The 111,894-nt window shown below is 67.0% G+C and carries 109 protein-coding genes and 1 tRNA gene (2 of these 110 running past the window's edge); 56 read left to right on the top strand and 54 right to left on the bottom strand.

From position 1 onward, the window contains the following. From secA to FOB47_RS23085, 4 genes are all read left to right on the top strand, one after another. On the top strand, positions 1-2,531 hold the 3' portion of the coding sequence (secA, locus tag FOB47_RS23100) for a preprotein translocase subunit SecA (protein ID WP_053822563.1). Its footprint begins 244 nt before the window's first position; only the last 2,531 of its 2,775 coding nucleotides appear in the window; the start codon falls outside the window, past its left edge; its stop codon occupies positions 2,529-2,531. A gap of 52 nt (positions 2,532-2,583) precedes the next feature. After that, complete coding sequence (gene argJ / locus FOB47_RS23095; RefSeq protein ID WP_174782188.1) at positions 2,584-3,813, top strand: bifunctional glutamate N-acetyltransferase/amino-acid acetyltransferase ArgJ; 1,230 nt, start codon at positions 2,584-2,586, stop codon at positions 3,811-3,813. Positions 3,814-3,936: 123 nt separating this feature from the next. Continuing rightward, positions 3,937-4,848 (top strand): ATP-binding protein, encoded by a 912-nt coding sequence (locus FOB47_RS23090; RefSeq protein WP_053823207.1) that lies wholly within the window; start codon positions 3,937-3,939, stop codon positions 4,846-4,848. After that, positions 4,845-5,249: an NUDIX domain-containing protein gene (locus tag FOB47_RS23085; protein ID WP_053822561.1), complete on the top strand. Its 405-nt coding sequence runs from the start codon at positions 4,845-4,847 to the stop codon at positions 5,247-5,249. Before FOB47_RS23090 ends, FOB47_RS23085 begins: the two co-directional genes overlap by 4 nt. Before the next feature lie 27 nt (positions 5,250-5,276). Here the strand turns inward: FOB47_RS23085 and FOB47_RS23080 are convergent, their stop codons facing one another. The 8 genes from FOB47_RS23080 to ispB all read right to left on the bottom strand — a co-directional run bounded on the left by FOB47_RS23080 (position 5,277) and on the right by ispB (position 11,701). Continuing rightward, the gene (locus FOB47_RS23080) at positions 5,277-5,465 is read right to left on the bottom strand and encodes a DNA gyrase inhibitor YacG (RefSeq protein WP_053822560.1); all 189 of its coding nucleotides are present in this window, start codon (positions 5,463-5,465) and stop codon (positions 5,277-5,279) included. 6 nt (positions 5,466-5,471) lie between these two features. Next, positions 5,472-6,230 (bottom strand): cell division protein ZapD, encoded by a 759-nt coding sequence (zapD, locus tag FOB47_RS23075; RefSeq protein WP_006578256.1) that lies wholly within the window; start codon positions 6,228-6,230, stop codon positions 5,472-5,474. A gap of 250 nt (positions 6,231-6,480) precedes the next feature. Then, positions 6,481-7,113, bottom strand: a complete 633-nt coding sequence (gene coaE / locus FOB47_RS23070; protein ID WP_174782187.1) for a dephospho-CoA kinase — start codon at positions 7,111-7,113, stop codon at positions 6,481-6,483. A gap of 12 nt (positions 7,114-7,125) precedes the next feature. Next, positions 7,126-8,067: a prepilin peptidase gene (locus FOB47_RS23065; RefSeq protein ID WP_276512689.1), complete on the bottom strand. Its 942-nt coding sequence runs from the start codon at positions 8,065-8,067 to the stop codon at positions 7,126-7,128. Between the two features lies 1 nt (position 8,068). After that, the gene (locus tag FOB47_RS23060; RefSeq protein WP_174782186.1) at positions 8,069-9,193 is read right to left on the bottom strand and encodes a type II secretion system F family protein; all 1,125 of its coding nucleotides are present in this window, start codon (positions 9,191-9,193) and stop codon (positions 8,069-8,071) included. A gap of 33 nt (positions 9,194-9,226) precedes the next feature. Continuing rightward, entirely contained in the window at positions 9,227-10,525 is a 1,299-nt protein-coding gene (locus FOB47_RS23055) for a GspE/PulE family protein (protein ID WP_174782185.1), read from the bottom strand. A 150-nt stretch (positions 10,526-10,675) separates the two neighbouring features. Then, a tRNA-Pro gene (locus tag FOB47_RS23050) sits at positions 10,676-10,752 on the bottom strand. A 19-nt stretch (positions 10,753-10,771) separates the two neighbouring features. Further along, positions 10,772-11,701, bottom strand: a complete 930-nt coding sequence (gene ispB, locus FOB47_RS23045; RefSeq protein ID WP_053822557.1) for an octaprenyl diphosphate synthase — start codon at positions 11,699-11,701, stop codon at positions 10,772-10,774. Between the two features lie 543 nt (positions 11,702-12,244). Here ispB and rplU point away from each other — a divergent pair. The 4 genes from rplU to proB all read left to right on the top strand — a co-directional run bounded on the left by rplU (position 12,245) and on the right by proB (position 15,302). Then, positions 12,245-12,556 carry a 50S ribosomal protein L21 gene (gene rplU / locus FOB47_RS23040; protein WP_006576525.1) on the top strand — a complete coding sequence of 104 codons (312 nt, stop codon included), beginning with the start codon at positions 12,245-12,247 and terminating at the stop codon, positions 12,554-12,556. Positions 12,557-12,619: 63 nt separating this feature from the next. Then, positions 12,620-12,880 (top strand): 50S ribosomal protein L27, encoded by a 261-nt coding sequence (gene rpmA, locus FOB47_RS23035; protein WP_053822556.1) that lies wholly within the window; start codon positions 12,620-12,622, stop codon positions 12,878-12,880. A 137-nt stretch (positions 12,881-13,017) separates the two neighbouring features. Beyond that, on the top strand, positions 13,018-14,115 hold the full coding sequence (gene obgE / locus FOB47_RS23030) for a GTPase ObgE (RefSeq protein WP_053822555.1): 1,098 nt from the start codon (positions 13,018-13,020) through the stop codon (positions 14,113-14,115). A gap of 62 nt (positions 14,116-14,177) precedes the next feature. Beyond that, the gene (gene proB / locus FOB47_RS23025) at positions 14,178-15,302 is read left to right on the top strand and encodes a glutamate 5-kinase (RefSeq protein WP_053822554.1); all 1,125 of its coding nucleotides are present in this window, start codon (positions 14,178-14,180) and stop codon (positions 15,300-15,302) included. Between the two features lie 68 nt (positions 15,303-15,370). On the opposite strand, the gene FOB47_RS23020 is transcribed toward proB, so the two are convergent. Continuing rightward, positions 15,371-16,009: a CNP1-like family protein gene (locus FOB47_RS23020; protein ID WP_244959368.1), complete on the bottom strand. Its 639-nt coding sequence runs from the start codon at positions 16,007-16,009 to the stop codon at positions 15,371-15,373. After that, on the bottom strand, positions 16,002-16,661 hold the full coding sequence (locus tag FOB47_RS23015; RefSeq protein ID WP_151023206.1) for an RNA pyrophosphohydrolase: 660 nt from the start codon (positions 16,659-16,661) through the stop codon (positions 16,002-16,004). Before FOB47_RS23015 ends, FOB47_RS23020 begins: the two co-directional genes overlap by 8 nt. Before the next feature lie 259 nt (positions 16,662-16,920). Between FOB47_RS23015 and FOB47_RS23010 the strand changes: the two genes are divergently transcribed. From FOB47_RS23010 to FOB47_RS22995, 4 genes are all read left to right on the top strand, one after another. Continuing rightward, positions 16,921-18,648, top strand: coding sequence for a proline--tRNA ligase (locus FOB47_RS23010; protein ID WP_053822553.1), 1,728 nt, complete (start codon positions 16,921-16,923; stop codon positions 18,646-18,648). A gap of 4 nt (positions 18,649-18,652) precedes the next feature. After that, positions 18,653-19,339: a lytic transglycosylase domain-containing protein gene (locus FOB47_RS23005; protein WP_174782184.1), complete on the top strand. Its 687-nt coding sequence runs from the start codon at positions 18,653-18,655 to the stop codon at positions 19,337-19,339. Beyond that, on the top strand, positions 19,336-20,289 hold the full coding sequence (locus FOB47_RS23000) for a 2OG-Fe(II) oxygenase (RefSeq protein WP_151023208.1): 954 nt from the start codon (positions 19,336-19,338) through the stop codon (positions 20,287-20,289). Before FOB47_RS23005 ends, FOB47_RS23000 begins: the two co-directional genes overlap by 4 nt. A gap of 165 nt (positions 20,290-20,454) precedes the next feature. Further along, on the top strand, positions 20,455-21,078 hold the full coding sequence (locus FOB47_RS22995) for a LysE family translocator (protein ID WP_174782183.1): 624 nt from the start codon (positions 20,455-20,457) through the stop codon (positions 21,076-21,078). Between the two features lie 54 nt (positions 21,079-21,132). Here FOB47_RS22995 and FOB47_RS22990 read toward each other — a convergent pair whose 3' ends face one another. Beyond that, positions 21,133-21,678, bottom strand: a complete 546-nt coding sequence (locus FOB47_RS22990) for a hypoxanthine-guanine phosphoribosyltransferase (RefSeq protein WP_174782182.1) — start codon at positions 21,676-21,678, stop codon at positions 21,133-21,135. 53 nt (positions 21,679-21,731) lie between these two features. Next, the gene (ffh, locus tag FOB47_RS22985) at positions 21,732-23,135 is read right to left on the bottom strand and encodes a signal recognition particle protein (RefSeq protein WP_053822549.1); all 1,404 of its coding nucleotides are present in this window, start codon (positions 23,133-23,135) and stop codon (positions 21,732-21,734) included. Positions 23,136-23,412: 277 nt separating this feature from the next. Between ffh and FOB47_RS22980 the strand changes: the two genes are divergently transcribed. The 7 genes from FOB47_RS22980 to FOB47_RS22950 all read left to right on the top strand — a co-directional run bounded on the left by FOB47_RS22980 (position 23,413) and on the right by FOB47_RS22950 (position 32,593). Further along, on the top strand, positions 23,413-24,396 hold the full coding sequence (locus tag FOB47_RS22980) for a cytochrome C assembly family protein (protein WP_053822548.1): 984 nt from the start codon (positions 23,413-23,415) through the stop codon (positions 24,394-24,396). Positions 24,397-24,411: 15 nt separating this feature from the next. Next, positions 24,412-24,705: a PP0621 family protein gene (locus FOB47_RS22975; protein ID WP_174782181.1), complete on the top strand. Its 294-nt coding sequence runs from the start codon at positions 24,412-24,414 to the stop codon at positions 24,703-24,705. Continuing rightward, the gene (gene ampD, locus FOB47_RS22970; RefSeq protein ID WP_174782180.1) at positions 24,702-25,307 is read left to right on the top strand and encodes a 1,6-anhydro-N-acetylmuramyl-L-alanine amidase AmpD; all 606 of its coding nucleotides are present in this window, start codon (positions 24,702-24,704) and stop codon (positions 25,305-25,307) included. Before FOB47_RS22975 ends, ampD begins: the two co-directional genes overlap by 4 nt. A gap of 504 nt (positions 25,308-25,811) precedes the next feature. Then, on the top strand, positions 25,812-28,751 hold the full coding sequence (locus FOB47_RS22965) for a ribonucleoside-diphosphate reductase subunit alpha (RefSeq protein WP_174782179.1): 2,940 nt from the start codon (positions 25,812-25,814) through the stop codon (positions 28,749-28,751). A 260-nt stretch (positions 28,752-29,011) separates the two neighbouring features. After that, positions 29,012-30,217: a ribonucleotide-diphosphate reductase subunit beta gene (locus FOB47_RS22960; protein ID WP_023263575.1), complete on the top strand. Its 1,206-nt coding sequence runs from the start codon at positions 29,012-29,014 to the stop codon at positions 30,215-30,217. Between the two features lie 129 nt (positions 30,218-30,346). Beyond that, positions 30,347-31,627 carry a DUF445 domain-containing protein gene (locus tag FOB47_RS22955; RefSeq protein WP_174782178.1) on the top strand — a complete coding sequence of 427 codons (1,281 nt, stop codon included), beginning with the start codon at positions 30,347-30,349 and terminating at the stop codon, positions 31,625-31,627. 189 nt (positions 31,628-31,816) lie between these two features. Continuing rightward, entirely contained in the window at positions 31,817-32,593 is a 777-nt protein-coding gene (locus FOB47_RS22950; protein WP_174782177.1) for a pentapeptide repeat-containing protein, read from the top strand. A 67-nt stretch (positions 32,594-32,660) separates the two neighbouring features. Here FOB47_RS22950 and FOB47_RS22945 read toward each other — a convergent pair whose 3' ends face one another. Next, a complete protein-coding gene (locus tag FOB47_RS22945; RefSeq protein ID WP_151023214.1) occupies positions 32,661-33,560 on the bottom strand; it encodes a recombination-associated protein RdgC in 900 nt (299 codons plus the stop codon). A gap of 258 nt (positions 33,561-33,818) precedes the next feature. Beyond that, positions 33,819-34,415, bottom strand: coding sequence for a BPSL1445 family SYLF domain-containing lipoprotein (locus FOB47_RS22940; protein ID WP_006579078.1), 597 nt, complete (start codon positions 34,413-34,415; stop codon positions 33,819-33,821). 256 nt (positions 34,416-34,671) lie between these two features. Here FOB47_RS22940 and FOB47_RS22935 point away from each other — a divergent pair, with 256 nt between their 5' ends. Beyond that, entirely contained in the window at positions 34,672-35,109 is a 438-nt protein-coding gene (locus FOB47_RS22935; RefSeq protein WP_053822541.1) for a hypothetical protein, read from the top strand. Positions 35,110-35,141: 32 nt separating this feature from the next. Here FOB47_RS22935 and FOB47_RS22930 read toward each other — a convergent pair whose 3' ends face one another. Continuing rightward, positions 35,142-38,807, bottom strand: coding sequence for an indolepyruvate ferredoxin oxidoreductase family protein (locus tag FOB47_RS22930; RefSeq protein ID WP_174782176.1), 3,666 nt, complete (start codon positions 38,805-38,807; stop codon positions 35,142-35,144). Positions 38,808-38,983: 176 nt separating this feature from the next. Here FOB47_RS22930 and FOB47_RS22925 point away from each other — a divergent pair, with 176 nt between their 5' ends. Then, positions 38,984-39,472 carry an Lrp/AsnC family transcriptional regulator gene (locus FOB47_RS22925; RefSeq protein ID WP_151023216.1) on the top strand — a complete coding sequence of 163 codons (489 nt, stop codon included), beginning with the start codon at positions 38,984-38,986 and terminating at the stop codon, positions 39,470-39,472. A 36-nt stretch (positions 39,473-39,508) separates the two neighbouring features. Here the strand turns inward: FOB47_RS22925 and FOB47_RS22920 are convergent, their stop codons facing one another. The 4 genes from FOB47_RS22920 to FOB47_RS22905 form a co-directional block, all read right to left on the bottom strand. Then, positions 39,509-40,342, bottom strand: a complete 834-nt coding sequence (locus FOB47_RS22920; RefSeq protein WP_174782175.1) for an aldo/keto reductase — start codon at positions 40,340-40,342, stop codon at positions 39,509-39,511. Positions 40,343-40,414: 72 nt separating this feature from the next. Next, the gene (locus tag FOB47_RS22915; RefSeq protein WP_174782174.1) at positions 40,415-41,344 is read right to left on the bottom strand and encodes a LysR substrate-binding domain-containing protein; all 930 of its coding nucleotides are present in this window, start codon (positions 41,342-41,344) and stop codon (positions 40,415-40,417) included. 213 nt (positions 41,345-41,557) lie between these two features. After that, entirely contained in the window at positions 41,558-42,802 is a 1,245-nt protein-coding gene (locus FOB47_RS22910; protein ID WP_174782173.1) for a metal-dependent hydrolase family protein, read from the bottom strand. A 6-nt stretch (positions 42,803-42,808) separates the two neighbouring features. Next, a complete protein-coding gene (locus tag FOB47_RS22905) occupies positions 42,809-44,110 on the bottom strand; it encodes an MFS transporter (protein WP_053822535.1) in 1,302 nt (433 codons plus the stop codon). 287 nt (positions 44,111-44,397) lie between these two features. Between FOB47_RS22905 and FOB47_RS22900 the strand changes: the two genes are divergently transcribed. Both FOB47_RS22900 and FOB47_RS22895 read left to right on the top strand, forming a co-directional pair. After that, entirely contained in the window at positions 44,398-45,222 is an 825-nt protein-coding gene (locus FOB47_RS22900; protein WP_174782172.1) for a hypothetical protein, read from the top strand. A 304-nt stretch (positions 45,223-45,526) separates the two neighbouring features. Beyond that, positions 45,527-46,258, top strand: a complete 732-nt coding sequence (locus FOB47_RS22895; RefSeq protein ID WP_174782171.1) for a histone H1-like DNA-binding protein — start codon at positions 45,527-45,529, stop codon at positions 46,256-46,258. Positions 46,259-46,513: 255 nt separating this feature from the next. On the opposite strand, the gene FOB47_RS22890 is transcribed toward FOB47_RS22895, so the two are convergent. Both FOB47_RS22890 and FOB47_RS22885 read right to left on the bottom strand, forming a co-directional pair. Continuing rightward, on the bottom strand, positions 46,514-46,981 hold the full coding sequence (locus FOB47_RS22890) for an outer membrane lipoprotein (RefSeq protein WP_053822532.1): 468 nt from the start codon (positions 46,979-46,981) through the stop codon (positions 46,514-46,516). Positions 46,982-47,001: 20 nt separating this feature from the next. After that, the gene (locus FOB47_RS22885; protein ID WP_053822531.1) at positions 47,002-47,949 is read right to left on the bottom strand and encodes a carbohydrate kinase family protein; all 948 of its coding nucleotides are present in this window, start codon (positions 47,947-47,949) and stop codon (positions 47,002-47,004) included. Between the two features lie 37 nt (positions 47,950-47,986). Here FOB47_RS22885 and FOB47_RS22880 point away from each other — a divergent pair, with 37 nt between their 5' ends. Then, the gene (locus FOB47_RS22880) at positions 47,987-48,133 is read left to right on the top strand and encodes a hypothetical protein (RefSeq protein WP_174782170.1); all 147 of its coding nucleotides are present in this window, start codon (positions 47,987-47,989) and stop codon (positions 48,131-48,133) included. A gap of 74 nt (positions 48,134-48,207) precedes the next feature. Here the strand turns inward: FOB47_RS22880 and tpx are convergent, their stop codons facing one another. The 8 genes from tpx to FOB47_RS22840 form a co-directional block, all read right to left on the bottom strand. Then, positions 48,208-48,708 carry a thiol peroxidase gene (gene tpx, locus FOB47_RS22875; RefSeq protein ID WP_174782169.1) on the bottom strand — a complete coding sequence of 167 codons (501 nt, stop codon included), beginning with the start codon at positions 48,706-48,708 and terminating at the stop codon, positions 48,208-48,210. 87 nt (positions 48,709-48,795) lie between these two features. After that, positions 48,796-49,638: a DUF3426 domain-containing protein gene (locus FOB47_RS22870; protein ID WP_217488928.1), complete on the bottom strand. Its 843-nt coding sequence runs from the start codon at positions 49,636-49,638 to the stop codon at positions 48,796-48,798. Continuing rightward, positions 49,622-50,533: a 50S ribosomal protein L11 methyltransferase gene (gene prmA / locus FOB47_RS22865; protein WP_053822528.1), complete on the bottom strand. Its 912-nt coding sequence runs from the start codon at positions 50,531-50,533 to the stop codon at positions 49,622-49,624. The genes FOB47_RS22870 and prmA overlap by 17 nt, the downstream gene beginning before the upstream one ends. A 104-nt stretch (positions 50,534-50,637) precedes the next feature. Continuing rightward, positions 50,638-52,005, bottom strand: a complete 1,368-nt coding sequence (gene accC / locus FOB47_RS22860; RefSeq protein ID WP_151023453.1) for an acetyl-CoA carboxylase biotin carboxylase subunit — start codon at positions 52,003-52,005, stop codon at positions 50,638-50,640. Between the two features lie 157 nt (positions 52,006-52,162). Continuing rightward, complete coding sequence (gene accB / locus FOB47_RS22855) at positions 52,163-52,627, bottom strand: acetyl-CoA carboxylase biotin carboxyl carrier protein (protein WP_053822527.1); 465 nt, start codon at positions 52,625-52,627, stop codon at positions 52,163-52,165. 171 nt (positions 52,628-52,798) lie between these two features. After that, on the bottom strand, positions 52,799-53,278 hold the full coding sequence (aroQ, locus tag FOB47_RS22850; protein ID WP_226994913.1) for a type II 3-dehydroquinate dehydratase: 480 nt from the start codon (positions 53,276-53,278) through the stop codon (positions 52,799-52,801). Positions 53,279-53,526: 248 nt separating this feature from the next. Further along, positions 53,527-54,102 (bottom strand): TlpA family protein disulfide reductase, encoded by a 576-nt coding sequence (locus tag FOB47_RS22845; RefSeq protein WP_174782168.1) that lies wholly within the window; start codon positions 54,100-54,102, stop codon positions 53,527-53,529. A 69-nt stretch (positions 54,103-54,171) separates the two neighbouring features. Beyond that, positions 54,172-54,882: a hypothetical protein gene (locus tag FOB47_RS22840; RefSeq protein ID WP_053822524.1), complete on the bottom strand. Its 711-nt coding sequence runs from the start codon at positions 54,880-54,882 to the stop codon at positions 54,172-54,174. 233 nt (positions 54,883-55,115) lie between these two features. On the opposite strand from FOB47_RS22840, the gene mpl reads away from it, so the two are divergent. From mpl to mtgA, 8 genes are all read left to right on the top strand, one after another. After that, positions 55,116-56,507 carry a UDP-N-acetylmuramate:L-alanyl-gamma-D-glutamyl-meso-diaminopimelate ligase gene (gene mpl / locus FOB47_RS22835; protein WP_174782167.1) on the top strand — a complete coding sequence of 464 codons (1,392 nt, stop codon included), beginning with the start codon at positions 55,116-55,118 and terminating at the stop codon, positions 56,505-56,507. A gap of 14 nt (positions 56,508-56,521) precedes the next feature. Beyond that, complete coding sequence (locus FOB47_RS22830) at positions 56,522-57,229, top strand: YqiA/YcfP family alpha/beta fold hydrolase (RefSeq protein WP_244959367.1); 708 nt, start codon at positions 56,522-56,524, stop codon at positions 57,227-57,229. Then, positions 57,222-57,848, top strand: coding sequence for a chorismate--pyruvate lyase family protein (locus tag FOB47_RS22825; RefSeq protein ID WP_174782166.1), 627 nt, complete (start codon positions 57,222-57,224; stop codon positions 57,846-57,848). Before FOB47_RS22830 ends, FOB47_RS22825 begins: the two co-directional genes overlap by 8 nt. Positions 57,849-57,936: 88 nt before the next feature. After that, a complete protein-coding gene (fabG, locus tag FOB47_RS22820) occupies positions 57,937-58,677 on the top strand; it encodes a 3-oxoacyl-ACP reductase FabG (protein WP_053822521.1) in 741 nt (246 codons plus the stop codon). Between the two features lie 233 nt (positions 58,678-58,910). Then, a complete protein-coding gene (locus FOB47_RS22815) occupies positions 58,911-61,043 on the top strand; it encodes a ribonuclease catalytic domain-containing protein (protein ID WP_174782165.1) in 2,133 nt (710 codons plus the stop codon). A gap of 60 nt (positions 61,044-61,103) precedes the next feature. After that, positions 61,104-61,973 (top strand): energy transducer TonB family protein, encoded by an 870-nt coding sequence (locus FOB47_RS22810; RefSeq protein WP_174782544.1) that lies wholly within the window; start codon positions 61,104-61,106, stop codon positions 61,971-61,973. A gap of 70 nt (positions 61,974-62,043) precedes the next feature. Next, a complete protein-coding gene (gene aroE / locus FOB47_RS22805) occupies positions 62,044-62,928 on the top strand; it encodes a shikimate dehydrogenase (RefSeq protein ID WP_082371548.1) in 885 nt (294 codons plus the stop codon). Positions 62,929-63,078: 150 nt separating this feature from the next. Beyond that, positions 63,079-63,780 carry a monofunctional biosynthetic peptidoglycan transglycosylase gene (gene mtgA / locus FOB47_RS22800; protein WP_053823204.1) on the top strand — a complete coding sequence of 234 codons (702 nt, stop codon included), beginning with the start codon at positions 63,079-63,081 and terminating at the stop codon, positions 63,778-63,780. A 54-nt stretch (positions 63,781-63,834) separates the two neighbouring features. On the opposite strand, the gene corA is transcribed toward mtgA, so the two are convergent. Together corA and FOB47_RS22790 are read right to left on the bottom strand one after the other, a co-directional pair. Beyond that, positions 63,835-64,797: a magnesium/cobalt transporter CorA gene (gene corA, locus FOB47_RS22795; protein ID WP_006577335.1), complete on the bottom strand. Its 963-nt coding sequence runs from the start codon at positions 64,795-64,797 to the stop codon at positions 63,835-63,837. A gap of 501 nt (positions 64,798-65,298) precedes the next feature. Beyond that, the gene (locus tag FOB47_RS22790; RefSeq protein WP_174782164.1) at positions 65,299-66,192 is read right to left on the bottom strand and encodes a DMT family transporter; all 894 of its coding nucleotides are present in this window, start codon (positions 66,190-66,192) and stop codon (positions 65,299-65,301) included. 210 nt (positions 66,193-66,402) lie between these two features. Here FOB47_RS22790 and pyrF point away from each other — a divergent pair, with 210 nt between their 5' ends. Continuing rightward, positions 66,403-67,245, top strand: a complete 843-nt coding sequence (gene pyrF, locus FOB47_RS22785) for an orotidine-5'-phosphate decarboxylase (protein WP_053822516.1) — start codon at positions 66,403-66,405, stop codon at positions 67,243-67,245. A gap of 25 nt (positions 67,246-67,270) precedes the next feature. On the opposite strand, the gene FOB47_RS22780 is transcribed toward pyrF, so the two are convergent. The 3 genes from FOB47_RS22780 to thiL form a co-directional block, all read right to left on the bottom strand. Beyond that, the gene (locus tag FOB47_RS22780; RefSeq protein WP_151023457.1) at positions 67,271-67,768 is read right to left on the bottom strand and encodes a CinA family protein; all 498 of its coding nucleotides are present in this window, start codon (positions 67,766-67,768) and stop codon (positions 67,271-67,273) included. Between the two features lie 61 nt (positions 67,769-67,829). After that, positions 67,830-68,396, bottom strand: a complete 567-nt coding sequence (locus FOB47_RS22775) for a phosphatidylglycerophosphatase A family protein (RefSeq protein ID WP_174782163.1) — start codon at positions 68,394-68,396, stop codon at positions 67,830-67,832. Between the two features lie 139 nt (positions 68,397-68,535). Beyond that, positions 68,536-69,549: a thiamine-phosphate kinase gene (thiL, locus tag FOB47_RS22770; RefSeq protein ID WP_174782162.1), complete on the bottom strand. Its 1,014-nt coding sequence runs from the start codon at positions 69,547-69,549 to the stop codon at positions 68,536-68,538. Positions 69,550-69,861: 312 nt separating this feature from the next. On the opposite strand from thiL, the gene FOB47_RS22765 reads away from it, so the two are divergent. The 3 genes from FOB47_RS22765 to FOB47_RS22755 all read left to right on the top strand — a co-directional run bounded on the left by FOB47_RS22765 (position 69,862) and on the right by FOB47_RS22755 (position 73,520). Continuing rightward, positions 69,862-72,210, top strand: coding sequence for an NADP-dependent malic enzyme (locus FOB47_RS22765; protein ID WP_053822514.1), 2,349 nt, complete (start codon positions 69,862-69,864; stop codon positions 72,208-72,210). Between the two features lie 354 nt (positions 72,211-72,564). After that, positions 72,565-72,915, top strand: a complete 351-nt coding sequence (locus FOB47_RS22760) for a guanyl-specific ribonuclease (protein WP_174782542.1) — start codon at positions 72,565-72,567, stop codon at positions 72,913-72,915. Then, complete coding sequence (locus FOB47_RS22755; protein WP_006579293.1) at positions 72,912-73,520, top strand: barstar family protein; 609 nt, start codon at positions 72,912-72,914, stop codon at positions 73,518-73,520. Before FOB47_RS22760 ends, FOB47_RS22755 begins: the two co-directional genes overlap by 4 nt. Before the next feature lie 103 nt (positions 73,521-73,623). Here FOB47_RS22755 and FOB47_RS22750 read toward each other — a convergent pair. The 5 genes from FOB47_RS22750 to FOB47_RS22730 all read right to left on the bottom strand — a co-directional run bounded on the left by FOB47_RS22750 (position 73,624) and on the right by FOB47_RS22730 (position 78,033). Continuing rightward, a protein-coding gene (locus tag FOB47_RS22750) for an IS3 family transposase (RefSeq protein ID WP_420070542.1) occupies positions 73,624-74,867 on the bottom strand; the annotation gives its coding sequence in 2 pieces (ribosomal slippage) (positions 73,624-74,513 and positions 74,513-74,867; 1,245 coding nt in all). A gap of 136 nt (positions 74,868-75,003) precedes the next feature. Further along, positions 75,004-75,576 carry a YidB family protein gene (locus FOB47_RS22745; RefSeq protein WP_174782161.1) on the bottom strand — a complete coding sequence of 191 codons (573 nt, stop codon included), beginning with the start codon at positions 75,574-75,576 and terminating at the stop codon, positions 75,004-75,006. A 91-nt stretch (positions 75,577-75,667) separates the two neighbouring features. Next, the gene (locus FOB47_RS22740) at positions 75,668-76,414 is read right to left on the bottom strand and encodes a 16S rRNA (uracil(1498)-N(3))-methyltransferase (protein WP_053822513.1); all 747 of its coding nucleotides are present in this window, start codon (positions 76,412-76,414) and stop codon (positions 75,668-75,670) included. A gap of 91 nt (positions 76,415-76,505) precedes the next feature. Then, the gene (locus FOB47_RS22735; protein WP_053822512.1) at positions 76,506-76,949 is read right to left on the bottom strand and encodes a VOC family protein; all 444 of its coding nucleotides are present in this window, start codon (positions 76,947-76,949) and stop codon (positions 76,506-76,508) included. Between the two features lie 181 nt (positions 76,950-77,130). Next, entirely contained in the window at positions 77,131-78,033 is a 903-nt protein-coding gene (locus FOB47_RS22730) for a spermine/spermidine synthase domain-containing protein (RefSeq protein ID WP_244959366.1), read from the bottom strand. A 73-nt stretch (positions 78,034-78,106) separates the two neighbouring features. Between FOB47_RS22730 and tkt the strand changes: the two genes are divergently transcribed. From tkt to FOB47_RS22700, 6 genes are all read left to right on the top strand, one after another. Further along, a complete protein-coding gene (gene tkt, locus FOB47_RS22725) occupies positions 78,107-80,137 on the top strand; it encodes a transketolase (RefSeq protein WP_170265969.1) in 2,031 nt (676 codons plus the stop codon). A gap of 87 nt (positions 80,138-80,224) precedes the next feature. Then, complete coding sequence (gene gap / locus FOB47_RS22720; protein WP_006579985.1) at positions 80,225-81,235, top strand: type I glyceraldehyde-3-phosphate dehydrogenase; 1,011 nt, start codon at positions 80,225-80,227, stop codon at positions 81,233-81,235. Between the two features lie 275 nt (positions 81,236-81,510). Next, the gene (locus tag FOB47_RS22715; RefSeq protein ID WP_053823201.1) at positions 81,511-82,497 is read left to right on the top strand and encodes a LysR family transcriptional regulator; all 987 of its coding nucleotides are present in this window, start codon (positions 81,511-81,513) and stop codon (positions 82,495-82,497) included. A 229-nt stretch (positions 82,498-82,726) separates the two neighbouring features. After that, a complete protein-coding gene (locus tag FOB47_RS22710) occupies positions 82,727-83,926 on the top strand; it encodes a tyrosine-type recombinase/integrase (protein ID WP_028240170.1) in 1,200 nt (399 codons plus the stop codon). A 313-nt stretch (positions 83,927-84,239) separates the two neighbouring features. Continuing rightward, positions 84,240-84,623: a type II toxin-antitoxin system RelE/ParE family toxin gene (locus tag FOB47_RS22705; protein ID WP_043549497.1), complete on the top strand. Its 384-nt coding sequence runs from the start codon at positions 84,240-84,242 to the stop codon at positions 84,621-84,623. Next, positions 84,607-84,909 (top strand): helix-turn-helix domain-containing protein, encoded by a 303-nt coding sequence (locus FOB47_RS22700; RefSeq protein ID WP_043549496.1) that lies wholly within the window; start codon positions 84,607-84,609, stop codon positions 84,907-84,909. Before FOB47_RS22705 ends, FOB47_RS22700 begins: the two co-directional genes overlap by 17 nt. Before the next feature lie 32 nt (positions 84,910-84,941). On the opposite strand, the gene FOB47_RS22695 is transcribed toward FOB47_RS22700, so the two are convergent. From FOB47_RS22695 to FOB47_RS22675, 5 genes are all read right to left on the bottom strand, one after another. Further along, a complete protein-coding gene (locus tag FOB47_RS22695) occupies positions 84,942-85,151 on the bottom strand; it encodes a KTSC domain-containing protein (RefSeq protein ID WP_043549493.1) in 210 nt (69 codons plus the stop codon). Between the two features lie 24 nt (positions 85,152-85,175). Further along, on the bottom strand, positions 85,176-86,615 hold the full coding sequence (locus FOB47_RS22690) for an ATP-binding protein (protein WP_231879645.1): 1,440 nt from the start codon (positions 86,613-86,615) through the stop codon (positions 85,176-85,178). A gap of 442 nt (positions 86,616-87,057) precedes the next feature. Next, on the bottom strand, positions 87,058-88,386 hold the full coding sequence (locus FOB47_RS22685; protein ID WP_197565158.1) for an SIR2 family protein: 1,329 nt from the start codon (positions 88,384-88,386) through the stop codon (positions 87,058-87,060). A gap of 5 nt (positions 88,387-88,391) precedes the next feature. After that, a complete protein-coding gene (locus FOB47_RS22680; RefSeq protein WP_043549484.1) occupies positions 88,392-89,684 on the bottom strand; it encodes a DUF2130 domain-containing protein in 1,293 nt (430 codons plus the stop codon). A 28-nt stretch (positions 89,685-89,712) separates the two neighbouring features. Beyond that, a complete protein-coding gene (locus FOB47_RS22675) occupies positions 89,713-89,904 on the bottom strand; it encodes a type II toxin-antitoxin system RelB/DinJ family antitoxin (RefSeq protein ID WP_015476707.1) in 192 nt (63 codons plus the stop codon). 373 nt (positions 89,905-90,277) lie between these two features. Here FOB47_RS22675 and radC point away from each other — a divergent pair, with 373 nt between their 5' ends. Beyond that, on the top strand, positions 90,278-90,787 hold the full coding sequence (gene radC / locus FOB47_RS22670; RefSeq protein WP_043549483.1) for a RadC family protein: 510 nt from the start codon (positions 90,278-90,280) through the stop codon (positions 90,785-90,787). 27 nt (positions 90,788-90,814) lie between these two features. On the opposite strand, the gene FOB47_RS22665 is transcribed toward radC, so the two are convergent. Then, the gene (locus tag FOB47_RS22665) at positions 90,815-91,915 is read right to left on the bottom strand and encodes a hypothetical protein (protein WP_052167759.1); all 1,101 of its coding nucleotides are present in this window, start codon (positions 91,913-91,915) and stop codon (positions 90,815-90,817) included. A gap of 568 nt (positions 91,916-92,483) precedes the next feature. Here FOB47_RS22665 and FOB47_RS22660 point away from each other — a divergent pair. From FOB47_RS22660 to FOB47_RS22645, 4 genes are all read left to right on the top strand, one after another. Next, positions 92,484-93,308 carry a DUF932 domain-containing protein gene (locus tag FOB47_RS22660; protein WP_043549481.1) on the top strand — a complete coding sequence of 275 codons (825 nt, stop codon included), beginning with the start codon at positions 92,484-92,486 and terminating at the stop codon, positions 93,306-93,308. Between the two features lie 78 nt (positions 93,309-93,386). Next, positions 93,387-95,438 carry a ParB/RepB/Spo0J family partition protein gene (locus FOB47_RS22655; RefSeq protein WP_043549480.1) on the top strand — a complete coding sequence of 684 codons (2,052 nt, stop codon included), beginning with the start codon at positions 93,387-93,389 and terminating at the stop codon, positions 95,436-95,438. A gap of 285 nt (positions 95,439-95,723) precedes the next feature. Beyond that, positions 95,724-96,116, top strand: coding sequence for a YkvA family protein (locus FOB47_RS22650; protein ID WP_043549479.1), 393 nt, complete (start codon positions 95,724-95,726; stop codon positions 96,114-96,116). Positions 96,117-96,918: 802 nt separating this feature from the next. Further along, entirely contained in the window at positions 96,919-97,233 is a 315-nt protein-coding gene (locus FOB47_RS22645; protein ID WP_043549477.1) for a DUF736 domain-containing protein, read from the top strand. Between the two features lie 92 nt (positions 97,234-97,325). On the opposite strand, the gene FOB47_RS22640 is transcribed toward FOB47_RS22645, so the two are convergent. Together FOB47_RS22640 and FOB47_RS22635 are read right to left on the bottom strand one after the other, a co-directional pair. Next, on the bottom strand, positions 97,326-98,045 hold the full coding sequence (locus FOB47_RS22640; protein WP_075676544.1) for a hypothetical protein: 720 nt from the start codon (positions 98,043-98,045) through the stop codon (positions 97,326-97,328). A 15-nt stretch (positions 98,046-98,060) separates the two neighbouring features. Then, positions 98,061-98,369 (bottom strand): helix-turn-helix domain-containing protein, encoded by a 309-nt coding sequence (locus FOB47_RS22635; protein WP_043549476.1) that lies wholly within the window; start codon positions 98,367-98,369, stop codon positions 98,061-98,063. 240 nt (positions 98,370-98,609) lie between these two features. Here FOB47_RS22635 and FOB47_RS22630 point away from each other — a divergent pair, with 240 nt between their 5' ends. The 4 genes from FOB47_RS22630 (at position 98,610) to FOB47_RS22615 (ending at position 101,280) form a co-directional block, all read left to right on the top strand. Continuing rightward, positions 98,610-98,960, top strand: a complete 351-nt coding sequence (locus FOB47_RS22630; RefSeq protein ID WP_043549475.1) for a DUF2958 domain-containing protein — start codon at positions 98,610-98,612, stop codon at positions 98,958-98,960. A gap of 309 nt (positions 98,961-99,269) precedes the next feature. Then, entirely contained in the window at positions 99,270-100,031 is a 762-nt protein-coding gene (locus tag FOB47_RS22625) for a DUF2285 domain-containing protein (protein ID WP_043549474.1), read from the top strand. 83 nt (positions 100,032-100,114) lie between these two features. After that, positions 100,115-100,396, top strand: coding sequence for a helix-turn-helix domain-containing protein (locus tag FOB47_RS22620; RefSeq protein ID WP_043549472.1), 282 nt, complete (start codon positions 100,115-100,117; stop codon positions 100,394-100,396). 26 nt (positions 100,397-100,422) lie between these two features. Then, on the top strand, positions 100,423-101,280 hold the full coding sequence (locus tag FOB47_RS22615; RefSeq protein ID WP_043549471.1) for a replication initiator protein A: 858 nt from the start codon (positions 100,423-100,425) through the stop codon (positions 101,278-101,280). 162 nt (positions 101,281-101,442) lie between these two features. Here the strand turns inward: FOB47_RS22615 and FOB47_RS26310 are convergent, their stop codons facing one another. Beyond that, positions 101,443-101,571, bottom strand: a complete 129-nt coding sequence (locus tag FOB47_RS26310; protein WP_254916311.1) for a hypothetical protein — start codon at positions 101,569-101,571, stop codon at positions 101,443-101,445. Between FOB47_RS26310 and parA the strand changes: the two genes are divergently transcribed. The 5 genes from parA (at position 101,570) to FOB47_RS22590 (ending at position 106,046) form a co-directional block, all read left to right on the top strand. Further along, a complete protein-coding gene (gene parA, locus FOB47_RS22610) occupies positions 101,570-102,208 on the top strand; it encodes a ParA family partition ATPase (protein WP_043549470.1) in 639 nt (212 codons plus the stop codon). The genes FOB47_RS26310 and parA overlap by 2 nt on opposite strands. Beyond that, the gene (locus FOB47_RS22605) at positions 102,205-102,489 is read left to right on the top strand and encodes a hypothetical protein (protein WP_009523273.1); all 285 of its coding nucleotides are present in this window, start codon (positions 102,205-102,207) and stop codon (positions 102,487-102,489) included. The genes parA and FOB47_RS22605 overlap by 4 nt, the downstream gene beginning before the upstream one ends. Beyond that, positions 102,486-103,019, top strand: a complete 534-nt coding sequence (locus FOB47_RS22600) for a DUF2840 domain-containing protein (protein WP_043549469.1) — start codon at positions 102,486-102,488, stop codon at positions 103,017-103,019. The genes FOB47_RS22605 and FOB47_RS22600 overlap by 4 nt, the downstream gene beginning before the upstream one ends. Next, on the top strand, positions 103,016-103,603 hold the full coding sequence (locus tag FOB47_RS22595; protein WP_043549468.1) for a S26 family signal peptidase: 588 nt from the start codon (positions 103,016-103,018) through the stop codon (positions 103,601-103,603). Before FOB47_RS22600 ends, FOB47_RS22595 begins: the two co-directional genes overlap by 4 nt. Before the next feature lie 448 nt (positions 103,604-104,051). Further along, complete coding sequence (locus FOB47_RS22590; RefSeq protein ID WP_019396546.1) at positions 104,052-106,046, top strand: relaxase/mobilization nuclease domain-containing protein; 1,995 nt, start codon at positions 104,052-104,054, stop codon at positions 106,044-106,046. A 6-nt stretch (positions 106,047-106,052) separates the two neighbouring features. Here FOB47_RS22590 and FOB47_RS22585 read toward each other — a convergent pair whose 3' ends face one another. The 6 genes from FOB47_RS22585 to FOB47_RS22560 all read right to left on the bottom strand — a co-directional run. After that, positions 106,053-106,319, bottom strand: a complete 267-nt coding sequence (locus FOB47_RS22585; RefSeq protein WP_008786730.1) for a glutaredoxin family protein — start codon at positions 106,317-106,319, stop codon at positions 106,053-106,055. 10 nt (positions 106,320-106,329) lie between these two features. After that, entirely contained in the window at positions 106,330-107,028 is a 699-nt protein-coding gene (copM, locus tag FOB47_RS22580) for a CopM family metallochaperone (RefSeq protein ID WP_008786731.1), read from the bottom strand. Positions 107,029-107,252: 224 nt separating this feature from the next. Next, complete coding sequence (locus tag FOB47_RS22575) at positions 107,253-108,449, bottom strand: MFS transporter (RefSeq protein WP_008786732.1); 1,197 nt, start codon at positions 108,447-108,449, stop codon at positions 107,253-107,255. A gap of 91 nt (positions 108,450-108,540) precedes the next feature. Next, positions 108,541-108,933 (bottom strand): MerR family transcriptional regulator, encoded by a 393-nt coding sequence (locus FOB47_RS22570; RefSeq protein WP_019396549.1) that lies wholly within the window; start codon positions 108,931-108,933, stop codon positions 108,541-108,543. 50 nt (positions 108,934-108,983) lie between these two features. Next, complete coding sequence (locus FOB47_RS22565) at positions 108,984-110,489, bottom strand: efflux transporter outer membrane subunit (protein ID WP_008786734.1); 1,506 nt, start codon at positions 110,487-110,489, stop codon at positions 108,984-108,986. 20 nt (positions 110,490-110,509) lie between these two features. Further along, positions 110,510-111,894, bottom strand: partial view of an efflux RND transporter permease subunit gene (locus FOB47_RS22560; RefSeq protein ID WP_008786735.1) — the end only. Its footprint extends 1,792 nt past the window's final position; only the last 1,385 of its 3,177 coding nucleotides appear in the window; its start codon lies beyond the right edge, outside the window; it ends in the stop codon at positions 110,510-110,512.

Raw genomic sequence — 111,894 nt, 5'->3', positions numbered from 1 at the left:
GCCATTTCGACGTGCAGCTGATCGGCGGCATGGTGCTGAACGACAACAAGATCGCGGAGATGCGTACCGGCGAGGGCAAGACGCTGACCGCGACGCTGGCGGTCTACCTGAACGCGCTGACCGGCAAGGGCGTGCACGTGGTCACGGTCAACGACTACCTGGCGCAGCGCGATGCCGAGTGGATGGGCCGGCTGTACAACTTCCTCGGGTTGTCGGTCGGCGTCAACCTGTCGCAGATGCCGCACGACCAGAAGCAGGCGGCCTACAACAGCGACATCACCTACGGCACCAACAACGAATTCGGCTTCGACTACCTGCGCGACAACATGGTCTACGACCCGGGTCAGCGCGTGCAGCGGCCGTTGCACTATGCGATCGTCGACGAGGTCGACTCGATCCTGATCGACGAGGCGCGCACCCCGCTGATCATCTCGGGGCAGGCGGAGAACCATACCGACCTGTACCAGCGCATGAACGGCATCCCGAAGCTGCTCGAGCGCCAGATCGGCGAGGAGAAGGCGGACGGCACCGGCGTCGAGAAGCCGGGCGACTACTACGTCGACGAGAAGGCGCACCAGGTTTACCTGACGGAGGCGGGCCACGAGAAGGCCGAGCAGATCATGGCGCAGCTGGGCCTGATCGGCGAGGGCGAGTCGCTGTACGCGCCGCAGAACATCACGCTGATGCACCATCTGTACGCCGCGCTGCGCGCGCACAGCCTGTTCCATCGCGACCAGCACTACGTGGTGCAGAACGACGAGGTCGTCATCGTCGACGAATTCACCGGCCGCCTGATGACGGGCCGCCGCTGGTCCGACGGCCTGCACCAGGCGGTCGAGGCCAAGGAAGGCGTCACCATCCAGCAGGAAAACCAGACGCTGGCGACGATCACCTTCCAGAACTACTTCCGGATGTACGAGAAGCTGGCCGGCATGACCGGTACGGCCGACACCGAAGCCTATGAATTCCAGGAGATCTACGGCCTGGAAGTGGTCGTGATCCCGACCAACAAGCCGACCCAGCGCAAGGACTTCCAGGATCAGATCTTCAAGACGTCCAAGGAGCGCTACGACGCCGTGGTCCGCGATATCCGCGAATGCTACGAGCGCGGGCAGCCGGTGCTGGTGGGCACCACGTCGATCGAGACCTCGGAATACCTGTCGGACCTGCTGAACAAGGAAAAGCTGCCGCACCAGGTGCTCAACGCCAAGCAGCACGCGCGCGAGGCGGAGATCGTCGCGCAGGCGGGCCGGCCGCAGATGATCACGATCGCCACCAACATGGCGGGCCGCGGTACCGACATCGTGCTGGGCGGCAACGTCGAGAAGCAGGCCGGCTTCATCGAGGCCGATGCCAGCCTGTCGGCCGAGGACAAGGCCTCGCGCATCGCGCAGCTGAAGTCCGAATGGCAATCGCTGCACGAGCAGGTCAAGGCCGCGGGCGGCCTGCATATCGTCGGCACCGAGCGCCACGAATCGCGCCGGATCGACAACCAGCTGCGCGGCCGCGCCGGCCGCCAGGGCGACCCGGGGTCGTCGCGCTTCTATCTGTCGCTGGACGACCAGCTGCTGCGCATCTTCGCCGGCGACCGCGTGCGCGCGATCATGGACCGCCTGAAGATGCCCGAGGGCGAACCGATCGAAGCCGGCATCGTCACGCGCTCGATCGAATCGGCGCAGCGCAAGGTCGAGGGCCGCAACTTCGATATCCGCAAGCAGCTGCTGCAGTACGACGACGTCGCCAACGACCAGCGCAAGGAAATCTACAAGCTGCGCAACGAGGTGCTCGAAGCGCAGGACGTCGGCGAGATGATCAAGAGCCTGCGCGAGGGCGTGCTGGTCGATCTGTTCCGCGAGTACGTGCCGGCCGAATCAATGGAAGAGCAGTGGGACATCGACGGCCTGGAGAAGCGCCTGCGCGACGATTTCGGCCTGGAGCTGCCGCTGGCGCAGACCATCGAGAACGCGCAGAGCATCGAGGACGAGGAACTGCTGCAGATGATCGTCTCGGCCGCGGCCGAGCGCTACGAGGCCAAGGTCGCGCAGGTCGGCCGCGAGGCCTTTGCCGGCTTCGAGCGCTCCGTGATGCTGCAGAGCATCGACACGCACTGGCGCGAGCACCTGGCCGCGCTGGACCACCTGCGCCAGGGCATCCATCTGCGCGGCTATGCGCAGAAGGATCCGAAGCAGGAGTACAAGCGCGAGTCGTTCGAGCTGTTCGCGCGGCTGCTGGACGTGATCAAGAGCGAGGTCACCCGCGTCGTCTTCAACGTCCAGATCCAGTCGCCGGAAGAACTCGAGCACGCCTCCGAGCAGATCGAGGACGATCTGTCGCATCTGGGCAATGTGCGATACCAGCATGACGAGTTCGGCGGCGCCGGTCCCGACACCGGCGAGCGCGCGATTGCCGCCGCGGCACGCGGCGCGCGCGACGACAGCGAAGTGGCGACCATGCCCCGCGTCGGCCGCAACGATCCGTGCCCGTGCGGCTCGGGCAAGAAGTTCAAGCAGTGCCACGGCAGGCTGAGCTGAGCCGGCCGCAAGACACTGGCACTGGGTATCGCATCGAAGCAAGGAATCGAACATGGCCGTCAACTTGCCGCTGCCGCAGGCAGAGAATCTGAAACCGGTCGCCGGCGTCGAGCTCGGCTGGGCTGAAGCGGGCATCCGCAAGGCCAACCGCAAGGACGTGCTGGTGGTGCGCCTGGCCGAAGGCAGCACCGTGGCAGGCGTCTTCACGCGCAACCGCTTCTGCGCCGCGCCGGTGCAGGTCTGCCGCGAGCATCTGGCGGCAGGCCGCGGCATCCGCGCGCTGGTGATCAATACGGGCAACGCCAATGCCGGCACCGGCGAGCCGGGTCTGGCCAACGCACGCGCGACCTGCGACGCGGTCGCCGCGGCGCTGTGCATCGGCGCCGACCAGGTGCTGCCGTTCTCGACCGGCGTGATTCTCGAGCCGCTGCCGATGGAGCGCCTGCTGGCCGGCGTGCCGAAGGCGATCGAGAGCGCGCGCGAGGACAACTGGCTGGCCGCGGCCGAATCGATCATGACCACCGACACGCAGCCGAAGGCCGCGTCGCGGACGGTGACGATCGGCGGCAAGACCGTCACGCTGACCGGCATCAGCAAGGGCGCCGGCATGATCCGTCCCAATATGGCGACGATGCTGGGCTTCATCGCCACCGATGCGGCCGTGGCGCAGCCGGTGCTGCAGGCGCTGGTGTCGCACGCGGCCGACCACTCGTTCAACAGCATCACGATCGACGGCGATACCTCGACCAACGATTCGTTCGTGCTGATCGCCACCGGCCGCGCCGGCGCGCCCGCGATCGAGCGTGCCGACGGTGCCGAGTTCGAGGCGCTGCGCGATGCAGTGACGTCGCTGGCGCAGGAGCTGGCGCAGATGATCGTGCGCGACGGCGAAGGCGCGACCAAGCTGATGACGATCCAGGTCGAGGGCGGACGCGATGTCGCCGAGTGCCGCCAGATCGCCTACGCGGTCGCCCACTCGCCGCTGGTCAAGACCGCGTTCTACGCGTCCGATCCCAATCTGGGCCGGATCCTGGCCGCGGTCGGCTATGCCGGTGTCGACGATCTCGATGTCGGCGGCGTCAACCTGTGGCTCGACGATGTCTGGGTCGCCAGGGACGGCGGCCGGCACCCCGACTACCGCGAGGAAGACGGCCAGCGCGTGATGAAGCAGGCCGAGATCACGGTGCGCATCGCGCTGGGCCGCGGCAATGCCACGGCCACGGTCTGGACCTGCGACCTGTCGCACGATTACGTATCGATCAACGCGGACTATCGTTCCTGATCGTTGCCCGACGATGCCTTGCCGCCTGGCGAGGCATCGCCGGCGATGGCGGCCCGGCATCGGGCCACCGCCATCCCCTCGCTGTTCCGCTTCTCCCATCCCCCGCCTCTCCGGATTGCCGCCATGTCCGATCTCGCCTCCCGTCTCGACCAATTTCTCGCCCGGCTCGAACAGTGGCTGCCGCCGCAGCTGACCGAGGCGGACTGGCAACAGGCCGTCGCCTTCCGCTGGCGCAAGCGGCAGAGCCTGTTCGGCAATATCGGCTATCTGCAGGCGATCCGCCAGCTGCCGCCGATCCATCTGGACGACCTGAAGAACATCGAGCGCCAGAAGGACGCGATCGTCGCCAACACGCGCCAGTTCGTGCACAGGCTGCCGGCCAACAACGTGCTGCTGACCGGCGCGCGCGGCACCGGCAAGTCGTCGCTGATCAAGGCCTGCCTGAACGCCTTCGTGGACGAGGGGCTGCGCCTGGTCGAAGTCGACAAGGCCGACCTGGGCGACCTCGGCGATATCGTCGAGCAACTGACGCAGCGGCCGGAGCGCTTCGTGATCTTCTGCGACGACCTGTCGTTCGAGGACGGCGAATCGGGCTACAAGTCGCTGAAGTCGGCGCTCGACGGCTCGGTCGCCGCGCAGTCGGACAACGTGCTGGTCTATGCGACGTCGAACCGCCGCCATCTGCTGCCGGAGTACATGAAGGACAACGAGACCTACCAGCACACCGCGGATGGCGAAATCCATCCCGGCGAGGTGGTCGAGGAAAAGATCTCGCTGTCCGAGCGCTTCGGCCTGTGGCTGTCGTTCTATCCGCCGAAGCAGGACGAATACCTGAATATCGTCGCGCACTGGCTGCGCCAGTTCGGCTGCAACGATGACGATATCGCCGCCGCGCGCGGCGATGCGCTGGTCTGGGCGCTGGAGCGCGGCTCGCGCTCCGGGCGCGTCGCGTGGCAGTTCGCGCGCGACTGGGGCGGCAAGCATGGCAAGCCTTACGGGGGACATCCGGGCGCGCACCAGGGCGAGCCGGCATGAGCGGCGGACGCAAGGTCACCGAGGTCGCGGTCGGCGTGCTGGTACGGCCGGACGGCCGCTTCCTGCTGGCGCAGCGGCCGGCCGGCAAGCCCTACGAGGGCTACTGGGAGTTTCCCGGCGGCAAGCTCGAAGCCGGCGAATCGGTCGAAGCGGCGCTGGCGCGCGAGCTGCACGAGGAACTGGGCCTGGACATCACGGCCTCGACGCGCTGGCACGTGCTCGAGCACGATTACCCGCACGCCTATGTGCGGCTGCACTTCTGCAAGGTCACCGGCTGGACCGGCGAGCCGGTCGGGCGCGAAGGCCAGGCGTTCTCGTGGGAGCGGGTGCCCGTTACCGTCGGCCCGCTGCTGCCGGCGACGATTCCGGTGGTCCAGTGGTTGGGTGAGGAGGCGGCCTGAGGGCTGCCGCCGTGCGCGCGCGGGCGCTCAGTCCTCGTTCCGGTCCTGCTCGTCCTCGGTCGGATCGGCCGGCTTGCCGCCGATCACGTATTTCTCCGAGGCCCAGGCACCCAGGTCGATCTGCTTGCAACGTTCGGAACAGAAGGGGCGGAACTTGTTTTCCGGCGCCCAAACGACGTCCTTGCCACAGGTCGGGCATTTGACTACGGATGGCATGGCAAATCAGAAGTTGCAGAGTTTGAGCAGGAAGGGGATGTCGGCGTCGACCGAGCGCGGTCGCATGTCGCCGTCCTGCTGGGTGAAGCGCACCCACAGCATGTACTTGTTGGCGCTCATCTCCGGGATGAAGGCCAGCAGCGAATCGTCGAGCAGCACCTGCATCAGCTGGTAGCTGCGGCCGGACAGCATCTGCTGATAGCTGCCGCCGGTGGCGATCACCTTGCCGCTCTGTCCGGATTCGCGCAGCAGCTTCAGCACCGCATCGGTACCCACGCGCAGCGGAATCAGCGGACGCACCCACTTCAGGATGTCGGCGCGCCGCTCCTCGGCGGGCCGATGCTGCCAGGCGTAGTACGAGGGCAGGTCGAACTCGCAGGTGCCGCCGGGAATGATCGCGCGGCTGCGGATGCTGGTCAGCCACTCGTTGTCGGTCAGCAGCTGGCCCGCCTTGCCGACGGTCTGGTTCAGCTGCGCGATGGCCTGCTCGAGCTCGCCGATCACCGCGTCGAGCGTCTGCTGGTCGATCTGCGGGCTCGAACGCAGCGCGCTCAGCGCCTGGCGCTGGCGGTCCAGTTCCTTGATCAGATCGGTCTTCAGGTCGGCGCGGCCAGCGACGTCGATGATCTCGAACAGCGTGGTCAGCGCGACATGATGCTGCAGCGCATGTTCCTGTCCGAGAAAGTAATCCAGCCGATCGAACAGGTCCTCCAGACGCAGGAGTGTCCTGATGCGTTCGTTGAAAGGATATTCGTACAGAATCAAGGGGAAGTCCGTGCAGCGCGGCGTCGGCCAGCTTGCCGGCCCGGTGCTGGATTCGACAGACGAATCGGCTCAGGCTGGCGCGCGAGGCGATCGGTACAGAATGCATGCGAAGCTCGCATGCGGCCGTATGCATGCACTTGGCAGCATATTCCAACGCATTCTATGCGAGACAGCGCGCAAGGACAATGAAACGCCGCCGATGGTGGCCTCGGCGGCGCCTGACGGAAAGTGCGCTTGCACGCCGGCGTGGCTAGCGCGCGGCGGGTTTGGCGGACAGCGGCTGCATCGCACGATAGCGGCGATCGAGCGTCTCGACCTGCGGCGGCAATGCCTCGACCGGGCCATCGTTGTCGATCACGTCGTCGGCGACGGCCAGCCGTTGCGCGCGTGTGGCCTGCCTCGCCATGATGGCCTCGACCTGCTCGCGCGAGAAGCCGTTGCGCGCCATTACGCGGGCGATCTGCGTCGCTTCGCTGCAATCGACCACCAGCACGCGATCGACGCGCTCGCGCCAGCGGCCCGATTCGACCAGCAGCGGCACGACGTGGATCAGATAGGGATGGGCGCCGTCCGTGCGGATCCGGGCGGCCCGCTGTTCGGTGACCTCGCGGATCAGCGGATGCGTGATCGCCTCGAGCCGGGCCTTGGCGGTTGGATCGGAGAAGACCAGCGCGCGCATCGCGTCGCGGTCCATCGCGCCGTCGGCGCGCAGACACTTGGGGCCGAAGGCCTCGACCAGCGCGGGTATTGCCGCGCCGCCGGGCGCGGTGATCTCGTGCGCGATCAGGTCGGTATCGATCAGCGCGGCGCCGCGCTCGGCAAACAGATCGGCGACGCGGCTCTTGCCGGAGCCGATGCCCCCGGTCAATCCGATTTCCAGCATAAGTCTCCAGGGTCAGTGGGTCTGCATCGCGCCCGCTTCGATGGCAATGTCCGGCGCCAATGACGGCAGCAGCCAGTCGGCACCGGCGAACAGCACCAGCAGTCCGGCGCCGGCAATGAACGGCCCGAACGGGAACGGCGTATCGCGATCGTGGCGGCGCAGTGCGATCTTGGCAAGACCGTACACCAGGCCAACCACCGACGACACCAGCACCAGCGCAGGCAGCGCCTGCCAGCCGAACCAGCCGCCGAGCGCGGCCATCAGCTTGAAGTCGCCATAGCCCATGCCCTCCTTGCCGCGCAGCAGCTTGAACAGCCAATAGGTGGTCCACAACAGCAGATAGCCGGCGGCCGCGCCAATCACCGCATCGCCGATCGGCGCGAACAGGCCGGTCAGGTTCAGCAGCAGGCCGAGCCACAGCAGCGGCTGCGTGATCTGATCCGGCAGCAGTTGCGTGTCGGCATCGATCAGCGCCAGCGACAGCAGCGACCAGATCAGCACCAGCGCGGCCAGCGCCTGCCAGGTGGGCCCGAAATGCCAGGCCGCCAGCGCGCACAGTGCCGCGCTGATCAGCTCGACGGCGGGATAGCGCAGGCCGATCGGCTTGCCGCAGGCCGAGCAGCGGCCGCGCAGCAACAGATAGCCGAGCACCGGGATGTTCTCCCACGGGGCGATCGCATGGCCGCAGTGCGGGCACGACGAGCGCGGCACCACGAGGTCGTAGCGATCGGGGTAGGGCACGGGCTCGTGGCGCAGCGCCGCCAGATAGTTCGCCTCCTCGCGTTCCATCATGCGCGGCAGCCGATGCACCACCACGTTGAGGAAGCTGCCGACCACCAGACCGAGCAGCGCGGCCGCGCTCAGCAGGAACCACGGCGGCAGCGCGGCCAGTGCGGCAATGGTCCAGGTACCAGCGGGCATGGCCGCGTTCCAGTTCGACAGGAAGCCTTGCATCTCAGACCACCTGGGCGAGCTTGAAGATCGGCAGATACATCGCGATCACCAGCGCGCCGATCAGCACGCCCAGCACCACGACGATCAGCGGCTCGACCATGCCGGCGACCGCGGCGACGCCCTCGTCGACCTCGCGCTCGCAGCATTGCGCGACATGGAGCAGCATCGTGTCGAGCGCGCCCGATTCCTCGCCGATGCGCGTCATCTGCAGCGCCATCGGGTCGAACGCGGCACTGGCGCGCATTGCCGTCGCCAGGCTGGCGCCGCAACGCACCGCGCGTTCGATCTGCCGCGTGGCATCGCGGTACACACGATTGCCGGCGGCTCCCGCGACCAGCGCCATGGCCTCGACCAGCGGCGTGCCCGCGGCGGACAGCGTCGCCAGCGTGCGCGTCCAGCGTGCCACCGCCGCCTTGCGCAGCAGCGGACCGGCCAGCGGCAACCGCAGCACCGCGCGATCGCGCGCATGGCGCAGCGCAGCCGAGCGCCGCAGCGCGTGCCGCAGGCCCAGCCACGCCAGCGGCGGCAGCAACAACAGCAGCTGCCAGTTGGCAACCAGGCCATCCGACACCGCGATCACGAATTGCGTGGGTCCGGGCAGTTCGGCGCCGGCGCCGAAGCCGACGAAGACCTGCTTGAAGGCGGGAATGACGAACAGCATCAGGATCGTCGTCACGGCGGCGGCGACCGCCAGCACCACCAGCGGATAGCGCAGCGCGGCGCGTACCTGGCCACGCAGCGCGATCTCCTGTTGCTGATGGACGCACAGCCTGTCGAGCATGCCGCCCAGCGCGCCGCTGTGCTCGCCGGCTTCGACCAGGCTGCAGTACAGCGCGTCGAACGTGCGGGGATGGCGGCGCATGGCCTGCGCCATGCCGCTGCCGCCCTCGATGTCGGCGCGCAATTGCGCCAGCAGGCGGCGCCACGCCGGGTCGCCATGGCCGCGCGCGATGATGTCCAGCGCCGGCAGCAGCGGCACGCTGGCGCCCAGCAGCGTCGACAGTTGGCGGGTGAAGCGCGCGATGTCCTCGGCATGGAATCGGGGTGGCGCGATGACGCGCGCCATGGCCCTGAGGCGGACGGCGGCGCGCGGTGCCGGCGCCGCCATGGTGGACCCGGATGGCATGATCGTTCGGTCGATCTTCGTGATGGATTGTCGTTATGGATTGGTCGTCGCCAGCACCTCGGCCAGCGAGGTCGTGCCCGCCCTGACCTTGAGCAGCCCCGCCTCGCGCAACGATAGCACGCCCTCGCGGCGCGCCTGCTGGGCCAGCGCACGGGCACTGCCCCGCGACAGGATGATGTTCTGCATCGCGTCGGAGACCGGCATCACCTGATGGATGCCGCAACGCCCGCGATAACCGCTGCCGCGGCAGGCGGCGCAGCCGACCGGCTGGCAGGGCTGCCAGTCGCCGTCGAGCAGCGTGTCCGCGAAACCGGCCTCGCGCAGCGCGGACAGCGGCACCGGGACCGGACGTTTGCAGGCGCACAGCATGCGGGCCAGCCGCTGCGCGGTGATCACCAGCACGCTGGCGGCCAGGTGAAAGGGCGCGACGCCAAGCTGCGCGAGCCGTGTCAGCGTGCCCGGCGCATCGTTGGTGTGCAGCGTCGACAGGACCAGATGGCCGGTCTGCGCCGCCTTGACCGCGACATCGGCGGTTTCGGCATCGCGGATCTCGCCGACCATGATCACGTCCGGGTCCTGCCGCAGCAACGCGCGCAGCACGGTGGGGAAGTTCAGGCCGATCTTGTCGTGGATATTGACCTGGTTGATGCCGGCCAGCTGGATCTCGGCCGGGTCCTCGGCCGTCGAGATATTGCGCTCGTGCTGGTTCAGCAGATTCAGGAAGGCGTACAGCGAAACGGTCTTGCCGCTGCCGGTCGGACCGGTGACCAGCACCATGCCGTGCGGACGGCGCAGCCGCTCGAGCAGCACGGCCAGCTGCGTCGGCTCGAGGCCCAGGCTGTCCATATCGAGCCGCACGCTGGACGCGGCCAGCATGCGCAGCACGATCTTTTCGCCGAACAGCGTCGGCAGCGTCGATACGCGCAGATCGACCGCGCGGCCGGCGGCCCCGTCAGGCGTCGCCTCGCCGTCGCGCCGCGGCACCACGAACCGCATGCGGCCATCCTGCGGTACACGCTTCTCGGCGATGTCCAGCCGCGCCAGCACCTTGATCCGCGTCGCGATGCGATCGCGAATGTCCAGCGGCGGACGGGCGACCTCGTGCAGCTGCCCATCGATGCGAAAGCGCACGCGATAGAAGCCTTCGTACGGCTCGAAGTGCAGGTCCGAGGCGCCGCGCCGGCAGGCCTCGGCCAGCAGCCTGTGGACGAAGCGCACGACCGGCGCGTCGTCGGCCGACGGCATGGCGGGGTCGTATTCGATCGGCGCATCGATCGGCGCATCGATCGGCGCATCGGACGGCGCATCGGACGGGGAGGTCACGGCGATCATGGCGGGCGGGGCGCAGTGGAGGAGTGGCCCAGTGTGCGATGCGCGGGCAGGGAGGGGAATGCGCCCAGTCTCAAATGGGAAGCGCCGGCCAAAGCCAAAACGACCAAAACAAAAGGGCCGTGCATCGCTGCACGGCCCTTTCGGAAAAACTGGTCGGGGTGAGAGGATTCGAACCTCCGGCCTCTACGTCCCGAACGTAGCGCTCTACCAGGCTAAGCTACACCCCGTTTTCTGTTCCCCGCCGCGTCAGGACTGACGTTGCAGCGAGAAAGCACATAACTTTATCAGCGTTTCCTTCAGTTGTGAAGAGGGAAATTGCATTGCCGCGCGTTCGGCCGCATCGGCCTCGCGTTTTGCGGCCTCGAAGGTCGCATCCAGGGCCCCGCATTGATGGATGGCCGAGAACACCGCGTCGAAGTGTTCGGTGCCGCCCTGGACGATCGCCTCGCGCGCCAGCGCGCGTTGCTCGGCGCTGCCATGCTCCATCAGATGCAGCAGCGGCAGCGTCGGCTTGCCCTCGCGCAGGTCGTCGCCGGCGTTCTTGCCCATCTGCTCGGCGCTGGCGGTGTAGTCGAGCATGTCGTCGATCAGCTGGAAGGCGGTGCCGATGCGGCGGCCGTATTCGGCGGCCGCCTCTTCCATCGCCGCGTCGGCACCCGCCAGCACCGCGCCAAGCTGGGCCGAGGCCTCGAACAGCTTGGCGGTCTTGTAGCGGATCACCTGCAGATAGCGCTCCACCGTGACGTCGGGGTCGTGCATGTTCAGCAGCTGCAGCACCTCGCCCTCGGCGATCACGTTGGTCGCGTCCGACAGGATCTGCATGATGCGCATGCTGCCGGCGTCGACCATCATCTGGAACGCGCGCGAATAGAGAAAGTCGCCGACCAGCACGCTGGCGGCATTGCCGAACACCGCGTTGGCGGTCTGGCGGCCGCGCCGCAGCTCGGATTCGTCGACCACGTCGTCGTGCAGCAGCGTGGCGGTGTGGATGAATTCCACCACCGCGGCCAGTTCGTGATGGCGATGTCCGTCATAGCCCAGCGCGCGTGCGGACAGCAGCAGGATCACGGGGCGCAGGCGCTTGCCGCCCGCGCCGATGATGTATTCGCCGATCTGTTCGATCAGGGGCACTTCGGAAGACAGGCGCTGCCGGATGACTGCATCGACGGCGCGCATGTCGGCAGCGACCGGAGCGAGCAAGGCAGAAGCGGAAGACTCGGACAAGATGATCACCGTTACGCAGAACGAGCGATTATATGCGATGGCCGTGTCCAGATGGCCCGGATGGCACCTCGTGCGCGCGAGCGCGCGGCGCGTTCGCCGGCGGATACCGGCTTGCGGGCCGGGGCGGGACCGGCGCCTATAATGCCGCCATGAACAAGCCCGCCGCTCCCGATGGCCATGGCCGCCGCCCCTCCCGCCGCCTCGCGTGGTGGGTCGCGTTCGCCGCGTTGGCCGGATTTCTGCTCGCCGAGGCGACCTGAGGGGCCACTGCATTAAGTGCGCTGCCCGTCTCTGCGGGCCTATGTGTTTGTTTTCTTTGCACTTTTCCCGCTGCTCGTATAGAATGCCAAGTTTCCTCCGGCTGAACTGCTGTTGTTGCGTCCGTGCCGGCGGGAGATAACCGGGCCGAAAGCGCGTTGCATGGCCGCTTCGCCTAGCCGCGAAGCCGCGCCAGCGCTGGCTTTTGGGCGTTTATTCACATCGAGAGGTTCGACAATGTACGCGGTCGTAAAAACCGGCGGCAAGCAATACAAGGTTGCTGCTGGCGAAAAACTGAAAGTAGAACAGATACCGGCAGACATTGGCGCAGAAATCACGCTCGACCAAGTGCTCGCAGTGGGCGCTGGCGACCAGATCAAGTTTGGTACGCCGCTGGTCAGCGGGGCTTCCGTCAAAGCTACCGTTATCTCCCAGGGTCGTCACGACAAGGTGAAGATCTTCAAGATGCGCCGTCGCAAGCATTACCAGAAGCGCCAAGGCCATCGCCAGAATTACACCGAACTGCGCATCGAAGCGATCGTTGCCTGAGTCCCCGCGGACCGCAACGACAGCAAATCGGTGACATCCAGGTAAAGCGACAGGAGTTAAGTCATGGCACAGAAAAAAGGCGGCGGTTCCACACGGAACGGCCGCGATTCCGAATCGAAGCGTCTGGGCGTGAAGGTGTTTGGTGGCCAGGCCATCAACGCCGGCGGCATCATCGTCCGCCAGCGCGGTACCCGTGTGCATGCCGGCGAGAACGTCGGCGTGGGCAAGGACCACACCCTCTTCGCCCTGGTTGACGGCCACGTGAAGTTCGCCGTCAAGGGCGCTGCCAAGAAGCAGCAGGTCAGCGTCGTTCCGGCAGCCTGACCACTGCCTTGCAGCACGAAGGCCCCGCAACCCTTGCGGGGCTTTTTCTTTTCTGGCGACAATGTCGAACGTCGCCCGCCGCCGGCAGCGCCTGACAAGGTCTTTCGACGCGGCACGCTCCAGCACGGATCACCATCATGAAGTTCATCGACGAAGCCCGAATCGAAGTCATTGCCGGCAATGGGGGCAATGGCAGCGCGTCGTTCCGGCGCGAGAAGTTTGTGCCGTTCGGCGGGCCGGACGGCGGCGATGGCGGCCGTGGCGGCAGCGTCTACGCGGTGGCCGATCGCAACATCAACACGCTGATCGATTTCCGCTACGCCAAGAAGCATGTCGCCCGCAATGGCGAAAACGGCCGCGGCTCCGACTGCTACGGCGCGGCCGGCGACGACGTGACCCTGCGCATGCCGGTCGGCACGCTGATCACCGACATGGACAGCGGCGAGGTCATCGCCGATCTGACCGAGCACGGCCAGAAGGTGTGCCTGGCCGAGGGCGGCATGGGCGGCTGGGGCAATCTGCATTTCAAGTCCAGTACCAACCGTGCGCCGCGCCAGCAGGTCGACGGCAAGCCGGGCGAGCGCCGCATGCTGAAGCTCGAACTGAAGGTGCTGGCCGACGTCGGCCTGCTGGGCATGCCCAATGCGGGCAAGTCGACCTTCATCTCGCACGTGTCCAATGCGCGGCCCAAGGTCGCGGACTATCCGTTCACCACGCTGCATCCGAATCTCGGCGTGGTACGGGTCGACCACGAGCAATCGTTCGTGATCGCCGATATTCCGGGGCTGATCGAAGGCGCCGCCGAGGGCGCCGGGCTGGGACATCAGTTCCTGCGCCATCTGCAGCGCACTGGGCTGCTGCTGCATATCGTCGATCTGGCACCGTTCGACGAATCGGTCGATCCGGTCGCCGAGGCGCGCGCCATCGTCAACGAGCTGAAGAAGTACGACGCCGAGCTGTACGAGAAGCCGCGCTGGCTGGTGCTGAACAAGCTCGACATGGTTCCCGAGGACGAGCGCGAGGCGCGCGTCAAGGACTTCATCAAGCGCTACAAGTGGAAGGGACCGGTGTTCCGCATCTCGGCGCTGACCGGCGAGGGCTGCCGCGAGCTGGTCTACGCGATCAAGGACCATCTGGCCGCGCTGAAGGCCGAGGAGGCCGCGGCGCTGGCCGAGCCGGACGTGCGTCTGGACGAACGGCTGCACAACGTCGATCGCGACGAACGACAAGGCTGATCGCCTCGCCGGAATTCTGTCCCGGATCTTTGCCCGGCACGACCCTACTTCAGGAGACACAGTTGCCCACCCAATCGGTCATCGCGCAGGCCCGGCGCATCGTCGTCAAGGTCGGATCGAGCCTCGTCACCAACGACGGCAAGGGGCTGGACCACGATGCCATCGCCCGCTGGGCGGCGCAGATCGCCAGGCTGCGTACCGCCGGCAAGGAAGTCGTGCTGGTCAGCTCGGGCGCGATCGCCGAGGGCATGCAGCGGCTGGGATGGGTGCGCCGTCCGCGCGAGATTCATGAGTTGCAGGCCGCGGCCGCGGTCGGCCAGATGGGGTTGGCCCAGGTCTACGAGAGCCAGTTCGGCCGCTATGGCATCCGCACCGCGCAGGTGCTGCTGACCCATGCCGACCTGGCCGACCGCGAGCGCTACCTGAATGCGCGCTCGACGCTGCTGACGCTGCTCGGCCTGGGCGTGGTGCCGATCATCAACGAGAACGACACGGTCGTCACCGACGAAATCAAGTTCGGCGACAACGATACGCTGGGCGCGCTGGTCACCAACCTGATCGAGGGCGATGCGCTGGTGATCCTGACCGACCAGCGCGGCCTCTACACCGCCGATCCGCGCAAGGATCCGGCCGCCGAGTTCGTGCACGAGGCGCTGGCCGGCACGCCGCAGCTCGAGGCGATGGCCGGCGGTGCCGGCACCGCGATCGGCCGCGGCGGCATGCTGACCAAGATCCTGGCGGCCAAGCGCGCGGCCAAGTCGGGCGCCCATACGGTGATCGCGTCCGGACGCGAGGCCGACGTGCTCGCGCGTCTGGCCGGCGGCGAGGCGATCGGCACGCAGCTGCTGGCGCCGACCGGGCGGCTGACCGCGCGCAAGCAATGGATGGCCGACCATCTGCAGCTGCGCGGGCGCGTCGTCATCGATGCCGGCGCGGTCGACAAGCTGACCGCGGGCGGCAAGTCGCTGCTGCCGATCGGCGTGGTGGAAGTGCAGGGCGAGTTCGCGCGCGGCGAGGTCATCGCCTGCGTCGATGCGCAGGGGCGCGAGGTGGCACGTGGCCTCACCAACTACTCGAGCGCCGAGGCGCGCCTGATCGCCCGCAAGCCGTCATCGGAAATCGAAGCGGTGCTCGGCCATCTGAACGAGCCCGAGCTGATCCACCGGGACAACCTCGTACTCGTCTGAGCGGACGCAAGAAGGCCGGCGATGGCAATCCGCCGCCGCCGGCCTTCATCGTAGTCTGTCGATACCCCTTACTGGTACGCGCCCTGCCGGGCCACGCCGTCGCGGATCGCGCGCACGATGTCCTCGGTCTTGCCCGCCACCGCGCGGCCGTCGCAAAGATATTCGGACGCCAGCGTCGCCGCATAGCTGTTGCGCACGCTGGTGCTCATCGTCCGCCATTGCTCGGCGCCCGCGCTCTGGTTCGGCACCCAGGTCTTGCTGCCGGGCGGCATGGTGGCGAACAGCTTGCGCTGGAACACGTCGCAGCGCACCCCTTCGTAGCTGATGTTGCGCACGCCCGTCGGGCTGGTGATCACCGCGGTGTAGCGCACCGCGCCGTCCTCGCCGACCACGATCGACTTGGCGTCCACCGCGAACGACAGGCGCCCCGTGGTGCTGACGTCAAACGGCAGCAGATCGGCGTCGGCCGGCGGCGGCGGCAGCTTGGTCGCGGCCTCCTGAAAGCCCTTGGAGGCGAGCCGGTCGAGCAGGAAGACCGGTTCCTCGGCCTCTTCCGCTTCGAGCTGGGCGGCGCGCTTGGGCGTCTCGGTGCTGGTCGAACAGGCGCTCACCAGGGCGAGCGCGAACAGCGTGGCAAGCCCGGCAGCCAGACCGTTGAGGGTCGCGCTGCCGGTGTGGCGTCGGCCGAAGCCGGCGGGTTTAGTCATCAGTGCTCCGCGTTTGCACGCAGACCGGCGCTTCCGGCTGCGTCAGGGTAGGGGACGGCTGGCTGGCGGCCGGCGTATTGCCCGGGGCTTGCCGGCCCGCGCGCTGGCCGCCGGCGCGGCCGGCGTTGCCGTGGGTCCCGGCATGGTGGTTGCCGTAGGGACTGAGCGGCGCCCGCTGGCCGCGATGCAGAAAGCGCGACAGCTCCGTCAGCGCCATCTGGTAGACCTCGCGCTTGAATTCGATCACCGCATCGAGCGGCACCCAGTACTGGCTCCAGCGCCAGGCGTCGAATTCCGGGTGGTCGGTGGCGCGCAGGCAGATATCGCAATCGCGCGCCGCCATCCGCAGCAGGAACCAGATCTGTTTCTGCCCCTTGTAATGCCCGCGAATCTCGCGGCGTATGAACTTGTCCGGCACCTCGTAACGCAGCCAGTCGCGCGTGCGACCGACGATCCTGACGTGCTCGGGCAGCAGTCCGACCTCTTCATGCAGTTCGCGGTACATCGCCTGTTCCGGCGTCTCGCCGTATTTGATGCCGCCTTGGGGAAACTGCCAAGAATGTTCGCCGATTCGCTTGCCCCAGAACACCTCGTTCCGTGCGTTGATGAGGATGATGCCGACGTTCGGGCGGAAGCCTTCACGATCGAGCATGACTGCACCTCGAATCCTTTAGAATTACGTCGATTATAAAGGAAGCGCGGGGTCCGTCCGGACCGGTCCGGCGTGCTGGTTTTCCCCGACGAAATGCGCCGTTTCAGGCGCCTTTCGCCGGCCCAGACACCGTGTCGCGACCGTGTTCCTGGCGGCGTTTTCTGACGCTGTCCTCGACCCTGTCGCACCCCTTGCCCTTTTCCCATCGATCCGCGCCGCGTGCGCCGTCCCAACCTGCTGTCCCAACCGAAAGCCACGGATGAAAGCTTCGCAATTCTTCATTTCCACTCTCAAGGAAGCCCCCGCCGACGCGGAGATCGTCTCGCACAAGCTAATGATGCGCGCCGGCATGATCAAGAAGCTGGGTGCCGGCATCTATAGCTATATGCCAACCGGCCTGCGCGTGATCCGCAAGATCGAGCGGATCGTCCGTGAGGAGATGAACCGCGCCGGCGCCGTCGAACTGCTGATGCCGTTCGTGCAGCCGGCCGAGCTGTGGCAGGAGACCGGCCGCTGGGACAAGATGGGCCCGGAGCTGCTGCGCCTGAAGGATCGCCATGAGCGCGACTTCGTGCTGCAGCCGACTTCGGAGGAGGTCGTCACCGACATCGTCCGCACCGAGATCCGCAGCTACAAGCAGCTGCCGCTGAACCTGTACCAGATCCAGACCAAGTTCCGCGACGAGCGCCGGCCGCGCTTCGGCATCATGCGCGGGCGCGAGTTCACGATGAAGGACGCCTATTCGTTCGACCGCGACGAGGAAGGCATGAAGGTGTCGTACCGCCAGATGTACGACGCCTATATCCGCATCTTCCAGCGCTTCGGCCTGGAGTTCCGCGCGGTGGCGGCCGACAACGGCGCGATCGGCGGCTCGGGCTCGCACGAGTTTCACGTGATCGCCGATACCGGCGAGGACGCGATCGTCTACTGCCCCGAGTCTGACTACGCCGCGAACATGGAGGCGGCCGAGGCGCTGCCGCTGCTGGCCGAACGCGCGCCCGCGCGCGAGGCGCTGACGCGCACGCCGACGCCGGGCAAGGCCAAGTGCGAGGACGTCGCCGAGCTGCTGGGCATCCCGCTGGAACGCACCGTCAAATCGATCGTGCTGGCGACCGAGGGTCCTGCCGGCGAGCCCGCGCAGATCTGGCTGCTGCTGCTGCGCGGCGACCACGACCTGAACGAGATCAAGGCGTCGAAGGTGCCGGGCCTGGCCGAGTTCCGCTTCGCCACCGAGGCGGAGATCGTCGCGACCTTCGGCACGCCGCCCGGCTATCTGGGCCCGATCGGTGCCAAGGCGCCGATCCGCGTGGTGGCCGACCGCACCGTGGCCAACATGAGCGACTTCGTCTGCGGCGCCAACGAGCGCGACTATCACCTGACCGGCGTCAACTGGGGCCGGGACCTGCCCGAGCCGCTCGTGGCGGACCTGCGCAACGTGGTCGAAGGCGACGCCTCGCCCGACGGCAAGGGGCGGCTGGCGATCTGCCGCGGCATCGAGGTCGGCCACGTGTTCATGCTGGGCACGCGCTATTCGGCCGCGATGAACGCGACCTTCCTCGACGAGAACGGCAAGACCCAGCCGATGCAGATGGGCTGCTACGGCATCGGCGTGACCCGCATCGTCGGCGCGGCGATCGAGCAGAACTACGACGAGCGCGGCATCATCTGGCCCGCGGCGATCGCGCCGTTCGAGGTGGTGGTGTGTCCGGTCGGCTACGACCGCTCGGAAGCGGTCAAGGCCGAGGCCGACCGCATCCATGCCGAGTTGCTGGCGGCCGGCGTCGACGCGATCCTGGACGACCGCGGCGAGCGCCCCGGCGTGATGTTCGCCGACTGGGAACTGATCGGCGTGCCGCATCGCGTGGTGGTCGGCGACCGCGGCCTGAAGGAAGGCCAGGTCGAGTACCAGGGCCGGCGCGACGCCGAGGCGAGCCGCGTGGCGGTGGCCGACATCGTCGGGCATGTCCGCAAGCTGCTGGCCAGCTGACGCCATGCTCACGCCGCGATGCGCCGCCATCGCGGCGCTGCTGTCCGCGCTGGCGTTGCTGACCGCGCCGCCCGCGCACGCCGGCGCCCAGCGCGAGGAGCAGCTGGCCGACGCCGTGCGCGGCGCGCTGGCCGCGGCGATTGCCGACGCGCGTCCCGCCCGGCCGGTGTTTGTCTCCGCCGGCGAGCGCGAGGCCTATCTGCGCTGGGTCGCCGAGATGTCGCGCCGCCTCGAGCGGCGCATTCCCGAGCCGCCGCTCCGCACCGAGCTGGTCGAGACCGTCTACTACGAAGCCAGGCGGGCCGGACTCGAGCCGGCGCTGGTGCTGGGGCTGATCCAGGTCGAGAGCAACTTCCGCAAGTACGCGATCAGCACGGCGGGCGCGCGCGGCCTGATGCAGGTGATGCCGTTCTGGGCGCGCACCATCGGCGACGGCGACGCGCGCAAGCTGTTCCATCTGCAGAGCAATCTGCGCTACGGCTGCACGATCCTGCGCCACTACCTGGACCGCGAGTCCGGCGACCTGTTCCTCGCGCTCGGCCGCTACAACGGCAGCCGGGGCCGCGCCGAATACCCGAACGCGGTGCTGGCCGCATGGAGGCGCTGGCAAGAGGCCGAGGCCGCGGTGACGGTGGCGAACACTGCCGCCCCTGCCGCGTTCCCATCCACCCGCCTGTCCGATCCGTCATGACCTCCCGCCCGCATCCGCAGGCCGGCAAGGCCGGCTACGCCACCTCGTCGCCCGAACTGGAACGCTGGCTGGCCCGGCATATCGCGCAAGGCTTCGGCGCCGACGCGCTGGTGCGGTCGATGTGCCAGTCCGGCTACGATGCGGCCTTCGCCCGCGCCACGGTGCAGGCGGCCCTTGCCGGATCCGGGGAGCGCGGCGCACGGCCGGGGCATTCGCCATCGCCGGGCGCCAGGCCGAAGGCCGCCACGGACCTCACGACGAGCGCCGCGCGCGACGGTGCGGCCCCCGCGGCCGCGGCGATCACGGCCCCCAACGCGCTGCCCGCCGGCGATGGCCGCGACGTGCCGGTGCTGTTCGCGATGGAATCGCCGCGCATCGCGCTGTTCCAGCGGCTGCTGATGCCGGACGAATGCGAGGCGCTGATCGCGCTGTCCCGGGGCCGGCTGGCGCGCTCGCCTGTGGTCAATCCCGATACCGGCGACGAGAACCTGATCGATGCGCGCACCAGCATGGGCGCGATGTTCCAGGTCGGCGAGCATCCGCTGATCGAGCGGCTCGAGGCGCGCATCGCCGCGGTGACCGGTGTGCCGGTCGAGCAAGGGGAAGGACTGCAGATCCTGAACTACAAGCCCGGCGCCGAGTACCAGCCGCACTACGACTACTTCAATCCGCAGCGCCCGGGCGAGGCGCGCCAGTTGCGCGTCGGCGGGCAGCGGATGGCGACGCTGGTGATCTACCTGAACGACGTCCCGGCCGGCGGCGCGACCGCGTTTCCGAAACTGGGTTTGCGCGTCAATCCGGTACAGGGCAATGCGGTGTTCTTCGCCTATCTCGGCGAGGACGGCGCGCTCGACGAACGCACGCTGCACGCCGGGCTGCCGGTCGAGCAGGGGGAGAAGTGGATCGCCACCAAGTGGCTGCGCGAGGCGCCGTATCGCGGGGAAGGCTGACCCGCCGCCGGCCGGCGGCGTCTGGCTTCGCGCTGCGCCGAGCCGCCCCCCATCTGTGCCGAACCGGCAAGCAGCACTGTGCCGGGCTTTACCGGTGAATCTGTACCGGTACTGTATAGGGTTGCCGCGCTAGACTGCCGCTTCCCCTGTATTCAAGGAGTTGCCATGGCACTGTCGGAACTGGCGGCGGGCTCTGCCGTGTTTGCCGCGTTCGGCGGCTTCGTGCTGGTGTCGTCGATCACGCCCGGACCGAACAACACGATGGTGCTGGCCTCCGGCGTCAATTTCGGTTTCGCGCGCACCATTCCCCATCTGCTCGGCATCAGCAGCGGCTTCGCCGTGATGATCGCGCTGATCGCGCTCGGCCTGGGCTCGCTGTTTACCGCCGTGCCGTGGACCTGGCCGCTGCTGCGCGTGGCGGCCACCGCGTACCTGGTCTACCTCGCCTGGAAGCTGGCCATCGCCGGCCGCGTGCAGGACCGGCAGGTGACCAGGCCGATGAGCTTCCTGCAGGCGGCCGCGTTCCAGTGGGTCAATCCGAAGGCCTGGGTGATGGCGGTGGGCGCGTGCAGCGCCTATGTGCTGCATCCGAATGTCTGGCTCAACGTGCTGCTGCTGCTGGCCAGCCTGTCGGCGATCATCAATCTGCCAAGCGTGGCGGTGTGGGCGGTGTTCGGCGCGTCGCTGCGCCGCTGGCTGGCGAGGCCGCGCGTGCTGCGCGTGTTCAACGTGACGATGGCGCTGCTGCTGCTCGGCTCGCTGTGGCCGATCCTGGCGGCCGGACACTGAAAGCAGGCGCGTCCGGCCGGGACGGGGAAGGGGCGGGGAAGAAAGGCGGGTGCCTCAGTCCTTCAGCGCGCGGATGGTGCCGAGGTTGCGCCAGTAGCCCTTGGCATCCATGCCGCAGCCGAATACATAACGGTCGGGCACCGTGAAGCCGCAGAAGTCGGGGTGCATCGGCTTGGCCTTGGCCAGCGTCTTTTCGCACAGCACCGCGGCGTAGAACTCCCGCGCACCCATGTCCATGATGCGCTGGCGGATCGCCGCCATGGTCTCGCCCTCGTCGAGGATGTCGTCGAGCACCAGCACGGTCCGGTCCTTGACCGACTCGCGCGGCGCCACGCGCCATTGCATCTCGCCGCCGACCGTCTTGTTGTTGTAGCGGGACAGGTGGATGTAGTCGAACTCGAGCGGGAATTCGAGCTTGGGCAGCAGCATGCCGGTGAACACCACGGCGCCGCCCATCACCGACAGCACCAGCGGGAAGCGGTCTCCCATCTTGTCGGCGATCTCGCGCGCCATGCGGTCCAGCGATTGCTGCACGTCCTGCGCGCTGACGATTTCCTCGGAGTTGGCCCACAGTTCGCGGGCCTGTTCGGCAGTCATCATGGTGTTCGGTCCTGATTCTGGTGTTCTCTTGCGGGCAGGGTCGATGCGGCGGATCAGCGGTTGAACAGGCCCTTCATGCCGCCCTTCATCGCGCCCATCGAGCGCATCATCTTGGCCATGCCGCCGCCCTTGAGCTTCTTCATCATGCTCTGCATCTGGTCGAACTGATTGAGCAGGCGGTTCACTTCCTGCACCGGCACGCCCGCGCCCGCGGCGATGCGGCGCTTGCGGCTGGCCTTGATCAGTTCGGGCTTGGCGCGCTCGGCCGGCGTCATGCTGTTGATGATGCCTTCCATGCGGCGCACCTGCTTCTCGGCCTGATCCATATTGGCGCCCTGGGCCTGCTGGGCGAATTGCGCGGGCAGCTTGTCGACCAGGCTGCCGAGGCCGCCCATCTTTTTCATCTGGCCGATCTGGGCCTTGAAGTCCTCGAGGTCGAAGCCGCCGGTCTTCTTGATCTTCTTGGCCAGTTTCTCGGCCGCTTCCATGTCGACGCCGCGCTGCGCCTCCTCGACCAGCGCGAGGATGTCGCCCATGCCCAGGATGCGCTGGGCCATGCGGTCGGGGTAGAAGGCCTCGAGGCCGTCGAGCTTCTCGCCGACGCCGACGAACTTGATCGGGCGGCCGGTCACGTGCCGCACCGACAGCGCGGCGCCGCCGCGCGCATCGCCGTCGAGCTTGGTCAGCACGACGCCGGTCAGCGGCAGCGTGTCGTTGAAGGCCTTGGCGGTGTTGACCGCGTCCTGGCCCAGCATCGCGTCGACCACGAACAGCGTTTCCGCCGGCTTGAGCGCGGCGTGCAGCGCGGCGATCTCCTGCATCATCGCCTCGTCGATGCCGAGCCGGCCGGCCGTGTCGACGATCAGCACGTCGTGATAGTGCTTGCGGGCCCAGTCGAGCGCCGCGCGGGCGATGTCGACCGGCTTCTGGTCCGGCTGCGACGGGAAGAAGTCGGCGCCGACCTGGTCCGACACGGTCTTGAGCTGCGCGATCGCGGCGGGGCGGTAGACGTCGCACGAGACCGTCAGCACTTTCTTCTTCTTGTTTTCCTTCAGCCATTTGGCGAGCTTGCCGACCGTGGTGGTCTTGCCCGCGCCCTGCAGGCCGGCCATCAGGATGATCGCCGGCGGCTGCACCGCCAGGTTCAGCTCGGCCGCCTTGCCGGGCGTACCGTCGGCCGAGACGGCTTCCTCGCCGCCGATCACCGCGGTCAGTTCGCGTTGCACCACGCCGACCAGGGCCTGGCCCGGCGTGAGGCTGCCGACCACTTCCTCGCCCAGCGCCTTTTCCTTGACGCGGGCCACGAACTCGCGCACCACCGGCAGCGCGACGTCGGCCTCCAGCATGGCCAGGCGAACCTCCCGCAACATCTCGGCGGTGTTGGCTTCGGTCAGGCGTGCCTCGCCGCGCATGGTCTTGACGACCCGCGCCAGGCGTTGAGTGAGATTGTCCAGCATGGCAGAAATCCGGAGGTGGGCTTTGTAGGGTTGCGGCGCGCCGCCGCGTTTGTCGGCCTGTCGTCGGCCTGTCGCCGGCCTGTCGCCGGCCGATGGCCGACCGGTCATCGACCGTGCGGCGCGGACCGTGGCGTGCGGGCGGGGCCGACCGCGCGGGTCCGCCGGGCGTCCATCGCGGCGCCGCCATCCGCCTTGCCGCCGCGGGTCATTGCCGCCGGTCACCGCGGTCAGTCACCGCCGTCGGTCACCGTAACAGGCGCTAGGGTAAACTGCGCGAATGGCGATTGTACTGTATGCCCTGACGGCACTCCTCTATTGCGCGCTGGCCTATCACGGCTGGGCGACGCGCCACGCCGGACTGGCCGCCACGACGGCCGGTGGACCTGTCGGCGGTCCGGCGGGCGGTCCGATCCTGGGCGGCCAGCCGGGTTCGATGGTGCTGGTGCCGGGCCCCGCGCCGGGCGGCAGCGCGGAAGGGCAGCCCGCCTGGTGGCATCTGCTGATGGTCGCGGTGCTGGCCAGCCACGGCATGCTGCTGCACGAGACGATCTTTCCGGCCGACCGCATGGTGTTCGGCTTTGCCTTCGCGCTGTCGGCGATGCTGTGGCTGGGCGTCGGCATCTACTGGATCGAGAGCTTCTTCTTCTCGCTGGCCGGACTGGGGCTGGTCGTGATCCCGGTGGCGATGCTGGCCAGCCTGATGCCGCTCGCCTTCCCCGGCGCGCAGATCCTCGGCTATGCCGCGCGGCCGCTGTTCAAGCTGCATTTCATCATCGCCAACGTCGCGTACGGGCTGTTCACGCTGGCGGCCTTCCACGCCTTCCTGATGCTGCTGGTCGAGCGCCGGCTGCATGGTTTCAACCGCGGCCACGGCGTACACGTGCCGGGCGGCGCGATGGCCGCCGGCGCGCCGCAGCAGGCCGGCTGGCTGGGCCGCTGGCTCGACCTGCTGCCGCCGCTGCTGACGCTGGAGAAGCTGCTGTTCCGGCTGATCGCGGCCGGCTTCGTGCTGCTGACGCTGACGATCGCCTCGGGGCTGCTGTTCTCCGAGGAGCTGTTCGGGCGGGTCTTCCGCTTCGACCACAAGACCGTGTTCGCGCTGGTCTCGTGGGTAATGTTCGCCGGCATCTTGGCCGGCCGGCGGTTCTACGGCTGGCGTGGCCGCGTCGCGCTGCGCTGGGTCATCGCCTCGTTCTGCATCCTGCTGCTGGCCTATGTCGGCAGCCGCTTCGTGATCGAAGTGATTCTGCATCGCCTCTGAAGCAAGGCATCGTCGATGGCACGTCTGTTCCTGTTGCTGGCGGTCCTGCTGGCCATTTTCTGGTGGCTCGGCAGCCGCGTGCGCGCGCGCCGCGCCAAACCCCCGCCGGCCGATGCCGCTGCCGATACCCATCGCCGCGCGCAGGAGCCGATGGTGCCGTGCGCCCACTGCGGCGTGCATCTGCCGCGCAGCGAGGCGATCGCCTACCAGGGCCTGCACTACTGCCGTGCCGGCCATTTGCCGGAGGCGCAGCAGCGATCCGGCGACCGTGGCGGCGACCGTGGCGGCGGCCGCGGCGGTCCCGCATGACCGGGCCGCATCCGTCGCGGCTGCGCCTGGATGACGCGGGCTGGGTCGAGGGCGCGCGCCGCGTGCCGTCGCCGAACTTCGATCCGCGCCCGCCCGGCATGCCGGTCGATCTGCTGGTGATCCACAACATCAGCCTGCCGCCCGGCGAATTCGGCAGCGACGATATCGAGGCGCTGTTCCTGAACCGGCTCGATCCGGCCCGCCATCCGTTCTTCGCGACCATCCACGAGGTCCGCGTGTCGGCGCATTTCCTGGTGCGGCGCAGCGGCGAGCTGCTGCAGTTCGTCTCGTGCGCCGAGCGCGCCTGGCATGCCGGCCAGTCGGCCTTCTTCGGGCGCGAGCGCTGCAACGACTTCTCGATCGGCATCGAGCTGGAAGGCTGCGACACGCTGCCGTTCGAGCCGGCCCAGTACGACACCGCGGCCGCGCTGTCGCGGCTGCTGGTGCGGGCCTATCCGATCGCGGCCGTGGCCGGCCACAGCGATATCGCCCCCGGCCGCAAGACCGACCCCGGTCCGTGCTTTGACTGGCCGCGCTTTGCGCAGGCCGCGGGGCTGGCGCCGGCGATGCTGCCGTACCGTTGCGGCGGCGCCGCGGGCTAGCCGAAAACCCCGCGTCGGCGCGGGGCTATCGGAAGTGTGGCGCTAATCAAAAAAAATTCTTTCGTCGGTGCGCCAGCCGACCAAACCGCCGCAACCCTTGAGCCGCTTGGTCTGGCGGGGAGCCGGGGGGCCGGCGTCGGGCCGGACCGGCCCGCGCAAGCGCTTGTCAAGACTGGTCAACGCGATTCATTTCACTATACTTAGTCCAGCTTTTCGTTATGACCACTATATCTAGTGGTGCTTTCGGGGAGCCGACCTAGGCGTGCAGCGTTCGCCACGGGCTCGGCAGGTTGCCTTCGCGCCACGCGCGTCAAGCGTTTCCAGCCGGCCGGCAGCGCGTACACCGGCGCGCCACAGGGTCGGCACGTCACAAGAGCCCTCCACGGGAATGCAGCAAGGCAGTAATCCGGCACGGCGTCGCCGCGCCCGGGATGTCTCTTTTTGCGCATTTTCCAAGGGGCTCTTTGTCGTTGATAACACTGGTCACAAAAACAGGAGTGCTTCATGCAGACGGCCCAACAAGAATTCGCCGGCAAGGCCGGTTCCGCCGCCGTGGCGCAGCCGAGCCCCGCCGCTGAGAACGCCGCTGGCAACTACCAGGATTACAAGATCATCCGCCGCAACGGCGCGGTGGTCGCTTTCGAGCCGAGCAAGATCTCGGTGGCGATGACCAAGGCCTTCCTCGCCGTCAACGGCGGGCAGGGCGCCGCCTCGGCGCGCGTGCGCGAGCTGGTCGAGCAGCTGACCCAGAACGTGGTGCGCGCGCTGCTGCGCAGCCGTCCGAACGGCGGCACCTTCCACATCGAGGACGTGCAGGACCATGTCGAGCTGGCGCTGATGCGCTCGGGCGAACATGAGGTCGCGCGCGCCTACGTGCTCTACCGCGAGAAGCGCAACCAGGAGCGCGGCCAGGCCAACGCGCAGGCCGTCGCCCGCGTGGCGCAGTCCGTCGCGAACTTCAACGTCACGGACGGCGGCGTGACCCGACCGCTGGACCTGGTCGCGCTGCACGCGCTGATCGATACCGCCTGCGCCGGGCTGGGCGACGGCGTCGATGCCGAGCCGATCCTGAAGGAAACGGTCAAGAACCTGTACGACGGCGTGCCGATGAGCCAGGTCTACGACTCGGCCATCCTCGCCGCGCGCACGCTGATCGAAAAGGACCCGGCCTACAGCCAGGTCACCGCTCGCATCCTGCTGCACACGATCCGCAAGGAAATCCTCGGCGAGGAAGTGACCCAGGCCGAGATGGGCAGCCGCTATGCCGAGTACTTCCCGAAGTTCATCGCCCGCGGCATCGAGGCCGAGCTGCTCGACGAGAAGCTGGCGACCTTCGACCTGGCGCGGCTGGGCGCGGCGCTGGACGCCTCGCGCGACTTCCAGTTCAACTACCTGGGCCTGCAGACGCTGTACGACCGCTACTTCCTGCACATCGACGAGACCCGCATCGAGATGCCGCAGGCCTTCTTCATGCGCGTCGCGATGGGCCTGGCGCTGAACGAGACCGATCGTGAAGGCCGCGCCATCGAGTTCTACAACCTGCTGTCCTCGTTCGACTTCATGTCGTCGACGCCGACGCTGTTCAACTCGGGCACCCGCCGCTCGCAGCTGTCCTCGTGCTACCTGACCACGATCTCCGACGACCTGGAAGGCATCTACGAGGGCCTGAAGGAGAACGCGCTGCTGTCGAAGTTCGCCGGCGGCCTCGGCAACGACTGGACCAATGTGCGCGCGCTCGGCTCGCACATCAAGGGCACCAACGGCAAGTCGCAGGGCGTGGTGCCGTTCCTGAAGGTCGTCAACGACACCGCCGTGGCGGTCAACCAGGGCGGCAAGCGCAAGGGCGCGGTCTGCGCCTACCTGGAGACCTGGCACCTGGACATCGAGGAATTCCTCGAGCTGCGCAAGAACACCGGCGACGACCGCCGCCGCACGCACGACATGAACACCGCGAACTGGATTCCGGACCTGTTCATGAAGCGCGTGATGGAGAACGGCGAATGGACGCTGTTCTCGCCGTCGACCTGCCCGGACCTGCACGACAAGGTCGGCAAGGAATTCGAGAAGGCCTACCTCGGCTACGAGGAGAAGGTCGCGCGCGGCGAGCTGAAGCTGTTCAAGAAGATCCCGGCGATGCAGCTGTGGCGCAAGATGCTGGGCATGCTGTTCGAGACCGGCCATCCGTGGATCACCTTCAAGGATCCGTGCAACATCCGCAGCCCGCAGCAGCATGTCGGCGTGGTCCACAGCTCGAACCTGTGCACCGAGATCACGCTGAACACGAACGACAGCGAAATCGCGGTCTGCAACCTGGGTTCGGTCAACCTGGTCGCGCACCTGAAGCAGCAGGCCGACGGCAGCCACGCGCTCGACCACGCCAAGCTCGAGAAGACCATCCGCACCGCGATGCGCATGCTCGACAACGTGATCGACATCAACTACTACGCGGTCGACAAGGCGCGCAATTCGAACCTGCGCCACCGTCCGGTCGGCATGGGCATCATGGGCTTCCAGGACTGCCTGCACGTGCTGCGCGTGCCGTACGCCAGCGAGGCCGCGGTGCAGTTCGCCGACACCTCGATGGAGGCGGTCTGCTACTACGCCTACCAGGCGTCGACCGAGCTGGCCGAGGAGCGCGGCCGCTACAGCACCTATGAGGGCTCGCTGTGGGATCGCGGCATCCTGCCGCAGGACTCGTTGAAGCTGCTGGCCGAGGAACGCGGCGGCTACCTCGAGGTCGACCAGTCGTCGACGATGGATTGGGACAAGCTGCGCGCGCGCATCAAGCAGCACGGCATGCGCAACTCGAACTGCATCGCGATCGCGCCGACCGCGACGATCTCGAACATCATCGGCGTGTCGGCCTGCATCGAGCCGACCTTCCAGAACCTGTACGTCAAGTCGAACCTGTCGGGCGAGTTCACGGTGGTCAACGACTACCTGGTGCGCGACCTGAAGGCACGCGGCCTGTGGGACGAGGTGATGGTCGCCGACCTGAAGTATTTCGACGGCTCGCTGGCCCGCATCGACCGCATTCCGCAGGACCTGCGCGACCTGTACGCGACCGCGTTCGAGGTCGAGCCGACCTGGCTGGTGGAGGCCGCCAGCCGCCGCCAGAAGTGGATCGACCAGGCCCAGTCGCTGAACATCTACATGGCCGGCGCCTCGGGCAAGAAGCTGGACGATACCTACAAGCTGGCGTGGATCCGCGGCCTGAAGACGACCTACTACCTGCGTACCATCGCCGCCACGCACGTCGAGAAGTCGACCGTGTCGCGCGGTTCGCTGAACGCGGTGTCCTCGGGCGCCGCCGCCGGCGGTGCCTCGGCCTCGTCGATCGACCAGGTGGCCGCCTCGGCCCCGGCGATGCCCGAAGCCGAAGGCGCGGTCTGCACGATGCGCCCGGGCGATCCGGGGTTCGACGAGTGCGAGGCCTGCCAATAAAAAGGGAACGCTAAGGAGGCTGCAATGTTCAAGATAAAGAAGTTGGAATTGCCCAAGCCGCCGAAGCCGCCAAAGCCGCCTGATCGGCTCCAAAACATGAAGACGTTGCGCCCGTTGGGTGCCACCAAGTGGGTAAAGGCCCATTGGCGATGGGATTACAAGACCCACAAATGGGAATGGGTAACCGGTCACTGGAGTAAGTGACACACCCTCAAGCGAATACTCGTAGGGCTCCATTGCGGAGCCATTTGGAGAAACTCATGCTGAGCTGGGACGACGACGTTCAAGCCAATCCGCAGGCTGCACCGCAGCCCGCGCCTCAACCCGCCCTGCAACCTGCCGTCGGCGCCGCCACCGCCGACCAGCAGGGCGTGCTGCCGCCCGCTGCGACGCAGCCGGGCGCCGGCATCCTGGGCAACAACCCGAACGCCGCGGCCGCGCAGAGCACGCGCCGCGTCAACGCCGCCGACAAGCGCGTGATCAACGGCGCCACCGACGTCAACCAGCTGGTGCCGTTCAAGTACAAGTGGGCCTGGGAGAAGTACCTGGCCGGCTGCGCCAACCACTGGATGCCGCAGGAAATCAACATGTCGCGCGACATCGCGCTGTGGAAGGACCCGAACGGCCTGACCGAGGACGAGCGCCGCATCATCAAGCGCAACCTGGGCTTCTTCGTCACCGCCGATTCGCTGGCCGCCAACAACATCGTGCTGGGCACCTACCGGCAGATCACCGCGCCGGAGTGCCGCCAGTACCTGCTGCGCCAGGCCTTCGAAGAGGCCATCCACACGCACGCCTACCAGTACATCGTCGAGTCGCTGGGGCTGAACGAGGCCGAGATCTTCAACGCCTATCACGAGGTGCCGTCGATCCGCGACAAGGACGAGTTCCTGATCCCGTTCATCGACACGCTGACCGATCCGTCGTTCAAGACCGGCACGCCGGAGAACGACCAGAAGCTGCTGAAGTCGCTGATCGTGTTCGCCTGCATCATGGAAGGCCTGTTCTTCTATGTCGGCTTCACGCAGATCCTGGCGATGGGCCGGCAGAACAAGATGACCGGCGCGGCCGAGCAGTACCAGTACATCCTGCGCGACGAGTCGCTGCACTGCAATTTCGGCATCGACCTGATCAACCAGATCAAGCTCGAGAACCCGCATCTGTGGACCGCGGAGTTCAAGGAAGAGATCGTCGGCCTGTTCAGGAAGGCGGTCGACCTCGAATACCGCTACGCCGAGGACACCATGCCGCGCGGCGTGCTGGGCCTGAACGCGCCGATGTTCAAGAGCTATCTGCGCTTCATCTGCAACCGCCGCTGCCAGCAGATCGGCCTCGACGCGCTGTTCCCGAACGAGGAAAACCCGTTCCCGTGGATGAGCGAGATGATCGACCTGAAGAAGGAGCGCAACTTCTTCGAGACCCGCGTGATCGAATACCAGACGGGCGGTGCGCTGTCCTGGGATTGAGATTTCCAGGCTCGCGCTGCGTTACCGGACGGTAGCGAGGCAGCGGTAATGAGGGGGACGTTTCGGTCGGAACGTCCCCTTTTTTTATGACGGAGGATGCGGGTGCGATCGGAGCGGGGTGGCAACGCCATGCAGCAGGACCGGAACGCGGACAAGGAAGCCGGACTCGGGCGCATGCAGCGCGTGGCGCTGGCATGCGTCGGCGCGGCCGCGGCAGTGTTCGTGGCGACGCTGTTCCTGCCCCCGACGTTCTGGGTCCGGCTGGCAAGAGCCGGCGCCGAGGCGGCGATGGTCGGCGGCCTGGCCGACTGGTTCGCGGTCGTGGCGCTGTTCCGGCGCCCGCTTGGCTTGCCCATCCCGCATACGGCGGTCATCCCGAAGAGCAAGGAGCGCATCGCCGCCAATCTGGCGGCCTTCATCCGCGACAAGTTCCTGAATCCCGAGGTCGTCACGGATCTGGTCCGGCGCAGCGATCCCGCCCAGTGGCTCGCTGCATGGTTCAGCGAGCCGGCCAATGCGCGCCGCATCGGCCGGCATTCGGCCGAGCTGATGGGCGTGCTGCTCGATCTGGTGGATGACCGGCGCATCCAGGCGTTCCTGAACGACGCCGCGCGTACCGTCATCGGCCGCATCGATTTTTCGCAGGCGGTGGGCGCCGTTCTCGAGATGCTGACCCGGGGCGGCAGCCATCAGCAACTGCTCGACGCCGTGCTCAGGCATGCGATCGGCCTGCTCAGAAGGCCCGAGACCCAGCAACTGATCGCGCAGCGCGTGGTCAGCTGGCTCAAGAGCGAACACAAGTGGAAGCAGATCGTGCTGCCGACCGAATGGCTGGGCGACAAGGCCGCCGAGGCGGCGCGCAGCAATGTGATCGACTTTCTCGACGAGGTGGCGCGGATGCCGGCGCACGAGCTGCGCGCGGCCTTCGACGACGCGCTGGAAGGCCTGATCGCCAGGCTCAGGACCGACGAGGCGTTTGTCAGGAAAGGCGAGGAGATCAAGGACTTCGTGCTGCGCAATCCCCAACTGGCCGACTATGCGCAGAACGTGTGGGCCGCGCTGCGCGACTGGCTGTCGAATGACCTGGCGTCCAGCTCGCCGCAGCTGCAGCAACAGGTCGAACGCGTGGGGCTGTGGTTCGGCCGGAGGCTGTCGGAGGACCGGGAGTTGCGCCGCTCGATCAACGACCACGCCGAGTCGTTTGCCGCGGCGGCCGCGCCCCGGTTCGCCGACTTCCTGACATCGCATATCAGCGACACGGTGCGCAACTGGGACGCGACGGACATGTCGCGGCAGATCGAACTGAGCATCGGCCCCGACCTGCAGTACATCCGGATCAGCGGCACGGCGGTCGGTTGCTGCATCGGCATCCTGCTATTTCTGGTGTCGCACCTCGGCGAAATGTTGTGAGGCCCATCGTCGTGAGGCCCGCATCACCAACGCCGCAAGGAGTAGACCAAAACCGATAGTCTGCTGCCCTAACGCATGGTCGTACCTCTGCACCACGGGAACAATGGCTGCCATTCGATCCACCGGTCGATCCGACCGTTGAATCGATCCTTTGGCCCAGCAGCCTGATTCCACAGCGGGAGAGCCGAGATGACCATTCCCAGTATCCACCGCGGCATTGCCGCACCCTCCGCGCCGCAGCAGAGCGGCGCGACCCCTCCGGCGTCGACGAAGCCGCTGAACGCCGGCATCCAGCTCGCCGTTCATGATGTGCGCCAGCCCGAGCCAGCGGGCCATGATGCCGCGCCGCGGCAGCGCAGCTGGCAACGCTTCCTCGAGCTGGCGCGGCGTCTGGTCGGGCTGCGCGCCGGCGATGCCGCGCGGGCCAGGTCGCCGGCTGCCGCGCAGCGCAGCGCCCTGCTGCGCGGCCTGAGGCTGGAGCCGGAAGACGAGGCGCCGCTGACGGCGCTGGCCTTCGATTTCAGCCATGCCGACCTGGCGGGCGCCGATCCGCCGATCGCCGGCGTATCGCACCTGCGTTTTCACGGTGCCGATCTGCGGCAGGCGACGCTGCGCGAGATCAGCCTGGCGTGGACCGATTTCAGCGGTGCGCAGCTCGAGGGTGCGCACATCACGATTGCCGCAGAGACGCTGGCGCGACTCGCTCGGCCCAGCGTGCTGGCGCTGACGCTGCAATCGATCGCGACCATCGACCCGTGTCATGCGCAGTTGCGGCGTGCGTTGATGGAGCAGGTGCTGGGCGCGCTGCGGCAGGCCGCGGCGCTGGCGCGCCGAGACCGCGCGATGCTGCCGGCCGAGCTGCGCGCGCTGGTGTCGGTGCACCCGCTGTTTGCCGGCATGACCGGCGTGGAGGCGGTGCTGGAACGGTGCGCGCCGGCGCGTGCCGACCGGCATCCGGCCCGCTGAAGGAAGGGGCAGTCAAAGTCCGGGCCGGCATCGACGCCGGCCCGTATCGTTTCCGGACGAGCCGCCGTCAGCCCTGGCGTTCGCCGCCGAGCGCCTCGGTCAGATCGCCGAGCATGGCCGACAGCTCGCCGGCCATCAGCGCGAAGTCCGCGTCGAAGCGCTCGTCCTCGTCGCTCATGGTGCCGTCGATCTGTTCCTTGACCACGTCGAGCGGCGCGACGCGCTTGATCGCCAGCGCGTCGGTCAGCACGAACGAGACGCGGTCGTTCCAGGTCATCGCCAGCCGCGTGCAGCGCTTGCCGGCCGCGATATGGCGGCGCAGTTCCTCGGCATCGAGCGGATGGCGGACATAGCGGACCGTGGCCTTGCTCTCGGCACTGGCCTGCAGCTCGATTTCCTGATCGACGGTAAAGCCGGCCGGCGCCGCATCGTCGGCCAGCCAGCTGGTCATCGCCGCCACCGGCGACTGGTTGACCTGCAGCGAGGTCAGCGGCAGCGGGTCCAGCGCCTTGAACAGCAGCGTGCGGACCTCGTCGGCCTTGATCGCCGAGGCCGCGTCGATCGCCAGCCAGCCGCGCTCCGGATCGATCCAGACGCGGGTATCGCGCCGGATGCTGAACGCGCGCGGCAGCAGTTCCTCGGTGATCTGTTCCTTCAGCTCGCGCAACTGCTTGCGGCCCGGCTTGTAGCCTTGCTGCTCCTCGAGCTCGGCCGCGCGCGCCTTGGTCACCTGGTTGACCACGGTGGCCGGCAGCAGCTTCTTCTCGGCGCGCATGGTCAGCAGCATCTGCTTGCCCACGCGGTGCACCAGCGCGCCGTTATCGCGCGGCGAGGCCCATCCCTGCGTCTGCATTTCGAGGCTGGTACCCGGATAGAAGGCGTGCGAGGCGAGGCAGGCCTCGACCTCGTCGGCGTCCTTGTTCCAGGGGGCGGAGAAGCGGTGTAGCTGAAGATTCTTGAACCACATGAGAATTCGGGACCTCGGCCAGTTGGCGAAAGGGACGAATTCTAGCGGCTTGGCGCGGCCGATGTCGCATGCGGCGACACGGGCGGTAACGACAGACGCGAGACGAGCCGAGAGACGAGCCGAGAGACGAGTCGAGGGACGACACGCGGCACGACACGCAAACGGGACACGAAAAGGCGCCGCGGCCCCCTGCCAAGGGCCGCGGACGCGAGCTGCTGCAAGGCAGCGTCCGCAGAACGGTGCCTTGCAGCGCCAGCCTTACAGGTCCAGTCGGGTGATCTTGGTGCCTTCGAGGCTCAGGCCCGCCATCAGGCCCGCATTGGTCAGCGCGAAGCCGACCACCGGCTGCTGCACGGTATTGGTATCGAGCGCGCCGTTGGCGCCGACCTTGGCTACCGCGACGGTGGCGTCGACCCCCGCGGTCCAGCCTTCGCTGGCGAGGAATTTGTCGAGCGCCTGCTGGTTCATGAACATGAAGATCAGCGCCTTCGATTGCGCGCCGATCTGCCAGCCCAGCGAACCGGAAATGGTGCGGTAATAGCCGCGGGTGGTATTGCCCACGCGCAGCGCGCCATCGCCATATTCGCCGCCCACGAAGAAGCCGGCCGACAGCGTGCGCGGAAACACCAGGATGCCGCGGGCGCGCGAGGCGAGATCGCGCGAGCCGTTGACCGAGCTGTACAGGCGGTCCAGCGTGTTCTGCACGCCGGAATCGATCTCGCGGCGGCGCGTCGCCTTCTCGGTCGGGGAAGAGGCCGAATCCCGCGTGGTGGTGCACGCGCCGAGCAGCAGGCCGCTGCCGGCCACCGCCAAACCGAGACCCGCGCTGGCGTTCAGGAATGCCCTACGTTCCATGTTGTTCTCCTTTGTTCCTGTCAATCACTGCGATGCCAACCAGGATGGCGTCCCCGCCGACGGTCGTCGCGCCGGGCGATGGCGCGCCATCACGCTGCCCTCCGTTTGTGCAATATACAAAGCGCACGCGGCGGCTGCTGTAGGACGACCGACTCAGGCGGGGTGGTGTCTGTCCTACAAAGCACTTTCTGCGGCACCATTGCAACGCGATGTAACCGGCGGTTACCTTGCCGGAACGCTGGCGCTACCATGCGGCATGCCTAAAGTCCTTGCCCTGATCCCCGCCATCCTGCTGGTCGGCGCCTGCGCCTCGCATGCGCCTTCGGACCAGCAGGCCGCCGCTGCCGCCACCGCCGCTGCCGCCGAGAGCCAGGCCGCCTCCGGGCCGCCGCCCGAGTGGCAGAAGAAGCGGCAGCAATACACCGACTGCGCGCGCGAGAAGGCCGAAGCCCGCTCGGCCAAGCCCGGCACGACCCAGGCCGTGGTCAACGATGCGCTGCGGGACTGCCGCGGCGAGCTCGATGCCGTGCGCACGTCGTTCCGCGAGTATCTGGATGGCCAGATGTCGTCGGCCCACGGCAAGCGTTCGGCGCGCCAGGCGGCCGACCGCGTGGGCCGCGATACCGAGGACAAGGTGCGCGCCTATCTGCTGCGCCACGTCGAGTACCACCGCGCCGTCGCCGCCCGCCAGTAAGGCGGCGATCCGGCTTCCGCCCGATCCTTCGCTCAATGCGGCGCGCCAGTGCGCGCCGTTTTTGCGTCCGCCTTTGCGTCGGCCTGCCGGATTGGAATGCCGCGCAGTTGACCCGCGCCATTGGCGCCATGCGTGCTGTCCGGGCGCGGATAGCGCTGCGCGTCGAAGCGGTGCAGCAGCTCGGCCGCCCGCGCCGCGGCGACGGCATGCGCGGCCAGCTTGATGTGGCCGAAGCCGCGTACCTTGGCGGGCAACTGCGCGATCTCGACCGCGATCGGCAGCCGCGCTTCGGTCAGCGCCGGCAGCAGCGCGCGGATGCGGGCCTCGTAGTCCGCGATGGACTGCCGCTCCAGCCGGCGCTCGGCGGTCCGGCCGAACGGATCGAAGCGGGTGCCGCGCAGCCGCTTGCCCTTGGCGAGCCATCCCATCAGCGGCCATAGCCAGGCGCCGAAGGCGATCTTGCGCGGCGGCTCGCCATGCTTGCCGGGGCGCGACAGCAGCGGTGGCGCCAGATGGAAGCGCAGCCGCAGCGGGCCGTCGAAGCGCTCGCGCAGCGCCTGCCGGAAGGCCGGGTCGCTGTGCAGCCGCGCGACCTCGTATTCGTCCTTGTATGCCATCAGCCGCGCGAACTGCTCGGCCACGGCCCAGGTCAGCCGGCGCTCGCGCCCGGCCTCGCCCAACGCGTTCTCCGCGGCCTGCACCGCCTCGACCAGCGCGGTATAGCGCGCCGCGTAGGCGGCGTCCTGGTAGGCCGTCAGCAGCGCCACGCGGTCGGCCACCAGTTGCGGCAGCGGCGTGGCCGACATTGCCGCGGGCTCGGGCGCGATCAGCGCCAGGCCGTCGGGCTTGCCTTCGCCCGCGGCGAGCCGCGTCAGCGCGAGAGGATCGCCGGCGGCCAGGCGCCCCAGCGCCAGCGCCTCCAGATTGGCGTCCACCGCGACGCCATTGAGTTCGATCGCGCGCGTCAGCGCCGCCAGCGAAACGGGCACCAGGCCCTTCTGCCACGCAAAGCCGAGCACCACGATATTGGCGGCCACGGTATCGCCGAGGAAGGCGGTGGCGAGCGCCTGCGCGTCCAGCGTGTCGATGCCGCCCGAGCCCGTCGCGTGGCGCAGCTTGGCCAGCAGCGCGTCGGCATGCAGGTCGGCATCCGGATTGCGCTGGAATTCGGCGACCGGGGTCGGATGGGTATTGGCGACGATCTGCGTGCGCCGCGGCGCGACCGTCTGCAGCACGTCGGGCGAGGCGCCCACCGCCAGGTCGCAGGCCAGCACCGCGTCGGCCTGCTGCGCGTCGATGCGTGCCTGGTTCAGCCACTGCCGGCCCTGCGCCAGCCGCACGAAGGACAGCACGGATCCGCCTTTCTGCGCGAAGCCCATGAAGTCCAGCACGCTGGCCACGCGCCGCTCCAGATGCGCCGCCATCGCGATCAGCGCGCCGACCGTGACCACGCCGGTGCCGCCGACGCCGGCCACCAGGATGTCGAAGGGGCCGGGGCCGAGCCGCGGTGCCGGTTCACGCAATGCGGCGGCCCGCTCGCGCAGCGCCGCCACGCCGCGCTCGTGCCCGACAGGATGGCGCGGCGCCGCGCCCTCGACGGTGACGAAGCTCGGGCAGAAGCCCTTGATGCACGACTCGTCGTGATTGCAGCTGGCCTGATCGATCTGCCGCTTGCGCCCCAGCGCGGTTTCGACCGGCTGCACCGCCAAGCAGTTGGACTGCACGCTGCAGTCGCCGCAGCCCTCGCAGACCGCCTCGTTGATGAAGACGTGGCGCGCCGGTGCCGGCGCGCGCCCGACCTTGCGGCGGCGCCGCAGCTCGGCGGCGCAGGTCTGCTCGTACAGCAGCACGGTGACGCCCGGCACCTCGCGCAGTTCGCGCTGCACCGCGTCGAGCGACTCGCGCGGATGGAAGGTGGTGCCGGACGGAAAGCGGGCGTGGCGGCCGCGATGCACGCCGATGCGGTCGCTGACGAGCGCGACGCGCGCCACGCCTTCGGCGCTGACCTGGCGCGCGATCGCCTCGACGTCGAGCGGGCCGTCGACCGGCTGTCCGCCGGTCATCGCCACGGCATCGTTGCACAGGATCTTGTAGGTCACGTTGGTGCGCGCGGCGACCGCCTGGCGGATCGCCAGATAGCCCGAGTGATAGTAGGTGCCGTCGCCGAGGTTCTGGAACACGTGCGGCGCCGCGGTGAAGCGGCTGTGCGCGACCCAGTCGACGCCTTCGCCGCCCATCTGGATCAGCCCCGAGGTGTGGCGGTCCATCCAGCTGGCCATGAAATGGCAGCCGATGCCGGCTTGCGCGCGCGAGCCTTCCGGTACGCGGGTCGACGTATTGTGCGGGCAGCCGGGACAGAAGTACGGCTGGCGGCGGATGCCGTCGGCCGCATTGGACAGCAGCGGATGCTCGCTGAACTGCGGCACCAGCTCGCGCCGGTCCAGCCCGCGGCTGAGGCGGGCAAGCCAGTCGGCCACCGGCTGCATCAGCCGCGACGGCCGCATCTCCTCGCGCTCGGGCAGCAGCGGCCGGCCATCGATGCCGAGCTTGCCGGCGATGGCCGGCCGCACGCCGTCGGGCGCGTTATAGAACAGCGCCTGCAGCTGCCGCTCGACCAGCGGGCCCTTTTCCTCGACCACCAGGATCTCCTCGAGGCCGCGCGCGAAGGCCAGCAGCCGGGTCGGCTCGACCGGACAGGCGAGCCCCAGCTTGTAGACGCGGATGCCGGCGTCGGCCAGCGCCTGTGTCGAGATGCCCAGGCGCCGGAACACTTCCATCAGATCGTGATGGGCCTTGCCGCAGGTGACGATGCCCGCGCGCGCTTCGTCGGCCTGGACCACCATGCGGTCGATGCTGTTGACCCGGGCAAAGGCGCGCACCGCCTCGAGCTTGGCGCCAAGCCGCTGTTCGATGCGCGGCGACGGCAGGTCCGGCCAGCGATAGTGCAGGCCGTCGGGCGGCGGCACGTGGCCAGTGGCGCGGCGTATCGCGTCGGCATCCTGCCAGCAGGCGACGCGCGCATCGACCTGATCGAGGTCCACCGTCATCGCGCTCTCGACGGTCTCCGACAGCGCGGTGAAGCCGACCCAGTTGCCCGAGTAGCGCGACAGCGCCCAGCCGTAGAGCCCGAATTCCAGATATTCGGCGACGTCGGCCGGCGCCAGCACCGGCATCGACCACGCCTGCATCGCGAAATCGCTCTGGTGCGACATCGACGACGACACGCAGCCATGGTCGTCGCCGGCGACCACCAGCACCCCGCCGTGCGGCGAGCTGCCATAGGCGTTGCCATGCTTGAGCGCATCGCCGGCGCGATCGACGCCGGGGCCCTTGCCGTACCAGAGGCTGAATACCGCGTCGACGGTGCGCTGCGGATCGCCCTCGACCTGCTGCGTGCCCAGTACCGCGGTGGCGGCGAGTTCTTCGTTGATCGCGGGCAGGAAGCGCACGCCGGCCGCATCGAGCAGCGGCGCGGCCTTCCACATCGCCTGGTCGACCATGCCGAGCGGCGAGCCGCGGTAGCCGCTGACGAAGCCGGCGGTGCCCAGGCCGGCGGCGCGGTCGCGCCGGGCCTGCTCCAGCACCAGGCGGACCAGCGCCTGCGTACCGCTCAGAAAGACCTGGCCAGATGGCGCGGTCAGGTTGTCCGCCAGCCGATAGTCGGTGCGCAGCGTGCCGGCTTCCATTGCAGCGTCCATCTCGGTCTCCTTTCGGCATCATGACCAGCGTTCCGCCAGCCATGCGCGGCCGGTGTTCCGGCCGTCTTGCCGCGCCTGTCCTGAAGACCATGTTAGGCACGCGATCGGAGAAATGGATTTCTCAATTTTGCCGCCACGGCCTAGATTGGAGAAAACCCATCTCGATATCGAGCGATATGAAGAACGAAGAGGTTCTCGACGAGTACTCGCGCCGTATCCTTGCCGAACTGCAGCGCGACGCGCGCCAGTCCCTGCAGCAACTGGCCGGCGCGGTGGGCCTGTCGGTCACGCCCTGCTGGAAGCGGCTCAAGGCGATGGAGGAGAGCGGGGTGATCCGCAACTACACGGTGTGGGTCGATCGCGAGCGCGTGGGCCTGTCCAACTGCGTGCTGGCCGAGATCAATCTGACCCGCCACAGCGAGACCGTGGTCGATGAATTCGAGGCCGCGGTGCGCCGCTGCCCGGCGATCGTCGAGTGCTATCGCACCACCGGCCAGGCCGACTATCTGCTGAAGGTGCTGACGCCGGATATCCGCGCCTACGATGCCTTCCTGCACGACGTGATATTCCGGCTGCCCGGCGTGACGGGCATCCGCTCCAGCATCGTGCTGTGCGAGGTCAAGAGCGGGGCGCCGCTGCCGATCGGCGTTCAGGCCGGGGCATGAACGCCGGCACACGGCCGGCGGCCTGCCCGGCAAGCGCTACAGCATCTCCAGCGGACGCGGGCCGCGCGGCGGCGGAAACAGGGCATCGAGCTCCGCCAGCTGCGCATCATCGAGCGCGATCGACAGCGCCGCCGCATTCTCGCGCAGCGCGTCGCGCCGGCCCGTCTTCGGGATCGCGATCACGTTCTCGCGCGAAAGCAGCCACGCCAGCGCCGCCTGCGCCGGGGCGATGCCATGGCGCGCGGCGAACGCCTTCAGGCCGGCGTGGCGCAGCAGCCGGGCCTGCTCGATCGGCGAGTAGGCCATCACCGGCACGCCGCGCTCGCGCAGCCACGGCAGCAGATCCCACTCGATGCCGCGGCGGCCCAGGTTGTACAGCAGCTGATTGGTCTGGACGCGGTCGCCGCCCGGTACCTTCCACAGCTCGCGCATATCGTCGAGGTCGAGGTTGCTGACGCCGAAGTGGCGGATCTTCCCGGCCTGCTGCAGCGCGACGAAGGCTTCCATCGTTTCGGCCAGCGGCACGCCGCCGCGCCAATGCAGCAGATACAGGTCGATGCGGTCGGTGCGCAGCCGCCGCAGGCTGCGTTCGCAGGCGGCCACCGCATCGCGCCGTCCGGCGTTGTGCGGATAGACCTTGGTGACCAGGAACACCTCGTCGCGCCGGCCCGCGATCGCCTCGCCGACCAGCTCCTCCGACAGTCCCTCGCCATACATCTCGGCGGTATCGATCAGCCGCAGGCCGAGGTCCAGGCCGAGCCGCAGCGTGGCGATCTCCTCGGCGCGGCGGGCACGATCGTCGCCGATATTCCAGGTTCCCATGCCGAGGGCCGGCACGCGTTCACCGCAGGGCAGCAGCACATCCTTCATGGCGCATCGCTCCTTGTGTTCGGGGTTGGGGTTGCCGATGTCCTGAGCGGCCTGGGCCCGGTCATTGGCGCTTCAGCTATCGGCGCTTCTGTCGCCGGCGCGGGCATCGATGCCGCTCTGCTGCACCAGCCATTGTCGAAAGGCACGGGCCGCGGCAGGCTCGGCGCGTTCGCGCGGCCAGACCGCGTAGTAGCCGCCGCCCAGCGTCGCGCTCGCCTCGGTGGCGCGCACCAGCAGGCCGTCGCGCAGGCACGCATCGATCATATGGCGCCAGGCCAGCACGATGCCGTGGCCCTCGATCGCCAGCTGCAGCAGGATCGGATACTGGTTGGCCACTACGCGATGGTGCGGCCGTGCATCCGGCAGGCCGTTCTGGCCGAGCCAGGATTCCCATGACATCCAGTTGCGCTGCGCGTCTTCCAGCACCAGCAGCGTCTCGTCGACAAGGTCGGCGGGCGCCAGCGAGCGGCCGCGCAGATAGCCGGCCGTGCAGACCGGGAACACTTCTTCGTCATAGAGCCGCCGCGCCGCGAACGCGGGCGGCGGTCCTTCGCGCAGGTAATAGAGGCCGATATCGAACTCGGCGCCCGACATCGCGGCGAGGCTGTCGTTGACGACCAGGCGCAGGTGGATGTCCGGATGCGCGGCGCGAAAGCGCGCCAGCCTCGGCGTCAGCCACAGCACCGCGACGCCGGACGAGCAGGCCACCGACAGCTCGGTATGCCCCTTGCGCTTCATCACATCCTCGGTAGCCTCGGCGCAGCCGACCAGCAGCCGCTGCACCACCTCGGCATAGCGCTGGCCGCTGACGGTCAGCCGCAGCGCGCGCGGCTCGCGCACGAACAGCTTCTTGCCGAGGAATTGTTCGAGCTGCGCGACCTGCCGGCTGATTGCGCTCTGCGTCAGATGCAGCTCGGCGGCGGCGCGGGTGAAGCTGCCGTGCCGCATCGCCGCCTCGAAGGCGATCAGGCAGGGCAGCGGAGGAAGCGGGGAAATGCGCATGGCGGTGTCCGGTCGGTCAAGCCGCCATGATAGTGGAGCGATGGGCCAGGGCATCGAGCGCGCCCGCGCAAGGTCCCTCTCCCGCTCGCGGGAGAGGGGTCGGGGAGAGGGAAAGGGCGGCGATCATGCCATCGCGGTTCGAATCCACCCCCTCTCTCCAACCCTCCCCATGAGCGGGCGAGGGAGAACGGCAAAGGCGGACGTACCGAAGCGCTACTGCGCGCCGCGCGTATGAATCCGCCCGCGCTGCATCACCAGGGCCAGATGCTCGCCCTGTCCCATCAGCAGGCCGATGTCGGCCAGCGGGTCGCCGTCGACCACCAGCAGGTCGGCCAGCGCGCCGGCGCGCACGGTGCCGAGCTCGTTCTCGCGCTGCAGCAGCGCGGCGGCAATCGACGTCGCGGAGCGGATCGCCTCCAGATTGCCGAGCGCGTCGGCGCGGATGCGGAACTCCTCGCTCTGGCACTGGTGCATCTCGCCGAGCAGATCGGAGCCGAAGGCCATCGGCACGCCCGCCTCGGCGTAGATGCGCAGCGAGTCGTGGCCGGCCTGGCGCACGGTCTCGATCTTGGCCACCGACTCGGCCGGCAGGCCCAGCCGCGCGCCGTCGCGCGCCAGCGCCTCGTAGGTGATCACGGTCGGCACCACGAAGGCGCCATGTTCGCGCATGACCTCGGCGGCGGCGCGGTCGACCAGATTGCCGTGCTCGATCGAGCGGACGCCGCAGCGCACCGCGCGGGCAATCGCGCGCGGCGTGTAGGCGTGCGCGGCGACATAGGTCTGCGCGGCCTCGGCCTCCGCGACGATCGCGCGGATCTCGTCCTCGCTGTATTGCGTGTTGGCGATCGGATCGGTCGGCGAGGCGACGCCGCCCGAGGCCATGATCTTGATCTGCGTCGCGCCCTTCTGGATCTCCTCGCGCACCGCCAGCCGCACCGCGTCGACGCCGTCGACCACGCGCGCGATCGCGCCGGCGCGGAACGCGCACGAGCACGGTTCCAGCGTGTCGCCGCGCGGGCGGAAGTCGCCGTGCCCGCCGGTCTGCGACAGCGCCTTGCCCGACGGGAAGATGCGCGGACCCGGGATCAGGCCGCTCTCCACCGCCTGCGACAGGCCCCAGTCGGCGCCGCCGGCATCGCGCACGGTGGTGAAGCCGCGCTCGAGCATCGCGCGCATGATCGGCAGCGCGCGGATCGCCACCAGCACGTTGGGCTGGGTCGCGTTCAGGCCGAGGTTGGCCAGCGACGCCAGCACGTGCACGTGGCAGTCGATCAGCCCGGGCATCACGGTCTTGCCGGCGACGTCGATGCGCCGCAGGTCGGGGGCGTCGGGCAGGTCGAGCGGCGTGGCCGATACCGCGGCGATGCGCTCGCCGTCGATCAGCACGTCATGGCGGCGCAGCAGGCTGCCGTGCGCCGGGTCGAGGACGTTGCCGCCCTGAAGCAGGATTCTGGTCATGAGTCTCTAGTGTCGTTGCAGATAGGCCGGCTCGCGGACGAAGCGCGTGCCGACGAAGCTGATGGCGGCGGCGATCATCACGTAGAAGGCGGGCGCCATGGTGCTGCCGGTGCTGGCGATCAGCCAGGTGATGATGAACGAAGCGAAGCCGCCGAAGATCGTCACCGCCAGGTTGTAGGCGACCGACAGGCCGGTCGACAGCACCTTGGCCGGGAACAGTTCCGAGAAGGCCGCCAGGATCGGGCCGGTGTACGCGGCGATCAGCACGCCGAACACCAGCTGGAACACCAGCAGCGAGGCGAGGCCGGGCACGTGGTTGATATAGAAGAACATCGGATAGGCCAGCAGCAGGATCAGCAGCGCCGAGCCCGACAGCAGCGCACGGCGGCCGATGCGGTCGGCGAGCCAGCCGACGATCGGCGAGAACACCATGATCGCGAGTCCGCCGACCATGCCCGCGATGAAGCCGGTGGACTGCGGCACTTGGAGCACTTTGACCGAGTAGGTCGGCATATAGAACAGCAGCACGTAGGTGCAGACCGTCCACAGGATCACCATCGAGAAGCTGGCCGTGGTCTCGCGCGGGTAGGTCTGCACGATCTCCTTCAGCGGCGAGTCCGAGCGCTCGGCGTTGTCGCGGAAGGTCGGCGTCTCGTCCAGGTGATGGCGGATGTAGTAGCCGACCGGACCGATCACGATGCCCAGCAGGAAGGGCAGGCGCCAGCCCCAGCTGTTCAGCGCCTCGGGGCTCAGCGCGCTGGTGACGAAGGTACCGACCGCGGCGCCGAGCAGCACCGCGACGCCGATGCTGGCCTGGATCCAGCTCGAATAGAAGGCGCGCTGGCGGACCGGCGCGTACTCGGTCAGGAAGGCGGTCGCGCCGCCCATCTCGCCGCCGGCCGAGAAGCCCTGCATCAGCCGCGCGATCACGATCAGCAGCGGCGCGAACACGCCGATCTGGTCGTAGGTCGGGGCGATGCCGATGATGGTGGTGCCCAGCGCCATCAGCAGGATGGTCAGCGACAGCGCCTGCTTGCGGCCGACGCGGTCGGCATAGATGCCGAGCACGATGCCGCCGACCGGACGCATGAAGAAGCCGACGCCGAAGGTGGCGACCGCCAGCAGCAGCGACGACAGGTCGTTGCCGGTCGGAAAGAACAGCCTGGCGATGATCACCGCGAAGAAGCTGTAGACGGTGAAGTCGAACCACTCGAGGCCGTTGCCGATCACCGTCGCGACGATGGCGCGGCGCCGTTCCCTGGCGTGAGTGGCGGGCAGCGCGTCCGCGTGGGCTACGCTCGCTTGCATGGGGTTCTCCTCTTCATGGCGTTCTCCTCTGGGATGGGCAGGCGCCCGCGTGCGGCTGGCGCAGCGGGCCGGACGGCCGATGTTAGAAGCGGGAGCGGCGCGGACGGTAACGAAATCTGCGCATGTCCGCATGCCGTCGGCGCATGCATCCGGGACCGATGGCGGGACGGCATTGCGCGTCCGCATCGATGCCGCGCATGGCCGCTGGTGTCCGCCATCGTCCGACAGCGAGCACGCGCGAGCCGTCGGGCTCGACGACGATCGATGGTGCGGGTCGACCGCGGGCAATGACATCGACGGTCATCGATCGAGCGTCGTTCGGCAGTCGGTCGAGCATCGGTGGCGTGTCGATCGGGCATCGATCGGGCATCGATCGGGCATCGATGCGGCACCGATACCGTGCTCACGAATGGCAAAGCGTTGCGTCGACGCATCACCCGAACGACGCTCGCGCGCGATGCGCGACGACCCGCGATGCGAGGTCGATGCGCGATGCGCGCTTCGCTGTCGCGATGGCCGCCGGCATCATCGGCGCGCTCGTCGCCGCACTGCCGTCGCCGCTGTCGCGCACGGCCGCCTTGCGCTTCGACGCCGCCGCATCGCGCGACGCGCAGCGCGCGCCCGGCACGCACGACCGCTCTTCACTGCTTGCCGCAAAGCCTTGTTGCACGCGGCTTTGCGGCGAGCATGCGGGTTCTCCCTCGTGTCTTCGCCGCGTCCTCGCGAGGGCTTGCGAAGGGTCTTCGTCAACGTCGCGGCAAGCTGCGCGCGCGCACGTCGGCCAGCGCGTCGTCGGGATGTCGACGGCGTCGCGATGCGAGCAACGCGGAGGGTCTGTCGGCGTGTCGTCGCGGCATGCGATGCGTGTCTCGACAGCGCGTCGCGCGTGTCATTGCATCGATGCGTTCGTCATCGCAAAGCGCGCGCATTCGATGGCGTGTTTTTTTGGAACTTTTTTCTTAACATCACCGACCAAACGAATTATGATTCGCCTTGACAAGAGTCTCTCTTCATTGCATGAAGCAGGACATCGCAAAGCGAAGAACTCGAACAACAACCGCGGCGCGATTCGATGCAGTGATGCAGGTAGCCGAGGAGCAACAGAACTTTGACGCAGACCAGACCGGGCTGGCTTCTTACAACGCGTACAGTCTCCTGTGGCCCATTGACGGGATGGGTTCGCTACCTCGAACAACACGGCGTCTGCCTGGCGCGGGCCAAGACCGCGAATGCAGGTTTGCCGTCGGAATACTCCTACTTTGAAGCCGCGTGTCGTCGGGCAACCACGCGCGAGCGGATCGAATACTGCGGGACGCGACGAGCGTTGCGCGCGGGTCATCGCGTTGCACGTCGTCACGGAAGCCTTGCCCTGCGCAAGGCGCCCGCCAAGGAATTCATTAGCGTGCGGCAGCCGTATTGCGGCACGCCGATGAATCGCTCGCTCGACTGGGGTTCGCAAGCCTGCGGCTTGCAGGCATCAACGCCTCGGGTCGGTCGGGTCGCCAATTTTGGACATTCGATATTCACGCTTTAGTGAAGGAGTCATCCATGGCAACGACTGCGAAGAAGAAACCTGCGGCCAAGAAGGCCGCGCCCGCCAAGAAGGCAGCCGCCAAGAAGGCCGCACCGGCCAAGAAGACCGCGGTGAAGAAGGTCGCCGCGAAGAAGGCGGCGCCGGCCAAGAAGGCCGCAGCGAAGAAGGCCCCCGCCAAGAAGGTCGCGACCAAGAAGGTAGCGGCGAAGAAGGCGGCGCCGGCCAAGAAGGCCGCAGCGAAGAAGGCTCCCGCCAAGAAGGTCGCGACCAAGAAGGTAGCGGCGAAGAAGGCGGCGCCGGCCAAGAAGGCTGCAGCGAAGAAGGCCCCCGCCAAGAAGGTCGCGACCAAGAAGGTAGCGGCGAAGAAGGCGGCACCGGCCAAGAAGGCCGCGGCCAAGAAGACCACCGCGAAGAAGGCGACCGCCAAGAAGGCCGCGCCGGCCAGGAAGGCTGCCGCGAAGAAGGCGCCGGCGAAGAAGGCCGCCGGCAAGAAGGCCGCTGCGCAGCCTGCCGCGGCCCCTGCCTCGTCGCCTGCCTCGGCTCCCGCGCCGGCCGCCAAGACCGCGCTGAGCCCGGCCGCCGCCTGGCCGTTCCCGACCGGCAGCCGTCCGTAAGCGTTGAAGCGCGACCCGCGCGCGCTCGATTCCTGCGGGAATCCTCGGGGCACCTTCGCGTGCCCGAATGACCGGATACCCCGTATCCGGTCGGCATGACAGTGGTCCTGCCAACCCGCCGCCGGCGATCCGCCGCGGCGGGTTTTTTATTCGGGCCGGCCGCTGGCGGCGAACGTGCAAACACGAAGGTGCAAACAAAAACGCCGCCCCCCGAAGGAGGCGGCGTCCGGTTCCGCGGCCGGTGAAGCGCGGCGTTCAGTGCGTGACGCGCGTGACCCCGCCCGAGGACAGCAGCCGCACGCGCTCGCCCGGACGGAAGATCTCGTCGGCGTCCTGCGTGATCGCGCGCATCTCGCCGTTGTCCAGGCGCACCGTGATCTCCAGCCCGCGACGCTGGTCGACCCGGTTCTCGATCGCGCTGCCGGCCATGCCGCCGAGCACCGCGCCGAGGATGCCGGCCGCGACCGAGCCGCTGCCGCTGCCGATCGAGCTGCCGGCCGCGATGCCGCCGATGGCGCCGCCCGCGAGCGTGCCGACGCCCGATTGCTGACCCTGGATCATCACCTCGCGCACGCTCTCGACCACACCATAGCGCAGCGTCTGTTCACGCTGCGCCTGCCCCGGCGTATAGATGCTGGCGGAGTTCGATTGCGTGGCGCAGCCGGCCACGAGACTGGCGGCCGCCACGAGCGCGACGCCGCAGGTTCGGATAAGGGTTTGCATGGTGATTCCCCAGCAAGGGTTTACGCGTAACGGTAGCCGAATGCCGACTCGAACATCTGGCCGATCTGCTCGCGCGAGACCTTGTAGTTCTGCGGTCCCTGGTGCGCGATCTTGATCGCCCCCATCAGACTCGCGAGCCGACCGGTAGTTTCCCAGTCGAAGCCCTGCTCGATGCCGTACAGCAGGCCGCCGCGGAAGGCGTCGCCGCAGCCGGTCGGATCGACGACCCGTTCGGCCTGCACCGCGGGAATATTGTACTGCCGGCCATCGGCGTGAATGGTCGCGCCGCGCTCGCCATGCGTCACGATGAAGGCGCGCACGCGCGCCGCCACTTCGGCGCTGCTCCAGCCGGTGCGCGACAGCAGCACCTGGCCTTCGTAATCGTTGACGGTCACATAGCTGGCCAGTTCGACGAACTGGCGCAGGTCTTCGCCGCCGAACAGCGGCATCGCCTGGCCCAGGTCGAAGATGAACGGAATGCCCGCCTCGGCGAATTGCCGGGCATGGTGCAGCATCCCTTCGCGGCTGTCCGGCGCGACGATGCCCAGCCGCGGCGCGCGTTCGCCCTTGAGCGCGTCCTGCACGTGCGACAGCTGCGAGTGGTTCATCGCGCCCGGGTGGAAGGCGGTGATCTGGTTGTTCTCCAGATCGGTGGTGATCATCGCCTGCGCGGTGAAGGTATCGGGCAGCATGCGGATATGTTCGGTGCCGATGCCGAGCGCGCGCAGGTAGTCCAGATACGGGCCGGCATCCTCGCCGACCGTCGCCATCACCACCGGCTCGCCGCCGAGCAGCTTCAGGCTGTAGGCGATATTGCCCGCGCAGCCGCCGAACTCCCGGCGCATGCCGGGGACCAGGAAGGACACATTGAGCATGTGGATCTGGTCCGGCAGGATGTGTTCGCGGAACCTGCCCTCGAACGTCATGATGGTGTCGTAGGCGACGGAGCCGCAGATCAGGCTGGGCATGGATGCTCCAAGGTGTTTTGGTTCTGGTGGATCGCTGGTGGTGCTGCTGGTGCTGCTGGTGCTGCTGGTGCTGCTGGTGCTGCTGGTGCTGCTGGTGGTTTGTCTCCCCTTTCCCGCCTGCGGGAGAGGGGCGGGGGAGAGGGCAGGGCGGTGGGCATGCCACTGCCGATTCACTGCCGATTGAAATCACCTTCCTCTCCCCGGCCCTCTCCCCTGAGGAGGAGAGGGAGAACACATGCGCGTGGGGTTGGACCGCGCTTACTTCAGCGCCGCCAGCGCTGCGTCATAGTCCGGCTCGTTCTTGATTTCCGGCACCAGCTGGCTGTAGGTCACCGTGTCGTTCTGGTCGAGCACCACGACGGCGCGGGCGGTCACGCCGGCCAGCGGGCCGCTCTTGATGTCGACGCCGTAGTCGTTCTTGAACTGCGCGCCGCGCATCGTCGACAGCGGCACCACATTGCTCAGGCCTTCCGCCGTGCAGAAGCGCCCCATCGCGAACGGCAGGTCGGCCGAGATCGTCAGCACGACGGTGTCGGCCAGCGCGCTGGCCTTCTCGTTGAACTTGCGGGCGGAGGCCTGGCACACCGGCGTGTCCAGGCTCGGCACGATATTGAGGACCTTGCGCTTGCCGGCGAAGTCGGCCAGCGTCACGTCCTTCAGGTCCTTGCCGACCAGCGAGAACGCGGGGGCCTTGTCACCGGGGTGGGGAAATTTGCCGCCGACTTCGATCGGGTTGCCGCCGAGGGTCACAGTGCTCATGGTCGCTCCTGGGTTGATGGGGACGCGGCGTGCGCGGCGGGATGCCGCGGCGGCGCGTCCGGGGATTCGGGAAGGGCTCGGGCAGGTTCAGGGATAAAAGACCGACACGCGGTAGTTGTCGGCGGCCTGCCGAGTCCGGAATCGTACCTGAAGGGGGAGCTCGGCGCCCGCCTGCAGGCCCGCGGCGCCATCCGGATCGTGCGTCCGCTGCGCGGCGGGCAGGTAGTCGGCCGGCATCAGCACAAGCCGCTGCAGCGGGCGATCCTGCGCATCGGTCAGCACCAGCTCGATCGCCGGCAGCGCCACCAGCGCGCGGCTCTCGTTGCGCAGTGTCATCGTCAGCAGATAGTCGTCGCTGCCGGCATCGGGCATCTGCAGCTGCGAGCCGTCGATGCGCAGCGCGGCGAGTTGCTGCGCCGGCGGCACGCGGCAGCCCAGCGGCGCGCAGGCCGCCTCGAGCCACGGCCGCAGTGCGGGTGCGCGCGCCGCCAGCTCGGTGCGCCACAGCAGCGCGGCGGCAAGCAGCGCAAGCAGCGTGGCCAGCGCCGCGGCGCCGATGGCCCAGCGCAGCCGACGGCGGCGCGCGGCCGCACGCCGTGCCGCCAATGCAGCCTCTTCGGGCGTGCCGGACAGGTCGGCGGAGAAGGGGACGGTGTCGGGCGCGGCGCCGCCTTGCCAGCGGCGCATCGCCTGTTCGCGTGCGATCGCGCTCGGCGCGATCTCGTTGGATTCGACGGCCCGTGCGCGCAGATAGCCGCCGGCGCTCAGGCTGCGTTTGTTGCCGGTGCGGCTACCGGTGCCGGCGTTTGCGGCGGGGCTGGCATCGCTGCCGGTGTCCGTGCCGGCATCGCGGCCGGCACGCTGCGGCCCGGCCTCGCGCCGGGCGTCTTCGGGAGGTTCGGGATGGCCGGCGTCAGGCGCGGGTGCCATGCAGACAGACCCAGCCTTCGTCGCTGCGCCAGACGGTCAGCGGCAGCCACGGCGCATAGGCGGCCGCGACCTCGTCGGCCTGCCGTTCGAGCACGCCCGACAGCACCAGCCGGCCGCCCGGCCGTACCCGCGCGCTCAGCATCGCGGCCATCAGCTTCAGCGGGTTGGACAGGATATTGGCGACCACCAGGTCGTAGGTCGCGGTGCCGGTGGAGGCGGCCAGTGCCGCGGCCTCGTCGGGCAGCGCGAAGGTCGCGCTGACGCGGTTGCGTTCGGCGTTGTAGCGCGAGGCCTCGACCGCGTTCGGATCGATATCGACGCCCAGCGTGTCGCCGGCGCCGAGCTTCCTGGCGACGATGGCCAGGATGCCGGAGCCGCAGCCATAGTCGAGCACGGTCTCGCCCGTCCTCAGGTTCTGCTCCAGCCACTGCATGCACAACCGCGTGGTCGGATGGCTGCCGGTGCCGAAGGCCAGGCCCGGATCGAGCTCCAGCACGACGGCATCGGGGTCGGGCGCATCGTGCCAGGACGGCACCACCCAGATGCGCTCGCCGATCCGGATCGGTTCGAACTGCGACTGCGTCAGCCGCACCCAGTCCTGGTCCTCGACGCTGCGCACTTCGCTGGCGGGCACGGCGCAGCCGAGCGCGTTGGCCGCGGCGGCGAGTACCAGCGCCGGATCGGTGTCCTGATCGAACAGCGCGACCAGCCGCGAGTGCTGCCATGCCAGCCGGGTCGGTTCCATGCCCGGCTCGCCGAACAGCGGCTGCTCATCGGGCGTGTCGGCGTCCGCGTCCTCGACCGAAACCGACAACGCTCCGAGCTCGAACAGCGCGTCGGACCAGGCCTCGGCCTGATCCTGGGCAATCTCGATTACACATTCCTGAAATGCCACGCGCTTTCCCCATGCTGGCCGCCTGCCCTGGTGGGCGGGGCGGCCGTCAAACTGCCGTTGCTGCCATTGCTGCCGCTGCTGTCCGGAACTGCCCCCGGGCCTTCTCAGACCTTCTCGCCCTTGGCCACGCTCTTCTGCGCCAGGCGGTGCTCCAGATAATGGATGCTGGTGCCGCCTTCGACGAAGTTGGCGTCGAGCATCAGCTCGCGGTGCAGCGGCACATTGGTCTGGATGCCGTCGACCACCATCTCCGACAGCGCGATCCGCATGCGGGCGATGGCCTGCTCGCGGGTGGCGCCGTAGGTGATCAGCTTGCCGATCATCGAATCGTAGTGCGGCGGCACGAAATAGCCATCATACGCGTGCGAATCGACCCGCACGCCGGGGCCGCCCGGCGCGTGCCAGGCGGTGATGCGGCCCGGCGACGGCGTGAACTTGAACGGATCCTCGGCGTTCACGCGGCATTCGATCGCGTGGCCGCGGAACTGCACGTCCTTCTGGCGATAGCGCAGCTTCTCGCCGAACGCGATGCGGATCTGCTCCTGCACGATGTCGATGCCAGTGATCATCTCGGTCACCGGGTGCTCGACCTGCACCCGCGTGTTCATCTCGATGAAGTAGAACTCGTTGTTCTCGTACAGGAACTCGAACGTGCCGGCGCCGCGATAGCCGATCTTCTTGCAGGCCTCGGCGCAGCGGTCGCCGATCCGCTCGATCAGGCGGCGCGGAATGTGCGGTGCCGGCGCTTCCTCGATGACCTTCTGGTGGCGGCGCTGCATCGAGCAGTCGCGCTCGCCCAGCCAGATCGCCTGGCGATGCTGGTCGGCCAGCACCTGGATCTCGATATGCCGGGGGTTCTCCAGGAATTTCTCCATGTAGACCTCCGGATTGCCGAACGCGCGGCCCGCTTCCTCGCGCGTCATGTTGACGGCGTTCAGCAGCGCGGCCTCGGTGTGCACCACGCGCATGCCGCGTCCACCGCCGCCGCCGGCCGCCTTGATGATGACCGGATAGCCGACCCGGCGCGCGGTGGCCAGGATCTCCTTCGGGTCCTCGGGCAGCGCGCCCTCGGAGCCCGGCACGCACGGCACGCCGGACTTGATCATCGCCTGCTTGGCCGACACCTTGTCGCCCATCAGCCGGATGCATTCCGGGGTCGGGCCGATGAAGACGAAGCCGGACTTTTCCACGCGCTCGGCGAAGTCGGCGTTTTCCGACAGGAAGCCGTAGCCCGGGTGGATCGCCTGTGCGTCGGTGACCTCGGCCGCCGAGATGATGGCGGGCATGTTGAGGTAGGACTGCGGGGAGGGGGCCGGGCCGATGCAGACCGCTTCGTCGGCCAGCTTGACGTACTTGGCCTCCTTGTCGGCTTCGGAATAGACCACCACGGTCTTGATGCCGAGCTCGCGGCAGGCGCGCTGGATGCGAAGGGCGATTTCGCCTCGGTTCGCGATCAGTATCTTTTCGAACATAGTCTCTCTCTGCGCAGCGGAAAGGGCGGTCACGCCGGAGGGGCGCGCAACGGACGCCGCGTCGTCGACCGGCGGCCGGCGCCGCATGCCGCCACGCGAAACGCCCGCATGGTGCGGGCGTGGGCAGCGCATGGGGCCGGGCGTGCCGTCCTCAGTATCAGCCGATGACGAACAGCGGCTGGCCGTATTCGACCGCCTGGCCGTTCTCGACCAGGATTTCCTTGATCACGCCGGCCTTGTCGGACTCGATCTCGTTAAGCAGCTTCATCGCCTCGATGATGCAGACGGTCTGGCCTTCCTTGACCGTGTCGCCGACGTTGACGAAGGGCGCCGCGCCCGGCGACGGCGCGCGATAGAAGGTGCCGACCATCGGCGAGGTCACGACGTGGCCCTGGGGCAGCTGGGGCGCGGCCGGTTCGGCGGGGATCGCGGCAGGCGCGGCGGCCGGAGCCGGCGCGGCCGCGATCGCCGGAGCGGCGGCCTGCATCGGCATCGGCTGGGCCATCACCTGGGGCGGCGCCTTGACGATGCGCACCTTGCCTTCGCCCTCGGTGACCTCCAGCTCGGAGATGCCGGATTCGGCCACCAGGTCGATCAGCGTCTTCAGCTTGCGCAGGTCCATCTTCTATCCTCCTGAATCGGGTTGTCCGGAACCGCCCGCGATGGCGGCGGCGCCCGGAGAAATCGTTGCGGCCGGCAATCGCGCCGCCGCGCCGGGCGCGCGAGGCAGCCGGCGAGGGCGCGCACACCGGCGCGCGCCAAGGGTACTGTGTCTGTTTCTGACGACGCGGGGTCAGGCCCCGGGCGGCGCCTGTTCCTGCCCGAGGGCATAGTCCAGCGCCAGCAGGTAGCCCTGCCAACCGAGCCCGCAGATCACGCCGACCGCCAGATCGGAAAAATAGGATCGGTGGCGGAAGCTCTCGCGGCGATGCACATTCGACAGGTGTACTTCGACGAACGGGATCGACACGCCCGCCAGCGCGTCGCGCAACGCCACGCTGGTATGCGTGTAGGCGGCGGGATTGATGATGATGAAATCCACGCCTTGCTCGCGCGCGGCATGGATACGGTCGATCAGCGCCCCTTCGTGGTTGGACTGGAACGTCGCCAGTCCGATGCCCGCGGCGGCGGCGCGCTGCCCAAGGGCGGCATCGATGTCGGCCAGCGTGGTCGTGCCATACGTCTGCGGCTCCCGCGTGCCCAGCAGGTTCAGGTTGGGTCCATGGAGGACCAGCACCTGACGGCAGCGGGCGGCGCTAGGGCTTGGACGGATATCGGTCACGGCAGCTCGACCAGTTCTACGAAATTGCGCGGAGATTACCGTAGCTTAGAGGGATTTGTCTAGCACACGGTACAGGGCGGATCCGCGAATCCCGCCTTGGAGGGGCACGATACATCGCATTGGAATGTGCTCGACCCGGTAATTGCCGCGGGCTGCGCGATTTCGCCGCAATTGCGAACCGGTTCGCGCCAGAAGGCGGCAAAACCACGCCGGCAGCACCCCGCCGGCAGGCGAGGCCATTATCCCCTGGGCAGCACGGCGCGCAGCTCGTCGGGCATCACGCGCCCCATCTTGCGCAGCCGCACGACCCCCTGCGCATCGATCACCACTGTATAGGGCAGCCCGCCCGCCGCATTGCCGAAGCTGCGCGTCAGTTCCGTGCCGGCGAATCCGGCCACCGCCAACGGATAGGCAACCGGCACCTTCTGGACGAACTCGCGGATATTGCTGGCCGAATCGATGCCGATGCCGACAAATTCGACGCCGCGGGACTGGTATTCCTGGTGCAGCGCGGTCAGGTCCGGCATTTCTTCGACACAGGGTCCGCACCAGGGCGCCCAGAAGTTGACGACCACGGTCTTGCCCCGCAGCGTATCCATCCGGATCGGCTTGCCGTCCGCGTCGGGCAGTTCGATGCGGTACAGCGCCTCGACGGCCTGGTCGCTGGCCGGCTGCGGCGAGAAGACCCGGTTACCGACCACCGCGCCGGCGATCGCGGCGGCAACCGCAATCGCCAGCCAGAACAGCACCCGGCCGCGCCGTGCCGGTTGCGGCGGCGAGGGCGGGGCGGAAGACGTGGGGGAATCGGCTTTCATGATGGCCTCGAGCAGGAAAGAGGAATGTTGGCGCTGGTTGGCTGCGACCGCGGCGCCCGTTCTACTTATTTAGATGGCGTCGCCGTTGGCTGCCCGGTCGTCCGCGGCCGCCTCGTCCGCCGCGATCAACGTGCGCAAGGCGTCCTCGTCGATCCGCAGCGGCCGGCCGCCGGCCTCGCCGCGCGCGCCGCGTTCGTCATTGGCGTCGTACAGCGCGATATGGATGCCGACCGGCGCGCCCAGTTCGGCGCGGACCTCGCCGGCCAACAGGCGCGCCTCGCGCTGCGCCGGCCACTGGCCGCGCCACAGGAAGCTCAGCGTCTCGACCTCGCCCTTGTTGGCGAAGTGCCGCGTCTCGCTGGTTTCGAAGTCGACACCGGCGTTGAGCAGATGCAGGGCGACATCCTTGGGGCTGTCGCAGAAGCACTGCAGATGGATATCGGAATGCTCGGTCGCGGTGCCGTTGAGCACGGCGCCGGCCAGATACGGGCGGAAGCCGGCCAGATCCTGCATCGCCAGCAGCGCCACGCGGCGCAGCAGGGCGAGGATGCGCGGCTGGCTGTCGGCATGGAACAGCGCCTGATAGGCGCGGACCTCGTCCTCGACCATCTCGTTGTCTGGCAGCCAGTCGCCGGCGATGCGCACGTCGCCAAGCAACTGGCGGGCGGCCTTGCGCTTGGCGGTGGCGTAATCGGCGCCATCCTCGGCGATCATCCGGGCGGCGGCTTGCGCGATCTCGTTGCGCAGACGCGCCGGATCGATGGGGGTACGTCGTGACATCCCACGATGATACCCGCTGCCGCCGAGGCTCGGCTCGCACGGTACAATGCGGCACTGCGGCACGGTGCGGTCGCGCCGATGTCCCTGTCCAGTGCGCCATCGACGCCGGCCATCGCCGCCCGCCGACGCGCCACAGTCAAGCTACCGTCGCGCCACCGTCAAGACCGCAGCGACCTTCGCCGCGGGCTCGCGCCATCAACCCTCGCTTTCCATCCGGCTGTTCACCGATCCCCATGCATATTCATATCCTCGGTATCTGCGGCACCTTCATGGGCGGCCTTGCCGTGCTGGCCAAGCAGGCCGGCCATCGCGTCACCGGCTGCGACGCCAATGTCTATCCGCCGATGAGCACGCAGCTCGAGGCCCAGGGGATCGAACTGATCGAAGGCTTCGATCCGGCCCAGCTGTCGCTGGAGCCGGACCTGTTCGTGATCGGCAACGTCGTCTCGCGCGGCAATCCGCTGATGGAAGCGATCCTGGACCGCAACCTGCCCTATGTGTCCGGCCCGCAATGGCTCGGCGAACACGTGCTGCGCGGCAAGTGGGTGCTCGCGGTCGCGGGTACGCACGGCAAGACCACGACGACCTCGATGCTCGCCTGGATCCTGCAGGATGCCGGCTACGAGCCGGGCTTTCTGGTCGGCGGCGTGCCGCAGAACTTCGGCGTATCGGCGCGGGTCACGCCGTCGGACTTCTTCGTGATCGAGGCCGACGAGTACGACACCGCCTTCTTCGACAAGCGCAGCAAGTTCGTCCACTACCGGCCGCGCACCGCGATCCTCAATAACCTGGAGTTCGATCACGCCGACATCTTCCCCGATCTCGCCGCGATCGAGACGCAGTTCCATCATCTGGTGCGCACCGTCCCGAGCCAGGGCCGGCTGCTGGTCAACGGCCTCGAGGAGAGCCTGGCGCGCGTGCTCGAGCGCGGCTGCTGGAGCGAGGTCGAGCAGTTCGGCACCGGCGACTGGCGCGCCAGCGATGCGGCCGAGGCCGCCGGGGCCGATCCCGCGCTGGACGCCTTCGATGTGTGGCACGGCGAGACGGTGGTCGGCCGCGTGCAATGGACGCTGCAGGGCGTGCACAACCGCATGAACGCGCTGGCCGCGATCGCCGCCGCTCGCCATGTCGGCGTGCCGCCGGCTCAGGCGATCGACGCGCTGGGCCGCTTCGCCAACGTCAAGCGCCGCATGGAAGTGCGCGGCGTGGCCGGCGGCGTCACCGTCTACGACGACTTTGCCCACCATCCGACCGCGATCCAGACCACGCTCGACGGCCTGCGCCGTCGCGTCGGCGCGTCGCGCATCCTGGCGGTGCTGGAGCCGCGCTCCAATACGATGAAGCTTGGCGTGATGAAGGCGCAGCTGCCCGCCAGCCTGGAGCTGGCCGACCTGGTGTTCGGCTATGGCGCGCCCAGCGGCAAGGACGCGCTGGGCTGGGACCTGGCCGAGTCGCTGGCGCCGCTGGGCGAGCGCGCCGCGGCGTTCGACAACCTGGACGCGCTGGTCGCGGCGGTGCGCGCTGCCGCGCGGCCGGGCGACCATGTGCTGGTGATGAGCAACGGCGGCTTCGGCGGCGTCCATCAGAAGCTGCTGGACGCGCTGGCGGCGCCGGCCCGGGGCTGAGCGGAGCGGCGCCGATGCTGTTGTATCTGCACGGATTCCGTTCGTCGCCGCGCTCGTTCAAGGCGCAACTGGTGCAGCAGCGCCTGCGCGAACGCGGCCTTGGGCGCTACTACGCCTGCCCGATGCTGGACGTGTCGCCGGCGCGTGCGATCGAGCAGGCCGAGGCCGCGATCGCCGCGGCGCGGCTCTCGTCTTCCAGCGATCGGCCCCTGGCCATCGTCGGCTCCTCGCTCGGCGGGTACTACGCACGCTGGCTCGGCGAGCGGCACGGCTGCCCCACAGTGCTGCTGAACCCGGCCGTGCATCCGTGGACCGATCTCGAACGCCATCTCGGCGAGCAGCCGCTGTGGCATGGCGGCGGCTCCGTCAAGGTCGAGCGCCATCATCTGCAGGAACTGCTCGATCTGCGCGTCGACACACTGCGCCACCCGGAGCGCTTCTATCTGCTGGCGGCCACCGGCGACGAGGTGCTGGACTACCGCGAGATGGTGGCGTCCTGCCCGGGCGCGCGCATCCGCGTGATCGAGGGCAGCGACCACGGCATCAGCGAGTTCGCCGACTATGTCGACGAGGTGCTGGACTTCTGCGGCTACGGCACCGCCGGGGAAGGGCGCGACGACAGCGGCGCCAGGGACGACCACACGGACGGCCACAAGGACGGCAACAAGGACAGCAACAAGGACGGCAACAAGGACGGCAACGAGGAAGGTGGCAATGCCTGACGCCCGCGCGGCGCGCGTGCGCCGCTGTGCCTGGAGCGGGCACCTGCCGTTCGACGCGGCGCTGGGGGCCAACCTGCGCCGCTGGATCACCGGCGAAGGCTCGCTGACCGCGCGGCTGATCACCGCCTCGTCGCGCTTTCGCGTCAGCAAGCTGTCGCAGCGGATGGAGCGCCCGCTGGCCGACGAGTGGCACACGCTAGGGCTGGGCGCGCCGCTGCCGGTGATCGCCCGCGACGTGCTGCTGGTCTGCGACAACACGCCGGCCGTGTTCGGCCACACCATCGTCCATCCGCGCCATGCGCGCCGCGACTGGCCGTTTCTTGGCGGACTGGGCGACCGGCCGCTGGGCGGCGCGCTGTTCGTCGATCCGCGCGTGCGCCGCGATCCGTTCGAATTCGCCCGCCTGCTGCCGCATCATCCGCTGGCGCAGCGGCTGCGACGCGCGCTGCCCGGGTTCGGCGAAGAGCTGGCGGCGATGATGCTGCCGGCGCGGCGTTCGGTGTTCCGGCGCGGCGCCGGCGTGATGCTGGTGACCGAGGTGTTCCTGCCGGACCTCGCCACGCGGCCCGCGCCGCGCACCGCGACCGGCATGCCGGTACCGATGCGTCCGCCGCGGTAGACCCCGGCGGCGCACCGGCCCGTCGGCCCGGCCGGCGCTCCCACAAATCGATAACGACAGCCAACCCCACTACCACGAGAACACAACGATGAAACTACAGGGACGGATTGCCATCGTCACCGGCGCCGCCGCCGGTATCGGCTTTGCGACCGCGCGGCGCTTCGCCGCCGAGGGCGCCATCGTGATCCTGTGCGACGTCAACGCCGAACGCGTCCAGCAGGCCGCCGCGCAGTTGGCCGCTGGCGGTGCCACCGTGCGCGCGCACCGGGTCGACGTGACGCAGCGCGAGCAGGTCGACGCGATGGTCGCGGCGACGCTGGCCGAGCACGGGCGGATCGACATCCTGGTCAACAATGCCGGCATCACCAAGGACGCGCGGCTGGTCAAGATGACCGAGGCCCAGTTCGACGCCGTGATCGACGTCAACCTGAAGGGCGTGTTCCATTGCGCGCAGGCGGTCGCCGGTCCGATGATCGAGCAGGGCCGGGGCGTGATCCTGAACGCCTCCAGCGTGGTGGGCCTGTACGGCAATTTCGGCCAGACCAATTACGCCGCCAGCAAGTTCGGCGTGGTCGGCTTCACCAAGACCTGGGCGCGCGAGCTCGGGCCCAAGGGCGTGCGCGTCAATGCAGTGTGTCCGGGCTTCGTCGCCACCGAGATCCTGCAGACGGTGCCGGACAAGGTGCTCGACGGCATGAAGCAGGCCTGCTGGCTGGGCCGGCTGGCCGAGCCCGACGAGATCGCCAGTATCTACGCCTTCCTTGCCAGCGACGACGCCAGCTATATCAACGGCACCGCGATCGAGGCCAGCGGCGGCATGTCGATCTGAGGGCGCGATTCTGCGTCGCTCGCCCGGCGCCGCCGGACACGTTTTATTGCGTGGCCGGGCAGGCGGCCGCGCGAGCCCGGTACGGTATCATTGACGACCGGCCGCCGCCGCGTGCGCGCGGCCGGCGACTCCCCCGCCCGGCACGTGCCGGGCGGTGACGCTTATCCATTTCCGAGGCGGGCAGCGCGCCTCGCCGACGCCCGGTTTCCGGCATATCTGAAAGACCCGATCCCATGCAGTTGTTGTTCGAGGAAGGCGGCGAGATCCGCGCCGGTACCGTGCTGAATCAGCAAGGCGAGGCCTATCAGGTCGAATTGCCCGCGGGCAAGCGCACCAAGGTCAAGTCGCGCGACGTGCTGCTGCAGTTTGCGCAGCCGAGCGCGGCCGAGCTGCTGTCGCAGACCGCGGCGCTGACCGGAGACATCGATCTCGATTTCCTGTGGGAATGCGCCCCCGCGCAGGAGTTCGGCTTCACCGAGCTGGCCGCCGAATACTACGGCGCGTCGGCCAGCCCCGCGCAGCAGGCGGCGCTGGCGATGGCGCTGCACGGCAATCCGGTCTACTTCCGCCGCAAGGGCCGCGGCCGCTACCAGCGCGCGCCCGAGGACCAGTTGAAGGCGGCGCTGGCCGGGCTCGAGCACAAGCGCCAGCAGGCGCTGGTGCAGGCCGAGTACGAGCAGCAGCTGAAGGCGGGCACGCTGCCCGAGGCGTTCCGCGGCAAGGTGCTGACGCTGCTGTTCAAGCCGGACAAGAACAGCCTCGAATACAAGGCGCTCGACGCCGCCTGCACCGCGCTGGGCAAGTCGCCGATGCGGCTGATGATCGAGGTCGGCGGTGTGCCGAACGCGCGCGCGCTGCACGAGGCCCGTTTCCTGTCGGAATGCTTCCCCAGGGGCACCGGCTTTCCGGAGGTCACGGTGCCCGAGCCCGCGGGCGAGTTGCCGCTGGCGCCGGTCCAGGCGTTCTCGATCGACGATGTCACCACCACCGAAATCGACGACGCGCTGTCGGTGATGCCGCTGGACGAGGGGCGCCTGCGCATCGGCATCCATATTGCCGCGCCGGGCCTGGGCATCCGCCGCGGCGATCCGCTCGACGCGATCGCGCGGCAGCGGCTGTCGACGGTCTACTTCCCCGGCGACAAGATCACGATGCTGCCGGATGCGGTGGTCGAGCGCTATACGCTGCAGGAAGGGCGGCAGTGCCCGGCGCTGTCGCTGTACGTGATCTACGACCCCGCGGCGCAGCAGATTCTCGCCAGCGAGACGCGCGCCGAGATGGTCAGCATCGCCGCCAATCTGCGCCACAACCTGCTCGACGAGGTGGTGACCGAGGCCGCGCTGACCGAAGGCACCGGCGACTATCCGTTCCGCGAAGCGCTGACCGCGCTGTGGGGCTTCGCCAATTTCCTGTACGACGAACGCCAGCGCGCGCGCGTCGCCAGCGGCCTGCGGCCCGAATCGCACAGCCGCGCGGACTACAGCTTCTATCTGGACGAGCAGGACGACGGCAGCCAGCGCGTGCGCATCGAGCAGCGCAAGCGCGGCTCGCCGCTGGACAAGATCGTCGCCGAGCTGATGATCCTGGCCAACAGCACCTGGGGCAAGCTGCTGGCCGACCACGGCGTGCCGGGCATCTACCGCACGCAAAAGGCCTGGGGCATGCACCGGACCCGCATGCAGACCTATCCGGCCCCGCATGAAGGCCTGGGCGTCGCGCAGTATGCGTGGAGCACGTCGCCGCTGCGCCGCTACGTCGATCTGGTCAATCAATGGCAGATCATCGCGGCGGCACAGCATGGCGTGACCGCCAAGCTGGTGGCGCCGTTCAAGCCCAAGGACGCCGATCTGCTGGCCGCGGTCGCGGATTTCGAGGGCACCTATGCTGCCTATGCCGAGCACCAGTCGACCATGGAGCGCTACTGGTGCCTGCGCTGGCTCGCGCAGGAGAACCGCGAGCGCATGATGGCGACCGTGCTGAAGGACGGCGCGGTGCGCTTTGCGGAGATCCCGCTGGTCACGCGCGTACCCGAGCTCGCGCAGGCCGCGCGCGGCACGCAGGTGCTGCTGGAGATCGCCGGCACCGACGAGCTGACGCTGGAAGTCAGCTGCCGGGTGCTGGAGGTGTTTGCCGGCGAGGGCGAGCTGCCGGCCGAAGAGCTCGAAGGCGACGAGGAGTCGGCGGAGGTTTCCGCCGAAGCCGCGGCCGAGGTGGCGGCCGAGCAGGCCGCGGAAGAGGCCGCCGAGCAGGGTACGGAGACGGTGCCCGAGACGCTGGACGGCGCCGGTGCCGATGCCGGCGCCGAAGCGGCGCCCGGCACCGGCGTCGGCGACAGCGGTCCCGACAGCGGCCGCGCTGCCTCCTGAGCCAGGCCCGCCGTGAACCTGCGTCGCGCTTTCGGCCAGTGGTGGCAAGGCAGCAGCACGATGGCCAGGGCCGTCGCGATCTCGCTGGCCGTCCATGCGCTGCTGCTGGCCGTCCGCTTCGGCGCGCCGGAAGCCTTCGCGATCAAGCGCAGCGATACCGCGCTCGACGTGGTGCTGGTCAATGCCAAGTCGGGCCAGCAGCCGCTCAAGCCCGCCGCGCTGGCCCAGGCCGATCTGGACGGCGGCGGCGACCACCAGCAACAGCGCGCCACGACCCCGCTGCCGTCGCAGCCGGTGCCGCGCGACGGCGATCTGGTGCGCCAGGTGCAGCGCCGCGTCGATCTGCTCGAAGCGCGCCAGCAGCGGCTGATGACGCAGCTGCGCGAGAGCGCGCCGCCGGTCCACAGCCAGCCGCTGCGCCCGGGCGAGCGCCGTCTCGATACCCCGGCGCGCGGCCAGGACGAACACGATTCGCTCGACGAGATGGCGCGGCTGGAGGCCGAGATCGGCCGCAATCTGGAACACTACGCGCGCCGGCCCAAGCGCCACCAGATCACCGCGACCAGCGCCCAGCAGGTCGTCTACGCCCGCTACTACGATCGCCTGCGCAGGAAGATCGAGGCGCGCGGCACCGCGGACTTTCCGCGCCGCGCCGGCCAGCCGCTGTACGGCGAGCTGATCGTGGCGATCAACGTCGACGGCCATGGCCGGCTCGGCTACGAGCGCGGCGGCTATCGCGTCGACGGCGTCGAGCTGGTCAAGAGCTCGGGCAACGCGGCGCTGGACCGGCAGGCGATCGCCATCGTGCGCGCCGCGGCGCCGTTCGGCGAGTTTTCGCCGGAGATGCGGGCCCGCTACGATATTCTCGAAGTGATTTCGACGTTCGAGTTCTCGCGCAGCGGGCTGGAAACCCGGCTGCAATCCCGCTAAATGACGCCGATCGCGGACAGCATGGCCGATCGCGCCTTGCCAGCAGACTGAAATGACTACGCCTACCCAGATGCCCAACGCAGACCTCGCCGTGGACCGCTATGCCGTGGTCGGCAATCCGATCGCGCACAGCCGCTCGCCGCAGATCCACGCGGCCTTCGCGCGCCAGACCGCGCAGGCGCTCAGCTACGAGCGCCTGCTGGCACCGCTGGACGGGTTTGCCGACACCGTGCGCCAGTTCTTCGCCGAGGGCGGCCAGGGGCTGAACGTGACGACGCCGTTCAAGGTGCAGGCCTTCGAACTGGCCGACCGGCTGACGCCCGGCGCCGAGGCCGCCGGCGCGGTCAATACGCTGTGGATGGAGGACGGCCTGCTGCACGGGGACAACACCGATGGCGTGGGCCTGGTGCGCGATATCGTCGATCGCCTCGGCGTCGAGCTCGAAGGCCGCCGCATCCTGCTGCTGGGCGCCGGCGGCGCGGCGATGGGGGCGATGCTGCCGCTGATCGATTGCCGGCCCGACCGCATCGTGGTGGCCAACCGCACCGCCGACCGCGCCAGCGAGATGCTGGAGAATTTCGCCGAAGCCGCCGGCGAGGCTGGCGTCGAACTGTGGGGCGGCGGCTTCGATGCGCTGGCCGGGCTGTCCGAAGATGACGGCTGCGAGGTCGTGATCAACGCGACCGCCGGCAGCCTGCAGGGCGATGTGCCGCCGGTACCCGAGGCGCTGCTCGGCGAGGGGGTGCTGGCCTACGACATGATGTACGGCGCCGAGCCGACCGTGTTCCTGCGCTACGCGGCGGCGCAGGGCGCGCGTACCGCCGACGGCCTCGGCATGCTGGTCGAGCAGGCGGCGCAGGCCTTCTATCTCTGGCGCGGCGTGCATCCGGACACCGCGCCGGTGCTCGACGAACTGCGCGCGCTGCTGCAGCAGGAAGCGCAGGGCGGACGCTGAGTCGCCGCGTTCTTGCCGCCGTCATTTCGATTTCCGTTTCTTCGTCCACATCGCTTACCGACCGACGCGAGTTCCGCCTTGGCCCAACGCAAACGCGCCGTCCGTTCTCGTGCCGCCGCCGCGTCCGCGCGCGCGGGCGCTTCCTCGCCGCTGCGCTGGCTCGCGTGGCTGGCGGGCAGCGTGCTCGCCGGCGTGGCCGCGATGCAGGTCTATTTCTTCCTGCAGATCGCCGCGTGGCAGGTCGTCGATCCCGGTCCGACCTCGTTCATGCGCGCCGAACGCTGGCGGCTGTGCGGCTGGAATGTCTGGAGCTGCGGCATCGAGCGGCAGTGGGTGCCCTATGCCGATATCTCGCGCAATCTGAAACGGGCGGTGATCGCCAGCGAGGACGCCGACTTCGTCAATCATCCGGGCTACGACTTCGACGCGATGCTCGAGGCCTGGGAGCGCAACAAGAAGCGCGGCCATATCGTGCGCGGCGGGTCGACCATCACGCAGCAGCTGGCCAAGAACCTGTTCCTGTCGCCGGAGCAGCATTACCTGCGCAAGGGCCAGGAGCTCTTGATCACCTGGATGCTGGAGTTCTGGCTCGACAAGCAGCGCATCTACGAGATCTATCTGAACTCGGTCGAGTGGGGCGAGGGCGTGTTCGGCGCCGAGGCGGCCGCGCGCCACTACTTCAAGACCAGCGCCGCTCGCCTCAGCGTGGGCCAGGCGGCGCGGCTGGCGGCGGCGCTGCCGGCGCCCAAATGCTTCGACAAGAAGCAGTACTGCGCCCATGTGCGCGTCAACTTCCGCGCCAAGGCCGGCATCATCGCGCGCCGGATGGGGTCGGCCACGCTGCCGGACTGATGCCTTCGGGCGGCGACCAGCCCGGTCGCCGTCGCGGCGCCGGGCCTTGCCGCCTCAGCTGAGCCAGCCCTTGCGGCGGAAATAGATCAGCGGAATCGCCGCCGACACCGCCATCAGCGCGATCGCCCACGGATAGCCGGCGGCCCAGTCGAGCTCGGGCATCACCTTGAAGTTCATGCCGTAGACGCTGGCGATCAGGGTCGGCGGCATCAGCGCCACCGACACCACCGAGAACAGCTTGATGATCTTGTTCTGGTTGATGTTGATGAAACCGACCGTCGCGTCCATCAGGAAGTTGATCTTGTCGAACAGGAACGCGGTGTGGTTCTCGATCGAGTCGATGTCGCGCAGGATCTGGCGCGCCTCGTCCTGCTGCTCGGCGGACAGCAGCTGGCTGCGCATCAGGAAGGACAGCGCGCGCCGGGTGTCCATCACGTTGCGGCGGATGCGGCCGTTGCGGTCTTCCTCGCGCGCGATGGTCTCGAGCACATCGGCCGCGGCGGCATCGGTCACGTTCTCGGCCAGCACGCGCTTGCTGGCGTCCTCCAGCCGTTCGTAGATCTCCTCGATCGAGTCCGCCGAGTATTCGGCGTCGGTCGCGTACAGATCCATCAGCACGTCCTTGGCGTTGCGCACCGAGCCCGGGCGCATGCGCGCGCGCAGCCGCACCAGCCGGAACACCGGCAGGTCCTCGTCGTGGATGGAGAACAGCACGTCGCGCGTCAGCACGAAGGCCACGCGCACGTTGCGCGAGACCTCGTCCTCGTCGAGCAGGAAGTCGGTGCGGATATGGATGTTCTCATCCTCGCCCTCGAAATAACGGGCCGAGGCCTCGAGGTCGCCAAGGTCCTCGAGCTCGGGCAGGGCCACGCCGTAGGCTTCCTTGATCCAGTCCAGTTCCTCGTCGTCGGGGCTGACGACATCGATCCAGATGGGCTTGTGCTGCAGCAACTCGTTGCGGTCGTCGACCTGCTCCTGGGCGAGCCGGCCTTTCTGCAGGACGAACAGATTGATCATCCCCGGTATTCCTTATGCCGTTCGATGAAGAAAAGCGGCAGGCAGGCTTGCGGCACGGCCGGGCCGCACCCTTCGCGACGGCGAATGGCGGGCTCGAAGGCAAGCGTGATCGCGCTGCGCGGACGGGCCGTGCAAGGCGATGGCGTTTGCCGTTGATGGCTGGCAAGCCGGGTGAGGGAAGTCCGCAACAACGCGGCGGGCCCGTTGCATCGATGGCCGCCGGTGGCAGTACGGAAAAAACACTCGCCCGCAGTGTGCTGCGGGCGGGTTCGGCGAGCGTCCGACCAGCATGGTCCGGACGGGTTCGTCGTTACGCAGCCCGCAGTGACATGGCATTCGTAGAGGTCGCGGCTTTGCCGCGGCAACTCGAACACCCGATGCTACTGCCCACGTAATTTCTCCGGGATTATGGATGGGCGCGAGTGTAGCCCAACGCGACCGCGTTTGTTAAGTGAAATCTGGATGAAGCGTCACCGCGGCCAGTGGGAGCGGGGCCGCGCGTCAGCGCCGGCGCAGCCGCGGCAGCAACAGCGGCACCAGCAGCACCGAGGCCAGCGCGGCGAACATCAGCACGATGGCGGCGTAGTCCTGCCAGTGCGGCTGCTCGCCCAGCATCCACATGCCCGAGAACACGCCGACCACCGGGATGAACATGATCGACAGGCTCGACACGACCGGCGGCAGCGAACGGGCCAGCGCGAACCAGACCAGATGGCAGAAGGCGAACACGACCACCGCGTTGTACAGGATCGCCGCCCATTCGATCGCGTTCGGCATGCGCCAGCCGTCTTCGAACAGCATCGTGCCGACCAGCAGGAACGGCAGCGCGACGGCCAGCATCCAGAAGGTCAGCGTGCCGAGCGGGATATCGACCGGGGTGCGCTTCATCAGCTGGGTGCCGTAGCCCCAGCCGGCGGCGGCCGCCAGCATCATCACGGTGCCGGTCGGGCTGCCGGTCAGCGCGCCGAACTCGCTCGACATCAGCAGCAGCGTGCCGGCCAGCGCGCAGCCGATGCCGACCCAGGCCCAGCCGGAGATCCGCTCGCGAAACAGCAGCAGCCCCCAGACCACGGCCCAGATCGGCATCGTGTAACCGAGGATCGCCGCGCGGCCGGACGACAGCATCTTGACCGCCCCGATCGCCAGCAGGTGCCAGATCACCATATTGGGCAGCGCCAGCTTGAACACCGTGCCCCAGGCCTCGCGCGGTACCGCCAGCGGGATGCCCTTGGCACGCAGCGCCAGCCCCAGCGCGATCAGGCCGCCGGCCATGCACAGCAGGCGGAAACCCAGCGGCGGGAAATAGGCCACGCCGATCTTCATCACGGGCCAGTTGACGCCCCAGGCGAGCGTCAGCGCGACGAGCAGGGCAAGGTTGCGGCGATCGAGAGTCATGGAGGGCAGGCGGCTACGGGTGCGTTACCGCTCTTTCTATTGGTTTCGTCTGTCGGAAAAGCGCAAGGAAGATAGCATGCAACGGGTAAAATTGCCGGCAACGACCCGCCCGTCGCCGGCCGCCGCGATTGCCTTCGCGTGCCGGCGCACGATGGCCAACGGTCCGCCGCGGCCCATCCCGGGCCCCGACGCCACGCATTCGAGCGATCCATGACCCGTTCTTCCGTTCCTCCCGTCCCGTTCACCGAGCAGCTGACCCAGGCCTGGCGGCGCAACGATTCGCTGCTGTGCGTCGGGCTCGATCCGGACCCGGGCAAGCTGCCGCTGTCGCTGACCGGCGCCGGCGGCGCGATCTTCTCGTTCTGCCGGGAGATCGTCGACGCCACCGCCGACCTGGTCTGCGCCTTCAAGCCGCAGATCGCCTACTTCGCCTCGCAGCGCGCCGAGGACCAGCTCGAACAGCTGATCCACTATATCCACGACGCGCACCCCGGCATCCCGGTGATCCTCGACGCCAAGCGCGGCGATATCGGCTCGACCGCGCAGCACTACGCGATCGAGGCGTTCGATCGCTACCAGGCCGATGCGGTCACGGTCAGTCCGTATATGGGATTCGATTCGGTCGAGCCGTATCTGGCCTATCCGGAGCGCGGTGTCATCGTGCTGTGCCGCACCTCGAATCCGGGCGGCTCCGACGTGCAGTTCCTGCAGGTCGAGGGCAAGCCGATCTATCAGCTGGTCGCCGAGCAGGCCGCGGCGCGCTGGAATACGACCGGGCAGATGGGGCTGGTGGTCGGCGCGACCTTCCCCAACGAGATCGCCAGGGTGCGCGAGCTGGTCGGCGACATGCCGCTGCTGATTCCGGGCATCGGCGCCCAGGGCGGCGACATCGAGGCCACCGTCAAGGCGGGCCGCACCGCCGACGGCACCGGCATGATGATCAATTCGTCGCGGGCGATCCTGTACGCCAGCCGGGAGAAGGACTTCGCCGCGGCGGCCCGCCGCGCCGCGCTGCAGACGCGCGACACGATCAATCGCTTCCGGCAGGGTTGAACGGGCGGCCGGGGTGCGGCGGCGCTCAGGCCTCGTTGCGGACCAGCTCGAGCAGGCCGCGCATCGCATGCTCGGCGGCCTGGCGGCGGATCTGCTGGCGGTCGCCCTTGAAGCGCTGGGTCTCGACCCGGGTCACGATGCGGTTGCTCCAGCCGAAGCAGACCATGCCGACCGGCTTCTCCGGCGTGCCGCCGGTCGGACCGGCGACGCCGGTGATCGACAGCGCCACCTGGGCGCGGCTGTTGAGCAGCGCGCCCTCGGCCATCGCGTGGGCGACTTCCTCGCTGACCGCGCCGTAGTCGCGGATCAGCTTGGCGGGGACGCCCAGCATCGTGCTCTTGGCCTCGTTCGAGTAGGTCACGAAGCCGCGTTCGAACCAGCCGGACGAACCGGCGACGTCGGTGATCGCGGCCGCCACCAGCCCGCCGGTACAGGACTCGGCGGTGGCGACCATCAGCGATTTTTCCTTGAGGGCGATGCCGGCCTGGACGGCAAGCTGGTCGAGCAAGCGGCTGATGGACATGATGACGGCTCTCGTGCTGGCGGTGAATCGATGCGGTACGGTTTCGGCGGCGCGGATGCGCTCAGAACGAGCGCCACAGCGCGAACACCAGCAGCGTGTAGAACGCCGCCACCAGATCGTCGAACATCACGCCGAAGCCGCCGCGCAGGCCCGGGCCCTTGAGCGTGCGGTCGTAATAGGCGATCGGCGCGGGTTTGGCCATGTCGAACAGCCGGAACCACAGGAAGGCGGCGAACTGGCCCCAGAAACCGGTCGGCATCACGAAGGCCAGCACCAGCCAGAACGCCACGATCTCGTCCCACACCATGCTGCCGTGATCGTGCACGCCCATCGCGCGCGCGGTCCGTGCGCAGGTCCACAGGCCCAGCAGGAAGCCGCCGATGATGATCCACAGCCAGGCGGACGGCTGCACCCACAGCGAGATCACGACGAAGGACAGCCAGCCGTACAGCGTGCCCACGGTGCCGGGCACCACCGGCGACAGGCCGGAACCGAAGCCCAGCGCGATGAAATGCGCGGGATGGGACAGCATGAAGCGCGCCGTCGGGCGCAGGATCTTGGCGGTCTGACCGGCCTCCAGCGTCATCGCGGGATCGGTCGACGCCGAACCGGGAGGGTAGGCGGACATCAAGGTATCTGGCTCGTTTGTTATCGCGGTCGGAGGCGGCCGGGGCTCGTCGGCCTATCCGCGCGGCAAGCGCGGCAGGCTGCCGCCGGACGCGGCGCTCCGCCGCATGGCGGCATCATGACATGCCGCCGTCCCGCTGTCAGGGGTTGGCGAAATGATCGAAGCTTCTGGCCTGGAAGGAGACGGGCTCGCCACCGGCATCGACAAGGCGCAGCCCCGGCTCGGCGGTGATCGTGCCGACCCGGGTCAGCGCCAGCCCCAGCCTCAGCCCCAGCGCGGCCAGCGCCTCGCGAGCGCCGGCCGGGGCGGTGAAGCATAGCTCGTAGTCGTCGCCGCCGGCCAGCACGCATTCGAGCTGGCAGTCGCGCGGCTGGCTCGCCAACACCTCGGAACGCGGCAGCGCGTCGACGTCGAGCAGCGCGCCGACCTGCGAGCGCTCCAGGATGTGGCCGAGATCTCCGACCAGCCCGTCCGAAATATCGAGCGCCGCGTGGGCCAGCCCGCGCAGCGCCATGCCTAGCGCCACGCGCGGCGTCGGCGTGTCCATGCGCGGACGCACCAGCGTGAAGTCGGGCTCGGGCAACAGCCATTCGCCGCGGCAGTCCCCGAGCGCCAGCCGCGCGTCGCCAAGCGTGCCGGAGATCCAGATATCGTCGCCAGGCCGGGCGGCGTCGCGGCGCAGCGCGCTGCCGCGCGGCACGTCGCCGAACACCGTCAGCGACAGCGTCAGCGGGCCGCGCGTGGTGTCGCCGCCGACCAGCTCGCAGCCATGCGCGTCGGCCAGTTCCAGCATGCCCGCGGCCAGCTCGGCCAGCCAGGCGGGCTCGGCCTCGGGCAACGCCAGCGCCAGCGTGAAGGCGCGCGGCTCGGCGCCCATCGCCGCCAGATCGGACAGATTGACGGCGAGCGCCTTGTGGCCCAGCGCGCGCGGCGGCACGTCGGGAAAGAAATGGCGGCCGCTGACCAGCATGTCGGTGCTGACCGCCAGCAGATGGCCCGGGCGCGGGTCCAGCAGCGCGCAGTCGTCGCCGACGCCGAGCACCGCCTTGCGGGCCGGATGGGTGAAATAGCGGCGAATCAGCTCGAACTCGGAAAGCTGCGCGGATGGATGCGTGGAAAGGTGCGCGGCGGCGTCGCGGTCGGTCGGAGGCATGCTGGAGTCGGCTCGGAAGCCCGCCGGGTGGGGCGCGGTACGAAGGCGGGGCAGTCCTGGGAGTCTCGTGGTGGGGCCGCCGGACGAAGCCTTGGACGGCATGCACGGCTGGTCAGTACCGCCGGCATCCGGCATATTGTACCGAAACGCAAAGGTGCCTCTCGCAAAACGCTTATTGTGAAATAAAATTTCACAATATAAAATGCGGGGCTCGATCAGGAGACAGCGGGCAGGTGGAGCCGGCCCGCGAGGGTGTGTTCCCACCGTTTTCCGCTTCGTCAAACACGGCTCCACAGACCGGAAGATGCGCCGATGACCAGTCCTTCGCAGCCCGATTCACAGCCGAACTCGCAGGCAATCTCGCAAGACGAGCTGAAACAGCAGCAGCGCGAGGCGCTGCGCAAAGCCGCCCTCGAATATCACGAGTTTCCGACCCCGGGCAAGATTTCGGTCACGCCGACCAAGCCGCTGTCGAACCAGCGCGACCTGGCGCTGGCCTATTCGCCGGGCGTCGCGGCCGCTTGCGAAGAGATCGTCGCCGATCCGGCCAATTCCTTCCGCTACACCGCGCGCGGCAATCTGGTCGGCGTGGTCACCAACGGCACCGCGGTGCTCGGCCTGGGCGACATCGGCCCGGCGGCCTCGAAGCCGGTGATGGAAGGCAAGGCGGGCCTGTTCAAGAAGTTCGCCGGCATCGACGTGTTCGATATCGAGATCGACGAGAAGGACCCGGAAAAGCTGGTCGACATCATCGCCTCGCTGGAGCCGACCTTCGGCGGCATCAACCTCGAGGACATCAAGGCGCCGGAGTGCTTCTATGTCGAGCGCAAGCTGCGCGAGCGGATGAAGATTCCCGTCTTCCACGACGACCAGCACGGCACCGCGATCGTGGTCGGCGCGGCCGTCATCAACGGGCTGCGCGTGGTCGGCAAGGACATCAAGGACGTCAAGCTGGTCGCCTCGGGCGCGGGCGCCGCGGCGCTGGCCTGCCTGGACCTGCTGGTCGATCTCGGCCTGCCGCTGTCGAACATCTGGGTCACGGACCTGGCGGGCGTGGTCTACGAGGGCCGCACCGAACTGATGGATCCGGAGAAGGCGCGCTTCGCGCAGAAGACCGACAAGCGCAAGCTGGCCGAGGTCATCGACGGCGCGGACATCTTCCTGGGCCTGTCGGCCGCCGGCGTGCTCAAGCAGGACATGGTGCAGCGGATGGCCGACCGCCCGCTGGTGCTGGCGCTGGCCAACCCGAATCCGGAAATCATGCCGGAGCAGGTCAAGGAAGTGCGGCCCGACGCGGTGATCGCCACCGGCCGCACCGACTATCCGAACCAGGTCAACAACGTTCTTTGCTTCCCGTTCATCTTCCGCGGCGCGCTGGACGTGGGCGCGACGACCATCACCAAGCAGATGGAAATCGCTGCCGCGCACGCCGTCGCGGAACTGGCGCGGCAGGAGCAGAGCGATATCGTGGCGACCGCCTACGGTATCCAGGACCTGTCGTTCGGCCCCGAATACCTGATTCCGAAGCCCTTCGATCCGCGCCTGATCGTCAAGGTCGCGCCGGCGGTGGCGCAGGCGGCGATGGATTCCGGCGTCGCGACCCGCCCGATCGAGGACATGGACGCGTACAAGCTGCAGCTGCAGCAGTTCGTCTACCACTCGGGCACGCTGATGAAGCCGATCTACGCCGCCGCCCGCAAGGTCGCGATGGAGAAGAAGCGCATCGTGTTCGCCGAGGGCGAGGAAGAGCGCGTGCTGCGCGCGGTGCAGGTGATCGTCGACGAGAAGCTGGCCAACCCGATCCTGATCGGCCGGCCCGCCGTGCTGACGCACCGCATCGAACGCTTCGGCCTGCGCCTGCGCATGGGCGTCGACTTCACCGTGGTCAACCCGGAGCACGACGAGCGCTTCCGCGACTACTCCGACACCTACTACCGGATGATGGCCCGCCAGGGCGTGACGCCGCAGTACGCCAAGCTGGAGATGCGCCGCCGCACCACGCTGATCGGCGCGATGCTGGTGCACAAGGGCGAGGCCGACGGCATGATCTGCGGCACCGTCAGCAATACCGCCGCGCATCTGCGCTATATCGACCAGGTGCTGGGCGGCACCAACGAGGTCTATGCGGCGATGAACGGCCTGGTGCTGCCGGGCCGGCAGATCTTCCTGGTGGACACCCACGTCAACGTCGATCCGAGCGCGCCGCAACTGGCCGAGATCACGATCATGGCGGCCGAGGAGCTCAAGCGCTTCGGCATCGAGCCCAAGATCGCGCTGCTGTCGCATTCGAACTTCGGCTCCTCCGAGGCGCCGTCGGCGCAGAAGATGCGCGAGACGCTGGCGATCCTGCGAGAGCGCGCGCCGGAACTCGAGGTCGACGGCGAGATGCACGGCGACTGCGCGCTCGACCAGAAGCTGCGCGACCAGCTGGTGCCGGACGGCACGCTGAAGGGCGAAGCGAACCTGCTGGTGTGCCCGAACATCGACGCCGCCAATATCGCCTACAACCTGCTGAAGACGGCCGCCGGCAACAACGTGGCGATCGGCCCGATCCTGCTGGGCGTCAACGCACCGGTGCATATCCTGACGCCGTCGGCAACCGTCCGCCGCATCGTCAATATGACGTCGCTGGTGGTGGTGGACGCGGCGGCGAAGCGGTAAGACCTCGCCAGGCGAGTGCAGGAGCCGGGGCATGCCCCGGCTTTTTTATTGCTCCCCAGAGGCGGTTAGTGTGCGCATACATTCCATTAACGCCTTGAAACAATTCAGGTTTTCGGCGTCACCCGGGCGCGGGGATTGATTATTTAACCGCTTGCGCGTAACCTAGCGCCTTCGATGCAGGCGATCCGTCGACCGCGCTTGGCGTTGGATTGCTGCGCCACCAGACCAGACAACGTGGGTTCCCCGACTTCTTTGCCGCAACGCGCACCGCGCTCCGACAAGATCCTGCAACGGGTCCAGCCTTCGCTCCAACGGATTGCGCGCGGCGCCCTGCCTACGCTCGCGGCGCTGGCCATGGCGGCCACGCTGACGCAACCGGCGCAGGCGAAGCAGTCCTCGCAGGTGCTGCCCGATACGCTGGGAACCATTGCAGTGCAGCAACTGCCCAACGAAGCACAGCAGACGCTGCAGCGCATCGAGGCCGGGGGGCCGTACCCCTACGCGAAGGATGGCTCGCGGTTCGGCAACTACGAGCGGATTTTGCCTCGGCGGCCGCGCGGCTATTACCGTGAATACACGGTTGTCCGTCCAGGCAGCCGCAATCGGGGGGCAAAGCGAATCGTCTGTGGCGGCGAACAACGGGCCGCCAACGACTGCTATTACACGGAAGACCACTACAACAGCTTCAAACGGATAATCAGATGATGACTGACATTTTCGGACTGGGCGACGCCCTTGCCGCCCGCGAAGAGCGCGGCGCCGGAGATGGCTGGCAGCGGGCTCAACAACATGCCCAGAACCTTTATGACAGTGTGCTGATGATGCCCCGCTACGAGGTCGCGCACAATAAACTGCCGCCGGCGTCGCCGCAGGACGGCAATGCCGAAGTGGCCTGCGGCAGAGAGGCCGCGCTGAACCTGTTCAAGACCGTGCGACCCAATATCGTTCAGTCGATCCGCGCCTTCCGCGTGCCCGAGCTGGCACAGGCTGCCGCCGATCTCGGTCAGCATTTTCTCTACGCGAATTGCGCCCATTGCACGACCAAGGGCGAGGTGCTGGAAACGATCGCCACCGCCTTCCTGTTCCCGAAGCACTTCGGCAAGAACTTCGATGCGCTGGCCGATTGCCTGACCGACATGATCCACAAGGCCGGCGTGCAGCCCGGTTTCGTCATCGTGCTCGAGGGCCTGCCCTGCGCGCAGAAGTTCGACAAGGAAGCGCGCGAGACGCTGCTCGACGTGTTCCGCGACGCCGCCGAATTCTGGGCCGAGCGCCGCGTGCAATTCCGCGTGTTCTACTCGTTCGCCTGAGCGCTCTGGTCCCGTCGGCCGCGCGATGCCGCGCAGCGATCGCCGATCGTAGACGGTGTCAAGTCCTGACATAGGTTGACAGTTCTTTTGCGGTTGCCTGGTCTTATTGAGCCAAGGTGAGCAACGCCCGATGGACCTCATCGGGCGTTTTGTATTTCAAGGCCTGATGCGGACGCTCGCCGTTATAGATCTGTACTGACTCTCGGACCATACGGGCAGCTTGCAGCAGATCTCGCGGACGGTTCAAGAGGAACTCGCTCTTGAGGATGCCGTTAATGCGCTCGGCCATGGCGTTTTGATAGCAGTCGTAGCCATCGGTCATCGAGCAGGTCAGGCCGTGCCGCTGATGGATAGCCTGATAGTAAGTCGAGCAGTATTGAATGCCGCGATCCGAATGGTGTACCAAGGGCTGCCGGGTCTGGCGTGAGCGCAGCGCCATCTTCAGGGCCTGGCTCACTTGCTCGGTCTGCAGGCTATCGTGGACGTGGTAGCCCACGATCTTTCGTGAGTAGGCGTCGGTGACCAGGCTAAGGTAGACCGTCTGGTGCGTCGTGGGCAGGTACGTAATGTCAGCGACCCAGAGCTGTTCTGGTGCAGTGGGTACGACCTTTTGCGGTCCATCCTTGAGCAAGTTTGGATGGCGGCGAAAGCGGTGGTGGCTGTCGGTGGTCTTGTGATAGGCCCGATGCGGCTTCACCAGTAGCCTGGCCGCGCGCAGCACTTCGAACAGCCGGTCACGACCGAGCTGGATATCGGCCCTCTCCATCGGGGCCCGCAGTACTTGCTGCAGCTTGCGCGTACCTATGCGAGGCTGGCGCAGCCGCACCTGCTTGACCAGCGCACAGATCGCACTATCCCGAGCGGCCTGCCGCAGTTCGCTGTCGCGGCGCTTGTAGTAAGCCTGACGGCTGATGCCGAAGTAACGGCAGGCCTTGCTAACGCTTAGCCCTTGGACGAGCTCTTGCGTGAGGACCTGCCCAAAGGCTTTTTTACGATGCGCCCCCCGTGCTCCTTCTGGATCACGTCAATCACTGCCTCGAACAGGCGCGCTTTCTCCTGCGCTTCGCGCAACTGGACTTCCAACTCCTTGATCCGCTGTTCTGGCGTAACCGGTTTGGTCTTGTCTTGGTTTTCCATCCTGGCGTACTGGACGCCCCGGGGCAACGAGCCGCTCCAGTCCTGTAGTCCATGCTTGCGCAACCATACCAGTACTGTAGACCGGCCCTGGATGCCGTACTTGCGCTGCGCCTGTTTGTACGTCAGTTCGCCTTTTTCCACCGCCTCCACAACTGCCAACTTAAAAGCCAGCGTGTAGTCACGTTGCGTTCGCTTCCGTTCCCTCTCCACAGCACTCTCCCAATCTCGACAGGAAAAGTGTCAACCGTATTCAGGACGGGTCACGGCTCGAAAAAAAGCCCGCCAAACCGGCGGGCTTTTTTGCGTCGCCGGCAGCACGGCGGCCGCCTCGGCATCCGCGGGACGATCAGGCTGCCGGCGGCACCTGTCCCTGCGGCGTCAGCTGATCGATCAGTTCCGGCAGGCCGGCGCTGAGCTGCGCGGCGACGTCGTCGCGCGACAGGCCGGTGGTCGACGACAGCGTGTCGAGCGCGCCCGTGCCCTGCAGCGCCTCGGCCAGCGACGACGGCGATACCGGCTGATTGGGACCGGTGCCGATCCACGAGGACACCTGCTCGCCCAGGCCCGCCTGCGCCAGGATCTGCTGCAGCGCGCCGATGCCGCCCGCCGCCGCGCCGATCGTCTGCGCCTCGCCGGCTGCGCCGCCCTGGCCGCCGAGCAGCCCGCCCAGCACCGAGCCGAGATCGAGTCCGCCACCGCCACCGGCCAGCCCGCCGAGGATGCCGCCCAGACCGCCGGCCATGCCGCCCGGATCCTGCGTCGCCTCGGCACCGCCTTGGCGGCCGCGCATCGCCAGCATCGCCAGCAGGCCGAGCGCCAGCATCATCTTCGGATTCATGCCGGTTTGGCCGGATTCGCCGGCCTGCGCCGGGTTGGTTTGGCCGAGCACGCCGCCAAGCACACTATCGAGCAGTCCCATCTTCAGCTCCTTGTTGTTGATTCGTTTATCGGACCGGCCGGTGCGATGCCGCGCGCCGGCTCGGTCGATAGCGGTCGACGGCGCGGTGCCGTCAGAATCCGCCCAGCAGCGCATCGAGCGCAGCCAGGCAGGCCAGGCCGGCGGTCTCGGTGCGCAGGATGCGCGGTCCGAGCGACACCGCCGTGAAACCTTGCGCCAGCGCGGCACGTTCTTCCTCCGGCGACAGTCCGCCTTCGGGGCCAATCAGCAACGTGACGCCGCCGGCAATCCATTCGTCACGGTGCGCCTGCGCCAGCGCCACCAGCGTCGATTCGGCGCGCGGCGACACCAGCAGCCGCTGTCCCGCGTCGGTCGGGATCGCCGCCAGCCACGCCTCCAAGTTAGCCACCGGCGATACCGCCGGCAAGCGATTGCGTCCGCATTGTTCGCAGGCCGCGGTGACCAGCGCCTGCCAGTGCGCGTGGCGCTTGTGCGCACGTTCGCCGCTGAGCCGCACCACGGCGCGCGCGGTCTGCAAAGGCTGGATCGCGCCGACGCCAAGTTCGACTGCCTTCTCGATCAGCCAGTCCATCTTGTCGCCGCCGGCAATGCCCTGGGCCAGCGTCACGCGGAACGGCAGTTCGCATTCGGTGGCGTCGCGCGCGCCGATCTGCGCGGTCGCGCTGCGTTTGCCGATCTCGACCAGCGTCGCGGCATGGCTGCCGCCGCGTCCGTCGAACAGCGTGATCGGTTCGCCGGGATGCAGCCGCAGCACCTGCACATGGCGCACCACCGCCTCGGGCAGCGGCAGCAGGGTATCTGGGGCAAGCGGTTGATCGACGTAGAAGCGGGGAGGCATCGAATCCAGGGAAATCGGTCAGGCGCGGCGGGCCCCGCGAACGCGCCGACCTCGGCGCCGGCGCGGCAGCGGGCCCCCGCACGGAAATGAATCAGGCTGCCTGCGAGCCCGTTGCGGCGGCGACGGCCTGGTCCAGCGGCCGGGCAAAGCCCCAGCGGTAGCCGTCGAGGTCCTCGACCATGCAATAGCGGTCGCCCCAGAACTGGTCGCCCGGGGCCATCAGGCTGATCGCGCCGGCCGCCACCGCGCGCGCATGCATCGTGTCGACATCGTCGCAGTACAGGTAGAAGGTCTGCGGGCACTCGAACCCGATCGAACGCGGCGTGCGGGCGGTGCTGCCCCAGGCGCCTTCCGGGGCGAACATCACGACCAGTTCGCCGTGGTAGTGCATCTCGGCATGGGTTGGCACGCCGTTTTCGTCGACCACATTGCCGGGCACGAAGCCGAAGGCGCGGCTGTAGAAGTCGAGCGCGCGGCGTGCGTCGCCGACCGTCAGGTAGGGAATCAGCCAGGGCGTGTTGGCAGGTTTGGTCATGATGGTGTCCTCCCGGGTTCCGTGCGACATGCGTGCCGGGGTCGGCGCCCGGGGAGGCGCCAAGGGCAGCCGCACGCTCGCGCACGCTCCACGGTGGCGGACATCGCGCGCGAAGCAAACGCCGGACAAGCGCCGCGCCTGCCTTGCCGGAAGTCCCCGGTGGAGCGGTCAGCCGAGCATATCACGCCGATGTGGCGCCGCCGTCGAACAGCGATTGCAGGTGGCGAGGCAGCGCGAACAGCGCCGCATGCAGGCCGGCGTGATAACAGCGCAGCGCGCCATCGAGCCGCCAGTCGGCGAGCCGGGCGGCCAGCATGGCCGGGTCGGCGGCGCGCACGTCGAGCGTGTCGCTCGCAACCGCGATCGCCCACAGCGCGCCATAGACCGGAATCGCCACCGTCATCGGTTGTACCAGCCGGAATTGATCGCGCAGCCGCCGCCACAGCAGCCGCACCGTGTCGGGCCGGTGGAAGGGCGGCCCGAGATGCAGCGACATCGCGCCGCCCGGCGCCAGGCAGTCATGCGCCGCCCGCAGGCCGCGCGCGCCGAACAGCGCAGCGGCGGGGCTGCCATCGTCCGCGTCGGTCAGGTCGAACACCAGCAGGTCGAAGCGGCGGCCGGCATCGCGCAGCGCTTCCATCGCGGCCAGGCCGTCGCCGATCTTCACCGTTACGCGCGGGTCGTCGAAGGCGCCGTGGTGGATGCCCGGCAGCCAGCGCCGCGCCAGTCGCACCACCTCGGCATCGAGTTCGGCGACCACGACCTCGAGCATGCCGGGCAGCCGCAGCAGTTCGCGCGCGGAACCGCCGTCGCCGCCGCCGATCACCAGCGCGCTGGCGGGAGCGCCATGGGCCGCGGCCATCGGGTGGATCATCACCTCATGCTGGATGAACGCGTCGGCTTCCGCGCTCATGACGCGGCCATCGAGCCGGAAGACGCGGCCGAACAGCGGGTGTTCGCCGATCTCGATGTGCTGGTGGGGCGAGCGCACCGAGGCGCGCGGGGTGACGTTGCCAAGTGTGGAGCCAACGCCGCTCGATAGCCGTTCGCGCCATTCGAGGGCCGCTTCGGAAGGCGCCGCCAAGGCCGCCGCCGTACCGGAAACGCCGCCTCCTTCTGGTAAAATCGCGCTTTTCCCGCCGCCAACTTCCCGCCGCATGTCTCACCTCGCACACCCAGCCACCAGCCCCTATGCCAGCCAGCCCGCGTCGCTGATGGCCAATGCGATCCGCGTCCTGGCGATGGACGCCGTCCAGCAGGCCAATTCGGGCCATCCGGGCATGCCGATGGGCATGGCCGATATCGCCGTCGCGTTGTGGAGCCGTCATCTGAAGCATAACCCGGTCAATCCGAAGTGGGCCGATCGCGACCGCTTCGTGCTGTCCAACGGTCACGGCTCGATGCTGCTGTACGCGCTGCTGCATCTGACCGGCTACGAGCTGCCGATCGAGGAGCTGAAGAACTTCCGCCAGCTGCACAGCAAGACCGCGGGCCATCCGGAATACGGCATCACCCCGGGCGTCGAGACCACCACCGGTCCGCTGGGCCAGGGCATCACCAACGCGGTCGGCATGGCGCTGGCCGAGCGGCTGCTGGGCGAGGAGTTCAACCGTCCCGGCTTTGACATCGTCAACCACTACACCTACGTCTTCCTCGGCGACGGCTGCCTGATGGAGGGCATCAGCCATGAGGCCTGCTCGCTGGCCGGCACGCTGCAGCTGAACAAGCTGATCGCACTGTGGGACGACAACGGCATCTCGATCGACGGCGACGTCGAGCACTGGTTCGCCGACGACACCCCGAAGCGCTTCGAGGCCTATGGCTGGAACGTGATTCGCGCGGTCGACGGCCATGATGTCAACGCGATCGACGCGGCCATCGCCCAGGCCAAGGCCAGCGACAAGCCGACGCTGATCTGCTGCCGCACCGTGATCGGCAAGGGCTCGCCCAACAAGCAGGGCGGCCACGATGTGCACGGCGCCCCGCTGGGCGGCGCCGAGATCCTGGCGACGCGCGAGGCGCTCGGCTGGAGCCACGCCCCGTTCGAATTGCCGGAAGAGGTCTACGCGGCATGGGACGCCCGGGCCAATGGCGCGGCGCTGGAGAAGGCCTGGGCCGCGCTGTTCGAGGGTTATTCGGAGCGTTATCCGTACGAAGCCGGCGAGTTCGAGCGCCGTATGCGCGGCGAGCTGCCGGGTGCGTTCGACGCCGCGGTGCAGGCCTATCTGGCCAAGTGCGAGGAAAAGGCCGAGACCATCGCCACCCGCAAGGCGAGCCAGAACGCGATCGAGGCGCTGGCGCCGGTGCTGCCCGAACTGCTCGGCGGCTCGGCCGACCTGACCGGCTCGAACCTGACCAACTGGTCCGGCAGCAAGGCGGTGCGCGTCGATGCCTGGGGCAACCATATCAACTATGGTGTGCGCGAGTTCGGCATGAGCGCGATCATGAATGGCATCACGCTGCATGGCGGCTACATTCCCTACGGCGGCACCTTCCTGACGTTCTCGGACTACAGCCGCAATGCGCTGCGCATGGCGGCGCTGATGAAGATCCGTACGTTGTTCGTGTTCACGCACGATTCGATCGGCCTGGGCGAGGACGGTCCGACCCACCAGTCGATCGAGCACGTCGCCAGCCTGCGGCTGATCCCCAACATGGACGTCTGGCGCACCGCGGATACCACCGAAACCGCGGTAGCGTGGGCCGAGGCGATCCGCCGCGAGAACGGTCCGAGCTGCCTGATCTTCAGCCGCCAGAACCTGCCGTTCCAGAAGCGCGACGACGCCACCCGCGCCAACATCGCGCGCGGCGGCTATGTGCTGCGCGACAACGTCAATCCGCGCACCGGCCTGCCCGATGCGGTGATCGTCGCGACCGGCTCCGAAGTCGGTCTGGCGGTCGGCGCGGCCGACCAGCTGGCCGCCGAAGGCATTCGTGTGCGCGTCGTGTCTGTGCCCTCGACGACTGTGTTCGACAAGCAGGATGCGGCATACAAGGCGTCGGTGCTGCCGGCGGGCGTGCCCCGCGTGGCGGTCGAGGCCGGCGTCACCGACTTCTGGTGGAAGTACCAGGTGCAGGCGGTGGTGGGCATCGACACCTTCGGCGAATCGGCGCCGGCTGGCGTATTGTTCAAGCACTTCGGGTTCACCGTCGAGAACGTGGCGAACACCGTCAAGAGCGTGATCTGACTTTCCGGGACGTGCGGGCGCGGCGGCGCTGCCGTCGCCGGCCCGGGCGCCCGCAGCTTTTTCTACTTCCCGTTCAGGAGACGTACCATGACTATCAAGGTTGCCATCAACGGCTATGGCCGTATCGGCCGCAACGTGCTGCGCGCCCACTACGAAGGCGGCAAGAAGCATGACATCGAGATCGTCGCGATCAACGACCTCGGCGATGCCAAGACGAACGCCCACCTGACGCAATACGACACCGCCCACGGCAAGTTCCCGGGCACCGTGTCGGTCGAGGGCGACTACATGGTCGTCAATGGCGACAAGATCCGCGTGCTGGCCAACCGCAACCCGGCCGAACTGCCGTGGGGCGAGCTGGGCGTCGACGTGGTGATGGAGTGCACCGGCTTCTTCACCTCGAAGGAAAAGGCCTCGGCTCACCTGGCCGGCGGCGCCAAGAAGGTCATCATCTCCGCGCCGGGCGGCAAGGACGTCGACGCGACCATCGTCTACGGCGTCAACCACAACGTGCTGAAGGCCTCGGACACCGTGATCTCGAACGCCTCGTGCACCACCAACTGCCTGGCCCCGCTGGTCAAGCCGCTGCACGAGAAGCTGGGCGTGGTGACCGGCCTGATGACCACGGTGCACGCCTATACCAACGACCAGGTGCTGACCGACGTCTATCACGAGGACCTGCGCCGCGCGCGTTCGGCGACCCAGTCGATGATCCCGACCAAGACCGGCGCCGCCGCCGCGGTCGGCCTGGTGATGCCGGAACTGAACGGCAAGCTGGACGGCTTCGCGATCCGCGTGCCGACCATCAACGTGTCGCTGGTCGACCTGTCGTTCGTCGCCGCGCGCGAGACCACCGTCGATGAAGTCAACGCGATCCTGAAGGCCGCGTCGGAAGGCGAACTGAAGGGCATCCTCGACTACAACACCGCACCGCTGGTGTCGGTCGACTTCAACCACAACCCGGCCTCGTCGACCTTCGACGCGACGCTGACCAAGGTGTCCGGCAATCTGGTCAAGGTGTCGAGCTGGTACGACAACGAGTGGGGCTTCTCCAACCGGATGCTCGATACCACCGTGGCGCTCATGAACGCCAAGTAAATCGGCCCGTGTTGAATGGCCGATGTCACCGCGCTGGCGGGGACTCGGAAGCGGCGCCCATGTGGCGCCGTTTTTTATGGGCTTTGTGCGCCAGCCCACGCACGGACTGTAAAATATGGTAAGTACGACACAGGGACCCCGCTACGGAGGGGTTCCAGGGCGAGTAAAAATGGCGTTTTCGCTTCCCCGAAGTGGCGATTTGATCTTACACTAGCCTTAGTGTCCTCGCGTGCGCTCGCCTGGCCACGCGTATCAAACCTGAACTGGGCGTGATCATGGTGAACGTTGACACCAAGCTGCTCGTGATCTTCACCGAGTTGCTCAGCAAGCGGAACGCGACTTATGTCGCCGAGAAGATGCACATGACGGCGCCGGCGGTATCGCACTCGCTGGGACGGCTGCGCGAGATCTTCGACGATCCGCTGTTCATCCGCGTCCCGCATGGCCTGACGCCGACGCCGCGCGCGCTCGAGCTCGGTCCGAAGATCCGCGAGATGCTGGATCTGTGGTCCTCGATCAACGAGGGCGACGTCGACAATTTCGATCCCGCTGTCGCCTCCGGCACGCTGCATATCGGCTTTGCCGCGGAACTGGGCGATACGGTGTTCAACCGCTTCGTGTTGCGCCTGGCACAGCTCGCTCCCGAACTGCATATCCGGCTGGTCGAATCCCAGTCGTGGGAGGCCGATGTGGCCTCGATGCGCGCCAACGAGCTCGACCTGGCGTTCTGCGCGCTGCCGACCGGCCATCCGGAGATCGTCGAGGAAACGGTCGCCTCGCTGAATCTGTGGGTCTGCGCGCGCAAGGGGCATCCGCTGCTGCAGAGCGCCTGCACGCTGGACCACTATCTCGAGTGCGGCCATATCTTCATGGCGTCGGCGGGCGGCACCGGACGCCCGGCGCCTTCGCTGATTCCGCTGGACTACGCGCTGCAGCAGCGCGGTCTGAAGCGCAACGCGGCGCTGACCGTGCATTCGTGGCGGGCCCAGGCCGAACTGGCCGCGCAGACCGACATGATCTTCACCGTCAACGCGCTGACCAAGGACGTCGCCTGCGAAAGCTACGGCCTGAACGCCTTCCCGCTGCCGGCCGAAATCCAGACCACGCTCGGCCTGAACATGTTCTGGCACCGCAGCCGCAACACCCATCCGATGCTGGTGTGGGCGCGCGGTCTGTTCCGCCAGGTCGTGGCCGAATTTGTCGGCGTGCCGGTGCCCGGGCTGCCCCAGCGCATGGCCGAGATCGAGCGCGAGCAGGTCTAGGCCTCCAGGCCTCGCTGCCCAACAAAAAACCGGCGCCAGGCGCCGGTTTTTTGTTTGACGATGACTCCAGCCCGGTACTTCGCTGGACTGCGCCGTAGCTCGATACAGCAGGTTTATCAAGAACTTACGCGCGTCCATCATATGCCGGTGCTTTCTGAAACTTGACCCGGTTTTCCCTCGCGCCGCTCCTATCTGGCTCTTGGAATTCGGGTCGTTCCAAGGAGTCATCATGGCGAAGATCAAGCTCACCAAGACCGCCGTAGAGTCGGCGCAACCCCAGGCCAAGGACATCGAACTACGGGATACCGTGGTGCCGGGTTTCCTCTGCAAGATTACCCCGAAGGGCCGCCGGGTGTTCATGCTCCAGTACCGCACGAACTCCGGGCAGCCCCGCAAGCCTTCGCTGGGCCTGTTCGGGGAACTGACCGTGGAGCAGGCCCGCGTCATGGCGCAGGACTGGCTGGCGGAGGTTCGCCGGGGCGGCGACCCCGGCGGCGCCAAGGCCGAGGCGCGCAAGGCGCCCACGGTCGAAGCGCTGTGCAAGAAGTTCATGGAGGACTACTCCAAGAAGCGCAACAAGCCCAGCACGCAGCGCGGCTATCAGGCGGTCATCGACCGCTGCATCGTCCCGCTGATCGGCCGCAAGAAGGTGCAGGACGTGAAGCGGCCCGACATTGCCGGGCTGATGGAGAAGCTGGCCTACAAGCCGGCCGAGGCGAACAACGCCTTCGGCGTGCTGCGCAAGATGTTCAACCTGGCCGAAGTGTGGGGCTACCGCCCGGACGGCACGAACCCGTGCCGCCACGTCCCGATGTACCCGCCCGGCGAGGAAACCCGGCTCATCGTGGACGACGAGCTGGCGCTGATCTTCCGCCAGTTGGAGAAGCTGGAGGCGGAAGGACTGGAAAACTACGTCATTCCGCTGGCGATTCGCCTGCAATTCGAGTTCGCCGGCCGCCGCTCCGAAATCTGCATGCTCGAATGGGATTGGGTCGATCTGGAGAACCGGCGCGTGGTCTGGCCCGACAGCAAGACCGGCGGCCTCTCCAAGCCCATGAGCGCGGAAGCCTATCGGCTGTTCTCGACGGCACCGCGCCGTGAAGGCTGCCCCTATGTCCTGCCGTCGCCCAACGACCCGACCAAGCACCTGACCTTTGGCGAGCACTATGGCGGATGGTGCCGGGTGCTCAAGGCCGCCGGCGTCCCGCACGTCGGCACGCACGGCATCCGCCACCGCTCCACGACCGACATTGCCAATTCGGGCGTGCCGACCAAAGTGGGCATGAAGCTGACGGGCCACAAGACCGTGGCGATGTTCATGCACTACGTCCACACCGAGGACAAGCCGGTGCGCGATGCGGCCGAGCTGGTGGCGAGCCGGCGCCAGGCCATCACGGGCGCGCGGCGCCCTGCGGAGGCCACGGCATGAGCAAGAAGACGCTTTCGGTGGCGCCCCCCCACCGCCTTGCCGGCCGACTATCCCCGTTCCGCAATTTCCGAGACAGTGTCTGGGAAATTCGGCCTCGCCGAGCTGGCCAAGGTCTTCACGCTGCCGTGATCGGCCTATGCGCTGCTGATTTCGGTCAAGGATGCCCGCGTGACCGGGGCGGCCGGCATCCCGCCCTGTCGGCTCCGATTGTCGTGCTGGCGTCACGACAATCGGGCGGACCATCCCTTCCGTCTAGGTGCTACACCGGAGACTGGAAAAGTATGCCCGTTTCGGGTATAGTTTGGAGGTCGAAATGACGGACATCCTCAAGCGAAAGGACTTTGCACGCTGGCAGTCGGGCGAGAAGCTGCCCGATGCCGCCTTGTGCAAGGCGGTTCAGGAGATGGAGAGTGGTCTGATCGACGCGGACTTGGGCGGCTCCCTCTACAAGAAGCGGGTAGCCCGTGTCGGCGGTGGCAAGAGTGGCGGCTATCGCACGCTGGTATCGGCCAGGATTGGCAGCCGCTATGTGTTCCTGCATGGTTTCCCGAAGAACGACAAGGCGAACATCACGCAGGACGAAAAGAAGGCGCTGCAATTCGCCGGCAAGGTGTTCTTGGAACTGTCTGCTGAAGTCTTGTCGAAGGCGTTGCAGTCGGGTGTTTTAGTGGAGGTGCATTGTGAGCAAGATCATTGAATCGCTGCGTGGCGACCTAGCTGCGCTCCACGAAGTGGGCGCGATCAGCAAGGTGACGATGCGCAAGTTCGACGCGGTCTGCCCGCCACCGGTGCGGGAGTTCGGTGCTGCAGACATCAAACGCCTGCGCGAAGCCTTGAAGTTCAGCCAACCGGTGTTCGCGCTTCACCTGCACACCACAGCCTCGACGGTGCGCAAATGGGAGCAAGGCGAGACTCGCCCGGCCGGCCCTGCCCTCAAGCTGCTCAACGTCATTGCAGACAAGGGCTTGCGGGCCATTGTCTGAGGCCTATTGGTATCTACTAACCGCGGCCGCCATCAGTGTTTCGAAAAGGGATACCGATTCTTAATGTTGGCATTGAAGTACGTCCCTTTGGAGTCCGCGTTCATAAGCCCAGTATGCTCGCCCTCAGGAACCCCTGAGTATTCGTAAACAGCTCCATTATTGAACTCTATCTCCAGTATCTGGCTGTCGGCATCATAGCCAATGGAGTTGATGTTGCTTGAAGTGACTGAGGTGCGTTCCATAGTGTCGTCTCCTTCGGTTAAAAATCAGGTTTCTGAATCCGCTGCCTGTGTTTTGCCAGCATTAGGATCTTGCTTGCGCCACGCCTCGACTAGAGGCTTGTAATTTTCATCTTTGACAGGTTCTGTCCATCCGCCAGACCTTATACGCTTGCCGCCTTCCCCCTTGGGCACAACGACCATAGGATCGTCACTTTCCGGGCGTCGGCCCTCAGGTGGACGGTCAATGATTGCCCGTATTGGCATATTGACGGCTTCGCCCACGATCAATGCTTCACCAGTTCGGAGAACTGGAAGCATTGAAAAGAGCCCTTTGAGATTGTCCGATGCGCAGGAAGTTACCTGGGATCGATCAGAATCGTTGGTTAAACGTAAGGCGACAACCGTACCGCATTGGGAAAGAATTGTGGTGTCCACTTCGGATGGTCGTTGACTGACTAGCATCAAGCCAACGCCGTATTTCCGGCCCTCTTTGGCTATGCGCCGTGCTGCAATCGCAGCTCTATTCTTTGACTGAGGGCCAAGGTATACATGTGCCTCTTCAAGGACGACGAGAAGAGGCCGCTCTCTACCGCCTTCTTGCTTATTTCTACCCCAAAAGATTGCGTCATACAGAATACGCAACACGGCCCCTACCAAATCATCCACAACAGCGGTAGGAATACCTGATAAATCGAAAACAGAGATAGGCTTATCTGCGCCTATCCATGCCTCAAGCAAAGCGTCAAGATCAGCGGCCGTTGTTCCGTCCTTGTCAGGCGCCCACTGGCCGGGGCGGAAAAGAAATTGCATGCGAGGATCACGAAGCTTGCTCTCCAATCCATCCAGGTGCGCGCGAGGCATGTCGCCATACAAACCTCCGTATACCTTTTCCGCGCCTGCTTCGGTAGTAATGGGGCGGAATCGCGGGCGAATAAGTTGATCTCCGTCGCCAAGAGCTTTGGCGGGCGGTGCGCCATCTTCCATATATGATCGCGTGGCCTCGGTCTGATTCTGGTTTTTGCTTACACTATGAGTTGCGCAATGCAGCGAATACAAGTCGTGCCAGAGTTGGTAAACGGAAAACGGCAGCGGGGTGTCGATCGTGACCGTGGTGTCTGGCAGGCCATGTGCAACGCCCGCCGCCTTTGACGCGCGTTTGCTTGATAGGAGTCTCTCTTGCAACAAGGTAAGAGGCGTCCCTGAGACCGATCCCATCGTTATTGAAATGAATTCTTCGGCCGTCAGTGCCCAAAATGGAACATGCAGCTCATGCTCACCTGCGGTCGCATCGGCTCCAACTCTAAATACCCTAGCTTGATCGCCAAAGGCCTTTGCGTACTCTCCGTGAAGGTCAAACAGTACGACGCGCGCAGACTTGAATCGTGCTTGGTCAGAAACTGCTCCCAATAGGTTTGCAACGGCATTGGACTTTCCGGATCCAGTGCTCCCAACGACAGCCGAGTGACGAGTAACAAGTCGATTCACATCCAAGTATGCTCGGATCGATTCGGCGCTGGCTACGCGTCCTACGGCGACGTATCCATCATCGTCCCCCGGTGCGTACACCGTCTTCAAATCTGACTCAGTGACTACGTGAACCGAGTCGCCGATAGAGGGGTACTGCGCTATGCCCCGCTCGAACTTTGTTCCCCGTCGTCCCTGACCAACGAGTTCAACTCTGAGCCACCGATTGCCGAGCTGAGGTGCAAGCTCGGGCGGCCCGGGTGCAGCTCCGGCTCCGACCTGAGATATCACTCCATACAGATCGACATATCCTGATGGAATACGAACGAATCCTCCAACTTGTCCGACACGGTATGCCTCCCCGTTAACAAAAAGAAGGCCGCCAGGCGTGCTCTCTGAGAGCTTTACGCTCACACTCGAACCGTTGACATCTTCAACGGTTCCGAGCCGTGATGGGTCTGGGTTACCCGGCTGGTTGTGCATCGTGAGTGCCCCCGCCACAAAGCTGTTCAAGAAAAAGGCCAAAGTAGTGGAAATCGCCCAAACGGCTGCGCGGTTGTTGCTCTTTGGAACCATCCCCAACCTCGGTCTCTTCTTCAACGAGCCAAGGGGTGTGCTCATTTCCGCCAATGGTTCCGGGTCGATATCGGCCTACTCGTGTTCCTACGACCGCTCCGTCCCAAGCAAGAACGGTGAGATTGCTTTGCTTTACTGCATAGTCCACAGCTCTAGAGTGCTGTCCAAGCCCGGAATACATCAGCGCAAAGCACTGGGCATTGCGATTCCCTCTCAACCCATCAAGCAAGACTTCATTCAAATGATCGTCAAGAAAAGAATATCCACACACCACCAATCTAGGAGCATCCTTCCCATGAAAGAAGGCTCTTAGTCGATCAAGCATCGCAAGGTACGGCATGCGACGGCTTTGGTCATACTTGAGATGAGATGGAAAGATCATGACCTTGCCCGCCTCTGCCTCACGGGTCACGCGAACGACGCGGGTTACCTTCGCCCCATTTACGATCTCTTCGCTTTTCTCCCAATTGATTGATCCGTGAAGCTTCCACAGCCTCGTCCATCTGGAGGGGATAACGTCGTGCTCGATCGAGGCCAAATCAAACCAAGGCTTGTGCGAACCAACAAATCCGTCGAAGTGCGGGAGCGGGTGCTGCTCAAATGCCTGCTCAAAGAGAACATCGTAGTTTGGAGTAAATATTTCAGCAGGTGAGCTTCGATATACCCCACCGATCCAAGACGCAAAACGGTTGTACGCGTTGCGATACACAGGCAATGGCTTCCGTATTTCCGTTGCGATTAACGCGCAAACTTTCTCGTCAAGGTCGCTCAAGTCATTTTTCGTCATCCCCAGAATTTCCGCACTTCCTCGACGATTCGCCAAAGTACGCAATTCCGTCAGCACGTCTTCCACGGTAGGGTCTTTGCCATCTGCTGGTTTGCATTCTTCACACAATGCGTCCCAATGCTTCTTGAACTTCGACGTAGCTTCAGGTGCTTCATCTGCCGACAACAGCCCAGCAGCAATACGTTTTGTCAATTCCACGACCGCTGGAATCAGCACGATGCTATTTTTTCCTTCGGCATCGTAGACGCCAAGAGGGCAGCCAGCCCCAAGGAAGCAACCTATGCGCTGCTTGTCGTCTTGAAGTACCAGCCGAAGATTTCGGGCCTGCTGCGCTGCGTCGTGTATGGCGGGCAAAGGCGGTGTTTTTGCAGGCACAACATCAGCAGGTGATGGGACTGGCGCATCATTCGTATTTGAATTTTGAGTCACGGTTTTCAGCTTCCCTGTTCTTCATCATTTGGGCCGGGCAGAGCCACCAGGCTCAGGCCTTCGATTTCCTGCAGTGACTTACCTGCTATGCCTTGCAGATCCCCATACATGCCAACAGTGGCGCCCATCACACGCTCGATCTGCTCTTCACGCTTCGCCCATTGCTTCATGATGGCTTTTCGTTCTTTATCCAAGTCTTGCTGCATCGAGGAGAATGCTTCAACGATCGCTTCCACGCGATGACGGAATCGCGGTCCGGTCAGGTACTGATAAACCATTTCGGTCTTGGTTTGCTGCCCCTCGCTGACCTGCCTAGCCATGCTCACCTGAAGCAGAGTGTGGCGGAGTATCGTTGCTACTGGCAGAACCGCCCGCGGGCTGGTTACCCAAACACCATCAATAACATCAAAAGTTTCAATGCCTTTTGGCAATACCTGACTAACGAGAACCGACACCTCCGCTTTGGCAGTTCGCTGATCATCGCGCAACTTGGAGAGCCAGCCGTCGCTCCAATTCTTGGTTCGCTTTGACTCCCAGAGTATTTCGCCGCTTGGTTGTCCAGCTTGGCTGATCACACGTTGCAGCACGTCACCACCGAACTCTCCCTTTGCAACAGGCTCGATAGAGTCAAATGGAAATTTTGCGCGCAGCAGGTTTTCAAGATCCATTTCCTGGACTTCGCCCTGAAGTTGCTGAGAGCCTTGTTCTGCCTTTTGCTTCAATTCCTCGATCTTCTGCTGCATCGACGCGATGGTTTGATCTTTCTCCATCACCTTGAGCTTCAAACCATCTTCAGCCTCTCGCCGTGCCATGGCCCGCACTTCTGTTAAACCCTCTTGAACACGTTTCTCAACAGTCAATTCCAGTTCGCGCTTAGCATCGTCGAGTTCACGCTGCTTCTTGATCAGGTCAGCCTGCGCCTTCTGGGCTTCGGCCAACTTCTCATCACGTGACTTCAATACTTCCTGAAGCTCAACTAGCTCACGTGCTTTCGCGTCGAACTCTGCCGCACTCGCGAGCTTGGCTTTCTTGGCTTCATCGGCTATGACTCGTGCGCGCTCGGTCTTTAGTTGTGCTGCAACCTGATCTGCAACTTGGTCATCGAGAGCGCGTTTTTCTTCGGCGACCTGTTTTTCCTTTTCCCGCAGGCTTTGTTCGCGCTTGGCGAAATCCAAGTCTTTTTGTGCGATTTTCTGTTCGTACTGCTGACGCGTCGCAGCGATAAGCGGAGCTGCAAGAGACTCTGTTAACCGAATCTCGGTCTTGCAGTTTGGGCAAATGATCGTTGGCTCTGTCATTGCGAGTCCTGAAAGATATTTCGCATACTCATGGAGTCTTGCGCTTCAGCGGAGAAGCGACACGATTCAGATCGAAAGGCAAGGCCTTATCGGTCGCGATGCGTGTTAGCAGCATGCGAATCGCATCCGAAATCGACAGCCCCATTCCGGATAAGACATGGCTGGCTTCCTCCTTGATTTCTTTATCAATCCGGGCGCGAACGACATCACTGCTTGCCATGGACACAGACTCTAGAAAAGTGTAGCCACATCGTAGCCCATTTGTGCCATCATGTAACCGATACGCGGGAGCGTTCCGCCGTCGGGCTCGCGGGCTGCGCCCCACGCCTCTGCGAGTCGTGGCCATTCGGCTTTGATCCCTAACGCCTTCGACCCTTGAGGGCCTGCGCGCTCCGCTTGCCCAAAGACGGGTGTGTGCAGTGTGGGGGGCGGTCTTGCTGTTTCCTTCACCGTACCACGGCGTGCTCGCCGTCAAGGGCGGCGCGTGCCTTGCACGCTGGCGTCCTGCGGCCGTCTTCGACCCCTGACTGCTTGCGCTCCTCCGTGCTCCCGACGGTTCCGGGCAATTCCGCCCGAGCAACCGGAGCACGATCATGTTGCAACTATCTTTTTCCTCGATCGATACCGCTGTGCTGGTGCGTGACACCCACGGACACTATGCGCCGGCGACGGCCGATCAGATTCTGGAGGCCGCGCGCCAGGTCATCGACCAGAAGATGCAGCGGGGCGCTTCCTTCTCCTCGCCTGCTGCGGTCAAGGCGTACCTGCAGCCCAAGCTGGCGGGGCTGGAGTGCGAGGTGTTCGCGGTGCTGTTCCTGGACACCCGGCATCGGCTGGTCGAGTACACGGAGATGTTTCGCGGCACCATCGACAGCGCATCGGTCTATCCGCGCGAGGTGGTCAAGGAAGCGCTCCGGTTCAATGCGGCGGCGGTCATCCTGTCGCACAACCATCCCAGCGGAGATCCAGAGCCCAGTGCGGCCGATCGGGCGCTGACCCAGCGGCTCAAGGATGCGCTGGCGCTGGTGGACGTGCGCACCCTGGATCACGTCATCGTTGCGGGAGCGAGTACGGCATCCTTTGCCGAGCGCGGGCTGATCTGACGTCGGGGGCTTCGGTCCCCTGTCTCATTATGTTTGCGCTTCGAGATACCGCGCCATGTCATCGAAGCCGGCGATCACCGTGCAGTCCAGGAACGTGTCCAGTCCGATCCGCTTGTCGGCCAGCAGGTTTGCGAACTTCCTGTCCGTGAACAGCGCATGGGCAACAGGGAGAGAGGACGCGGCGACAAGGAAGTCGTTGGGGTCGCCATCCTTGTACTTGCGGTTCGGGTCGAATCGCATAAGGCCATACAGCGCACTGAGGATACGCATGGTCGGCAAGGCGCGCGATGACGGTTCTTGCTGCCAGTGGTACATCGCGCTTGCCGCATACAAAGTGATCTGCTGGAAGTCGGGTGCCACGCCTTCATTGACGAACCACGCCTCAATGCCGCCCTTCAACTCGACGAAGATGCCGGTATTGAGATTGACGATCTCGGACTGGTGCTGGGCCTTGCCGTCGTTGAGGTCGGCAATGCCTCGTGAGTTGTCCCACTTCTTGCCCGGCGCGTTGGCGGCCACTTGCATCTGGACCGAGAACGGGAGTTCGGACAAGGCGTCGAAGAACGCCTTGTTGAACGTGGACTGGTCCACATGCGACTTGACGAAATCAGGCAGTGAAATCGTCGGTATCCCCATCATTTCGATGGGGCTGCACACGAAGCCCTCCAGGCCTTCGGCCTGATCCAGCCGGTTCATCCGCAACTGCTGCAGTTCCGAGCCGAGGCGGTCATGGAATGAGGTGATGCAAAGCCCTTGGGAGAACTCGTCGACCAGGCTTTCCAGTGACTCCCGCGTCGCCGGGTGGACCATCGAATCCAGTTCGAAGTACGTGGGAACACTGATCGGAAATGCGAAACGTCCCGTTTGTGCGGTGCGCTCCATGGCCGCTCCGAACTCCTTCATTGCTGGCGTCAGGTTGGTCTTGCCCTGCCGGTAGTCCGCCAAGCACTTCCAGGCAAGCGTGTCCAGGTAGACAAGTTTGCGGGAGCTGACACGGGCAGCCCTTTCTTTGCACCGCCGCCGGACATGCTCCTGAAAGCTGACCTCGGGATGGCCGCGGTGCACCTCGATGTAGTGGCTGATACGGGTGGCCGATGTCCTGATGGCCGAATCGAGGGATGACGACATGGTGATGCCAGTAGTTTCCTGCAGGTTGGTGAGACAGGTGTCTGCTCGCTGCTTCGGATCAGCATAACAAGCTGCTCAACCAAGCTGCGCGTCTCCGCTTTGCGGACCGGGCTACTCCAGGTTCGCTGGCCGCTCATCCCTGACGGGACTGGCATTCGCCAGCCTTGCGTATCCCTGACGCCTCCGGCCCGGCTTCCAGATCCGGGCCTGCGCGCTTCGCTTGCCATGCAGTCAGCGCAAGGGGAAGGCCGTTGCCGTGTCCAGCCGTCTCCCCTGACTTCATCACCTTGTCCGCGACTGTAGCCCGCGCCCGTGTGCCGTCAAGGCGCGCAGGGCCGTGTCCTCGGCTGCGCCTGCGGGCCGCACCAACCCTGCGCTTGCCTCCTTGACGGCACCCGTTCGCGCGCTCCTGACCGTCGCGGGCGATGAACTCAGGAAAGACGGTGGCAACAGGGCCAACCGGGTTCCTCGTGCCGACCGCACCGAACAGCCGAAAGGCTGGGCTTCCGAATCTAGGAATCCGGTGTGCGGTGTGAACAGCAAACCCTTCTTTGTCAGGAGAAAGACCATGCAACTCGCATCCCGTTTCGCTTCCCGTTCGCCGGTGCTGCGTTCGGAACGTCCCTTGTCGGATGACCAGATTCGCGCCGTAGCGCCTTCCATCTTCGCGGAAGCCCCGCACGAAAGCCGCTCCGAGCGGTACAGCTACATCCCCACCGCAACCGTGCTGCAAGAACTGCGCGGGGAAGGCTTCGAGCCTTTCATGGTGACGCAGACCCGCGTGCGCCACGACGACCGCCGCGACTACACCAAGCACATGATCCGGCTGCGCCACGCCAGCCAGATCAACGGCCGCGAGGCCAACGAAATCATCCTGCTGAACTCCCATGACGGCACCAGCAGCTATCAGATGCTGGCCGGGATGTTCCGCTTCGTTTGCAGCAATGGCCTTGTCTGCGGCGACACCGTGGCCGACGTGCGCGTGCCGCACAAGGGCGACGTGGCCGGGCACGTCATCGAAGGCGCTTACGAAGTCCTGCATGGCTTCGACCGGGCGCAGGAATCGCGCGATGCGATGCGCGCGATCACGCTGGACGCCGGGGAATCGGAAGTGTTCGCCCGGGCTGCGCTGGCGTTGAAGTACGACGAGGACAAGCCCGCGCCCATCACGGAATCGCAAATCCTGATGCCACGCCGCCATGACGACGACCGCCGCGACCTGTGGAGCGTGTTCAACCGCACGCAGGAGAACTTGACCAAAGGCGGCCTTTCCGCCCGCGCCGCGAATGGCCGCCGCCAGACCACCCGGCCCGTGCAGAGCATCGACCAGAACGTGCGCCTGAACCGCGCCCTGTGGCTGCTGGCCGATGGCCTGCGCCAGTTGAAAGCCTGAATCCCCACGCTGCAGGGGCAGGCAGCAGCCCTTGCCGCTTCTCTCGCTGCTGCATCCCAACCGCTAGGAGAAATCACCATGAACGCCGTACTCAAAACCGAAGCCGTCGCCATCGAAGCCGCTGCACCGCTGGAAGTGGCCGACCCGACCAAGAACTTGATCTTGGTTCCCCTTTCGCAACTGTTGCCGCGCCGCTCCAAGCGCAACGTCCGCACGACCCCGCGCCAGTCCATCCCCGAACTGGCCGCGAGCATTGCCCGCATCGGCCTGCTGCAAAACCTGATCGTCATCCTTTCCGCCGATGGCGAGGCTTACGAGGTGGTGGCCGGTGATCGCCGCCTGACCGCCTTGAAGCTGCTGGCGAAGAAGAAGCGCATCCCCACCGACTACGAAGTGCCGTGCCTGCTGGTGGCCGATGCCAGCGCCCGCACCGTCAGCCTCGCGGAGAACGTGCAGCGCGAGAACATGCACCCCGCCGACCAGTTCGCGGCCTTCGCCGCGCTAGTCAAGGAAGGCCGGCCCATCGAAGACATTGCCGCCGACTTCGGCGTGTCCCCGCTGGTGGTGCAGCGGCGCTTGAAGCTGGCGAACGTCTCGCCGCGCCTGATGGCCGACTACCGGGCCGGTGGCGTGACGCTGGAACAGTTGATGGCCTTGACCATCACCGACGACCACGCCGCGCAGGAAGCCGCGTTCTATGGTGCGCCGGAATGGCAGCGCAGCCCGTCCAAGCTGCGCGAGCGCCTGACCGAGCGCGAAATCGACGCCGCGCACGCGCTGGTGCGCTTCGTCGGGCTGGACGCCTACCGGCAGGCAGGCGGCGGCATCCGCCGTGACCTGTTCGCCGAAGGCGATGCCGGAACCTACGTCACCGATACCGCAGTGCTGGAAACGCTGGTGCGCGACCGGCTGGCAACGCTGGCCGAGGATGTGCGCGCCGAGGGCTGGGCATGGGTGGAGGCCGTGCCGCATCTGGCCTACGAGGAACGGCAGGCTTTCCAGAACGCCCCGCGCCATCGCCGCGAGCCGACCACCCGCGAGGCCCGCCGCATCGCCTCGCTGGAATCCCGCCTCGAAAAGATCGACGCCGAACTGGAAGAAGCCTGCGGCGCCGAGGACGAGGCCAAGGCCGAGAAGCTGGAACAGCGGCGCGATCAGGCGGTCGGGGAACTGCAAGACGCGGAGGACGCCTTACAAGGCTACGCCCCCGAGGTGCGCGAGGTGGCAGGTGCCATCATCACCATCGACCGCAACGGCGAGGCCGTCATTCATCGCGGCCTGCTGCGCGAAGCCGAGGCGAAGGCGCTGCGCACGCTCGACAAGCTGCGGCGCGGTTTCGGCAGCACCGAAGGCGAAGCCGCCAACGACGAGCACGAGGACGCCGACGACGCACCCAAGGCCGCGAGCCTGTCCGACCGGCTGGCGCAGCGGTTGAGCGCCCACCGCACGGCGGCGCTGCAAATCGAAGTCGCGCGGCATCCGCACGTCGCGCTGGCCGCGCTGGTGCATGGCATGGTGCAGACCGTCTTGCAGGAGCGCCACTATGGGCATGACCTGCCGCTGGGCGTGAGCCTTAAAGTGCAAGACCGGCTGGAGGGCATGGCCCCGGACTGGCCGGAATCGCCTGCCGCCGTGGCGCTGTGCGAACTGCAACAGGTGGCAGGTGTTGCCTTGCCGGAGGACGGCGCCGAACTGTTCGCCGCGCTGCTGGCGAAGCCGCAAGACGAGCTGGTGCGGTTGCTGGCCGTGTGCGTGGCTTTCACGGTGGACGTGATGACGCCTCGCGCCACGGCGCACCGGCCCGGCGAGGAACTGGCGCAGGCCGTGCGCCTCGACATGGCCGCATGGTGGAAGCCGACCGCAGCAGGCTACTTCAAACACGTTTCCAAGGCCGCGATCCTGCAAGCCGTGGGCGAGTACGCACCGGAGCAGGTTGCCCGGCTGGCGAAGTTGAAGAAGGCCGACATTGCCAGCGAAGCCGAGCGGCTGGCCGATGGCACGGGCTGGATGCCTGCCATCTTCAAGGCCGAAGCGCCGCAAGCCTCGCAGGCAGAACCGCAGGAGCAGGACGACGCACCGGAGGGTGCCGAGGCAATGGCGGATGAAGCCACTGTGGCGCTGGCCGCTTGACCCGCGCCGACAGCAAGCGCCTCGGCCTCGATGACCGGGGCGCTTTGCGTTGTATGGCGGCTCATCGAAACGAAGAAATAACCCGACCAGCACCGCACCCAAGCCGTTCCGCCCTGGGCGCGGTGGACGAAAAAATCCGGGCGCGGCAGTGGCCGCGCCCGGTGTTCAAAGCGGGCAGCCGAGTCAGAACGCCGCCGCCTTCGCAGTGGCTCAGGCGGCGGAGTTGACGGCATCGCGGCCGCGATGGGCGCAGTGCCATTACTGCGCATGGCATCCTTTTGCACCATGACCATCAGCATCACCTTGAAGACCTGGGCCAAGCGTATCAAGCGCGATGGCGTGACGCTGTGGTTTGCGGGCAAGCATCCTCTGACACCGTGGTATGCCAAGGCCCTGGGGCTGTTCGTGGTGGCCTATGCTTTGAGTCCCATCGACCTGATTCCCGATTTCATCCCCGTGCTGGGTTATCTGGATGACATGATCCTGCTGCCTGTCCTGATCTGGCTGACCGTGAAGCTGCTGCCGGCCGAGGTGCTGGCGGAATGCCGTATCCAAGCCGATGAATGGATGCGGGTGGAAGGGGCCAAGCCCCGAAGCCGATTCGGTGCAGTGCTGATTGTGGCTGTGTGGCTGGTGGTGGGTGCGGGGCTGTGGTTCTGGCTCCAGTCGCATCTGTAGCTTGTCGTTGATTTCGGGATGACCGGCCTAGGCGTGTCGGCGCACAGCGCCGCCGGGCTTTCGGGCTGCGCCCCGTGCCGACTTCGCTGTCACGGCCATTCGGCTTCAATCCCTCACGCCTTCGCGCCTGCGGCGCTGCGCGCTTCGCTTGCCTCCAGGGGAAAGCCCTGCGGGCTATCCCCGCCGCGCGATGCTTGGCGCCCCTCGATGCCGCCGAACCGGCTGCGCCGGATCGGCCCGGCCAGCGCCCCGCCGCGATGGGCGGGGCGCCGGCGAACACGCTGGCGCTCGCTGCGGCAGGTTGTGCAGGTGCGTGCCGTCCTCAACGCTGGTGGTTCCTGCCCATCACGTCACGAAGGACGGTTCACGGACAACCCGCCCGGCATCGCTATGGAGCTTGCACGCCACGCCTCAAGAGCGGCGCCGCCAGGTGCGGCGGGGGCGTTCTCGCTTGTCGTCGGATGGTTGACCTGGCCCGCGTCAGTGGGCAAGCCGGAGAAGCCTTCGGGCAGGGATGCCGAGTCGGCCCCATCTCCTTTCGGAGCGGTTCGGCCCAAGGCGTCCTTGTCTCGTTGTGAATCCTGGTGGGGGCGCGGCTGCGCCTCGGGCTTATGGCTGCAACCGTCCGGCGAAAACAATTTCCCCGCCGCTACGCGGCTTCCTCGCGCAGCAAATTCTTTTCGCCTCCCGGCTCTCCACTGCGTTGCGACCGCAAGCGGTGCAGCCAGCCCGTCCCCCGCCGGCCGGATCACAACAAGGACGCGATGGGCGCGAACCTTGTTCAACCGAAAGGAGAAACATCATGGCCAACATCGGCACCTTCACCGCAGACAAAGACGGCTTCACCGGCACACTTCGCACCCTGACGCTCAACGTCAAGGTCAAGCTGGTTCCCAACGACAAGGGCGACACCGAGAACGCCCCCGACTTCCGCCTGCAGGCGGCCGGCCACGACATCGGCGCGGCGTGGAAGAAGACCAGCGAGGCCGGGCGGTCCTACGTGTCCGTATCCCTCGATGATCCTTCGTTCCCGGCGACGATCTATGCCCGCCTGATCGAGAACGAGGACGGCACGCACGACCTGATCTGGTCGCGCAGCAAGCCCAAGGCGGCGTGACCGCCGCAGCGCCCCGCCCATCGCGGCGGGGCGCTGTCCTGGCAGCACTGTCGCCTTTGCTTGCCTCGCAAGAATTCGTCGGCCAGCGCCGACTACGAAATATCGACGGTCAGAACGTAAACCGATATTCGCTTGTCGGGGAATCCCCACTTCCCAGCCGGATAGTTTGTATTCACCTGAAGTTCCGATCTCAACGACAGTTCCGCACCTGCGGCGAACAGGACTTCGCTTTCGTGGCCAAGATTGGTCCCTTTCCGCCTGTAAGCAAAGACCTTGGTCTTCGGGCTGATCGCTCTTAAAACAAACAGGTCAATCCTATTTGCGTCATAGCCTTTACCCTTATGGTCTGCGTTGCGCAAGGCGACCTGGGGGCAGAATGAAGTGGACAGTGGACGATCTGCAACAAAGCCATTGCCGCCGGGCCATAGTCCTGCGTGGAAAAGGCATTGACCTTCACTGAGCACGCCGCCGACCGCTTCTATCTCTGCGGAAACCTGCTTGAAATCGCAGTGCGGGTAGAGTTTCTGATACCGTGAGAGTTCGTCTGGCGTCTTGGACGGCATCGCCTGTCTCCAAGACTTGTATGCAGCGCTGCGATCCAAAGCATCGTCGATGAAGTTTCCAAGACCATTGTCAGCACTGACTGCCGCCATGTAGTTGGCCGCTTCATTGGCGTTGGAGATAGTTGCTTTCAGTCTGACTTTGACAGGCAGATGGGGATTTCCTGCTGCCAGCATTTCTTCGAGCGTGGCATTTCTCGTTTCCCAAGCCTCATAGGGAGGGGAAAACGTATCTACAAGCGGGAGGTTCACCAACAAATACCCTGTTCAACGTTTCTTCTGATGGGTTTCTACGTCAATCTGCGCAATGAGGTCCAGTTCCTGGCGCACCTGCGCCAGCAGCTCGTCGGCCTTGCGTGGGCTGTCGCCCGCAAAGGCAAGCGTCAGCAGCGTGAGCGGGTGGATCTCCATCACCTCGCACAGCTCGGTCAACTTGTGCAGGGTCGGACTTTTCAGGTCGCGCTCCAGGGTACTCATATAGGTACGGCTGGACACGTCAGAGAAGGCTTCCTGGCTCAAGCCACGCGCCTTCCTGACTGTCTTCAACGCCTTCGCCAATGAGTTCCCAGCCGCCACCTATGGTTTCCCTCGAAAAACCAAGATGACAGCCTATTGCGCCCTATAGAGCTACAATCTATAGTGTTCATTTGGTGTTCTACGTTTTTGTGCCTTTACGGAAATCCGCATCGGCGGGTTCCAGCAAAGCCACGCAAGCGCATCCGTGCTTGCGCACGAAGGCGTAAATCCGGTTTCGCGGTTCTGCGCTTCGACGTGGAACCGCGTTCGTGCATCATTGGATTTGTGGGATTGCCGACCATGCCCCAGCCACTCGCCACCGTCCCGGAGCGCGCGCAACTGCTCGCCAACGGCGAGGCCCGCGCCGCTGGCCGGGCCATCGACCCGGTACCCGTGGTGCGGCTGTTCACGCCGGACGCGCATGTGACCTGGCTGCTGGCCGCACTCGATCCGGTCGATGGTGACACCGCCTGGGGACTCATCGACCTGGGAATCGGGATGCCGGCGCAGGGAACCGTCAAGCTGTCCGAGCTGGCCGGCATCGTCGGGCCGCGCCAGCAGCCCGTGCTGCGCGACCGCTATTTCCACCCCACGCGCACGCTGTCGGAGTACACCCGGCTGGCCGAGCGCGACGGCGCGATCCCGGACTGAATACGGCCGACTGTGACTTTTTCAGTCTGACGTCATACCGGGCAGGTCTTAATCAGCATTCTTGCGGCGTAGCCCCACCAGTCTGATCCAAATAGACATGATGCCCAGCGCGGGCTGCGGCAGGCTGGCCTGTGCAGCACTCCAAGTTCGGGGCGCTGCCGCCGCATCATTGAGACGAATATCGCAACGCATCGGAGCCAATCGGTCTTGACAACCTCATCCGCCTTTTTAACCCATGACGCTCTGACGATGGCGATGTAGCGCGTAGTTCTTCCGTGGCGGCGAGTCCTGTTCGCAGGAGGAGGCGTCATGGTCAATCCTCATCACCTCGCGCATTGGTATCCGACTGCCGCATACCTGTATGTCTTTTGGCTGGATGCGCTCGCGCTCGCTTGGGAGTATTTGCGCAGGCATCCCGACTACCGGCTCGACTGGCTTCGCCGTCATCGCCGGCCAGACATGGCGCATCGCTGGGGCTTGCGCCTGCTGGAAGACCCGGCGCTCGATGCGCGCGACGCGCATCCGGCTTGGCTGCCCGGCCATGCCGCCTTGGTGCAGCTCTACCCTGATGCCGATCCGCCACAGGATGCGGCGACCTTCGCGTTCTGGCGCATCCCCGGCCACAAGCAACTGTTGCATGACGGCAAAGGGCTGGCGCTGATCGCGCGCAGCCCAGGTCATTGCCTGCGCTTCGCGCTCGCCCCCGGCCTGGAAGACGGCATGGCCGTGGCCTATGCCCACCGCGGCGAGGCTGCCGCACCCGCGCGCGGTCATTCGCTCCAAGCGGCACTGGCGGCCGCCAAGCCCCGGCCGACACCTACCGCGCTGCTGGAACTGCACAGCTTGCAGGCGCTCGACGCGACCCTCGCGGGCGCGTCCTTGCGTGAAGTCGCGGAAGGACTGTTCGGCGTAGATGCCGCAGCCGATTGGTACAGCGATGGCGGGCTGCGCTCCAAGGTGCGCCGCCTGGTGCATCGCAGCGATGCGCTGATGCGTGGTGGCTACCGCCGATTAGCACAGCTTCCGCCGCTTGAGAAGGGTCGTTTTGATGTGGATGCAGAACGGCCCTGATCTAAAACCCCTCGCTTCTTGAGACTGCCTCCATCCGGTCGCGCTGTGTGGCCGGGCGCTTTCAACCGATGGAGGTTCACACCATGCGTCCCGCTCCCTTGCGGCCTGCCGCCACTGTCTCGACCGCTGCCGCGCAGCCCCAACGCTATCTCACCAACGACGAAGCCGCCGAGTACCTGCGCTTGTCGCCGCGCACGCTGGAAAAGCAGCGCGTGATCGGCGGCGGCCCGCGCTTTCGCAAGTTCGGCCGCCGCGTCATGTACGCCGTGGCCGACCTCGATGCCTGGGCCACCGACCGCAGTTTCGAGACGACTTCCGACCCCGAATACGCCGAGCACCACTCGGCCGACAGCCGTGCGCGCTGATCGGCGGCGCGCGGCAGGCCATCGCCATGTCCAGCACCGCGCTGCCGTCCCGGCAGCGGCCGTTGCAGGAGCGCGAACAGCTCGACCTGTTCCGCGCCTTGCCCGGCGACGTGGCGCCGCGCGACAGCCAGGATTTGATGGCCTATCCGTTCTTCTCGCTCGGCAAGTCCAAGCGGGTCAAACCCATCGACTTCCGCGCGGGCAACGTGACGATCCGCGTGGAAGGCACGCAGGAGCACGGCATCGCCACGATCTGGGATGCGGACGTGCTGATCTGGGCGGCCTCGCAGATCGTGGAAGCGAAGGACGCGGGCCTGCGGCCGTCGCGGCTGATGCACGCCACGCCCTACGAGATCCTGCGCTTCATCGGGCGCGGCAAGTCGCTGCGCGACTACCAGCGCCTCAAGGCTGCGCTGGATCGCCTGCAATCGACCACGGTGGCCACGTCCATCCGCGAGACGACAGGCCGGCGCCTGCATCGCTTCTCATGGATCAACGAATGGAAGGAACTGGCCGATGCCAGCGGCACGCCGCTGGGCATCGAGCTGATCCTGCCGGACTGGTTCTATGCGGGCGTGCTCGACGCTGCCCTGGTCCTGACCATCGACCCGGCGTATTTCCGACTGACCGGCGGCATCGAGCGGTGGTTGTACCGGCTGGTGCGCAAGCACGGCGGCAAGCAGGCATACGGCTGGCAGTTCGACTTCCGCTACCTGCACCAGAAATCCGGCAGCACCGCCAAGCCCTACGACTTCGCCTGCGACCTGCGCGCGCTGGTCGCGCGACAGTCGCTGCCCGGCTACGTCCTGGGCATCGAGCGGATGCCCGACAACGGCATGGAGTTGCTGACGTTCCGACCCGTGCCGCAGACGGCACGGGGATAACTTCGGGAAAGCCTGTGAATGGTGTCGTGCTATCAGGCGTGCGGGGTATCGTGCTATCAGGCGTGGGACTATCGTGCTATCAGGCGTGCCGATCGACCGCAAACCCACGCCAGCATTGGGTTTGTGCGCCCTCTAACTTCCCTAACTTAATTTCTCTAACTTTTAGTAGGGAAACGCCGCTGCGGTGGACAACCACCACGCGGCCACAAACGGCAGGCAATACCAGCCAGCAGCCGACAGGTTTTGCAGACCGATCAAAGCAAGGCTTTCCAGCATGGAGGGCCGCGTCATGATCGTCGCTCTGCTCAACCAGAAAGGCGGCGTGGGCAAGACCACGCTCGCCACGCACATCGCCGGCGAGCTGGCGTTGCGCGGCCAGCATGTCGTTCTGCTCGATGCCGACCCGCAGGGTTCATCGCTGGACTGGACACAGCGCAGAAGCCAGCAAGGCTTGCCAAGGCTGTTCAGCGCCGTGGGCCTCGCACGCGAAACGCTGCACCAAGAGGCGCCAGAACTCGCCAGGCGAGCCGATCACGTCATCATCGACGGCCCGCCACGCATCGCGGCACTGGCGCGCTCCGCGCTGCTGGCGGCCGAGCGCGTGCTGATCCCCGTGCAGCCCAGCCCCTACGACCTGTGGGCCAGCGCCGAGATGGTGGCGCTGATCCGCGAGGCGCAGGTGTTTCGGCCTGCGTTGCGTGCGGCCTTCGTCATCAATCGGCGCATCAGTACCACCGTCATCGGGCGCGAAGCGCGCCAGGCGCTGGCCGACCAACCGCTTCCTGCGCTGCGCTCGGAAGTGCATCAACGCATCGTGTTCGCCGACAGCGTGGCCGCTGGCCGGCTGGCACGCGAGACGGCGCCGGACAGCGCCGCCACGCGTGAAATCACCGCCCTGGTGGACGAACTGCTGCGGTGGCCGACATGACAGCGAAGCCGCCACCAAACAGCAAACGCACGGTAAAGCGCGTCGGCATCGGCGCGCGTCCGCCCGCGAATCCGCACGCCGAGGCGTGGATTCGCCAAGGCGACGCCGATGCGCTGGGCAAGGGCGACCTCTACACCGCCCGCCTGACCCTCGACATCACGCCCGCCATGCGCGCGCGCATCAAGGTGTCTGCCTTCACGCAAGGCGTGACCGTGGCCGACCTGCTGCGCGGCCTGTTGGAGCGGGAGTTTCCAGAGCATCGCAGGGAGAACACCCCATGACCGCATCCGCTTCGCCTGCCGCTGGCGCGGCTACGGCTGCGCTCGCAGTACCTTCCGGCCAGCCTGCCAGCGCGCCGTTGACGCGCGTGGCACTGGCCTACATCGAACCGCGCTTCAAACTCTACCTGCGCTTCGGCGAACCTGCGCGCACGCACCAGCTCGACCGCTGGCGGCGCTGCGCGGTGTTCCTGCCGGGCGCCATGTTGTGCCGCATCCGCTGGCAGGCCAACGACTACGGCACGATTCGCTGGCAGCTCATGGTGATGCAGGCTTGCACGCCGCTCGATGCGGCGCAGCGCATTACCGGCGTGCAGCCGGGCGCGCGCCTGCTGCTGCACGCTGAGGGCGAAAATCAGGTGCGCGCCGTGCTGGAGCGCATCGACGCCATCGAGGCGCTGGGCATCGCGCCTGTTGGCGCCTCTCCCGTGTACTGGCACACGCTCGCCAACCGGCTCGCTGCGCGCCTGCCGCTGCCCGAATACACCGCCGAGCGGCACGCCGCATGGCTCATCGGGAGCGCGCTGCCATGAACGCCGTTTCGACTACCGGCACCGCCCCACGTCCTCGCTCGCGCCTGCGCGCTCGCATCGTGCTGGCGGGCCTGTCCGCCTGCGGCCTCGCTGCGTTGGCCTGGGCGTCCTTTGTGCATCCGCTGCCGCGCCTGATCTACAACCCGTCCGACAGCGTGGCGGTCGGCTGGTATCGCGTCGATCCGCAGGGCCACGGCACCGACTCGCTGCCACGTCCTTTGTCCGTGGACAGCATCGTCCTGACCACGCTGCCGCCAGATGCCGCTGCGCTGGCCGCGCAGCGCGGCTATCTGCCGGCGCGCGTGCCGCTGCTGAAGCGCGTGGGCGCCGTCGCGCCGCAGGAAGTGTGCATCGCTGGCGGCATTGTCCGCATCGACGGCGTGCCTTCGGCCGCCGTGCTGCCTGCTGACCGCTGGGGCCGGTCGCTGCCATCCTGGCAGCAATGCCGCCGTCTCGAACCCGGCGAACTGTTCCTCTTGAGTGTGACCAACCCGGCGTCGTTCGACAGCCGGTATTTCGGGCCGGTCAGCACATCCGCCGTGATCGGGGTCGCGCATCCGGTCTGGCTGGAGTTCCGCCCATGATGGCCGCCGATTCGCTGCACGTCGCCGTGCATCTCATCGTGCCATCGGGCGTGTCGTTCTGCTGGCCGTCGCCGTGTCGTCGCGCGTGCAGTGCGGGTGCAGTCGCACCGCACTTCGCGCTGCCTCCGGCGCAGCCGTCCACCGTGCAGGCGTCTTGCCTCGAACGCGCCCGGCCTATGGCCGTCGCCGCGTTCGCCGGCGCGCTGGCTGCTCACGCAGCAGCGCCGCCGGGCCGCCGCTGCCCGGAGCGACAGCGAGGGGCAAAGGCGGAAGGCAAGACAAAAGGACGCGGCACCGGGCCGCGTCGAAAGCCAGTCTGCACATGGGGGTGGCGCGGCACGGAGCGGCTTTGCCGCCGTGCCGCGTTCGGCGCGAAGGTCGCGCCAATGCAGGCATGTCCGCGTGCTTCGCACGACAGGACACGCCAGAGCTTGCAGGGAGCGCAGCCATGACCGACCGCCGCGACGACGATTTCCGCGTGCGCCCCAGCGCCCCGAAGAACCGGGGCAAGGGCCAGGGGCAGAGCTTCGTTTCCAAGGTGCTCAAACAGGCGGGCAAAGCCAGCAGCGGCAAGTCCACGGTGCGCCGTCCGGCATCGGCGAGTGGCACCGGCCAGCGGCCCGGCTCGCGCCTGGGGCGCGGCCACACGGCAGCACGCTTCGCCGGGGCGAAGCTGACGCCTATGTCGCGGCGCGCGACCATCAAGACGCTGCTGGTGAACCACCAGCGGGCCAGCCCGCAGTCGCTCGCCAAGCACCTGCGCTACATCGAGCGCGACGGCGTGGGCCGCGACGGCGAGCCGGGCCAAGCCTACGGGCCGCAGACAGACGTGGCCGATCTCGACGCCTTCAAGGAACGCTGCGCCGACGACCGGCACCATTTCCGCTTCATCCTCTCGCCCGAGGATGGCGCGGAGCTGGAAGACCTGCGCACCTACACGCGGCACCTCATGGGCCGCATGGAGGCCGACCTGGGTACGGGCCTCGATTGGGTGGCCGTGAACCACTGGAACACCGACAACCCGCACACGCACATCGTCGTGCGCGGGCGCGACGACACCGGCAAAGACCTCATCATCGCGGGCGACTACATCGCCGATGGCTTCCGCTATCGCGCCGCCGAGCTGGCGACCGAATGGCTGGGGCCGCGCACCGAACTGGAGATCCAGCAGACCTTGCAGCGTGAGGTGGAGCAAGAGCGGTGGACGAGCCTGGATCGCACCCTCAAGCGTGAGATAGGCGAGGCCGGCGGCGATGGCCTGGTGCGCGTCGAAAGGTTCAACGCCCCCCGCTTGCAGCGCCAACGCCTGATGCTAATCGGCCGCCTGCAACACTTGCAGCGCCTGGGCCTGGCCGACGAGACGCAGCCCGGCACCTGGGCCATCCATGCCGATGCGGAAAAGACATTGCGCGCGCTGGGCGAGCGCGGCGACATCATCCGCACCGTGCAGCGGGCCATGCGCGGCGAGCCGCGCGAGCTGGCCGTGTTCGAGCCGGGGGACGATGGCCGAACCATCCTCGGCCGTGTGGCCGCGAAGGGGCTGGCCGACGAGCTGCGCGACCGGGGCTATCTGGTCATCGACGGGGTGGACGGCAAGGCCCATTACGTCGCGCTCAACGCCCGCGACGAGCTGGCGAACTACCCGAGCGGCGCCGTGGTGGAGGTGAAAGGCTCGGCCGACGTGCGCGCAGCCGACAAGAACATCGCCGCGCTGGCGAGCGATGGCCTGTACCGCACTGACCATCACCTGGCGATCGGGCAGGGCCGGGCCAAGGCCGGACGCGACCCGCAAGAAGTCGTCGCCGCCCACATCCGCCGGCTGGAGGCCCTGCGTCGGGCCGGCATTGTGGAGCGCGTTGCCGAAGGGCTATGGAAGGTGCCGGACGACCTGGCCGAGCGTGGCCGCCAGTACGACGCGCAGCGCCTGGGCGGCGTGGCCGTGGAGCTGAAATCGCACTTGCCCATCGAGCGGCAGGCCCGCGTGATCGGGGCCACGTGGCTCGACCAGCAGTTGATCGGCGGCGGCTCGGGCCTGGGCGACCTGGGCTTTGGTGGCGAGGCCAAACAGGCCATGCAACAGCGCGCCGACTTCCTGGCCGAACAGGGGCTGGCCGAGCGGCGCGGGCAGCGCGTGATCCTGGCGCGCAACCTGCTGGGCACACTGCGCAACCGGGAACTGGCACAGGCCGCGAAGGGCATTGCCGCTGAAACCGGCCTGGAGCATCGCCCGGTGGCCGACGGGCAGCGCGTGGCTGGCATCTACCGGCGCAGCGTCATGCTCGCCAGCGGGCGCTACGCGATGCTGGACGACGGCATGGGATTCAGCTTGGTGCCGTGGCGGCCGGTGATCGAGCAGCGGCTGGGGCAGCATATCGCCGCCGTGGTGCGCGGTGGCGGCGTATCTTGGGAGCTTGGACGGCAGCGCGGGCCAAGTATTTCTTGAGACCCTTCATCTACTTGTCGAACGGCCGAGCGCCTTCATCAGCCCCGGCTTCTGGCTCGCAAAGGTGCCATAGAAGACCTCATTACCGATGAGCGTGATCGGAGCCACGCGCACGCCGGTTCGTGACTTGGCTTCCGCAGAAATCTTCGGGTCGGTCAGGTCGCGTTCTTCAAACACGATGCTCTGCTGGGACAGCCACTCCTTCAGCACCCGACAGTCCGGGCAGGCTGGAGTGCTATAGATGATGATGCGCGGGGTGCTGGCTTGGTTCATGGTCGTGCCTTCACTTTCCCCGAGCGGCAAGCCAGCTCTTCATCATGGCGATCTCTCCTTCCTGCGCAGAGATAACCTCCTGAGCCAACTCGCGGACCTCCGGGTCCTTGCCGTACTGCAACGCCACCTTGGCCATGTCGATCGCGCCCTGGTGATGCGGGATCATGCCGCGCATAAAGTCCACATCGGCATCGCCGCTGAAGTCAATCATCATGTCGGCGTGCATGCGGTCATTGCCGGCACGGTAGGCGGTCGTCGAGGCGTCGCCCGAGCTGCCGGTCGCCGCCTGTTGGCCGCGTTCTCCAAGCCACTTATTCATCATGGCGATCTCGCCTTCCTGCGCAGAGATAACCTCCTCAGCCAACTTGCGGACCTCCGGGTCCTTGCCGTACTGCAACGCCACCTTGGCCATGTCGATCGCGCCCTGGTGGTGCGGGATCATGCCGCGCATGAAATCGACGTCGGCGTTGCCAGTGAACTGCGCTCCCATCCCCGCGTGCATCTGGTCGTTCACGGCGCGATACGCGGTCGTGGAAGGGCTGTCATTGGCCGAGGCGCTGGAGGGCATCGCGTGCCCTTGGTGATCTCCGCTCGCATTGGCCTGCATCACTTCACCCGACGGGACCACCTTCTTCTGAACGGCCATCAGGCCGATGGCGACCACGACGGCGCCCGCAATGAACAACAGGCTGAACTTGTTGACTCTCATGAAAAACTCCTTGAATGAGATTGATGGAGTCACTGTAGGGCTTCCCATTGTTGGAAGGTCAAGCCCCTCATTTCGCCGTTGATGCCGATGAAGACCCTCGGCGCAAGATCCAGTCCTTCACTTCCGCCGCCTACGACAACGCGCTGTCGAAGCTGCAGCGGTGGAAGCAGGTGATGTAGCGCCTGAGGCGACCGCTAGATGGAACACCTCCCGCATCGGCCCGATCAGCCCGGACCTAGCCGCACCGGCTTTCGCGCGGTCTGCCACAGCAGCGGCACCAAGATCAGCGCCAGGGCCGGGAAGATCATCCAGTTGACCGCCTGCCAGCCCGAGCTGTGCAGGATCGATCCCGCGAGGAACGACACGGCCGCCGTGGCGGCGAAGACGAAGAAATCGTTCATGCCCTGCGCCTTGCTGCGCTCGGCCGGGGTGTGGCAATCGGTGACCACCGCCGTCGCGCCGATGAAGCTGAAGTTCCAGCCGATGCCCAGCAGCGCCAGCGAGCCCCAGAAGTGGGACAGGCCGAGCCCGCCCAGGGCCACCACCCCGGAGGCGGCGAGCAGCACCATGCCCACGGCGGTCACGCGCTCCTTGCCGTAGCGCACCATCAGCCGCCCAGTGAAGAAGCTCGGCCCGAACATCGCCAGCAGGTGCCACTGGATGCCCAGGGCGGCGTTGTCCACCGAATGCCCGTGGTTGACCATCGCCACCGGCGCGGCGGTCATCACGAACGCCATCACCCCATAGGACACCACGCCCGCGGCCACGGCCAGCGCGTAGCGCGGCATCGCCAGGAGCTGCAGCACCGTGCGGCCGCTGTCGGCGGCGGCTTCGGCCGGGGTCTGGCGCGGCGTGCGCAGCATCAGCAAGATCGGCAGGGCGATCAGCGGCAGCAGCGCCTGGCTGAGGAAGCTGCCGACGTAGGGCGTGCCCGCTACCGCGTCGCGCGTGAAGATCACCAACTGCGGCCCGATGATGGCACCCGCGAGACCCCCCACCATCACCCAGGAAATCGCCTTGGCCTTGAGCGCGTCCTCGGCGGTGTCGGCGGCTGCGAAGCGGTAGCTCTGCACATACGCGCCGTAGAAGCCCGCCAGGAAGGTGCCGGCGCAGAAGATCCAGAACGAGGCCAGCATGATGCCCAGCGCGGCGATCAGGCCCGAGGCCACGCCGAAGCCGACCCCGACCACGTATCCGTTGCGGCGGCCATGGCGCCGCATGATGAACGCCGCAGGCAAGGTGCCGATGGCAAGACCCAGGCCGAACAGGCTCACGGGCAAGGTGATCCAGGCCGAGTCCTTGGCAAGCTGCTGGCCGACCAGCCCGCCCAGCGACATCACGATGGGCGCGCTGGCGCCACCGAGCGCCTGCGCGGCGGTGAGAACGCCGATGTTTCGGCGCGTGATGCTCTGGTCGGTCATGGGCGGTCTTTCTTGTTCGTTTGTCTGGCCGGAAATATTACACGCATGAATATATGTTCAGTTATCCGACCATGATTCGGCCATGCGATGCTCATGAACCGCCGCAACCTGGTCGCTCCTCGCAAATCTCCCGAGCGGCAGAAGGAACAGCCTGCCGTTCCAATGCGAGCAGGTGCTCTTTCACCCGGGTCAGTTGCGCCATGCGTTCCTCGACATAGGCGAGATGGTCCCGGACAGCCTGCGTCAGCAGCTCGGGTTCCGGGGACTCGCGATGCGTCCAGCCCAGCAAGTTGCGCATGTCATCCAGGCCGATGCCCGACGCGCGGTAGTTGCGAATCAGGTAAAGCCGCTCGACATGGGCCGGGCCATAGCGCCGGTAGTTGTTGCGGGACCGCTCGGGAGCGGGCAGCAGGCCCTCCCGTTCGTAGAACCTGATGTTCTCAGGGGGCGTGCCGGTCAAGCGCGCGAGTTCACCAATCCTCATCCAGCTCTCCGCGCGCAGCGATGGGGGACGCCACCGCTGCGCGCCGGCCCTCATCCCGGCGACCGGGCGGACTGCTGCGCCGTGGCGCCCGATTGCACCGTGTGCTCAGTCCAGCCGCCGCCCAGCGCCTTGTACAGATGGATGAGGTTGTTCAGCCGCGTCAGGCGCGTGCGCACCAGGGTCTGCTGCGTGCCGTAATGCGTGCGCTGCGCGTCGAGTACAGTGAGGTTGTCGTCCACGCCCTCCTGGAAGCGCTGCTCGGCCAGCTCGTAGGCCTTCTGGCTGGCCGCCACCAGGAGCTGCTCCGCGCGGATCTGCTCATCGAGCGTGCGCTTGCCCGCCAGGCCGTCGGCCACCTCGGCGAAGGCCGCCTGGATGGACTTCTCGTAGTTGGCGATCTCGATGCGCTTCTGTACGTGCGCCACGTCCAGGTTGGCGCGCAGCGCGCCGCCGCGGAAGATGGGCAGCGTGATCTGCGGCAGGAAGCTCCAGGCCCGCGAGCCCGAATCGAACAGGCCGTCCAGCGAAGCGCTGGCCGTGCCCGCCGAGCCCGTAAGGCTGATCGTCGGGAAGAACGCGGCCCGCGCCGCGCCGATGTTGGCGTTGGCGCCGATCAGCATCTGCTCGGCGGCGCGGATGTCCGGCCGGCGCGCGAGCAGTTCGGACGGCAGGCCGCTCGGCAGGCCGGTCGGCACGATGTCGTCCGGCAGCGCCATGGCCTCGTCAAGCTGCCGGGACAGCTCCGGCGTCAGCGGCTGGCCCAACAGCAGCACCAGCGCGTTGCGGTCCTTGGCCGCCTGCCGTGTGTAGGCGGCATGGTTGGCCTCGGCGGTGCGCAACGCGATCTCTGCGCGGCGCAGGTCGAGCTGCGTGGAGTTGCCCGCTTCCACCAGTTGGGTGGTCAGCCCGTAGGAGCGCTTCTGCGTGGCGAGGGTGTCGCTCGTCAGGCGCAGCAGTTCCTGGTCGGCACGCAGCGTGAGGTAGGCGCTGGCCACCTCGGACACCAGGCTCATCTGCGTGGCGATGCGGGTCTCGTCGAGGGCCAGGTAGGACGCCAGCGCCCGGTCGCTGAGGCTGCGGATGCGGCCCCACAGGTCCAGTTCCCAGGCGGCCGTCACCCCGGCCACGTCGTAGCGCCGGAGCACGTCGCTTTGCCCCGTGGTGCTGAGGTCGGCCGGTACGCGCTCTGACGCGCCGCGGGCGGAAACGCCCAGGTTCGGCAGCATCTCGGCACGCTGGATACGGTACAGCGCCTGAGCCGCCTCCACGTTGAGCGCGGCCTTGCGCATGTCGCGGTTGTTCTCCAGTGAAATGCCGATCAACTGCTGCAGCAGCGGGTCGCGGAAGAAGTCCCGCCAGCCGATCTCGGCCGTGATCGCGTCGTCGGGCGTCGCGGCCGCCGGTTCCACATAGGCCGCGCCCAAGGGATAAGCCGTGTCGATCGGCGCTGCGGGCCGGTCATACTTCGGTGCCATGGAGCAGCCAGTCAACGCCGCCGCGAGGGCGAGCGGCGCCAGCGTCCTGGCGGGTCGTGTGAATGCGAAAGATGTTTTCATGTCGTATGTCCTCCTGGCCGTCATGCGTGCTGGTCGGTCATGCCGACACGGGCATGGCGCGCTTCGCGGCGCAGCGCCAGCTTGCGCACCACGACGTAGAACACCGGCGTCAGCACCAGGCCGAATACCGTCACGCCCAGCATGCCGGCGAACACCGCGATGCCCATGGCGTGGCGCATCTCGGCGCCCGCACCGCTGGCCAGCACCAGCGGCACCACGCCAGCGATGAAGGCGAACGACGTCATCAGGATCGGGCGCAGCCGCAAGCGCGCGGCTTCGAGCACGGCTGCCAGCGGATCGGCCCCTTCGCTTTCCTTCGCGCGGGCGAACTCCACGATCAGGATCGCGTTCTTGGCGGCCAGGCCGATCAGCACCACGAAACCGATCTGCGTGAAGATGTTGTTGTCCCCCCCAGAGAGCCAGACGCCGGCGATCGCCGAGAGCAGCGCCATGGGTGCAATCAGCAGCACAGCGAACGGCAGCGACCAACTGTTGTACTGGGCCGCCAGGAACAGGAAGGCGAGCAGCACCGCCAGCGCGAAGATATAGATAGCAGTATTGCCAACTCGCTTTTCCTGGAAAGTCAGGTCCGTCCATTCGTAGGTCATACCGTCAGGCAGCGATTCGCTCACGATCTTCTCAATCGCGGCGGTGGCCTGGCCGGATGAGTAGCCCGGCGCTGGCCCGCCGCTGATGTCCGCCGAGGGGAAGCCGTTGTAATGCATCACCCGGTCGGGGCCGGAACTGCGCTCGATGGTCGCGAACGCGCTCAGCGGGATCATGTCGCCCGCTGCATTGCGCACCTTGAGCATGCCTATGTCCTCAGCCTGCATGCGGAACTGCGCATCGGCTTGGGCCATTACCCGGTAGGTGCGACCGAAGCGGTTGAAGTCGTTGACGTAGAGCGAGCCAAGGTTGACCTGCAGGGTGTCGAACACCTCGGTCAGCGACACGCCCTGCGACTTGGCCTTCACCCGGTCGATGTCCACCTGCAACTGCGGCGCATTGGTCTGGAAGCTGGCGAGCATGTTCGCCAGCTCGGGCGCCTGCATGGCCTTGCCCATGATCTGGCCCTGTGCTTGTGCAAGCGCCTCGGGACCCAGGCCCGCCCGGTCCTCGATCTGCAGCTTAAAGCCGCCCATAGAACCCAGGCCCGGCACCGGCGGCGGCGGGAAGATGCCGACGAAGCCGTCCGGGATCTGGCTGAACTTGCCCATGAGCTTGCCCTGGATGGCGAAGGCCGACAGCGACGGGTCCTTGCGCTCATCGAAGGGCTTGAGCATGGCGAACATCAGCGCGGTGTTCGGCTGGTTCACCGGTCCATTGACCGACAGGCCCGGGAAGGCCACCACGCTCTCGACGCCCGGCTCAGCCAGTGCGATCTTGGTCATCTCCTTGACGACCG

This window comes from Cupriavidus gilardii (genome assembly GCF_013347325.1).
Taxonomy (GTDB): domain Bacteria; phylum Pseudomonadota; class Gammaproteobacteria; order Burkholderiales; family Burkholderiaceae; genus Cupriavidus; species Cupriavidus gilardii.
This window is presented reverse-complemented; position numbering and strand designations above follow the sequence as displayed.

Excerpts from the sequence above, each read along its gene's own strand:
- argJ (WP_174782188.1), top strand. The coding sequence starts at position 2,584 with ATGGCCGTCAACTTGCCGCTGCCGCAGGCAGAGAATCTGAAACCGGTC.
- FOB47_RS23090 (WP_053823207.1), top strand. The coding sequence starts at position 3,937 with ATGTCCGATCTCGCCTCCCGTCTCGACCAATTTCTCGCCCGGCTCGAA.
- FOB47_RS23085 (WP_053822561.1), top strand. The coding sequence starts at position 4,845 with ATGAGCGGCGGACGCAAGGTCACCGAGGTCGCGGTCGGCGTGCTGGTA.
- FOB47_RS23080 (WP_053822560.1), bottom strand. The coding sequence starts at position 5,465 with ATGCCATCCGTAGTCAAATGCCCGACCTGTGGCAAGGACGTCGTTTGG.
- coaE (WP_174782187.1), bottom strand. The coding sequence starts at position 7,113 with ATGCTGGAAATCGGATTGACCGGGGGCATCGGCTCCGGCAAGAGCCGC.
- FOB47_RS23065 (WP_276512689.1), bottom strand. The coding sequence starts at position 8,067 with ATGCAAGGCTTCCTGTCGAACTGGAACGCGGCCATGCCCGCTGGTACC.
- FOB47_RS23060 (WP_174782186.1), bottom strand. The coding sequence starts at position 9,193 with ATGCCATCCGGGTCCACCATGGCGGCGCCGGCACCGCGCGCCGCCGTC.
- FOB47_RS23055 (WP_174782185.1), bottom strand. The coding sequence starts at position 10,525 with ATGATCGCCGTGACCTCCCCGTCCGATGCGCCGTCCGATGCGCCGATC.
- ispB (WP_053822557.1), bottom strand. The coding sequence starts at position 11,701 with ATGCGCGCCGTCGATGCAGTCATCCGGCAGCGCCTGTCTTCCGAAGTG.
- rplU (WP_006576525.1), top strand. The coding sequence starts at position 12,245 with ATGTACGCGGTCGTAAAAACCGGCGGCAAGCAATACAAGGTTGCTGCT.
- rpmA (WP_053822556.1), top strand. The coding sequence starts at position 12,620 with ATGGCACAGAAAAAAGGCGGCGGTTCCACACGGAACGGCCGCGATTCC.
- obgE (WP_053822555.1), top strand. The coding sequence starts at position 13,018 with ATGAAGTTCATCGACGAAGCCCGAATCGAAGTCATTGCCGGCAATGGG.
- FOB47_RS23020 (WP_244959368.1), bottom strand. The coding sequence starts at position 16,009 with ATGACTAAACCCGCCGGCTTCGGCCGACGCCACACCGGCAGCGCGACC.
- FOB47_RS23015 (WP_151023206.1), bottom strand. The coding sequence starts at position 16,661 with ATGCTCGATCGTGAAGGCTTCCGCCCGAACGTCGGCATCATCCTCATC.
- FOB47_RS23010 (WP_053822553.1), top strand. The coding sequence starts at position 16,921 with ATGAAAGCTTCGCAATTCTTCATTTCCACTCTCAAGGAAGCCCCCGCC.
- FOB47_RS23005 (WP_174782184.1), top strand. The coding sequence starts at position 18,653 with ATGCTCACGCCGCGATGCGCCGCCATCGCGGCGCTGCTGTCCGCGCTG.
- FOB47_RS23000 (WP_151023208.1), top strand. The coding sequence starts at position 19,336 with ATGACCTCCCGCCCGCATCCGCAGGCCGGCAAGGCCGGCTACGCCACC.
- FOB47_RS22995 (WP_174782183.1), top strand. The coding sequence starts at position 20,455 with ATGGCACTGTCGGAACTGGCGGCGGGCTCTGCCGTGTTTGCCGCGTTC.
- FOB47_RS22990 (WP_174782182.1), bottom strand. The coding sequence starts at position 21,678 with ATGATGACTGCCGAACAGGCCCGCGAACTGTGGGCCAACTCCGAGGAA.
- ffh (WP_053822549.1), bottom strand. The coding sequence starts at position 23,135 with ATGCTGGACAATCTCACTCAACGCCTGGCGCGGGTCGTCAAGACCATG.
- FOB47_RS22980 (WP_053822548.1), top strand. The coding sequence starts at position 23,413 with ATGGCGATTGTACTGTATGCCCTGACGGCACTCCTCTATTGCGCGCTG.
- FOB47_RS22975 (WP_174782181.1), top strand. The coding sequence starts at position 24,412 with ATGGCACGTCTGTTCCTGTTGCTGGCGGTCCTGCTGGCCATTTTCTGG.
- ampD (WP_174782180.1), top strand. The coding sequence starts at position 24,702 with ATGACCGGGCCGCATCCGTCGCGGCTGCGCCTGGATGACGCGGGCTGG.
- FOB47_RS22965 (WP_174782179.1), top strand. The coding sequence starts at position 25,812 with ATGCAGACGGCCCAACAAGAATTCGCCGGCAAGGCCGGTTCCGCCGCC.
- FOB47_RS22960 (WP_023263575.1), top strand. The coding sequence starts at position 29,012 with ATGCTGAGCTGGGACGACGACGTTCAAGCCAATCCGCAGGCTGCACCG.
- FOB47_RS22955 (WP_174782178.1), top strand. The coding sequence starts at position 30,347 with ATGCAGCAGGACCGGAACGCGGACAAGGAAGCCGGACTCGGGCGCATG.
- FOB47_RS22950 (WP_174782177.1), top strand. The coding sequence starts at position 31,817 with ATGACCATTCCCAGTATCCACCGCGGCATTGCCGCACCCTCCGCGCCG.
- FOB47_RS22945 (WP_151023214.1), bottom strand. The coding sequence starts at position 33,560 with ATGTGGTTCAAGAATCTTCAGCTACACCGCTTCTCCGCCCCCTGGAAC.
- FOB47_RS22940 (WP_006579078.1), bottom strand. The coding sequence starts at position 34,415 with ATGGAACGTAGGGCATTCCTGAACGCCAGCGCGGGTCTCGGTTTGGCG.
- FOB47_RS22935 (WP_053822541.1), top strand. The coding sequence starts at position 34,672 with ATGCCTAAAGTCCTTGCCCTGATCCCCGCCATCCTGCTGGTCGGCGCC.
- FOB47_RS22930 (WP_174782176.1), bottom strand. The coding sequence starts at position 38,807 with ATGGACGCTGCAATGGAAGCCGGCACGCTGCGCACCGACTATCGGCTG.
- FOB47_RS22925 (WP_151023216.1), top strand. The coding sequence starts at position 38,984 with ATGAAGAACGAAGAGGTTCTCGACGAGTACTCGCGCCGTATCCTTGCC.
- FOB47_RS22920 (WP_174782175.1), bottom strand. The coding sequence starts at position 40,342 with ATGAAGGATGTGCTGCTGCCCTGCGGTGAACGCGTGCCGGCCCTCGGC.
- FOB47_RS22915 (WP_174782174.1), bottom strand. The coding sequence starts at position 41,344 with ATGCGCATTTCCCCGCTTCCTCCGCTGCCCTGCCTGATCGCCTTCGAG.
- FOB47_RS22910 (WP_174782173.1), bottom strand. The coding sequence starts at position 42,802 with ATGACCAGAATCCTGCTTCAGGGCGGCAACGTCCTCGACCCGGCGCAC.
- FOB47_RS22905 (WP_053822535.1), bottom strand. The coding sequence starts at position 44,110 with ATGCAAGCGAGCGTAGCCCACGCGGACGCGCTGCCCGCCACTCACGCC.
- FOB47_RS22900 (WP_174782172.1), top strand. The coding sequence starts at position 44,398 with ATGACATCGACGGTCATCGATCGAGCGTCGTTCGGCAGTCGGTCGAGC.
- FOB47_RS22890 (WP_053822532.1), bottom strand. The coding sequence starts at position 46,981 with ATGCAAACCCTTATCCGAACCTGCGGCGTCGCGCTCGTGGCGGCCGCC.
- FOB47_RS22885 (WP_053822531.1), bottom strand. The coding sequence starts at position 47,949 with ATGCCCAGCCTGATCTGCGGCTCCGTCGCCTACGACACCATCATGACG.
- tpx (WP_174782169.1), bottom strand. The coding sequence starts at position 48,708 with ATGAGCACTGTGACCCTCGGCGGCAACCCGATCGAAGTCGGCGGCAAA.
- FOB47_RS22870 (WP_217488928.1), bottom strand. The coding sequence starts at position 49,638 with ATGGCACCCGCGCCTGACGCCGGCCATCCCGAACCTCCCGAAGACGCC.
- accC (WP_151023453.1), bottom strand. The coding sequence starts at position 52,005 with ATGTTCGAAAAGATACTGATCGCGAACCGAGGCGAAATCGCCCTTCGC.
- accB (WP_053822527.1), bottom strand. The coding sequence starts at position 52,627 with ATGGACCTGCGCAAGCTGAAGACGCTGATCGACCTGGTGGCCGAATCC.
- FOB47_RS22845 (WP_174782168.1), bottom strand. The coding sequence starts at position 54,102 with ATGAAAGCCGATTCCCCCACGTCTTCCGCCCCGCCCTCGCCGCCGCAA.
- FOB47_RS22840 (WP_053822524.1), bottom strand. The coding sequence starts at position 54,882 with ATGTCACGACGTACCCCCATCGATCCGGCGCGTCTGCGCAACGAGATC.
- mpl (WP_174782167.1), top strand. The coding sequence starts at position 55,116 with ATGCATATTCATATCCTCGGTATCTGCGGCACCTTCATGGGCGGCCTT.
- FOB47_RS22830 (WP_244959367.1), top strand. The coding sequence starts at position 56,522 with ATGCTGTTGTATCTGCACGGATTCCGTTCGTCGCCGCGCTCGTTCAAG.
- FOB47_RS22825 (WP_174782166.1), top strand. The coding sequence starts at position 57,222 with ATGCCTGACGCCCGCGCGGCGCGCGTGCGCCGCTGTGCCTGGAGCGGG.
- fabG (WP_053822521.1), top strand. The coding sequence starts at position 57,937 with ATGAAACTACAGGGACGGATTGCCATCGTCACCGGCGCCGCCGCCGGT.
- FOB47_RS22815 (WP_174782165.1), top strand. The coding sequence starts at position 58,911 with ATGCAGTTGTTGTTCGAGGAAGGCGGCGAGATCCGCGCCGGTACCGTG.
- FOB47_RS22810 (WP_174782544.1), top strand. The coding sequence starts at position 61,104 with ATGGCCAGGGCCGTCGCGATCTCGCTGGCCGTCCATGCGCTGCTGCTG.
- aroE (WP_082371548.1), top strand. The coding sequence starts at position 62,044 with ATGCCCAACGCAGACCTCGCCGTGGACCGCTATGCCGTGGTCGGCAAT.
- corA (WP_006577335.1), bottom strand. The coding sequence starts at position 64,797 with ATGATCAATCTGTTCGTCCTGCAGAAAGGCCGGCTCGCCCAGGAGCAG.
- FOB47_RS22790 (WP_174782164.1), bottom strand. The coding sequence starts at position 66,192 with ATGACTCTCGATCGCCGCAACCTTGCCCTGCTCGTCGCGCTGACGCTC.
- pyrF (WP_053822516.1), top strand. The coding sequence starts at position 66,403 with ATGACCCGTTCTTCCGTTCCTCCCGTCCCGTTCACCGAGCAGCTGACC.
- FOB47_RS22780 (WP_151023457.1), bottom strand. The coding sequence starts at position 67,768 with ATGTCCATCAGCCGCTTGCTCGACCAGCTTGCCGTCCAGGCCGGCATC.
- FOB47_RS22775 (WP_174782163.1), bottom strand. The coding sequence starts at position 68,396 with ATGTCCGCCTACCCTCCCGGTTCGGCGTCGACCGATCCCGCGATGACG.
- thiL (WP_174782162.1), bottom strand. The coding sequence starts at position 69,549 with ATGCCTCCGACCGACCGCGACGCCGCCGCGCACCTTTCCACGCATCCA.
- FOB47_RS22765 (WP_053822514.1), top strand. The coding sequence starts at position 69,862 with ATGACCAGTCCTTCGCAGCCCGATTCACAGCCGAACTCGCAGGCAATC.
- FOB47_RS22760 (WP_174782542.1), top strand. The coding sequence starts at position 72,565 with ATGGCGGCCACGCTGACGCAACCGGCGCAGGCGAAGCAGTCCTCGCAG.
- FOB47_RS22755 (WP_006579293.1), top strand. The coding sequence starts at position 72,912 with ATGATGACTGACATTTTCGGACTGGGCGACGCCCTTGCCGCCCGCGAA.
- FOB47_RS22745 (WP_174782161.1), bottom strand. The coding sequence starts at position 75,576 with ATGGGACTGCTCGATAGTGTGCTTGGCGGCGTGCTCGGCCAAACCAAC.
- FOB47_RS22740 (WP_053822513.1), bottom strand. The coding sequence starts at position 76,414 with ATGCCTCCCCGCTTCTACGTCGATCAACCGCTTGCCCCAGATACCCTG.
- FOB47_RS22735 (WP_053822512.1), bottom strand. The coding sequence starts at position 76,949 with ATGACCAAACCTGCCAACACGCCCTGGCTGATTCCCTACCTGACGGTC.
- tkt (WP_170265969.1), top strand. The coding sequence starts at position 78,107 with ATGTCTCACCTCGCACACCCAGCCACCAGCCCCTATGCCAGCCAGCCC.
- gap (WP_006579985.1), top strand. The coding sequence starts at position 80,225 with ATGACTATCAAGGTTGCCATCAACGGCTATGGCCGTATCGGCCGCAAC.
- FOB47_RS22715 (WP_053823201.1), top strand. The coding sequence starts at position 81,511 with ATGGTGAACGTTGACACCAAGCTGCTCGTGATCTTCACCGAGTTGCTC.
- FOB47_RS22710 (WP_028240170.1), top strand. The coding sequence starts at position 82,727 with ATGGCGAAGATCAAGCTCACCAAGACCGCCGTAGAGTCGGCGCAACCC.
- FOB47_RS22705 (WP_043549497.1), top strand. The coding sequence starts at position 84,240 with ATGACGGACATCCTCAAGCGAAAGGACTTTGCACGCTGGCAGTCGGGC.
- FOB47_RS22695 (WP_043549493.1), bottom strand. The coding sequence starts at position 85,151 with ATGGAACGCACCTCAGTCACTTCAAGCAACATCAACTCCATTGGCTAT.
- FOB47_RS22680 (WP_043549484.1), bottom strand. The coding sequence starts at position 89,684 with ATGACAGAGCCAACGATCATTTGCCCAAACTGCAAGACCGAGATTCGG.
- FOB47_RS22675 (WP_015476707.1), bottom strand. The coding sequence starts at position 89,904 with ATGGCAAGCAGTGATGTCGTTCGCGCCCGGATTGATAAAGAAATCAAG.
- radC (WP_043549483.1), top strand. The coding sequence starts at position 90,278 with ATGTTGCAACTATCTTTTTCCTCGATCGATACCGCTGTGCTGGTGCGT.
- FOB47_RS22665 (WP_052167759.1), bottom strand. The coding sequence starts at position 91,915 with ATGTCGTCATCCCTCGATTCGGCCATCAGGACATCGGCCACCCGTATC.
- FOB47_RS22660 (WP_043549481.1), top strand. The coding sequence starts at position 92,484 with ATGCAACTCGCATCCCGTTTCGCTTCCCGTTCGCCGGTGCTGCGTTCG.
- FOB47_RS22655 (WP_043549480.1), top strand. The coding sequence starts at position 93,387 with ATGAACGCCGTACTCAAAACCGAAGCCGTCGCCATCGAAGCCGCTGCA.
- FOB47_RS22650 (WP_043549479.1), top strand. The coding sequence starts at position 95,724 with ATGACCATCAGCATCACCTTGAAGACCTGGGCCAAGCGTATCAAGCGC.
- FOB47_RS22645 (WP_043549477.1), top strand. The coding sequence starts at position 96,919 with ATGGCCAACATCGGCACCTTCACCGCAGACAAAGACGGCTTCACCGGC.
- FOB47_RS22630 (WP_043549475.1), top strand. The coding sequence starts at position 98,610 with ATGCCCCAGCCACTCGCCACCGTCCCGGAGCGCGCGCAACTGCTCGCC.
- FOB47_RS22625 (WP_043549474.1), top strand. The coding sequence starts at position 99,270 with ATGGTCAATCCTCATCACCTCGCGCATTGGTATCCGACTGCCGCATAC.
- FOB47_RS22620 (WP_043549472.1), top strand. The coding sequence starts at position 100,115 with ATGCGTCCCGCTCCCTTGCGGCCTGCCGCCACTGTCTCGACCGCTGCC.
- FOB47_RS22615 (WP_043549471.1), top strand. The coding sequence starts at position 100,423 with ATGTCCAGCACCGCGCTGCCGTCCCGGCAGCGGCCGTTGCAGGAGCGC.
- parA (WP_043549470.1), top strand. The coding sequence starts at position 101,570 with ATGATCGTCGCTCTGCTCAACCAGAAAGGCGGCGTGGGCAAGACCACG.
- FOB47_RS26310 (WP_254916311.1), bottom strand. The coding sequence starts at position 101,571 with ATGACGCGGCCCTCCATGCTGGAAAGCCTTGCTTTGATCGGTCTGCAA.
- FOB47_RS22605 (WP_009523273.1), top strand. The coding sequence starts at position 102,205 with ATGACAGCGAAGCCGCCACCAAACAGCAAACGCACGGTAAAGCGCGTC.
- FOB47_RS22600 (WP_043549469.1), top strand. The coding sequence starts at position 102,486 with ATGACCGCATCCGCTTCGCCTGCCGCTGGCGCGGCTACGGCTGCGCTC.
- FOB47_RS22595 (WP_043549468.1), top strand. The coding sequence starts at position 103,016 with ATGAACGCCGTTTCGACTACCGGCACCGCCCCACGTCCTCGCTCGCGC.
- FOB47_RS22590 (WP_019396546.1), top strand. The coding sequence starts at position 104,052 with ATGACCGACCGCCGCGACGACGATTTCCGCGTGCGCCCCAGCGCCCCG.
- FOB47_RS22585 (WP_008786730.1), bottom strand. The coding sequence starts at position 106,319 with ATGAACCAAGCCAGCACCCCGCGCATCATCATCTATAGCACTCCAGCC.
- copM (WP_008786731.1), bottom strand. The coding sequence starts at position 107,028 with ATGAGAGTCAACAAGTTCAGCCTGTTGTTCATTGCGGGCGCCGTCGTG.
- FOB47_RS22575 (WP_008786732.1), bottom strand. The coding sequence starts at position 108,449 with ATGACCGACCAGAGCATCACGCGCCGAAACATCGGCGTTCTCACCGCC.
- FOB47_RS22570 (WP_019396549.1), bottom strand. The coding sequence starts at position 108,933 with ATGAGGATTGGTGAACTCGCGCGCTTGACCGGCACGCCCCCTGAGAAC.
- FOB47_RS22565 (WP_008786734.1), bottom strand. The coding sequence starts at position 110,489 with ATGAAAACATCTTTCGCATTCACACGACCCGCCAGGACGCTGGCGCCG.